General features: G+C 57.3%; 98 protein-coding genes, 1 tRNA gene and 1 pseudogene (1 of these 100 cut by a window edge). 52 read left to right on the forward strand and 48 right to left on the reverse strand.

Features of this window, described 5'->3' with window-relative positions:
* Window positions 1-379: 379 nt before the first annotated feature.
* The 7 genes from GNX18_RS04390 to GNX18_RS04425 form a co-directional block, all read right to left on the reverse strand.
* On the reverse strand, window positions 380-589 hold the full coding sequence (locus tag GNX18_RS04390; RefSeq protein ID WP_166215627.1) for a hypothetical protein: 210 nt from the start codon (window positions 587-589) through the stop codon (window positions 380-382).
* A 58-nt stretch (window positions 590-647) separates the two neighbouring features.
* Window positions 648-1,043, reverse strand: a complete 396-nt coding sequence (locus tag GNX18_RS04395) for a GNAT family N-acetyltransferase (protein WP_166215629.1) — start codon at window positions 1,041-1,043, stop codon at window positions 648-650.
* 196 nt (window positions 1,044-1,239) lie between these two features.
* Window positions 1,240-2,376: an MFS transporter gene (locus tag GNX18_RS04400; protein ID WP_205828060.1), complete on the reverse strand. Its 1,137-nt coding sequence runs from the start codon at window positions 2,374-2,376 to the stop codon at window positions 1,240-1,242.
* Window positions 2,377-2,523: 147 nt separating this feature from the next.
* The gene (locus GNX18_RS04405) at window positions 2,524-3,369 is read right to left on the reverse strand and encodes an isocitrate lyase/phosphoenolpyruvate mutase family protein (protein WP_240914228.1); all 846 of its coding nucleotides are present in this window, start codon (window positions 3,367-3,369) and stop codon (window positions 2,524-2,526) included.
* Window positions 3,370-3,906: 537 nt separating this feature from the next.
* Window positions 3,907-4,227, reverse strand: a complete 321-nt coding sequence (locus GNX18_RS04410) for a hypothetical protein (RefSeq protein ID WP_166215630.1) — start codon at window positions 4,225-4,227, stop codon at window positions 3,907-3,909.
* A gap of 343 nt (window positions 4,228-4,570) precedes the next feature.
* Entirely contained in the window at window positions 4,571-5,065 is a 495-nt protein-coding gene (locus GNX18_RS04420; RefSeq protein ID WP_166215632.1) for an ATP-binding protein, read from the reverse strand.
* 517 nt (window positions 5,066-5,582) lie between these two features.
* Window positions 5,583-5,822: a helix-turn-helix domain-containing protein gene (locus GNX18_RS04425; RefSeq protein WP_166215633.1), complete on the reverse strand. Its 240-nt coding sequence runs from the start codon at window positions 5,820-5,822 to the stop codon at window positions 5,583-5,585.
* Window positions 5,823-6,018: 196 nt separating this feature from the next.
* On the opposite strand from GNX18_RS04425, the gene GNX18_RS04430 reads away from it, so the two are divergent.
* Complete coding sequence (locus tag GNX18_RS04430) at window positions 6,019-6,384, forward strand: hypothetical protein (RefSeq protein WP_166215635.1); 366 nt, start codon at window positions 6,019-6,021, stop codon at window positions 6,382-6,384.
* A 369-nt stretch (window positions 6,385-6,753) separates the two neighbouring features.
* Entirely contained in the window at window positions 6,754-7,356 is a 603-nt protein-coding gene (locus GNX18_RS04435; RefSeq protein WP_166215636.1) for a response regulator, read from the forward strand.
* Window positions 7,357-7,619: 263 nt separating this feature from the next.
* On the opposite strand, the gene GNX18_RS04440 is transcribed toward GNX18_RS04435, so the two are convergent.
* Both GNX18_RS04440 and GNX18_RS04445 read right to left on the reverse strand, forming a co-directional pair.
* The gene (locus GNX18_RS04440) at window positions 7,620-8,126 is read right to left on the reverse strand and encodes a hypothetical protein (protein ID WP_166215638.1); all 507 of its coding nucleotides are present in this window, start codon (window positions 8,124-8,126) and stop codon (window positions 7,620-7,622) included.
* 47 nt (window positions 8,127-8,173) lie between these two features.
* The gene (locus GNX18_RS04445; protein WP_166215639.1) at window positions 8,174-8,560 is read right to left on the reverse strand and encodes a VOC family protein; all 387 of its coding nucleotides are present in this window, start codon (window positions 8,558-8,560) and stop codon (window positions 8,174-8,176) included.
* A 183-nt stretch (window positions 8,561-8,743) separates the two neighbouring features.
* Here GNX18_RS04445 and GNX18_RS04450 point away from each other — a divergent pair, with 183 nt between their 5' ends.
* Complete coding sequence (locus GNX18_RS04450) at window positions 8,744-9,643, forward strand: site-specific integrase (protein ID WP_166214670.1); 900 nt, start codon at window positions 8,744-8,746, stop codon at window positions 9,641-9,643.
* Window position 9,644: 1 nt separating this feature from the next.
* Window positions 9,645-10,691: a transposase gene (locus GNX18_RS04455; RefSeq protein WP_166215286.1), complete on the forward strand. Its 1,047-nt coding sequence runs from the start codon at window positions 9,645-9,647 to the stop codon at window positions 10,689-10,691.
* Between the two features lie 247 nt (window positions 10,692-10,938).
* Here the strand turns inward: GNX18_RS04455 and GNX18_RS04460 are convergent, their stop codons facing one another.
* The 7 genes from GNX18_RS04460 to murI all read right to left on the reverse strand — a co-directional run bounded on the left by GNX18_RS04460 (window position 10,939) and on the right by murI (window position 22,578).
* Entirely contained in the window at window positions 10,939-11,415 is a 477-nt protein-coding gene (locus GNX18_RS04460; protein WP_166215641.1) for a hypothetical protein, read from the reverse strand.
* A 627-nt stretch (window positions 11,416-12,042) separates the two neighbouring features.
* Window positions 12,043-12,507: a DUF4275 family protein gene (locus GNX18_RS04465; protein ID WP_240914230.1), complete on the reverse strand. Its 465-nt coding sequence runs from the start codon at window positions 12,505-12,507 to the stop codon at window positions 12,043-12,045.
* A 454-nt stretch (window positions 12,508-12,961) separates the two neighbouring features.
* Window positions 12,962-13,882, reverse strand: a complete 921-nt coding sequence (locus tag GNX18_RS04470) for a hypothetical protein (protein WP_166215643.1) — start codon at window positions 13,880-13,882, stop codon at window positions 12,962-12,964.
* 255 nt (window positions 13,883-14,137) lie between these two features.
* A complete protein-coding gene (locus GNX18_RS04475) occupies window positions 14,138-15,211 on the reverse strand; it encodes a 3-deoxy-7-phosphoheptulonate synthase (protein ID WP_166215645.1) in 1,074 nt (357 codons plus the stop codon).
* Window positions 15,212-15,477: 266 nt separating this feature from the next.
* On the reverse strand, window positions 15,478-18,942 hold the full coding sequence (locus tag GNX18_RS04480; protein ID WP_166215647.1) for an exodeoxyribonuclease V subunit beta: 3,465 nt from the start codon (window positions 18,940-18,942) through the stop codon (window positions 15,478-15,480).
* Window positions 18,943-18,946: 4 nt separating this feature from the next.
* Window positions 18,947-21,646, reverse strand: coding sequence for a PD-(D/E)XK nuclease family protein (locus GNX18_RS04485; RefSeq protein WP_166215649.1), 2,700 nt, complete (start codon window positions 21,644-21,646; stop codon window positions 18,947-18,949).
* Between the two features lie 95 nt (window positions 21,647-21,741).
* The gene (murI, locus tag GNX18_RS04490; RefSeq protein ID WP_166215651.1) at window positions 21,742-22,578 is read right to left on the reverse strand and encodes a glutamate racemase; all 837 of its coding nucleotides are present in this window, start codon (window positions 22,576-22,578) and stop codon (window positions 21,742-21,744) included.
* A gap of 125 nt (window positions 22,579-22,703) precedes the next feature.
* Between murI and rmuC the strand changes: the two genes are divergently transcribed.
* The 3 genes from rmuC to GNX18_RS04505 are packed head-to-tail and all read left to right on the forward strand — an operon-like array spanning window position 22,704 to window position 25,537.
* Complete coding sequence (gene rmuC / locus GNX18_RS04495; RefSeq protein ID WP_138236215.1) at window positions 22,704-24,128, forward strand: DNA recombination protein RmuC; 1,425 nt, start codon at window positions 22,704-22,706, stop codon at window positions 24,126-24,128.
* A 3-nt stretch (window positions 24,129-24,131) separates the two neighbouring features.
* Window positions 24,132-25,076, forward strand: coding sequence for an AEC family transporter (locus GNX18_RS04500; RefSeq protein ID WP_138236216.1), 945 nt, complete (start codon window positions 24,132-24,134; stop codon window positions 25,074-25,076).
* Window positions 25,073-25,537 carry a DUF2489 domain-containing protein gene (locus GNX18_RS04505; RefSeq protein WP_138236217.1) on the forward strand — a complete coding sequence of 155 codons (465 nt, stop codon included), beginning with the start codon at window positions 25,073-25,075 and terminating at the stop codon, window positions 25,535-25,537. The genes GNX18_RS04500 and GNX18_RS04505 overlap by 4 nt, the downstream gene beginning before the upstream one ends.
* A 74-nt stretch (window positions 25,538-25,611) precedes the next feature.
* Here the strand turns inward: GNX18_RS04505 and trmA are convergent, their stop codons facing one another.
* Window positions 25,612-26,703 carry a tRNA (uridine(54)-C5)-methyltransferase TrmA gene (trmA, locus tag GNX18_RS04510; protein ID WP_166215653.1) on the reverse strand — a complete coding sequence of 364 codons (1,092 nt, stop codon included), beginning with the start codon at window positions 26,701-26,703 and terminating at the stop codon, window positions 25,612-25,614.
* Window positions 26,704-26,794: 91 nt separating this feature from the next.
* Window positions 26,795-27,292, reverse strand: coding sequence for a redox-sensitive transcriptional activator SoxR (gene soxR, locus GNX18_RS04515; protein WP_166215655.1), 498 nt, complete (start codon window positions 27,290-27,292; stop codon window positions 26,795-26,797).
* Between the two features lie 130 nt (window positions 27,293-27,422).
* Between soxR and GNX18_RS04520 the strand changes: the two genes are divergently transcribed.
* The 4 genes from GNX18_RS04520 to GNX18_RS04535 all read left to right on the forward strand — a co-directional run bounded on the left by GNX18_RS04520 (window position 27,423) and on the right by GNX18_RS04535 (window position 32,122).
* A complete protein-coding gene (locus tag GNX18_RS04520) occupies window positions 27,423-28,106 on the forward strand; it encodes an MBL fold metallo-hydrolase (RefSeq protein ID WP_166215657.1) in 684 nt (227 codons plus the stop codon).
* Window positions 28,107-28,173: 67 nt separating this feature from the next.
* Window positions 28,174-28,587 carry a secondary thiamine-phosphate synthase enzyme YjbQ gene (locus tag GNX18_RS04525; protein ID WP_138236222.1) on the forward strand — a complete coding sequence of 138 codons (414 nt, stop codon included), beginning with the start codon at window positions 28,174-28,176 and terminating at the stop codon, window positions 28,585-28,587.
* Window positions 28,588-28,973: 386 nt separating this feature from the next.
* The gene (locus GNX18_RS04530; protein ID WP_166215659.1) at window positions 28,974-30,614 is read left to right on the forward strand and encodes an acetolactate synthase large subunit; all 1,641 of its coding nucleotides are present in this window, start codon (window positions 28,974-28,976) and stop codon (window positions 30,612-30,614) included.
* A 77-nt stretch (window positions 30,615-30,691) separates the two neighbouring features.
* Window positions 30,692-32,122, forward strand: coding sequence for an aldehyde dehydrogenase family protein (locus GNX18_RS04535; protein WP_166215661.1), 1,431 nt, complete (start codon window positions 30,692-30,694; stop codon window positions 32,120-32,122).
* A gap of 257 nt (window positions 32,123-32,379) precedes the next feature.
* Here GNX18_RS04535 and GNX18_RS04540 read toward each other — a convergent pair whose 3' ends face one another.
* Window positions 32,380-32,973: a TetR/AcrR family transcriptional regulator gene (locus GNX18_RS04540; RefSeq protein ID WP_205828061.1), complete on the reverse strand. Its 594-nt coding sequence runs from the start codon at window positions 32,971-32,973 to the stop codon at window positions 32,380-32,382.
* A gap of 197 nt (window positions 32,974-33,170) precedes the next feature.
* Here GNX18_RS04540 and GNX18_RS04545 point away from each other — a divergent pair, with 197 nt between their 5' ends.
* Both GNX18_RS04545 and GNX18_RS04550 read left to right on the forward strand, forming a co-directional pair.
* Entirely contained in the window at window positions 33,171-33,569 is a 399-nt protein-coding gene (locus GNX18_RS04545) for a RidA family protein (protein ID WP_138236225.1), read from the forward strand.
* A gap of 95 nt (window positions 33,570-33,664) precedes the next feature.
* Window positions 33,665-33,751, forward strand: coding sequence for a YjbQ family protein (locus GNX18_RS04550; RefSeq protein ID WP_166220368.1), 87 nt, complete (start codon window positions 33,665-33,667; stop codon window positions 33,749-33,751).
* 110 nt (window positions 33,752-33,861) lie between these two features.
* On the opposite strand, the gene GNX18_RS04555 is transcribed toward GNX18_RS04550, so the two are convergent.
* From GNX18_RS04555 to GNX18_RS04575, 5 genes are all read right to left on the reverse strand, one after another.
* A complete protein-coding gene (locus GNX18_RS04555) occupies window positions 33,862-34,197 on the reverse strand; it encodes a TusE/DsrC/DsvC family sulfur relay protein (RefSeq protein WP_166215663.1) in 336 nt (111 codons plus the stop codon).
* Between the two features lie 5 nt (window positions 34,198-34,202).
* The gene (gene tusB / locus GNX18_RS04560) at window positions 34,203-34,481 is read right to left on the reverse strand and encodes a sulfurtransferase complex subunit TusB (protein ID WP_166215665.1); all 279 of its coding nucleotides are present in this window, start codon (window positions 34,479-34,481) and stop codon (window positions 34,203-34,205) included.
* Window position 34,482: 1 nt separating this feature from the next.
* Window positions 34,483-34,845: a sulfurtransferase complex subunit TusC gene (gene tusC, locus GNX18_RS04565; protein WP_166215667.1), complete on the reverse strand. Its 363-nt coding sequence runs from the start codon at window positions 34,843-34,845 to the stop codon at window positions 34,483-34,485.
* Window positions 34,846-34,849: 4 nt separating this feature from the next.
* The gene (gene tusD, locus GNX18_RS04570) at window positions 34,850-35,242 is read right to left on the reverse strand and encodes a sulfurtransferase complex subunit TusD (protein ID WP_166215669.1); all 393 of its coding nucleotides are present in this window, start codon (window positions 35,240-35,242) and stop codon (window positions 34,850-34,852) included.
* Window positions 35,243-35,318: 76 nt separating this feature from the next.
* On the reverse strand, window positions 35,319-35,999 hold the full coding sequence (locus tag GNX18_RS04575; RefSeq protein WP_138236230.1) for a Bax inhibitor-1/YccA family protein: 681 nt from the start codon (window positions 35,997-35,999) through the stop codon (window positions 35,319-35,321).
* A gap of 132 nt (window positions 36,000-36,131) precedes the next feature.
* Here GNX18_RS04575 and GNX18_RS04580 point away from each other — a divergent pair, with 132 nt between their 5' ends.
* On the forward strand, window positions 36,132-36,716 hold the full coding sequence (locus tag GNX18_RS04580; RefSeq protein ID WP_166215671.1) for a beta-lactamase hydrolase domain-containing protein: 585 nt from the start codon (window positions 36,132-36,134) through the stop codon (window positions 36,714-36,716).
* Here the strand turns inward: GNX18_RS04580 and GNX18_RS04585 are convergent.
* The 11 genes and pseudogenes from GNX18_RS04585 to rne all read right to left on the reverse strand — a co-directional run bounded on the left by GNX18_RS04585 (window position 36,695) and on the right by rne (window position 54,401).
* Window positions 36,695-39,265, reverse strand: coding sequence for an endonuclease/exonuclease/phosphatase family protein (locus GNX18_RS04585; protein WP_166215673.1), 2,571 nt, complete (start codon window positions 39,263-39,265; stop codon window positions 36,695-36,697). The genes GNX18_RS04580 and GNX18_RS04585 overlap by 22 nt on opposite strands.
* 43 nt (window positions 39,266-39,308) lie before the next feature.
* Window positions 39,309-40,589 carry a glycosyltransferase gene (locus tag GNX18_RS04590; RefSeq protein WP_166215674.1) on the reverse strand — a complete coding sequence of 427 codons (1,281 nt, stop codon included), beginning with the start codon at window positions 40,587-40,589 and terminating at the stop codon, window positions 39,309-39,311.
* Window positions 40,586-42,829, reverse strand: a complete 2,244-nt coding sequence (locus tag GNX18_RS04595) for a hypothetical protein (RefSeq protein WP_166215676.1) — start codon at window positions 42,827-42,829, stop codon at window positions 40,586-40,588. The genes GNX18_RS04590 and GNX18_RS04595 overlap by 4 nt, the downstream gene beginning before the upstream one ends.
* Window positions 42,829-43,548 (reverse strand): TVP38/TMEM64 family protein, encoded by a 720-nt coding sequence (locus GNX18_RS04600; protein ID WP_240914232.1) that lies wholly within the window; start codon window positions 43,546-43,548, stop codon window positions 42,829-42,831. The genes GNX18_RS04595 and GNX18_RS04600 overlap by 1 nt, the downstream gene beginning before the upstream one ends.
* 157 nt (window positions 43,549-43,705) lie before the next feature.
* Entirely contained in the window at window positions 43,706-44,989 is a 1,284-nt protein-coding gene (locus GNX18_RS04605) for an MgtC/SapB family protein (protein WP_166215678.1), read from the reverse strand.
* A 119-nt stretch (window positions 44,990-45,108) separates the two neighbouring features.
* Window positions 45,109-46,509 carry an alginate export family protein gene (locus GNX18_RS04610; protein WP_205828062.1) on the reverse strand — a complete coding sequence of 467 codons (1,401 nt, stop codon included), beginning with the start codon at window positions 46,507-46,509 and terminating at the stop codon, window positions 45,109-45,111.
* Complete coding sequence (locus GNX18_RS04615) at window positions 46,509-48,155, reverse strand: MFS transporter (RefSeq protein WP_138236237.1); 1,647 nt, start codon at window positions 48,153-48,155, stop codon at window positions 46,509-46,511. Before GNX18_RS04615 ends, GNX18_RS04610 begins: the two co-directional genes overlap by 1 nt.
* Window positions 48,156-48,173: 18 nt before the next feature.
* A pseudogene (locus tag GNX18_RS04620) lies at window positions 48,174-50,188 on the reverse strand (amidohydrolase).
* A gap of 11 nt (window positions 50,189-50,199) precedes the next feature.
* Entirely contained in the window at window positions 50,200-50,865 is a 666-nt protein-coding gene (gene ycaC / locus GNX18_RS04625) for an isochorismate family cysteine hydrolase YcaC (protein WP_240914235.1), read from the reverse strand.
* 230 nt (window positions 50,866-51,095) lie between these two features.
* Window positions 51,096-51,183 (reverse strand) — tRNA-Ser (locus tag GNX18_RS04630).
* Window positions 51,184-51,314: 131 nt separating this feature from the next.
* On the reverse strand, window positions 51,315-54,401 hold the full coding sequence (gene rne, locus GNX18_RS04635) for a ribonuclease E (RefSeq protein ID WP_166215680.1): 3,087 nt from the start codon (window positions 54,399-54,401) through the stop codon (window positions 51,315-51,317).
* 842 nt (window positions 54,402-55,243) lie between these two features.
* On the opposite strand from rne, the gene rluC reads away from it, so the two are divergent.
* Complete coding sequence (gene rluC, locus GNX18_RS04640) at window positions 55,244-56,206, forward strand: 23S rRNA pseudouridine(955/2504/2580) synthase RluC (protein ID WP_166215682.1); 963 nt, start codon at window positions 55,244-55,246, stop codon at window positions 56,204-56,206.
* Between the two features lie 67 nt (window positions 56,207-56,273).
* Here rluC and GNX18_RS04645 read toward each other — a convergent pair whose 3' ends face one another.
* Window positions 56,274-56,972: a nucleoside triphosphate pyrophosphatase gene (locus GNX18_RS04645; RefSeq protein WP_371808085.1), complete on the reverse strand. Its 699-nt coding sequence runs from the start codon at window positions 56,970-56,972 to the stop codon at window positions 56,274-56,276.
* Window positions 56,973-57,003: 31 nt separating this feature from the next.
* On the opposite strand from GNX18_RS04645, the gene GNX18_RS04650 reads away from it, so the two are divergent.
* From GNX18_RS04650 to GNX18_RS04720, 15 genes are all read left to right on the forward strand, one after another.
* Window positions 57,004-57,543, forward strand: a complete 540-nt coding sequence (locus tag GNX18_RS04650; protein ID WP_166215684.1) for a YceD family protein — start codon at window positions 57,004-57,006, stop codon at window positions 57,541-57,543.
* 92 nt (window positions 57,544-57,635) lie between these two features.
* Window positions 57,636-57,827, forward strand: coding sequence for a 50S ribosomal protein L32 (rpmF, locus tag GNX18_RS04655; RefSeq protein WP_043316110.1), 192 nt, complete (start codon window positions 57,636-57,638; stop codon window positions 57,825-57,827).
* 3 nt (window positions 57,828-57,830) lie between these two features.
* The gene (gene plsX, locus GNX18_RS04660; protein ID WP_166215686.1) at window positions 57,831-58,865 is read left to right on the forward strand and encodes a phosphate acyltransferase PlsX; all 1,035 of its coding nucleotides are present in this window, start codon (window positions 57,831-57,833) and stop codon (window positions 58,863-58,865) included.
* A gap of 77 nt (window positions 58,866-58,942) precedes the next feature.
* On the forward strand, window positions 58,943-59,887 hold the full coding sequence (gene fabD, locus GNX18_RS04665) for an ACP S-malonyltransferase (RefSeq protein ID WP_138236243.1): 945 nt from the start codon (window positions 58,943-58,945) through the stop codon (window positions 59,885-59,887).
* 69 nt (window positions 59,888-59,956) lie between these two features.
* A complete protein-coding gene (gene fabG, locus GNX18_RS04670) occupies window positions 59,957-60,712 on the forward strand; it encodes a 3-oxoacyl-ACP reductase FabG (protein ID WP_166215688.1) in 756 nt (251 codons plus the stop codon).
* Window positions 60,713-60,936: 224 nt separating this feature from the next.
* The gene (gene acpP, locus GNX18_RS04675; protein ID WP_010130751.1) at window positions 60,937-61,173 is read left to right on the forward strand and encodes an acyl carrier protein; all 237 of its coding nucleotides are present in this window, start codon (window positions 60,937-60,939) and stop codon (window positions 61,171-61,173) included.
* Between the two features lie 170 nt (window positions 61,174-61,343).
* Window positions 61,344-62,585: a beta-ketoacyl-ACP synthase II gene (fabF, locus tag GNX18_RS04680; protein WP_166215690.1), complete on the forward strand. Its 1,242-nt coding sequence runs from the start codon at window positions 61,344-61,346 to the stop codon at window positions 62,583-62,585.
* Between the two features lie 85 nt (window positions 62,586-62,670).
* Window positions 62,671-63,522 (forward strand): aminotransferase class IV, encoded by an 852-nt coding sequence (locus GNX18_RS04685; protein WP_138236246.1) that lies wholly within the window; start codon window positions 62,671-62,673, stop codon window positions 63,520-63,522.
* 43 nt (window positions 63,523-63,565) lie between these two features.
* Window positions 63,566-64,639, forward strand: coding sequence for an endolytic transglycosylase MltG (mltG, locus tag GNX18_RS04690; RefSeq protein WP_240914237.1), 1,074 nt, complete (start codon window positions 63,566-63,568; stop codon window positions 64,637-64,639).
* 66 nt (window positions 64,640-64,705) lie between these two features.
* Window positions 64,706-65,344, forward strand: coding sequence for a dTMP kinase (gene tmk / locus GNX18_RS04695; RefSeq protein ID WP_138236248.1), 639 nt, complete (start codon window positions 64,706-64,708; stop codon window positions 65,342-65,344).
* A 3-nt stretch (window positions 65,345-65,347) separates the two neighbouring features.
* Window positions 65,348-66,397 carry a DNA polymerase III subunit delta' gene (locus GNX18_RS04700; RefSeq protein ID WP_166215694.1) on the forward strand — a complete coding sequence of 350 codons (1,050 nt, stop codon included), beginning with the start codon at window positions 65,348-65,350 and terminating at the stop codon, window positions 66,395-66,397.
* 173 nt (window positions 66,398-66,570) lie between these two features.
* Window positions 66,571-66,924, forward strand: a complete 354-nt coding sequence (locus GNX18_RS04705) for a PilZ domain-containing protein (protein ID WP_138236250.1) — start codon at window positions 66,571-66,573, stop codon at window positions 66,922-66,924.
* Between the two features lie 130 nt (window positions 66,925-67,054).
* Window positions 67,055-67,831, forward strand: a complete 777-nt coding sequence (locus tag GNX18_RS04710) for a TatD family hydrolase (RefSeq protein WP_166215696.1) — start codon at window positions 67,055-67,057, stop codon at window positions 67,829-67,831.
* A gap of 31 nt (window positions 67,832-67,862) precedes the next feature.
* Window positions 67,863-68,495, forward strand: a complete 633-nt coding sequence (locus tag GNX18_RS04715) for a dUTP diphosphatase (RefSeq protein WP_166215698.1) — start codon at window positions 67,863-67,865, stop codon at window positions 68,493-68,495.
* A gap of 88 nt (window positions 68,496-68,583) precedes the next feature.
* Window positions 68,584-69,564 (forward strand): malate dehydrogenase, encoded by a 981-nt coding sequence (locus GNX18_RS04720; protein ID WP_166215700.1) that lies wholly within the window; start codon window positions 68,584-68,586, stop codon window positions 69,562-69,564.
* 77 nt (window positions 69,565-69,641) lie between these two features.
* Here GNX18_RS04720 and asnS read toward each other — a convergent pair whose 3' ends face one another.
* On the reverse strand, window positions 69,642-71,042 hold the full coding sequence (asnS, locus tag GNX18_RS04725) for an asparagine--tRNA ligase (protein ID WP_166215703.1): 1,401 nt from the start codon (window positions 71,040-71,042) through the stop codon (window positions 69,642-69,644).
* Between the two features lie 315 nt (window positions 71,043-71,357).
* Here asnS and GNX18_RS04730 point away from each other — a divergent pair, with 315 nt between their 5' ends.
* The 6 genes from GNX18_RS04730 (at window position 71,358) to GNX18_RS04755 (ending at window position 77,103) form a co-directional block, all read left to right on the forward strand.
* Window positions 71,358-71,894, forward strand: a complete 537-nt coding sequence (locus GNX18_RS04730; protein WP_138236255.1) for a DUF2244 domain-containing protein — start codon at window positions 71,358-71,360, stop codon at window positions 71,892-71,894.
* Between the two features lie 109 nt (window positions 71,895-72,003).
* The gene (gene bcp / locus GNX18_RS04735; RefSeq protein ID WP_138236256.1) at window positions 72,004-72,480 is read left to right on the forward strand and encodes a thioredoxin-dependent thiol peroxidase; all 477 of its coding nucleotides are present in this window, start codon (window positions 72,004-72,006) and stop codon (window positions 72,478-72,480) included.
* Window positions 72,481-72,938: 458 nt separating this feature from the next.
* Entirely contained in the window at window positions 72,939-73,385 is a 447-nt protein-coding gene (locus GNX18_RS04740; RefSeq protein ID WP_043316188.1) for a helix-turn-helix domain-containing protein, read from the forward strand.
* Window positions 73,386-73,660: 275 nt separating this feature from the next.
* Window positions 73,661-73,993, forward strand: coding sequence for a preprotein translocase subunit YajC (gene yajC, locus GNX18_RS04745; protein ID WP_138236257.1), 333 nt, complete (start codon window positions 73,661-73,663; stop codon window positions 73,991-73,993).
* Window positions 73,994-74,128: 135 nt separating this feature from the next.
* The gene (locus tag GNX18_RS04750) at window positions 74,129-75,160 is read left to right on the forward strand and encodes a D-cysteine desulfhydrase family protein (RefSeq protein WP_166215706.1); all 1,032 of its coding nucleotides are present in this window, start codon (window positions 74,129-74,131) and stop codon (window positions 75,158-75,160) included.
* Window positions 75,161-75,444: 284 nt separating this feature from the next.
* Window positions 75,445-77,103: a sodium:alanine symporter family protein gene (locus GNX18_RS04755; protein ID WP_166215709.1), complete on the forward strand. Its 1,659-nt coding sequence runs from the start codon at window positions 75,445-75,447 to the stop codon at window positions 77,101-77,103.
* 63 nt (window positions 77,104-77,166) lie between these two features.
* On the opposite strand, the gene GNX18_RS04760 is transcribed toward GNX18_RS04755, so the two are convergent.
* Window positions 77,167-78,501, reverse strand: coding sequence for a glutamine synthetase family protein (locus GNX18_RS04760; RefSeq protein WP_138236260.1), 1,335 nt, complete (start codon window positions 78,499-78,501; stop codon window positions 77,167-77,169).
* A gap of 252 nt (window positions 78,502-78,753) precedes the next feature.
* Between GNX18_RS04760 and GNX18_RS04765 the strand changes: the two genes are divergently transcribed.
* The 5 genes from GNX18_RS04765 (at window position 78,754) to cysB (ending at window position 85,545) form a co-directional block, all read left to right on the forward strand.
* Window positions 78,754-80,061, forward strand: a complete 1,308-nt coding sequence (locus GNX18_RS04765) for an FAD-binding oxidoreductase (protein ID WP_166215711.1) — start codon at window positions 78,754-78,756, stop codon at window positions 80,059-80,061.
* 122 nt (window positions 80,062-80,183) lie between these two features.
* Window positions 80,184-82,556, forward strand: a complete 2,373-nt coding sequence (locus GNX18_RS04770; RefSeq protein ID WP_166215714.1) for a TonB-dependent receptor — start codon at window positions 80,184-80,186, stop codon at window positions 82,554-82,556.
* Window positions 82,557-82,684: 128 nt separating this feature from the next.
* Entirely contained in the window at window positions 82,685-83,365 is a 681-nt protein-coding gene (locus GNX18_RS04775) for a TetR/AcrR family transcriptional regulator (protein WP_138236263.1), read from the forward strand.
* A gap of 13 nt (window positions 83,366-83,378) precedes the next feature.
* Window positions 83,379-84,296, forward strand: a complete 918-nt coding sequence (locus GNX18_RS04780) for a 5'-nucleotidase (protein WP_166215717.1) — start codon at window positions 83,379-83,381, stop codon at window positions 84,294-84,296.
* A gap of 274 nt (window positions 84,297-84,570) precedes the next feature.
* Window positions 84,571-85,545 carry an HTH-type transcriptional regulator CysB gene (cysB, locus tag GNX18_RS04785; RefSeq protein ID WP_138236265.1) on the forward strand — a complete coding sequence of 325 codons (975 nt, stop codon included), beginning with the start codon at window positions 84,571-84,573 and terminating at the stop codon, window positions 85,543-85,545.
* Window positions 85,546-85,626: 81 nt separating this feature from the next.
* On the opposite strand, the gene GNX18_RS04790 is transcribed toward cysB, so the two are convergent.
* The 3 genes from GNX18_RS04790 to GNX18_RS04800 form a co-directional block, all read right to left on the reverse strand.
* Window positions 85,627-85,899, reverse strand: a complete 273-nt coding sequence (locus GNX18_RS04790) for a hypothetical protein (protein WP_138236266.1) — start codon at window positions 85,897-85,899, stop codon at window positions 85,627-85,629.
* A 136-nt stretch (window positions 85,900-86,035) separates the two neighbouring features.
* Window positions 86,036-87,367 (reverse strand): aminodeoxychorismate synthase component I, encoded by a 1,332-nt coding sequence (gene pabB / locus GNX18_RS04795; RefSeq protein ID WP_240914239.1) that lies wholly within the window; start codon window positions 87,365-87,367, stop codon window positions 86,036-86,038.
* A 143-nt stretch (window positions 87,368-87,510) separates the two neighbouring features.
* Entirely contained in the window at window positions 87,511-88,389 is an 879-nt protein-coding gene (locus GNX18_RS04800; RefSeq protein ID WP_240914240.1) for a pyruvate, water dikinase regulatory protein, read from the reverse strand.
* A gap of 227 nt (window positions 88,390-88,616) precedes the next feature.
* Between GNX18_RS04800 and ppsA the strand changes: the two genes are divergently transcribed.
* Both ppsA and GNX18_RS04810 read left to right on the forward strand, forming a co-directional pair.
* Window positions 88,617-90,983 (forward strand): phosphoenolpyruvate synthase, encoded by a 2,367-nt coding sequence (ppsA, locus tag GNX18_RS04805; RefSeq protein ID WP_166215720.1) that lies wholly within the window; start codon window positions 88,617-88,619, stop codon window positions 90,981-90,983.
* Between the two features lie 550 nt (window positions 90,984-91,533).
* Window positions 91,534-92,079: a L,D-transpeptidase family protein gene (locus tag GNX18_RS04810; protein WP_240914242.1), complete on the forward strand. Its 546-nt coding sequence runs from the start codon at window positions 91,534-91,536 to the stop codon at window positions 92,077-92,079.
* A 7-nt stretch (window positions 92,080-92,086) separates the two neighbouring features.
* Here GNX18_RS04810 and GNX18_RS04815 read toward each other — a convergent pair whose 3' ends face one another.
* Window positions 92,087-92,287, reverse strand: coding sequence for a hypothetical protein (locus GNX18_RS04815; protein WP_166215722.1), 201 nt, complete (start codon window positions 92,285-92,287; stop codon window positions 92,087-92,089).
* A gap of 25 nt (window positions 92,288-92,312) precedes the next feature.
* On the opposite strand from GNX18_RS04815, the gene rraA reads away from it, so the two are divergent.
* The 4 genes from rraA (at window position 92,313) to GNX18_RS04835 (ending at window position 98,236) form a co-directional block, all read left to right on the forward strand.
* Window positions 92,313-92,816, forward strand: a complete 504-nt coding sequence (rraA, locus tag GNX18_RS04820; RefSeq protein ID WP_166215725.1) for a ribonuclease E activity regulator RraA — start codon at window positions 92,313-92,315, stop codon at window positions 92,814-92,816.
* On the forward strand, window positions 92,803-93,645 hold the full coding sequence (locus tag GNX18_RS04825) for a DMT family transporter (protein WP_342776616.1): 843 nt from the start codon (window positions 92,803-92,805) through the stop codon (window positions 93,643-93,645). Before rraA ends, GNX18_RS04825 begins: the two co-directional genes overlap by 14 nt.
* A 115-nt stretch (window positions 93,646-93,760) precedes the next feature.
* Window positions 93,761-95,986 carry an acyl-CoA dehydrogenase gene (locus GNX18_RS04830; RefSeq protein WP_205828067.1) on the forward strand — a complete coding sequence of 742 codons (2,226 nt, stop codon included), beginning with the start codon at window positions 93,761-93,763 and terminating at the stop codon, window positions 95,984-95,986.
* A 15-nt stretch (window positions 95,987-96,001) separates the two neighbouring features.
* Window positions 96,002-98,236 carry an acetyl-CoA hydrolase/transferase C-terminal domain-containing protein gene (locus tag GNX18_RS04835; protein ID WP_166215731.1) on the forward strand — a complete coding sequence of 745 codons (2,235 nt, stop codon included), beginning with the start codon at window positions 96,002-96,004 and terminating at the stop codon, window positions 98,234-98,236.
* 53 nt (window positions 98,237-98,289) lie between these two features.
* On the opposite strand, the gene pta is transcribed toward GNX18_RS04835, so the two are convergent.
* From pta to GNX18_RS04855, 4 genes are all read right to left on the reverse strand, one after another.
* Window positions 98,290-100,428, reverse strand: a complete 2,139-nt coding sequence (gene pta / locus GNX18_RS04840; protein ID WP_166215734.1) for a phosphate acetyltransferase — start codon at window positions 100,426-100,428, stop codon at window positions 98,290-98,292.
* A 3-nt stretch (window positions 100,429-100,431) separates the two neighbouring features.
* Entirely contained in the window at window positions 100,432-101,667 is a 1,236-nt protein-coding gene (locus GNX18_RS04845) for an acetate kinase (RefSeq protein ID WP_138236277.1), read from the reverse strand.
* A 126-nt stretch (window positions 101,668-101,793) separates the two neighbouring features.
* On the reverse strand, window positions 101,794-104,172 hold the full coding sequence (locus tag GNX18_RS04850) for a glycoside hydrolase family 9 protein (RefSeq protein WP_166215737.1): 2,379 nt from the start codon (window positions 104,170-104,172) through the stop codon (window positions 101,794-101,796).
* A gap of 302 nt (window positions 104,173-104,474) precedes the next feature.
* Window positions 104,475-106,073, reverse strand: a complete 1,599-nt coding sequence (locus GNX18_RS04855) for an isocitrate lyase (protein WP_138236278.1) — start codon at window positions 106,071-106,073, stop codon at window positions 104,475-104,477.
* Window positions 106,074-106,281: 208 nt separating this feature from the next.
* Here GNX18_RS04855 and GNX18_RS04860 point away from each other — a divergent pair, with 208 nt between their 5' ends.
* From GNX18_RS04860 to GNX18_RS04875, 4 genes are all read left to right on the forward strand, one after another.
* Window positions 106,282-107,217, forward strand: a complete 936-nt coding sequence (locus GNX18_RS04860) for a LysR family transcriptional regulator (RefSeq protein WP_138236279.1) — start codon at window positions 106,282-106,284, stop codon at window positions 107,215-107,217.
* Between the two features lie 129 nt (window positions 107,218-107,346).
* Complete coding sequence (locus GNX18_RS04865) at window positions 107,347-109,521, forward strand: malate synthase G (protein ID WP_166215740.1); 2,175 nt, start codon at window positions 107,347-107,349, stop codon at window positions 109,519-109,521.
* A gap of 151 nt (window positions 109,522-109,672) precedes the next feature.
* Window positions 109,673-110,509 carry a formate dehydrogenase accessory sulfurtransferase FdhD gene (fdhD, locus tag GNX18_RS04870; protein WP_166215792.1) on the forward strand — a complete coding sequence of 279 codons (837 nt, stop codon included), beginning with the start codon at window positions 109,673-109,675 and terminating at the stop codon, window positions 110,507-110,509.
* Window positions 110,510-110,520: 11 nt separating this feature from the next.
* Window positions 110,521-112,854: an FdhF/YdeP family oxidoreductase gene (locus GNX18_RS04875; RefSeq protein WP_166215795.1), complete on the forward strand. Its 2,334-nt coding sequence runs from the start codon at window positions 110,521-110,523 to the stop codon at window positions 112,852-112,854.
* On the opposite strand, the gene GNX18_RS04880 is transcribed toward GNX18_RS04875, so the two are convergent.
* Together GNX18_RS04880 and GNX18_RS04885 are read right to left on the reverse strand one after the other, a co-directional pair.
* The gene (locus GNX18_RS04880; RefSeq protein WP_166215798.1) at window positions 112,851-114,248 is read right to left on the reverse strand and encodes a sensor histidine kinase; all 1,398 of its coding nucleotides are present in this window, start codon (window positions 114,246-114,248) and stop codon (window positions 112,851-112,853) included. The genes GNX18_RS04875 and GNX18_RS04880 overlap by 4 nt on opposite strands.
* On the reverse strand, window positions 114,245-114,913 hold the full coding sequence (locus GNX18_RS04885) for a response regulator transcription factor (RefSeq protein ID WP_138236284.1): 669 nt from the start codon (window positions 114,911-114,913) through the stop codon (window positions 114,245-114,247). The genes GNX18_RS04880 and GNX18_RS04885 overlap by 4 nt, the downstream gene beginning before the upstream one ends.
* 225 nt (window positions 114,914-115,138) lie before the next feature.
* On the opposite strand from GNX18_RS04885, the gene GNX18_RS04890 reads away from it, so the two are divergent.
* A protein-coding gene (locus GNX18_RS04890) for a SulP family inorganic anion transporter (protein WP_166215801.1) crosses the window boundary here: on the forward strand, window positions 115,139-115,343 show its 5' end (the start). The gene runs 1,334 nt beyond the window's last position; 205 of the gene's 1,539 nt are visible here — the first part of the coding sequence; its start codon is at window positions 115,139-115,141; its stop codon lies off the right edge, out of view.

Here is a 115,343-nt window from a genome sequence, read left to right on the forward strand (position 1 = left end):
GGATTGTTGAGCTGTCGGTGAGGACCGCAGAGCAAGAGTAAACTATCTCGCTTGTGTATTCCCAGTATGAGCATGAAATAATGTGTTGAAAGCCCACTGTCTTCATCATCATGGGAAAACTCGAAAATTCTACGCCAGATTGCTCTTGTCAGTCCCAGTGGTTTGTTCTGGGGGATGAACTAATCGTGCCGGACCATGTTCGGGATATTGAAGTATGTGCTACGAGTGGTGGCGATGAAATCGCCTGCAGGGATGTACTTCACTATATTCCCGGTGGTGCGGAGATATTAAAATATCTACCTGCTGGGGAGTACGATCAATAGTCCTTTTGAGGACGCTTTATGGGCTTGCGAGTAGCGACATATGCCTGGGGTCTCAATCAGTAAGGTGCCAGAATGTTGATCTGACCCCTGCTATTAAACTCTTCTGTTGAGTGCGCTGTAATTGATCCGGCAGATTGGGACTCCCGTACTGTGCCAATTCGAACCTCAAACTCTTGATTATCAAAAGAATCAATAAAAACAGATTTCTCCGTTTTCTCGTCAATGAATGAGGCGAAATTATCCTCAATTGACAGGTCAAATTTCACGCTGATCTCCTTTTAAGGTGATTGAAAGTGTCATCGCCTACCTTGTCTGGTTAGCAGACTACTTTATCAGGTACATGCCCTCGCTGTCGGGGCGACTTAACTGAAAACCAAACTTCTTGTATAGCTCAGGAACATCAGCCATTAGCGTAATATACGCACCTGATGGTGCCTCACGCTCTAGGTAAGCCATAATATAATTCATAACCAAACGACCAAGCCCATTTCCTTGATGACTTGGGTCAACTGCCACATCTACCACTTCAAAGTTCAATGCCCCGTCGCCGACAACACGTCCCATTGCAATAGTTTTTGAATCTTTTATTACATGTACACCATATAGACTGCGGGGCAATCCTCTTTCAGCCGCAGCTCTAGGTCTGGGCGATAAACCCGTAATCATTCTCAGACGAAGAAAATCTTCGACAGAAGCAACTTTCTCAATTACTTGGTACATACCATCTACATGCCTGCTAACGTTGATCTCAGGGGGGGCCAGCGCTAGGCGCATTTTATGCGAGAATTGCGAGCGCAGCGAGCCGCATAAAATGTGTATAGCGCTGGCCGTCCCTCTGCAGCGACGCTCCGAATCTGGACACCTGCTCACTAAACGAAAGGCGTTTCACTCCACCTCTGTCGAGCAGGGATGGGCCTTACGGCCTGGCCGGGCCAGGCCACGAGATCTTCCGAGCGCAGTGGGACCAGGCGACCAGCACCATCAGGGCAGCGGCCGTGCCAGCGAGCGTCATGGCCATGGACGGAGATGAGTGATCAACCACTGCACCTCCGACCAATGCCCCCATGGATATGGTGGCCTGGAACGAGGCTGTGAAGAGCACGGAACAGGCTTCGGGTGAATCGGGTGAGGCCTTGGCGAACCAGATCTGCGAGCAGACAGGCACGGCTCCGTAGGCAACGCCCCACAAAATCAGCAGGGCCACGGCACCAAAATCATCTTTGCCGAACACCGGCAGCAGTACAGTCGCACCGGCGATCATTAGGGCGGCGGCTGCGAAGGTGCCCCTTGGATACCGCGCCACAGCCGACCCGCCCAGGAAGTTCCCGGCAATTCCTGCAGCTCCGTAGATGAGCAGATAAACCGTAATGAGCCCGGCGCTCACATGAGTCACCTGCTCCAGGAACGGAGTGACGTAGGTGTAGGCACCGAAGTGAGCGAGTACCACGAGGAACGTCATCACCAAGGCATATCGAGTATTGACACTCCTGAGCATGCCCGTGAGCACACTCAGACGAGTCGGCTTTTCAGCCGGCAGCGGCGGAACCACGAGGAGCAGCAAGACGAAAACACAGAGAGTCAGGATCCCCATCACAAGAAACGCGGTACGCCACCCCGCGACGTCTCCGATGAACGTACCCAGCGGGACTCCGAGCACGGACCCCAGAGGCACCGCAGAAAAAATAACGGCGGTTGCCCGGCCCACCGATTCGGCAGGAACCAGCCGACCGGCGAGCCCCGCGCCGATGGACCAGAAACCACCGATGGTGACGCCGACCAGCACACGTGAGACCAGAACCAGCCAGTAGCTCGACGCAACCGCGGCCAGGAAATTCGCCAATGCCAGTAATAGAATAAACACACCCAGCATGAGCCGACGGTCGGTGCGTCCCGCGGCGACCATTACCACTGGTGCCGAGATCGCGGCCAAAAAACCAGGCATGGTCATCATCAGACCAGCTATTCCATCAGAGATGGTGAAGCTTGAGCCAATCGAGGTCAGCAAGCCGATCGGCAGGATTTCAGTGGTGACGATCGAGAAAATCCCCAACATCACCGAAATCACCGCTAGCCACGAGACCAGTGGTGATCGAGTCGGCCATCACATGAAGTGTGAGCACTTTTATTCTGACCGCCGCTACTGCCAGCCTGCCGGTTTATTTCCCCGGCCGCTGGTAGCGAAATTCAGCCGGTGGTTGACTCATACAGGCAGTGCATCGGATTCACTAACAGCAACTTCCGCAAACTCGGCATTCAACCTTTCGTAATCGAGGTCCTGCCCGAACAGTCCTTCCACCTCGCCACCCTCGCTGATCCGCCGCGCCAACTCAAAGGCTCGCCCATAAGCGGCCTGAAAAATTGCCGGCCCCACACTGAACCGTCTGACGCCCGCAGCAAACAGCGCCGCAACTCCAACCATTCCCGGCAGCGCCATCAGATTCAGCGGCATCGGCATCCCGGCGGCAATTTGAGCCGCCTCATCTATAGAGGTCAGACCCGGAACAAATGCGCCGTCCGCACCCGCTCTGTGATACGCCCTCAATCGGTCAAGGGTGAGAGCAACCGCCTCTTCACCCGACGCAAGCCCGCGCAGGTAGACATCGGTTCTCGCGTTGATAAACAGCGGCCTATCCCCTAAAGCCTTGCGCACAGCAATGAGCTTGTCGCAGAGGAGTCCGGCAGTTCCCGCCCCATCTTCGATATTGATCCCCACCACGCCCGCTTCCGCAATTGCGGCAACCAGCTTAGAGACCTCAGCGGGGTCATCACTGTAGCCGTCCTCGATATCGACGCTCAGCGGCACACGCGCGACCCTGGCAATGCGCCGGATTGCACCCAGCAATCCCGCGCGCGGCAGGGCGCCACCATCGGCATAGCCCAAAGACCAGGCTAGGGCCGCACTGGAAGTGGCCAGCGCCCTGGCTCCGGCCGCCTGAAATAACACCGCGCTCCCGGTATCCCAGATATTGGGCAGTTTCAGCGGCACGGAATCTCTGTGCAGTTTTGCGAACTCTGTATACATCGACTGGCTCATCAAAATCTCCATTTGGCTTTTTCGCTTGCGGCTTGGTTAAGGCGATAAGTTAGCCTTACTACCGCGCGAAGACCGGCCATTTTCGGAACTGAACAACGACTTGACAGGATTCGAATCGGAAAGACCGCCCGATTTGGAGCCGCTATAGCTATATCAGAGGATCAAAAGCTAGAGGGGAAGAGGGGAAATAGTTCGGGCGGCCATCAGCCGTCCGCTCACGCCGCGGCGCGCTGCCGCACCGCCTCAAACTGAACCGAGCAGCACAAAGGTGCATAGCGCTGGCCGGAGGATCACTTGAAAGTATTTCGGAGGAGGTAAAGCTTTCTATTTCAGGGGGGGGATCTCTACTGGATCAGAACTGTCTCCGCCGTTACCACCGCCGCATGCGGACAGAAGGCCCACAAAAGAAGCGAGATCAACTGTAGTTTTTTAAGCAGATATAACATCTAAGTTTTGGTTAGTATATTTTGGGTAACACTGAGTGCTAACGTTGCCAGCGTGGGCCGTCCCGCTGAGGCGCGCAACGCCGGAGAGTGCAGCCTGGTCTTGTTAACTATTTATGGCCAATTCTGGACCATAAATGACGCCTCCGATAACAAGAATAATGATTAAAATAAATGCAAAAACCGATCTTAAGCGAGAGACACTATTAGCTAAATTATTCCTCCAGGGGAGAACTTTTTCCGTAAAATCGTACTTTACTGATATCAATGTTTTTTCGAAGTAATTTTTGCCTTCCAGCCTAGGATCTAGTATTTTTCGGCGTCTGTATAGTGCGACAGGAAGCGCAAATAGCATAACCGCGAAAGCGATCAAGCTAGCAACAATCACAAACAGAATTCCAATTTTTATGATTACTTCCATAGTCACAGTTAACGTCCCGCGGAGGCCCGGAGGCCCTCCGAATGGCCTATTGGGGATAGTGGCGCAAGCCGCGTACCAAGGTCAGGAATCTGCTGAGGCTGGGCGTTCAGATCGAAACAGCGGTGGCCTGCGGTATCACCAGTAGCGGTATCACCAGTAAAGGCCCGTGGCGCAGCGCCAAAACCCCGGGGATCAATCAGGCATTATCCAATGCCTACCTTAAAAAACAGGGGTTATACACGTTGCGCGATGGATGGATCAAGCTTCACCATTCTCGGTGAAACGCCCTGTGCGGACCCGCATGCAGGGTGTTGTGGGGGCTGAGGGCTAAATACCCTCGGCTACCCGATTATGCATGTGCCGTAATTACGGTTGTGTTGAACCCTTCATCAGGTGTGGGGGCAACAAAGTACTTTGTAACAAGCTCAAACATCTCTTCGGTATCAGTTGCCGCTCTCTCTGGCTGCTCTATCCGCCTTTTTGCGATTTGCCCCAAGCAAATCTCATTTGGCTGGTCGATGTAAATCATCTCGTGAGGAGCCTGGATCTCAGAGAAAATGCTTTTAAACCACTCTCGTTGCAAAATTGTATTTGCCGGAAAGTCCATTACCACGTTAGTTCCTGTCGCCAAGATAGACTGAGTTAGTTTCTTCATTTGCGGCTTGAGCAAACCAGCATATTTTACGTAATCTTCCAGTGTCTTGATGCTATGCGGATAAACTGACGCAAGCCACTCGTCTTCAGAAAGCAGCACGGCGTTTCGCTTATGGGAAACTTCAAGAGACTTTGTAGTCTTGCCTGCCCCCATTTTTCCGCAGAAAAATGTCAATACTCCTTTGTTCATTTCTTGCCTCGTATTGCATAACGCCTGGCTCAGCCGCCGCAAAAACTGGCGGTTGTTTTGCCGGGATTTTGGAAAAACAAGTGCCAGTTTTTGCGGTCGGTTACAGCCACTTGTGTACGCCCAGCATGGGCATGAACTAATGAGGCGAAAGCCCTCTGTAGGAGAGCCAGATCACCGATTTACCAGCGATCATAACTACTTCCCGACGGCAAGGGCAACCTCGCGAGAAGTTGTCTGAAGGAAGCCTGAGCGCAAACCTGTGAGCCGACGAACAGAAATCACATATATGGCCCAGTCCCGGGGACGAGTTAGCACAAGATAAAGAAGTCCAATCTGCCACGAGTCGGCGGCCTTCGATATCGCCGCCACGAACAACGGCTGTCCATACATCAGCGTTCACGATCTAGCGTCGTGCTATATCGGCTGATTGATCAGAACTCTGGCTCATCCAAAAACCTCTCGGGATTAGGAAGGCGTCTACTGTTCGGAGAAATCGGGTCACCTCAGTCGGAACAGACTACTCCGGTTCATTAACGAGCAATTGCTTGTAACAAACTCCCAGTGCATCGGCGATTCTGCAAAGATAGGCAACCGACACGTTGTACTTGCCCAGCTCTATATCCGACAAATGTTTGGAGCTGATCCCCGCCAACTCCGCCAATTTCTCTTGCGTCCAGCCTGGGCCTTTCTGCTTGCGGAGGGCTTTGATGTTTGAGCCGATCTGCTTCAGAAGCGCTTCTACGTTGTTCTTTTCCATTTGTTACCACCCAACGACGAAGCCTTAAGGTTAGAGCTATCAGGCGCCCATTAAACCGGATATATCATGATTTCTTGATTCTTTTCCGGGTATACCATAAGGTTTGGTCTAATATTCCTGATATATCATTATTCTGGGGGTGGGGACAGTCTCCGTCTGAGACAATTAAGCGCCACATACGCAGCGAGGCCGAATAATGGAAGATACTGACGAGCTGTTAAAAACAATGGGTTCTCTTATCCGAAGGGCAAGTGCCTTGTCTACGGACTTGGCTAACTTTATCTGTGCGGAATCAATTCCACTGGGCGAAGTGATAGATGACTGGCTGCACTGCCGCAGCTCCGACAATGTGAATATTACCCACCAGGAGACGGAACAGCTGATTAGACAGAGACAGGCCGCCACGAGGGTAAAGGCAGAGCGAAGGTTTGCATGTCAGGAGTTGGGTGTACTAACTGACTGGCAAACACTGGAGGCCAAGGCATTAACGCTGTCAATCAACATCATTATGGAAAAAGCGCCGCGGCTAAAGAAACGAAAAATGGAATTTGCTCCAGAGTAAACCGCATCATTTAACGTGCATCTCTGGTATACATCGCGAGTCTGGGAGGGGGCAGGGTGCAGCACCTGAAGGATTCGATCCTACTGGATAGGCGGACTGCTTCGCGTCGCTCTTATCTGGTCAAAGAATATATGCGACTATTACCATATCTGGACAAGGAAAGTCAGCAATGAAATGCGATCACGGAATCCGCTTGATGTCCCCGTATTCAAAACGAACTTTGACCTGTTCCACTCTCTCTACTGTGATGAACACTTCAAAAACCTGGTTAAAGAATACGGGTTAAAAGGTGTTGAACTCGGTGAGGACCTGAAAGCGAAACCGTTGCAGTAAAGTTCTTATCTCGTTAAGTCAGGGAAGGCAAGATCAATGAATATACTGATAGCTGAAGATGACCCAACTATACAGGTGTTCAACCGCGCATTGATGAGTAAATGGAAGTTCAATTTCGACTTGGCATCAGATGGAGAGGAGGCTGTCAACTACGCATTGAACAATAAGGGAAGGTACGATTTCTGTTTGATGGATGTGGATATGCCGGAAGTGAATGGCATTGAGGCGACAAGGGCTATTCGAAGAGAGCTCCCATATTTTCCAATAGTTGCCGTCTCAGCCAACCCCGGCTATAGAGATCAGTGCCTGGCCGCAGGAGTAGATGAGTTTATTCAGAAACCTTGTACCCCAGTACAATTATTAGCGGCAATAGAGGATTTATCTATAAAGCCATTGCTGGTAAAGTCCGGGGAAGATGAAATCTTAGTCATAGAAGGTAGACCGATGAACCCCAAGGAATTGCAGGAGCTGAGAGAGCTCAAGAACCAAAACCTTACCAAGCTAAAGTTAGTAGGGTTGGATCATTCCTTTATCGTGCATAAAAACATACAGAATAAAATCTCTCACGATCTTGTTGGTGAAGGCAAGGAAATTTCAGAGTTTATAGACCGATCTCCTTCGGAACCTGGCCGCTGCTAGCTTTATAAGGCTAACCTTTATGTGACAAAGGATCTGCTTCTTCCGGAAGAGTTGGAGGAAGAGGTTAGAAGAGAGAATGAGAATGCAGAAAAGTATAGCAGTCCATCCGAAAGATACGCTTCAGATAAATGATTAGACTTAGTAGCTCAGACTTGATCTGACGGGCGCCTTCTGAAAAATCGGTAACTGTCAGATCAAGTCTTAGCTAATCCATTTTATATGGTTAACCAACAACGTCGCACTTAGAGCTTGATACTAGGAAATTATGCGCTAAGGTAGGCCCAGCCAAATCTCATTTTTCCTGACTCATAGATCAATTTTTTTGTTATAAGAAAATCTTCACGCGATGATTTTTTCTCAAACATTAACACCAAATTAACTTGATCTAGATTCCGACAGCTATACGGTAAATTCATGCCTAGCTTTAGATGTTCATGATTAAGTGAATTATGCTCAAAAATTATTTCTCCAGACTTGCCAATGAGTTTGAAACCTTTTAAGTAACTTTCGTCAGATGGGCGGTCAATATTAAGTTTCGTGGATTTTGAATCCATCCAGAATGTTGGGATTACCGGCGGAAGTGGAATTATGGGTGAAAGCATGCCTGAAACTAGCTGACTTTCGCAATCGAACCATACGCCTTCATACCATGTTACATTTCGAGCAGCATCATCTGATTTATAAAAATGTAATTTTTGATCTCGTTCAAGATCTGTAATTGCACACCCAGAACTCAGAAGATAAGCGAAGATAATAAAAATTTTTCTCATGCTTTGTTTTCCTAACGCCCAGCGTTGGCGTCGGCCTGCAGCGCTTCTTATGCACCGGGCTTGGCAGGGACGTGGAATATGGCAAATTTGTTCCCATCGAGATCACGAAAATATGCACCATAGTACATGCCATTGTATCTCACGCCAGGATCACCTTCATTTTCGGCTCCCAAAGAAAGCGCATATTCATGTAACTCTTGAACTCGCGCCTCACTCTCTACCGAGAAAGAGACCATTGTCCCATTTCCAGTTGTTGCTGGCTCACCGTTAAATGGCTGAGAAATGGCTAATTTTGATTCATGACCTTGAAATGAGTAGAAAATAGCACGATCTGTTTTGAGAAACTTTTCACCATTAATTTTCTTCAAAAACTCATCATAGAAAAATTCAGCCTTTTCTAAGTCATTAGTGCCAAGTGTCGTATGCGAAATCATGTGGTATTTCCTTATAGTGCATAACGCCCGCATTTGCGGCTGGTTTGAAGCGCAGCGGAAAACCAGTCCGACAACATGCGCTTGTTGAACGAAGCCGCTACGCGGCAAAGCTCAACCCCCAGTAAATAAAGATAATTCCCCTACGTGCTCACCCCCGAGCACGACAACTAGGGGAATATCTTTATGAACAAAGCACAGCAAAAACGATTCGATTCACTGTACCGAAAACATCTTAGCGCACTCAAACGACAGGGCAAAGCCGACTCAACCATTGATCTTTACAGCCGTGCCATACGGCGCGTCTGCGAGTATTTTGACAGCCCACCCGACACCCTCACGCAAGAGCAGCTTGAGGGCTATTTCGAGTCCCTCATCAGCACCCACTCCTGGTCAACGGTGAAGGTGGATCGCAATGGCCTGCAGTTCTTTTACAAGCATGTACTTAAGCGCGACTGGCAGTGGGTCGATATTGTCAAACCACCTCAAGAGAAGCACCTCCCCGACGTGCTTACACTCAAAGAGCTGGAGCGATTGATCAATGGTACCCGCGAGCGGCGATACCAGACCTTCATTCTCACCTGCTTTAGCATGGGCCTGCGCTTGGGCGAAGCTCTTGGCATTCGCGTGGCCGACATCGACAGCGAGCGCGGCCTTCTGCACGTACGTCAAGCAAAGGGGAAGAAGGACCGCTTCGTCTTCTTGCCCAAGATGACGCTGGAAGCACTGCGCGCGTACTGGGTCACACATCGCAATCCCACGCTGCTCTTTCCTCGCGGACGCACACCCGAGGAGCAGCACCAGGCTCGTGAGCCTATGGACCGTGGCGGCACACAGAAGTCCTTCAAAGCCATCGTCAGCGACGTCGGTATTCGCAAAGAGATTACCATCCACACCTTGCGCCATTGCTATGGCACGCTCCTGACCGACGCGGGCGTGGGTTTGCGGGCGATCCAAGAGCAGATGGGGCACGAGTGCCCCAAGACCACCGCACTGTACACCCAGCTATCCACTTATACGCAAAACGATACCGATCGGCGCATCAACGGCCTGCTGGCCAAGCTGCGCGTGGTATGGGGGGCGTAGCATGACATTGCAAACGATTGTTCAACGCTACCGCCACCGTTTTATCGAGCAGTTCGGTCACGCGCTCAGTCGCGACCAGTGGTCCGCCCTCAACGCTATCGAGGGCTGCCGCCAAGGTCCCTACGGTGAGATGGCATGGACCTGCCAACGTTGCTCTCATAACACCCACACGCCACGCTCCTGCGGACATCGCGCCTGTAACCTCTGCCAGGACCAGAGTACGCAAGCCTGGCTGCAACGCCAGGAGCAAAAACGCTTGCCGGTGAACTATTACATGGTCACCTTTACGCTTCCCAAGGAGCTGCGGGGTGTCGTTCGACAGTACCGCAGCACTTGCTATGACTTGCTGATGCGCTGTGCCGCGCAGACACTCAAAACCTTTGCCAAAAACGATAGTACCTTGGGCGGAGAGCTGGGCTTCTGCGCTGTCCTACATACCCACACTCGCCGTCTGGACTACCATCCGCACGTTCATATTGTGGTACCCGGTGGAGCGGTTAATAAAGCGCGCCGACAGTGGTGCAAAGTCCGTGGCCAATACCTGTTTAATGGACGCGCCTTGGCAAAAGCCTTTCGAGGTGCGTTTCTTAAGGCGCTCTTTCAGGCCGGGATAACCCCCGGCAGAACGCCAAAGAAATGGGTGGCGCAATGTAAACGTGTCGGCAAAGGCACGGAAGCGCTGCGCTATCTTGCGCGCTATCTGTATCGCGGTGTCATTAGCAATACCAACATCTTGTCCGATGACGGTTGCAACGTGACCTTTCGCTACCGTGACGCCAATACCCACCAATGGAAAACCCGTACCGTTACCGGTGAGCAGTTCATCGCACTAATCCTGCAACACTGCCTGCCAAAGGGCTTTCGCCGTGCCCGAGATTATGGGTACTTACACGGCAACGCGAAGGCGGTTATGCACATTCTACAGTGGGTACTGAAGGTGCAGAGGCCTGCACCACCGACGAAGAAAACCGCGAGTTTGCCTTGCCCTCACTGCCGAAGCCCTATGCGGGTGACCGGTATCTATCCTCGCAAAGCCCAGCCCGGATAAAAACGGATAGAGCACGGATGCTACCAACACGAGGATTAACGGGCCTAACTTAAAGGAGCGAATACACGATGTAACAACGAATTTTTTATCGCCTTCCGGGCGAGGGTCTTGCTCGCCCGTAGAAAAGGCTAGCGGTTAACGTTGGCCTTCCCCGCCCATCCTCCTTCGACTTATTTACATGAATAGAGCTGGCCGGGCTCGTTCAACAACCAGATATGTTGCGGCAAGCGCAACATATCCTTATTTGTTATGTTTCACCGCGCAGAACCTTGCGGGCCTCCTCAATCAAGTGTGGTGAGTTAGAGCATGTCCAACTTTCATCACACCAATCACAATTATTCCAAAGATCACCAAGCCAATCAGGATATTCAAGCGACCCATCATCTAAAGTGCGCATGCCTAGAAAGCTAGCATCAAACAGCTGAACAAGTCGACAGAACTCATAAGGGGCTATTTCTTCATGTAGCAGTTTTTCACAAAATTGCTTTAATAGCTCCTTTGCCCACTTCTCCCCCTGCTCTGAAATAGGCTTAAATTTGCATATATCTTCAGCCAGCCTGAGAGATTGTTTTCTTGCTTCATCTTCAGACAGATTAAACATTACACAAGCATCAGGGTGAGGCTCGTCTTTCCTGAGTTCTCCCTCAGCCCAGGATTCAATATCAGTCTTTGAAGCAACTCCTGCCCAGTATTCAAATGCAACTCTATCTATTGATTTGCTCATTTATTTAAGAAACATAACGCCGCCGGCAGGGGCAGCTTACCTTGTGCGCGTTTTGCGCGAAAATGGGAGCGCAGCGACCCGCGCAAAACGTGCACAAGGTAAGCTGTCCCGCGGAGGGCCGAAGGCCCGGAGCCTGGCTGCCCGGCATTGTTAGTGTTGATGAACTTTGACACCAACAAACATGCCCACCGGCAATTTGAAACGCACTGGCTATACGCCCAACTGACCTTGAGTGACACTCATGCCTTTGCCGAACCACGCTTTCCCCTGAGTGGCAAAATAGCCAAAAGGGAACGCTCCACTTTACTATCCTCGCCGCCTTCCACGAATTTTTAGAATGGAAGCCACTGAAGGTGATTAATAACGTCTCGTAAAATCCCTGCTTGCGAACTCCGCTTTACGGAGCACGGAGCCGCCGAATGCCTTCCGAATACTTCTAACTTTCCAGGCGGCGACACTTCGAACCTGAACACTAACGCCGCCGGCAGGGGCAGCTTACCTTGTGTGCGTTTTGCGCGAAAATGGGAGCGCAGCGACCTGCGCAAAACGCGCACAAGGTAAGCTGTCCCGCGGAGGGCCGAAGGCCTGGAGCAAATTGCCCGGCTTTGTTAGGCGCGATTCTCGCACTTACATCCAACCTTTCTTCTTGGCAATTTCTACTTGCTCTAATTTCTGCCGATGTGCCTCATTCTCTTTTTCTAAAGTGGAATAACTCGGATGCTTTGCAAAGTATGGGCCCAGCCAACCTTCTTCATGAGTGAATGCCATGGTCCATGCCATGTTTTCTGGAAATACGTAGGCATCATAATAATTGAGGTTCGTTGGTCTCAATTCTGTCAAGATAGCAGGGCCACCATCATTTGACATGACTATGTACCTTGCAGACACATGACGTTCATATTCCTTCTGAGCATCCTCACCCTCAACTGAAGGATAGGCGCCGCCGCTGAATATGTGCCATTTATAATGCTTGGTATTGAATCCTTGCTTATTCTTGCAGAAAGTACCCATCCATTTTCGCTCAATGTCTTTTGACTCTGCATTATCGAATATTTTAAGAACTCTCCCGGGTTCTATTTCATCGTCTCTCACGAAAATTCCTTAGTTGTGCCGCCTAACAGTTATATAGTGGTCATTCTCAACGTATTTCTCACGATCACTATCGCTTGGTTGAAAATTGATCTGAAGTCTCTCAGCCACATGCGAGACGGGCTTTGTGCGATATTTCGGTGCCTGCATTTGAATCTGCAAAATGGTCCCCATGCCTTATATACGCCAAACATTGGCCGGACGTAACTCGTTGTTTTTCTGTAGGATTATCCACCCCATCGAGATTTGCCCGAGATAGTGGGCGCGGTGACCGTTTTTCTGCTGTCTTTATAACCTTCTTTGTATTCGGTGTCAGCCCGTATGTTGATTTACGTCTTTAGTTGGTGAATAAAAAAGGGTCGGCAGTGCCGACCCTTTTAGCTTGAGCGAAATTTAATACGCTCGATTAAAATTTAATTAGCCCTTTTGGGTTATAGGTGAGTTGATGCCGTGGTTATTACAGTCCCAAATTTGGCAATACAAATGACTTGGTATTGGGGTGCAGCCTGATCCACAACCCCGGATTCGCATTCAACTGCTGCAGGGCTTCCTCACTATCTGCACTCAAACGCGTATTCAGCACATTCGCATACGTCTGCACCTTGGCCGGCGCGGAGTCCGCATCGACTACGGATTGCACCACTTTCTTCGCCTGTAATATCGCCGCCGGACCCAGGGTGAGAATGTACTGGGCTGCGCGGCATTCGGCTTCATTCTGTTCACTCACTGCGCTGCCGCCGGCTTTGAATTTGCTGATGTGGTGTTCGAGGATGCTGCTGGAAATCGGGATTACGCCGGCCACATGATGGCTCTTGGCGCCGGAGTAGGGCTTGATGTAGGCGAGGTGCGAGGCCTCGTTTTCTTCCGGGCCGTGGCCGATGAAGAAGATATCCAGGCCGCCGAGGGATTCCAGTTTGTTCAGGTAGGCGATCAGTCCGGCTTCCAGGTCGGCGGTGTCGGTCTGCATGGGTGTAAAACTTTTGATCTTTTTGAAGAAGTCGGGGCCGAGGATGCGCTCGAAGTCGCGCACGAAGCTGAAGCCGTTGTCCATGCTCATGGGGGCGAGGGCGTCCTGGGTGAATACGTTCAGGCGGTCGAGCAGTTCGTCGTATTGTGAGGTTTTGGCCAGTTCGCCCAGCAGGCGGTGCAGGGCCTGGGCGCCGCGGCCGCCGAGGAGGGCAATATTGATATCGCCGGTTTTTGCTCTGGCGGTTTCGAACAGTTCATTCAGCATGGCTTGGCCGACTTCTGCTTCTGAGTCGAGTACGGTGGGGGTAATACCGTAATCGGTCAGGCCGGTGTTGCGCGCGTTTTCCTGGGAGAGCCATACGTTGCCGCTTTCTTCGGCTCTGGTGAAGGATGTGTTGTTGTTTTCCATGGAGTTTACCTCTTTATTCTCGTCTGCAGCTGGCGCTGTTAGGTCGTCAATTTTATAGGGGTGGGGAGGAAAGTTCATTCCTTGTCGTCCTTTATTGGTAAGGCCGGTGCTTCGGGGGGGCTGGATTCCCGCTTTCGCGGGAATGACGGGGTTGGAACTGGAATGTCGCTTTCGCGGGAATGACGGGGGTTGGAAGTGTTTATGCGTAAAAAAAGCCGGCGATGCCGGCTTTTTTGGGTTTTGGCGGGGCTGATTTTAGCCTTTGCGCGCTTTTAGTGGGCCGCGCAGTTGTTCGGCCATGTTCAGCAGCAGGGATTCGGTGGTTTCCCAGTCGATGCATTTGTCGGTTACGGATACGCCGTATTCCATCTGGCTGCGGTCTTTGTTGATCTTCTGGTTGCCGGCTTTGATGTTGCTTTCCACCATGATGCCGATGATGGATTTATTGCCGTCGAGGATCTGGTGGATGACGTTGTCCACTACCAGCGGCTGCAGCTCGTGGTTTTTGTTGGAGTTGGCGTGGCTGCAGTCGACCATGATGTTGGGGATCAGGCCGGCTTTCTCCAGTTCTTTTTCGCACACGGCGACGCTGACGGAGTCGTAGTTGGGCTTGTCGTTGCCGCCGCGCAGTACCACGTGGCCGTATTTGTTGCCGGCGGTGTGGATGATGGCGACCTGGCCTTCTTTATTGATGCCGAGGAAGCGGTGGGGGTTGGCGGTGGACTGCAGGGCGTTAATGGCCACTTCCAGGCTGCCGTCGGTGCCGTTCTTGAAGCCCACGGCGGAGGAGAGGCCGCTGGCCATTTCCCGGTGGGTCTGCGATTCGGTGGTACGCGCGCCGATGGCGGACCAGGAGATCAGGTCCTGCAGGTACTGGGGAGAAATCGGGTCCAGCGCCTCGGTGGAGGTGGGCAGGCCCAGCTCGGCAATATCCAGCAGCAGTTTGCGGCCGATGTGCAGACCCTCTTCGATCTTGAACGAGTCGTCCAGGTGCGGGTCGTTGATCAGGCCTTTCCAGCCCACGGTGGTACGGGGCTTTTCAAAATACACGCGCATGACGATCAGCAGGGTGTCGGAGACCTGGTCTGCTACCGCCTTGAGACGGTGGGCATAATCCATGGCCGCATCGACATCGTGAACGGAGCAGGGGCCGATAACCACCATCAAACGGTGGTCTTTGCGGTCGAGAATATTGCGAACTGCGGCGCGGCCGGCGGCCACGGTGGTTTCAGCGGTGTCGCTGACGGGCAGTTCCGCTTTGAGTGCCTGCGGGGTGATGAGGATGTCCTGGGAGAGGACATTTAAATCGTCGAACTGCTGCGTGGTCATGGTATTTCTGTCACTACTTGCTGAATGGGATCGTCTTCCTTGCCCGCGGCATGCGCACCGCGGGGCAGTTATGCTAACCAGTGACTAGGGGTAGGGCTAGGGTTTCATTTGAAACAGTTTTAAGTGTCACCTTTGGTGGCTTCTATCGTAACTGATGTCCGGTTTTCTTGCTGATTGATGGGATAGTTTTGCTTAACGATTGATGTGTATGGCGGATTGTAGGATGGGCGCACTCGGCGCTCCATCCCGCACGTTGGGGTCTTTTGCTACTCCGCCGGTAGTTCGGCGAGCTGTTGGAGCAGGGGGAAGTACAGCGCGCAGCGGATATTGCGTTCGCCGCGCTGGTAGAACAGGCGGCGGTAGCCGTCGAGCTGTCGACGGTATTTCTCGAGCTGGGCCTCGATAAACGCTTCCACGGTTTCACCATTGGCGGGTTCGGCGGTTTTGTAGTCGATAATCCAGCGGGTGCCTCCGCCGTCGCCATTCCCTTCGACGCCATTTCTTTCAATAAAGGTGCGGTCGACGATGTTGCGTCGTAGTTCGCGACCGCCACTGTGGAGTTCCAGCTCTGCGGCGGACGCCCGGTGGCTCGCGTCCAGCAGCCAGCGGCCGGTTTCGCAGTGCAGGGTGCGCAGTACCGCCTGTTCGACTTTTTCCTGGGCTTTTTCCAGGCTGCCGCCGTTAAGGCCAAGCTGGCTGAGGCGCAGTTGCCACAGTGGACGCAGTTCTTGTATGAGTTGTTCTGGTGCGGCTGCAAGGCGTTGGGGGGATTCTGTGAGCGTCGCGAACGTCTCGTGCGCGACGGTACCGGCGTGGCGGAACCAGCGCTGGTGCACAAGGCCTAGGTCCGGCAGGTTGATTTCCTCCTCTTCTCCGCGCTGGTTGTTCCCCATGCGGTAGCGGGCGAGGTACTCCCCGCGGGGCAGCGGTGGTGCCTGCCAGTTTTGCGCCACGCGCAACAGGTAACTCTGCCCCGTGTGTTCGGTGTTCGTCACCAATTCATCGGCGCTGAGCCAGTGGCACCAGTCCGTGTCGGTTGAAAGCGCGGGCCAGATGCTTGCCAGCAGTGAGGCGGCGCTGGGGGCCTTGAAGTCCTCGTTCTTTTTGTCTGACGACTTCACGCAGGCCAGCAGGTGCAGGCTGTGAATGGCGCGGGTGCAGCCCACATACAGCAGGCGCGTGCCTTCGAGCCGCTCGCGCTCGCTGTTGTCGTGTTTCACGTAGGCGTAAAGCGGGTCTTTGCCGCTGCGCGGACTTTTTGGTGCGAGCAGGAAGCGGTTTTCCACATCGCTGTTGAGCCAGGTGCACCAGCGCAGCAGCTGGTCGCTGCCGCCGGCGCCGCCGGTTTTATCCAATCCGGGAATCAGCACATGCTCAAACTCCAGGCCCTTGGATTTGTGGATGGTCATCACCTGTACGCGGGCTTCCTGCGCGGGGCGGGCGAACAGCTGCTGCAGCGCCAGTTCGAACGCAGACCAGTCGGTAATGCTGCCGCCGCCGTCGTATTTTTCCAGCAGCTGAAAAAAGTCTGCGGCGTTGCTGAGCTCCCGTTTGTCCGCCACGGTGGCGGGGCCGCCGAGGGCGAGCCACAGGCCTTCCACCCACACGCGCAGCGGTTTGCGGCCGCGTTGCTGCCAGCTGTGCAGAATCAGTGCGGCGGTTTTTTGCAGGCGGTTGCGACCTTCGTCGCTGATGCCCCGGATTTCTTCGAGCGTGGCGAGGGTGTTCAGGATTGGTGGCACGCGCGGATCGCGCGGGCCGTGTTCACCTGGATTGTGATTGGCTACGGCGTAGAGGTCCGGCAGCGCCAGACCGCACCAGGGGGCGCGCAGTATGGCGAGCCAGCTGATGCGGTCGCTGGGGTCCTGTAATGCGCGGGTCAGGCTGAGCAGATCCAGTACTACCATTTTACTCGCGAGCGGTGCCAGGTCCTGGGCCTGGTAGGCGATGCCGGCGCGGGTTAGGGCGGGCAGTATCTGTTGCAGGTGTTTCTTGTTGCGCACCAGGATGGCGATGTTGTCTTCCGGCGCCTTCGCTTGCAGCTGCTGGATAATCTCCACGCACTGCTCGGCTTCTTTCAGGCGCTCCTCGTCGTCCACGCAACCGTAGAAAGACACCGGCGCGCCTTCCCATTGTTGCGGTTTGAAGGCGACGGAATCCAGATAGCGCACGGCGCCGCGGCTGATGTTGTCGCGGGGCGGGAAGGCTTTGAGGAAGGTGCGGTTGACCCAGTCCACCACTGCATTGCTGGAGCGGAAGTTTACCTGCAGGTTGAGCGGGGTGAGCGGCAGTTCACCGATGCCCTCGTTGCGAGCGTCGAGGAAGATACCCACGTTGGCATTGCGGAAGCCGTAACAGGACTGCATGCCGTCGCCGACGATAAACAGGCTGCGTCCGTCGTCCGGCTCCCAGCCGGCGGTGAGTTTCTGCAGCAGTTCCAACTGCAGCTGCGAGGTGTCCTGGAATTCGTCGACAAGAATGTGGCGGATCTGCACGTCGAGTTTCAGCGCTACATCCGTGGGGGCTTCGCTGTCTCCCAGTGCCACCAGTGCGGCCTGGGCTACTTCGGTAAAGTCGGTGCTGCCGAGCTGTTGGAACACGAGCTTCAGTTCCGCTACCAGCAGCGGCAACACCCGCGCCATGGCGCGCAGTATCTGCCACTGGCTCTCGTCCATGCCCGCGGGCAGGGTACGTACTTCGGCAATGATGTTCAGCAGTTCATCGTTGTCTGCCAGCGCTTCCAGCAGTGTGGTGATACGCTCTTTTTGTGCCTTGGCGCGCTCCGGGTCCGGGGATTTTTTATCCGCAGCGGGGAATCCCGTGGTTTTGGTGACGGACTTGCGCCAGGTACCGGTGCCGGTCACCAGCAGATCCGCCAGCGCCAGCCACTGGGGCAGCCCCTGGTCGTTGCACGGCGGCAGTTCGGTGATGCCGGCGAGGCTGCTGATGATGTGGTCTGGTTTTTCTTTCTGCAGATTGCTGCCAGCGTAGTCGGCGAGATCCAGCAGTTCGCCGGCGAAGGTGCCAAGTGCCGTTTGGAATTGCCCCAGCTGATCCTCGATCAATTCACGGATGACGAAGGGGAAATAGTCTTCGGCTTCTTCGCGGTGTACCGACAGCAGGGGTTCCAGCCACTGCTCGCGTTTTTCCAGCAGGGTCTGCAGCAGGTCGGTGACTTCTGGCAGGTTGTTGTCCAGATGCAGCAGCAGGCGGCTGAGGTCTTGGTCCGGTTGCTCCTTTTCCAGTTTTTTCAGCAGATTGGCGATGGCCTTTTGATAGGCGATGGCCGGCTGTTCCAGCGGTTCGCCGGGGGCGCCGAGGCCGCTGTCGATGGGCAGCTGGCTGGCGATATTGCGGCACAGGCCGTCGATGGTCTGGATGCGCAGGCGCTGTGGGCTCTGCAGCAGGTGCCACTGGTGCTTTTCGTCGTGGGCGAGCAGGTTGCTGGCCAGCTGCCAGGTGATTTTTGCGTGCGGGTTTTCCGGTTCGGGATTGTCGCGGGCGTCGAGCAGCGCGTGCAGCAAACGCTCGCGCATTTCACCGGCGGCCTTGCGGGTAAAGGTAATCGCGAGCACTTCTTCCGGTTGCTGGCAGGCCGCCAGCAGTTTAAGCAGGCGCTGGGTGAGCAGGCCGGTTTTGCCGGAACCGGCGGGGGCGGAAACGGCAAAGCTCTGTGTGATATCCAGCGCCTGTTCGCGTTCGCTGGCGTCTACGGGTATGTGGGTGGTCATGGTGTTACTGCCTCTCCGGCCAGCGGTTCAGGGGCCAGAGCGCTTTCTGGTTTTCATTGTCTGCCGCGCGGTCGAAGATGAGGGCGGCATGGCCGGTTTTGTATTCTTCGGCGAGGCCTTCCAGGGCCTGTTGCCAGTGTTGTTTTAGCTGGTCCCACTGGATGATTTCGGGATCTTTGTCTTTTTGGCTATCGGCGACGGTTCTTATCCCGCTGATCTGATCCGCTAATTCACCGCAGCCTTGGTATTTGCAATCGCCATTTCTGACAACGCCGAACGCGATGGCTTTGGCCTGGGGCTGGAACAGGGCGTAGAGCGGGAGCTGCGGTTCGCGCACGCGCGGTTGCAGCCAGTCGGCCACGGAGGTCTGGCCGGTTTTGTAGTCGATCACCAGTTCCTCGCCTTCTATCAGCGTATCCATGCGGTCGAGGCGCAGGGTGAAGGTGAGGCCCTGCAGGGTGACGGTGAGTTCGGATTCCACCTGGGAGACGGTGAATTCGGGGCGCGTCTGTTCCAGTGGCAGCCACTGCTCGAAGATGTCGCGCAGGCGGATCTGTTCCAGCTGCCAAAAGGCTTCCGGCAGTTCCGGGTGCTTGCGCTTGAGTTTGGCGATGGCAGTGTCGATGGCGGACGTAATCTGCAGGTCGCGCTGTACGGTGGCCATGGCGGCGAGCTGTTGCGAGCTTTTGCACTGCAGCCAGAAGGCGGCGAGCATTTCGTGGATCAGGTTGCCGCGCTCGGCGGCGCTGAGACCAAGGGCGGGTTCTGAAAAGGCTTCCGCTCCCAGGCGGTAGCGCAGTTGGGCATTCTGCGGGCACAGGGCCTGGGCTTTGAGCACGCCGGCGCCGCCTCGCACCTGGGCGCAGTCCTCGGGGCTGAGCGGTGGCAGGGTGGTGTCGGTGATGTGCTCGAGTTCGGGGGCGTCGGTGAGTGTTTGGTACAGGTGCGAAAGTGCATCGCTGTTCTGTACCTGCGCTTCGCCGTTGCTGTCGAACAGCGCGCTCAACATCTGGCCCACGCCGTCTTCCTCACTGGCATAGCTGACGACGATATCGTCGCTGGCGTTCAGCAGGTCGCGGGTGAGCTGGCGGGCCAGTTCCAGTTCGCGCTCGGCGCTGGCGCGGGGCATTTTCCACTCTTTTTGCCACAGCACTGGCAGCATGGGATTCGGTGACGGTGGCGTGGGCCACTGCTGCTGGCCGAAGCCAACTAGGCGGATATGGTTGAAAGCGAGACCGCCGGCTTCCAGTACGCCGAGTATCTGCAGGGGGCCATCGCGGGTTTCTGCCTGGAACGGCGTGCGGCTGGCGATCTGGCGCAGCAGCTGCAGTGCTTTGGCCAGCGGCAGGGCGCCGGTGAATTCACTAAGGCCGGCGAAGTTCTCCAGGGCCTGTTCCCACAGTACCAGCTGCTGGTATTCCTGGCTGTCCGGGTTGCGCTGTCCGGGCCAGCCGAGTCTGGTCAGCAGTTCGGAAAATCGCTGTGCCCAGATTTCTGCCGGTGCGCGCTGCCAGCGGCGGGCCCAGTCGCCCAGCTGGTTCAGTTGCGCGGGCAGCGGGCTTTCCGGCGCGAGCTCCTGGGCGAGTTTCTCGGCCCAGTTGCGCAGGATGTTGCCGGGAACTTCCTGCAGTTCGAGTTTTTGCAGGCGGCGAAACAGGGCGCTGCGCAGGTGTTGTTCCGGCGCGCTGTTGTCGCCCCAGAATGGCGAGAACAAGAGGTTGCGCAGCTGGCTGTAATCGAACTTGTCCCGCAGTGTTTCCAGCAGCTGCAGGGTAGCCGCGCCCACGGGTGTTTTCGCCAGTGGAGTACCGGCAGAGAAGTTGAACGGCAATGTGTAAGCGGGCTGTGTGGGATCGAGCCACTGGGGCTCCAGTACACGGGCAAAAATCTGTTCTACCTGAGGACGGCACTGGCCGAGGTTGTTCACGACGATGCCGATGCTGGTATCCGGGTTCTGTTGCAGCTTTTCCGCGGCCCAGCGCGCAGCCTGGGTGAGTTCGTCTTCCAGGTTGTGGCAGCGGGCTACCTGTAGCGCGCTTTGCGTTTTTTCCGGGATAGTAAAGGATTCAATCCGTTGTGCGGCGCAGGAAAAAATATGCTCGGTCAGCGGGGAATTCTGTACGAAGCCGGCGAGTGCGAGCTGTGGCAGCTCTTCCAGTACGCCTTCGCCAAACGCGCGCGCGATCAGCAGGTCTCGCTGGTCCTGGGTGATGGCGTTGTGCGCGCGCAGTTGCTGGTGGAATTTCGGTAGTACGGCGAACAGTGGATAGTCCGCCGGCTGCAGGCCGGTTTTTTCCCAGTGGCGGGCGAGGGCGGAGTCGGCCTGGTCCAGGTTGTCCAGCAATCGCCATTGGATCAGCTGCGCCAGCGCGGTGTCGCAGTTGGCAGCGAGCTGCTGTGTGTTGATCAGTCCCTTGTCCAGGCTGTCTTCCACGCAGCCTTGCCACAGAAGCTGCCGCTGTTCCCGGTTCAGAACCCGGCACATGGCGGGCTGCCACTGGCGCTGCTGCAACTGGAACCACAGCTTGTCGAGCCAGCCCTGCAACGATTCCACCGCGGGCGGTGCCCAGTTCTTGTTGGCCTGTTGCCAGGTGCCGTACACCTGCTGGCAGCGGTTGCGCAAGCGGTTGGTTGGTGTGAGCAGCAGGCCGCCCTCGGGCAACTGGTCGAGGATCTGCTTGAACGGAAATGCGGGTTGCAGCATGGGGTCTGTGGCGCTGTGGTTTTAATTATCGACAAGATACAGGCGCTGCCCGGCTGTGTGGGCGGCGCCGCAAGGCGGGTTACAGTCTAACCGGCTCAGGCTTTGATTGGGATGCCGGCGCCGAGGTAACTGGGGGAAAACTCGGCAAAGGCGCGCTCAATCTGCTCGCGGTTGTCATCGCTGCTGGTGAGCAGTTGGCTGACGCCCGGCGTTTGCGGGAGTTCCAGTTTCAGTTCATCAAGCAGCCAGCGCACGCGGCGGGCGATGGCGTCACCGGAATCGAGCCAGTTCACCGGTCGCGGGGCGGCCTTGGCGAGCTCTTCTTTCAGCAGGGGGAAGTGGGTACAGGCGAGCACTGCAGTATCCACCAGATTGCCATTGGGGACAGAGAATATCCGCTCAATCACCGGGATCAGGTCTGTGCTGGTGACTGCTTCCCCGCGCAACTTGGCCTCTGCGAGACCAACCAGTTCCGGCGCCGGGACATTGATGACGTGTGCACCGTTGGCGAACTGCTCGATCAGCTCGCGGGTGTAGCGGCGGTTTACGGTGCCCTCGGTGGCAATCAGCGCGATGGTGCCGGTGGCGCTGGCGGCGGCGGCGGGTTTGATGGCTGGCACCACGCCCACCACCGGCTGGCTGAGGGCTTCCCGCAGTGGCGGCAGGGCGAGGGTACTGGCGGTGTTGCAGCCCACCACAAGAATGTCGGCGCCGCACGCGGCCATCATGCCGGAGGCTGTGTCGACGATGCGCGGGCGCAGCTCCTCTTCGGTCTTGGTGCCATAGGGATAGAAACCGTTGTCGATGCCGAAATGCAGGGTGAGACCGGGAATCTGGCGGCGCACCTCGCGGGCGATGCTAATGGCGCCCACCCCGGAATCGAATATCAATGCACTGGGGGCCTTGTTAGAATGGCCGCTTCCTGTTGGCATGTAAAAACCTGTCTCCCGTAACGGTTTGTTGCGGGGCCAAGGATAACTCAGCCCGCGATTTGTAATAAGAGATCACTAAAAGTCGTAAGATTTTTGGTGGTCTCTGTAAGTTTAAGTGAATTTTTATGACCTGGTTTCCCTTGGAATTATCCCTTGAACAGGCCGTGTTGGCCGCTGTCGCCGTACTGATCCTGGTGGTACTGGCAGGGTGGGCGGGCCGGGCGCGTCTGGTTGCCAGGGTCCGGTCACTGGAGGCGGAGCGCCAGGTCAGCGCGTCGCAGCTGGCGAGTGCGCTGGAGCGCGAGGCCCGGCAGGATACTGAAATCCAGCAGCTGCGGGAGGAACTCTCTTCCAAATCCCAGCAGCTGGCGCGATACCAGGTTCTGGTGGAGAAGGGCGAGGCGGCGCTGGCAGAGCAGAAGCAGCAGCTGGAACAGACCCGCGCAGCCATGACTCAGCAGTTCGAAAACCTCGCCAACCGTATTTTTGAAGAAAAGCAACAGGCGTTTGTGCGCCGCAGCGAAGACAGCCTGCGCAAGAGCCTCGACCCGCTGGAGCGCCAGCTGGGCGACTTCCGCAAGCGTGTGGAGCACGTCTACGACCGCGAGAATGCCGAGCGCAACAGCCTGCTCGGTCAAATCAAGGCGCTGCGCGAGCAGACTCAGCGCATCAGCGACGAGGCCCTGAACCTTACCTCCGCGCTCAAGGGCGACCGCAAGATCCAGGGCAACTGGGGCGAGGTCGTGCTGGAGCGGCTGCTGGAGGAATCCGGACTGCAGAAAGGCCGCGAGTACGAGACCCAGGTGACCTTTACCAGCGACGGCCGCCGTCGCCAGCCCGACGTGATCGTGCGCCTGCCGGAGCACAAGGATCTGATCATCGACTCCAAAGTCTCCCTGGTGGACTACGAGCGCTACGCCTCCGCCGAGACCGACGAGGAGCGCAGCCAGGCGCTGAAACAGCATGTAAATTCCCTGCGCGCGCACATCACCGGTCTGAACAAGAAAGCCTATGAGCAGCTGGAAGGTGTGCGCACCCTGGATTTCGTATTCATTTTCGTGCCCATCGAGGCCGCTTACATGCTGGCGATGCAGGCGGACCCGGAGTTGTTCCGCTTTGCCTATGAGCGCCAGATCGTGCTGGTGAGCCCCACGAGCCTGATGGCGACATTGCGTACGGTGGAAAATATCTGGCGCTACGAAAAACAGAACAAAAATGCGGAAAAAATCGCCGCGGAGGCGGGCAAGCTGCACGACCAGTTCGCGCTGGTACTGGAATCCCTGGATGCACTGGGCAGCCGTATCCGCCAGGCGGATGAGGCCTATCAGGAGACGTACAAGCGCTTGGCCACCGGCCGCGGCAATGCGGTGAAACGGATCGACAGCCTGCGCAAGCTGGGGGCGAAAACCCGCAAGCAAATCGCCGCGGACCTGCGGGAAAAAGCGGAGGATGAGCACCGGTTGCCGGCTTTGGCGTACGACGCCGACGATGAGCTGCTGGATGAAGAGTTGTCGGAAGAAGAACGTACCGAAGAGAGCGAAGCGGAATAAATCTTGAACGCCGTACTGGACACCTTTACGTTTGCGCTCTCGGTTACTGCGCCGATTTTCCTGACCCTGCTGGTGGGGTATGGGCTCGCGCGGGTGGGCCTGCTGAGCGAGAGTTTCGTCGACGACGCCTCGAAACTGGTGTTTCTGGTCACGCTGCCGGCGCTGCTGTTTTTCAATATATTTGGCTCCGACGCCCACCTCGGCGACGAATGGCCGCTGTTGGCCGCGGGCCTTATCGGTACCGTACTCACCGTACCACTGGCGTGGCTGGCGGCGCGCCCGTTCGCGTTTGGCGATCGCAGTGCGTTTATCCAGGGGGCGTTTCGCGGCAATCTCGGCATTATTGGTCTCGCCTGGGCGGCGAATGCCTATGGACCGCACGGCCTGGCGCAAGCGGCGCTGCTGATGGCGGTGATCACCATTTTCTACAACATCGCCGCGGTGGCGCTGTTTGCGGTTTACAGTCAGAAGGCGAAATTCAGCTGGGTCAAACTCGGCAAGGATATCAGCCGTAACCCGCTGATTCTCGCCATTGTGGCAGCGCTCATTGCCAAGGCGGTGGGGCTGAAGTTGCCGGCAATGATCGTGCAGACCGGAGATTATCTGGCGTCGGTGACGCTGCCGCTGGCCCTGCTTTGCATCGGCGCGAGCCTCGATCTGAGTATGCTGAAGCGCAGCTCCTTCGGTGCGTTTGCGGCGAGCGGTTTTAAATTGTTGATCGTGCCGCTGGTACTGCTCGCATTTGGCTGGTTGTTTGGACTGGATGAGCAGCCGATGGCGATTCTGTTTCTGCTGGCCGCAGCACCGACGGCCTCGGCGTCGTTCATCATGGCGCGCGCGTTGGGCGGTAACAGCCAGCTCGCGGCCAATATCATTGCGATCAGCACCCTGTTTTCCATTGTTACTGCCAGCCTGGGGCTGGCGCTGTTGAAGGTGTCTCTCTCATGACCGAAGTACCGGTTTGGATTCTGGTAATTGCCGGACTGATTATTTTTACCCTGTCTGCCATCGCGACCTACTACTGTTTGGAACTGCGCAAGGCGCGCAAGCGGCAGGCGCAGCAGTTGGCGGAACTTGAAGCGGCGGCGGATGCGCAGCGGGATCGGGTAAATACGAGTATTCAGATTATTGCCAAGACACTGCTGGACGAGGGCGTGGGCCTTACCGAGGCTTCGCTGCGGATTCGCGTGTTGCTGGATTCACTGCAGGTGGACGAGCCAGTGAAAAAGGAGTTTGTGGCGTTTTACAAAGTTGCGGATCAGACCAGCCATATTCCGATTCTGCAGGACTGGAAAAAGCTTTCGCGCAAGGAGCAGTTTGCATTCGAGAAGGAAATGGCGCGCGTGGAAGACGAGTACCGCGATTTCGCGCTGGACGCAGCCAAGCGGATCCTTGGCCGCAAATTCTAGCCCCCGTCATCCCGGACTTGATCCGGGATCCAGGTTCTGCGGGGTCTGGTTCAAACCAAAACTCCAGCCGCCAATTACCTCTTCACCATCAACACGCCGGACTCGGTATGGTCTGTGTACGGAAACTGATCAAAGATTGCGAAGCGTTCGATGCTGTGAGTCTTGGTTAACTCAGCCAGGTTCTCCAGCTGGGTCTCCGGATTGCAGGAGATGTACAGGATACGCGGGAAGCGCGCGATCATCGCGCAGGTGTCGACGTCGAGGCCGGCGCGGGGTGGGTCTACCAGGACGGTTGAGAAGTCATAGCTGTCGAGATCAAAATCTTTCAGGCGGCGGAAGGGGCGGACCTTGTCGATGGCCTGGGTGAATTCCTCGGCGGAGAGGCGCAGGATATGCAGGTTCTCAACCCCATTCGCGGCAATGTTTTCCTGTGCAGCATTCACCGACACTTTGGAGATTTCCGTCGCCAGCACTTTGCGGAATTTCTCGGCGAGCGGGAGAGTGAAGTTGCCATTGCCGCAGTAGAGTTCGAGCATGTCGCTTTCTGCGCTGCCCTCACAACAGCTTCTGGCCCACTGGATCATGGCGCGGCAGATCTCGCCGTTGGGTTGAGTGAAACTGCCTTCCACCTGTTTGTACTGGTAGGTGCGGCCGTCGATATCGAGTTTTTCGATCACGTAATCGCGGTCGAGTACAATCTTCTGCTTGCGCGAGCGGCCGAGTATCGGCACGCCAAGTTGTGCCTGCAGTTCGCGGGCTTCTGCCTCCCAGGTCTCATCCAGTTTTTTGTGGTAGATCAGGGTGATCAGTGCATCGCCAGAGAGGGTGGTGAGGAATTCGGTGCAGAACAGCCGTTTGCGCAGTATCTCGCTCTGATTGATGGCGTCGAGAACCTGCGGCATCAGTTCGTTTATTCGCTCGGAGCCGACAGTAAATTCTTCGATCACAAACGGTTTTTTGTACTCGCCCTGTTTGTACATGGCGTAGTCCACGCGGCCACCTTCCTGCCACATTTTGAACTCCGCGCGCAGGCGATAGTGGCTGGGCGGGGAGGTGAAGACTTCGGGGGCGAGATTGGTATAAGAGGCATAGGCCTCCCGCAGGCGGGTCACCTTCTGGTCCAGTTGCTGCTGGTAGTCGTCGGTGTTTACGCGGTGCAGTGCCATTCAATTAACCGTAAAAAGAACCAAATTTGTCGGGGCGCGGATTATAGCGGATGCGGCCCTTGAAAGTGAGACTGGTGTGGCCAGCCTGATCTCAGGCCTGCGACGGGTAAGCGGGTTGATCAAATAGTCTTGCTCCCGGGCCATACTCGGCGGCGGAGTCACCCGGATTCCGTAATGGACAGCTCGTCAGTGACAGACATCCGCAACCAATACAGTCACCCAGCTGATCTCGCAGCAGCACAAGCTTCTCAATTCGGCGATTCAGGTCGCTGTGCCACTGTTGAGACAGCATTGCCCAGTGTTTCGCGCCAGGTGTCTGTTGCTTTGGTAGCGCCGATAGCGCTTTGCGGATCTCGGCCAGGGGAATTCCCAGTTGCTGCGCCGCTTTTATGATGGCGACACGACGGAGCACGTCCCGCGAGTATCTGCGGTGGCCGCCGGCGTTGCGGGTGCCGCTGATCAAACCTTCGCTCTCATAGAAGCGCAGAGCAGAGGCGGCCACACCAGTGCGCTTGGCGACCTGGCCGATGGTCAGCGCATTCCCCTCTACGCTGTAGATGTCCTGTTCGTCCGATTGTCGTGTGCTCATCCGCTCGGTCTCCCTGTTGAACAGGCGCAAGTTTAGGGAATTTGCGTCTTGACTTAAGGTTAACTTTAAGTATTAGCCTGCACTCGCCAACTTGAAATGGCATGAAACGGCGAAACATGGAGAGACGAGTATGAAGCAGGTTCAATCTGATATCTGGGAAACCGAAATGCAGAGTCCTTTTCCCGGGCTGAAGACACATGCCTATTTGTGGGTGCGCGAGGAAGGAAATGTGCTGTTCTACAACACGGGGCATTCTCATGAGATTGCCCGTTTGGAGGAGTTCGGTGGGGTGGAGCGCCAGTATCTCAGCCACCAGGATGAGCTGGGCGAAACACTCAATGAGATTGCCGACCGGTATGGATCGGTACTCTATGGTCACCGTGCAGAGTTGGAGGTGTACGCGAAAGTGCGCACGCCAGATCGTCTGTTGGATCGTCGGGAAATCCATACTGGCGGTATCGAGGTGATTCCAACGCCGGGGCACAGCCCGGGAAGTACCTGCTTTCAGGTGGATTCGCCCACGGGCAAAAAATACTTGTTCACCGGAGATACCCTGTTCCTGGATCGGAAATATCGCTGGACTGCGGGCTTTATTCCCGGCGTGCATGACGAATCGGTTCGCCCGATACTGGCGAGCAGTCTGCGAATCTTGCGTGCATTGAATCCAGATGTGGTGTTTGGCAGTGCATTTTCGGGCGATTTCGGGTTTGAGGAAATCCCCTCGGGATCCTGGTCTGAAAAAGTGGACGCGGCGCTTGACCGGCTGTTGGCCGGATCCACAGCGGGAAGGCGGGTTGACCGATCGCAATTCTGAAACGGTACAATCCCCCATATGAACAGGGCACCGAGATGCGTGCGGCTGCTGATAAAGGAGTGGTGTTATGGCGATTGGTCAGCTGGAAATTGCAGTGCGGGGACAGGGGCTGCACGAATTTACCGATGCGGTGGGGCACTGGCTGCGGGGGCAGATATTTTCTGGCGACGGCCTTTGTACCCTGTTTATCCAGCACACCTCGGCGAGCCTGCTGATTCAGGAGAACGCGGACCCCAGTGCGCGGGTGGATCTGGAAAACTGGTTGAATCGCCTGGTGCCGGAAAATGACCCTTTGTACACGCACACCATGGAGGGCGCCGATGATATGCCTGCGCACATCAAGGCCGCACTTACCGCGAGCAGTCTCTCCATACCGATACATAGTGGTCAGCTGATGCTGGGAACCTGGCAAGGGATTTACCTGTGGGAGCACCGTCACCATCGCGGTAAACGAAGAGTGATAGTGCATGTGAGTAGCTGATCGAACAGGTCGACCTGCAGATCGTTGAGGTTCTCGCTTCCAGTGATAATGGGGTGGATATCGATACGCGAGTAGAGCTGCTGCGTTGTTGGAAGGTAGCGGCGTGTATGATCCCCCGGCATTCGCACGCCCAGCGGTACCCTGATAACGGACACGGCAATTTCGACGTGAGAATTGCAGTTTCAACGTTAGTAATCGGGCCTCTCAGCACCTAAGCTTCGAGAGTCCAAAGCAACTTTCCAGCGTTGCAGGATTGCTCACGTATTTATTCGTTCGCTAGCGCGCTTGGCAAAGTGAAATCGGGGCACGCCACCATAATAAAATTGGCGCCACTCAACCGCTGGTTTTTTGCGTACACGAGTCCGCTGATTACAAGAGAACGGTAAATGAAGGCATCTGATTTGTTTGTTCGAGCCCTGGAGGCGGAAGGCGTCGAATACGTGTTTGCCATCCCGGGGGAAGAGAACCTCGACCTGTTGGAGTCCATGCGCGGTTCGAAGATCAAGCTCGTCATTACGCGCCACGAGCAGGGGGCCGGCTTTATGGCTGCTACCTATGGTCGACTTACCGGCAACTCTGGCGTTTGCATGTCGACATTGGGGCCGGGGGCGACCAACCTGGTGACTGCGGCGGCTTACGCGCAGCTCGGCGCGATGCCCATGGTGATGGTTACCGGGCAGAAGCCGATCAAGAGTTCCAAACAGGGGCAGTTTCAGATCATCGATATCGTCGACATGATGCAACCTCTGACCAAATTCACGAAAACCATCGTGAGTGGCGACAACATTCCCGCCCATGTCCGTGAGGCCTTTCGCCAGGCAGAGGAGGAGCGTCCCGGCGCGACGCATCTGGAACTGCCGGAAGATATTGCGCACGAGCATTCAACCATGCCGGTGCTCGAACCGAGCTATACGCGCAGGCCCATCGCCGAGGAAAAAGCCATCCGGCAGGCGGTAGAAGCAATTTCCGGCGCGCGCAAGCCTCTGCTACTGGTCGGTGCTGGCGCCAACCGGAAACTGACCGCAAAAATGCTGCGCGAGTTTGTCGCCAAGCTCGCTATTCCGACGGTTACCACCCAGATGGGCAAAGGCGTAATCGACGAATCCGGCCCGCATTTCATCGGCAACACAGCCCTGTCCGACGGCGATTTCGTGCACCGTGCCATCGACCAGGCGGACTTGATCATCAATGTCGGCCACGACGTGGTGGAGAAACCGCCTTTCTTTATGCGTCCCGGCGGCCCGGAAGTCGTGCATGTCAATTTCAATTCGGCCCGGGTGGACCCGGTCTACTTTCCGCAGATCGAAGTGATTGGCGACATCGCCAACAGCCTGTGGCAGATGAAGGAACAACTCGAGCCCCAGGATCACTGGAGCTTTGCCGATGCGCACCGCATACGCGATGCGCTGCAGAAGCACATTCACGAAGGTTGTGGTGACGACAGCTTTCCGATACGCCCCCAGCGACTGGTGAAGGAAGTGCGCGATGTCATGCCGGAGGACGGCATCATTGCGCTCGACAACGGTATGTACAAAATCTGGTTTGCGCGTAACTATCCGGCGTACGCGCCCAATACCGTCCTGCTGGACAATGCGCTGGCGACGATGGGAGCAGGCCTGCCATCGGCCATGGCGGCCAAGCTGGTGTACCCGGAGCGCAGGGTGCTGGCAATCTGTGGCGACGGCGGTTTTATGATGAACTCCCAGGAGCTGGAGACGGCTGTGCGCCTGAAACAGGACCTCATCATTCTGGTTTTGCGCGACGATGGTTACGGCATGATCAAGTGGAAGCAGGCGCATATGGAATTCCACGATTTCGGCCTCGACTTTGGCAACCCGGATTTTGTCGCCTATGCCGAATCCTACGGCGCCCACGGGCACCGGGTCAGTGCCGCCGCCGAGTTGCAACCGCTGATCAAGAAGTGCTGTACAGAGGGTGGCGTACACCTGATCGATGTGCCGGTCGACTACAGTGACAACGACCGTATTCTCAATAACGAAATACGCGAACTTTCCCGTAAGTTATAGCCAGTTTCCAGGTGGAAACGACTGAGAGTACCAGCCCGCCAAAGCGACAATGACGGTCCGCCAGGGAGTAGAAAATCGTGCTTCGCGAAACTTATCCTTACTATCTCGCCAATGAGGCGGTATTCGCCAACACCGACCTGGAAGTCACGGACAAATATTCCGGCAGCGTCGCCACACGGGTGGCCATGGCAGATACTGCAACCATCGACCAGGCTATCGACTGGGCGGTGAAAGCCGAAAAGCCCATGGCCGCAGTGCCACCCTATGAACGACAGGCGGTTCTTAATCATTGTGTCTGGCGCTTTCAGGAACGTTTCGAGGAACTCGCCGAGGCGCTGTGCATTGAGGCGGGCAAACCGATAAAGGATTCCCGTGGCGAGGTCACGCGCCTGATCGATACGTTTAAGGTCGCCGCAGAGGAATCGGTGCGGATCAATGGCGAAGTCATCAATCTGGAGATATCCGCGCGCGCCAAGGGCTATCGCGGGTTCGTCAAGCGCGTGCCTATAGGGGCCTGTTCATTTATTTCGCCGTTCAACTTTCCCCTCAACCTGGCGGCCCACAAAGTGGCGCCTGCGATTGCCGCCGGCTGTCCATTTGTACTCAAGCCGGCAAGCCGTACTCCGATAGGCGCGCTGATAATCGCCGAGGTGCTCGCTGAAACCGACCTCCCCAAGGGCGCTTTTTCTGTACTGCCCTGTCACCGTGAGGGTGCGGACCTCTTTACCGTCGACGACCGCTTCAAGCTACTCAGCTTTACTGGCTCACCGGCGGTGGGTTGGGATTTAAAAGCGCGTGCCGGGCGCAAAAAAGTCGTGTTGGAACTCGGCGGAAATGCTGCCTGTGTGGTGGATGAGGGCACCGATCTGGATGACGCGGTGGAGCGCATCATCTTTGGGGCTTTTTACCAGTCCGGACAGAGCTGTATCGGTGTGCAGCGCATTTACGGCCATGTGTCAATCTATGCTGAACTCAAACAAAGACTCGTCGAGCGTACCCGCGGGTTGAAAAAGGGAGATCCAAAAGACGAGGGCACCTTTATCGGCCCAATGATCTCCGAGGGCGAAGCCACCCGTCTGCATAACTGGATTCAGGAAGGCGTAGCGAAGGGCGCTACGCTGCTGTGCGGAGGCGATCGGGATGGTTCCATGCTCGAGCCGACGCTACTTGAAAACGTAGCGAAAGGTTGTGCTGTGGTTGAACAGGAGGCCTTCGGGCCGGTGGCGATACTGGAACCTTTTGATGATTTCGATGCTGTGCTGTCGCAGGTCAATGACAGTGTCTTCGGCCTGCAGGCCGGCATATTCACCCGTGATTTATACAGGGCGCAGAAGGCCTGGGATGTATTGGAAGTAGGGGGCGTGGTAATCGGTGATGTACCGAGCTGGCGCGTGGACAATATGCCTTACGGCGGTGTGAAGGACTCGGGCCTCGGTCGCGAGGGTATCCGCTGGGCGATTGCCGACATGTCGGAAGAGCGGCTGCTGGTTATCCGCACCCCGCAATAATTGATTTTGATTAACGGCGATAAATAAATATTTCAATTTATCGACATGGCAATGCACTAGGCTGTATGGACATACTACAAGCACTCAAAGCGTTAGGTAGTCAGACAAGATTATCGATACTGCATAACCTTCGAGAGCCGGGAAAGCACTTTCTGAACCGCCCCGGGCGGCGGAAATGCTTTTGCATGTCAGGCGTTAACGCTGGGCGCCGAAACCCGGCAATGCCTCGTACGCTCCTGGGACGCAACAGGGAATTCTTATCCGGCAGGCTGATTTAGCAGCCCCGAAGCCAGTGCCTGGAAGGCCTCTACGGCAAGTGGCAGAACTTCCTCTGGGGTGGGGCTGGCAGCGACCCAAAGCGCAGCATTAAGCGCAGCGCCGTTGAGCAATCGAGCAGCTGCTTCTGCGTCAACTGTTTTCATGATGCCCTGGGAGATCAACTTCTCTACGATCTGTATTGTTGCCTGAAGGCAACTGTTTTGACTGGGCCATTGGGACGGGTCACCGAGCACTGCTGGTCCATCAAGCAAAACGATGCGTTGAATTTCTGGGTCAAGAGCCATTTCAATATAGGCAGTGCCTTCGGCAAGCAGCCCTTGCCAATCGTCCCCGATTTCTGCGCCGGCCTTTTGCGCATACAGGGCCATTTCTGAATCAATTTGATCGACCACCGCCGCCAGTAAACCGCGCTTATCGCCGAAGTTATGGTAAAGCGCGCCCCGGGTTAACCCCACGGTCGAGGTCAAATCATCCATAGAGGCCGCTGCATACCCTTTTTCGGCAAATGCTTTCCTGGCTGCGGAAATGAGCTTGGCCCGATTTTCTGCCATTTTTTCTGCACGTTTATTCATTCTCACTCCCAATCTTGAACTACATACGGCCCGTATCTGAGTATTGACATACGAGGCGTATGCGAAATAATCTACATACGCGACGTATGTGAGGTGGCCTCACTGCACCGTATAACAAAACTTGGGCTTGCTTGTGAAGCAAAAAGGCGCTTCTTGGCTGCTACCCCACTTATTGACTGTTGATTCAGAGGTTTAACATGACCCAACGCAAAGCAATTTTCCCTGCAGATAGGCACGCACTGTACGAGGAGCATGGTTACTCAGCAGCGATTCAATCCGGTGACCTTCTGTTTGTATCAGGGCAGGTAGGCAGCCGCTCGGACGGCAGTCCCGAGCCGGAGTTTAAGCGTCAGGTTGAGCTGGCCTTTGAAAACCTTAAGGCCGTATTGGCGGCTGCCGGCTGTACATTAAATGACATCATCGATGTAACAACCTTTCACACAGATCCTGAAAATCAATTTGAGGCAATCATGGAAGTGAAGGGAAGGGTATTCAGTACTCGCCCCTACCCAAACTGGACGGCTGTCGGTGTGAGCTGGCTGGCGGGTTTTGACTTTGAGATTAAGGTTATTGCCAGAATTCCGCCAAAGGATTAAGGGCTAGAAAGTAAACCTCCGCAATCACAAGGCTATTGTTAAGTTCAATGAGATAGTTGAGTGATTCCTGATTTTGGCGGTGGTGTACACAGTTGATGCTCGGTACATGGCAGGGGATTTATCTGTGGGAGTACCGGCACCACCGGGGCGAGCGGCGGGTAATTGTGCATGTGGGTAGCTGAGTTGTCGGAAAAATTCCGTTGTAGGAGCCTGCCTTGCAGGCGAACAGTTCGGAACAGGGAAGGTTCGCCTGCAGGGCAGGCTCCTACAGAATGGTTGTGATTCGGGATTTTCAGAGGCAGTTTGTGGGCTTGGGCAAGCCCGCGATCTTGCTGCCGATTTTCGCCGGGCTTGGCGGGAACAGTTGCATCAGGAAAATACTGCGACCTTTCTCCGGCCCCAGGTACTGCGCGACATATTTCACTAACGGTCGCATCGCCGGTGACAACTCGAACTCCCGATAAAAATCCTGCAACAGGCGGATCACATCCCAGTGGTCTTCAGTAAGAACAATGTTTTCCTGCGCAGCCAGCGCTTCCGCCACCTGCGGGTTCCAGTCATTCAGGTTGCGCAGAAAGCCCTCTTTATCCAGTGGGATTTCGCAGCCTTCGATCACCAGGTTTTCCATAGCTTTTACCGGAACCAGCTGACGATGGGATTGTGCTCGGTGCAGAGCGCGACCCAGCGGGCTTCATCAATGGTTTCGATGCTCTCAGGAACGGTTACGCCACGCGCGATTGCGTCGGCGCCGAGGCAGAAACTGTTGTCGGCCGATGCCGACAGCCGCGGGTCATTGACCGCATAAACGCCGTCTTCGATCAGCACCACAGCGTCGCCGGGGTGGAGCGCATTCAGGCAGTCACTCAGGGCACTGCCGGCATAGGGGGACTGATTAACGATATGCAAGGTCATTTCAAAAACTCAGTACCTGGTCGAACCCGCCGATAAACGCGCCGGGATTCTGCAGCAGTTTCAGTTCTGTGCCGGGGAGGCTCAACTGCGCCGGGTCGATGCCGCGTTCCCGCAGGCTGCGCTCACACAGATGCAGGGTCTCCACGCCGAACATGGGCAGCGCGGTTAGATTCCGGCGCAGGTTTTTCTCGCCGATCTGCTGGGCATCCTGCTCCAGCAGCAGGAACACGCCGTCGTTGATCAGCAGTACCGCGGGAACTTGATCCATGGCAGCACACGCGAGGATCGCTTCCAGCCCTTCGCGGGCGAGGGGATTGCCGTAGGGCGCGTGGCGGCAGATGGCGAGTATGGATTTGCGGGGCATCGCATCAGCCTCCAAAGGTCACAACGCGGTCGCTAAGCGCCGCGGCTTCTGCCAGTTGCCCGAGCCCCGCCAGGGTAAATCCGGCGGCGATATTTGCGGCGGGCTTTTCCAGGCGTTTGGCTTCGCTCTCACTCAGCACACCGCGGCGTTGTGCGGCGGCGATGCACAGGGTGAGGTCCAGATTGTGCGCTTGTTGCAGTTGCTGCCACTGGGCGAGCAGATCCTGTTCATCCTGCGGTGGCGCGGCCAGGGCGCTGCCGTTGTGGATGCCGTCGCCGTAGAAAAACACCCGGTAGATTTCATGGTCGGACGCGAGCACGGCACGGGCAAAGCGCAGTGCGGTGGCGGCGCCTTCGGAGGCGTGGGGTGCGCCGTAAACGACGAGGGTGAATTGCATTGGCAGACCGATTGTTTTGCCGATAAAAAAATGCCCCGCAGAGCGGGGCACTGTTTGATCCTGTAGCGCGTGCCGATTAATCGTCGGAAGCGAATCCGAAGATGTGCAGCAGGCTGGTGAACAGGTTCAGGATGTTCAGGTACAAGGAGGTGGTGGCCATGATGTAGTTGGTTTCACCACCGTTCACGATACGGCTGGTGTCGTACAGGATGAAACCGGAGAACAGCAGGGCAATCACACCGCTCAGGGCTACGCTCGCCAGCGGCATGTACACACCGAAGAAGCTGGCAATCATCATACCGAGGGCACACACCAGCACCGCGATCAGGCCGACAAACAGGAAGCCGCCCATAAAGCTGAAATCCTTGCGGGTGGTCAGCACATAGGCGGACAGCGCGAAGAAGATCAGCGCGGTGGTGCCCAGCGCCTGCATAACGACCTGGCCACCGCCGGGCAGGCCGACATAGTGGTTCAGCATCGGGCCGAGAGAGGCACCCAGCAGACCGGTGAACGCGAACACCACACCCACGCCGGCGGCGGAGTTGGCGGTGCGCGGCAGTACGAACCAAACCAGCGCGATGGCGGCGATGGAGCAGATCAGGCTCATGCCACGGCCCATGCCGATGGCCATGGACACACCAGCGGTGACTGCGCTGAAAAGAACAGTCATCGCCAGCAATGCGTAGGTGTTACGCAATACCTTGGCGGCTTCCGAGCGTTCCAGCGCTCCGGACTGTGAATAAACTTGCGGCTGCATTAGCGTCTCCTGCTAGTGAACATAAAATCTTCCGGGATCATATAACCAGTGCATTGGACCTTCAAGTAGGCACCGGGTTCGACCTTCTTTAAAAACTTGGGGCAAAATAGCGCGTAAAACCGAGGATTGGAAATGAATTTGTCAAAATATCTGTGGGCACTGTTTTTCTGTGCTTTCACTCTGCTTACAACCCCCGCTGTGGCCGCTGAGTCAGAGGCACAGGAGGCGCAAACATCAATAAAACAGGTGCCTTCTGCGGACGAGATGGGGGCGATTGTGGCGAATTACAATCGCCTGCGCCCACAACTGGCCACTGGAGGCAGTATAGATCTTGCGGAGGTGAATTCCCTGAAACAGAAGGGCTTCCGCACCATCATTGATTTGCGGACACCGGAGGAGGGGACCGCAGAGGAAAAGGCGGCGGTTGAGGCGGCCGGAATGCGTTATGTAAACCTTCCCGTTGCCGCTGGTGTGCCCTCTGACGCGTTGATTGCGGAACTCGGAAAAGTTCTTGAGGATGCTTCTGCTGCACCGGTACTCCTGCACTGTGCGTCCGGCAACCGGGTGGGGGCGGTATGGGCGATCTATCGCACAAGAAAGGGGGTGCCGTTGGAGATTGCGCTTGAGGAGGGGCGCTCCGCCGGCATGCGCGATGCCAGGGAAGCCCAGGTGCGCGAGTTGCTGGAGGCAGGGGATCAGTCGCCCTGTTGCTCTTGACCGACATGGCCGGCCATCGGGATCGTCACCCTGAGATCGACGATCAGGGGCAGGTGGTCTGACGCCTGTCGGGTGAGTTCGCTGCGGGGTACGTGGATGTCATTGACCTCGAGCTCCGGATCTACAAACACATAATCGATGCGCGCCTTGGGCAGCCGGCTGAAGAAGGTGCCCTTGGGCTTGTGGCCTTTCAGTTTCAGTTGCGTATCGTTGAGCAATTCGGAAACCCGTCTGATCTCCTGGGAGCCGGGCAGGGCGTTGAAGTCCCCCAGGAGTATGCGCGGCCGCTGGCATTGGCTGCTGCCCATCCATTCCTTTCCTGTCAGGGCGTCAATCTGCCGCAGACGCTCCGCCTTGCTGAGCCCGAGGTGAGTATTGAATACCTGTATCTTTACGCCATGAAAATCCATTTCAATCCACAGCGCGCCCCGCGGTTCGGCGAAACCGGGTAGGCGTGACTTTGTCGGCGGGCCCGGGAGTATGCCTTTCTTGATCAAGCGCACCGGAAAGCGTGACATGATGGCGTCGCCGTAGCGCTCATCCTCCAGGTGCATGGCGGGCTGAAAGTGGAAATCCATGGCCAGCAGCTGCGAGATCTGGTGCGCCTGGTCGATACCGCCGGTGCGCTGGCGTCGAACATCCACCTCCTGCAGCGCGACGACATCCGGCGAATAGCGTGCGATGACCCGCGCGATGCGCTCCGGGGAGAGCTTGCCATCGGTGCCCTCGCAGATGTGCACGTTATACGTCATTACCCGCAGGATTTTTGTCGTCGTGGGGTGTTTTGTTGTTTCGCCCTCACGGGAGGCAGGCGCCGATACCGTAGACGAGAGTGTTTCGGCATTGCCCGATGAGACCACCGTAACCGCCGGTGGCGATTTCAGTTTCCGCGCGGGCTGCGCGCGCAAGAACCTGAGCGCCGCATCGCGGATATCCTTCGGTCGCCAGTGTTCTTTGCCGTCACTGGGGAAGTGGATGTCGCCGGGCATCAATGCGAAGGCGTGGGTCTCATTGGGGCCAGCGCCGCCGTGGCTGCCACTTTCGATTGCAAAACTGATGCTCTCGTGGCCGGCGCACCAGCCACTGATGACAAAATCGCCGGCGTCTGGATGACGGCAAAGGTTCGCCAGATCCTCTACGGCCTCATCGACAAACGGGTGTTCGTCACCGAACACGAGATGTCCGTCTTCTGGCAGAGAGAAGGCACCTTGGCGCCACCAGCCGCGCACTTTGGTTATCGCGTTGCCGTCGGGGCCTATTTCCGTGGCGTTGGGGTCTTCATAGAGCACCATGGGGGCTTTGGTTTTTTCCACGATCAGCCTGGCGATCTCGGCGTGAGGGGTATCTTTGCAATGGATGTTGTACAACAGCGCCAGCGGCCCCATGGCGGAGAGCGCCATCGGGGTCTCTCCTCCACGTTGATCTTGTTGTTTTCCGACGGGAAAGAGCTTCTGTACCCACTGGCCGCCAAACAGGCGTATCCGCTGCAGCTGTATGCCGTGATCGCCGTTGGCGAGATAGCCCTTGGGGCTTTGCGGCAGACTGGAGAGGGCTTCGCTCACTGCATCGGCCAGGCTGCGCCCATGCAGGGTCTCGTAGGGGATACTGTCTTCCTGGCCGTGATCTGAGTAGATCCACACATCGTAGTGACGGCGCGAGGAGCGGTGCGCGGCGCGCCAGATGCGCGCAATGGCGTCATCGATACCCTTCAGGGTCCAATGGGCGAATTTGGAACTGGGGCCGCGGCGGTGGGCCTGTTCGTCGTACCCCAGGAAGTTGATATAGATCACCGGCAGGCCGCGGGCGATGTCGATCTTCACACCCACAGTGGAGAGCTCGCGCAGCAGTATGGTGATGCCGATGCGGGCGGGGATGAACATCAGCTCACGAATAAAATCCTGGCCGTCGATGAGGCCGCGGAAAAAGTCCACCACGGATAACATCAATTCCAAGAGCAATAGCGCACCGGTGCGGATCAGGCTCCAGATATTCGCCAGCAAAAGTACCAGCAGCGCCAACGGGCCGGCCTGTTTGAGACTGTTTCCCCAGCCATAGGTGGCCGCGCAGTAGTGTGCATCATTGAATTCGGCACCGGCACTGAATAGGCTGACGTAACAGCTGCCGTGTTTCAGCAGAGGCTCGTGACCTGTGTCTTTAAGTTTCTGTTCCACCTGCGTGGCTGCGTTGGATTCGTACATCCGCAGCATTTCCTGCGAATCGGTGGACATAAAGCCGAAGGCCGGCACAGCCGCTTTCACGCCGTAGAAAATCTCCGCCTGTACGGCAGGCGTGGTTGCCGGAACGCCGGAATACATGTGGTCCAGATGGTAGTGTTCGCGCTCAATCAGCCGTTTCAGGAAGGGCATTTTGCCGTCGGCGAGCGCGCGGTCGAGCTGTGGGCGGCCGAGGCCGTCGATCTGGATCAAAACCAGTGCGGGCGCGTCGGGATCGCGTTCGTTGATCTGTAATTTGAGCATCCGTGCCAGCCACTCACTGCGGCTGATCTTGCGACGCCAGCGGCGCAGAGTGCTCTCAAGGCGGGTAATCATGGGGCTGCGTCCACCTGTCCTTCAGCTGTCATTCTTCCGCGACTCATTTTTTCAATACATGATCCGGGTCGAGCGCGGCGGTGGCGGCACCGGTGACGCCTTCGAGAATTTCCCACTGTGCGCCGATGGTGTTGCGCAGGCGCATCCACTGGGCGTAAAGGGAGTCGTCCAGTGGCCAGTGTTGGTGAACAAGAGACTGGTAGTGCCGAAGTGCGGAGGCTGCGCAGTTTTCCATGGAGAAGCGCTCCGCGGTCTGCAATGCGGCTTGGCACAGGTGCTGGTATTCCTCCGGTGCGAGATCGTGTACCCACTGCAGGGCCGCGATCATTTCGCGGGTGCTGTGCTTCAGTACCAGGCGGCCATTGATCCGGTCCTCCACCACTTCCCGGCAGCCGCTTGCGTCCAGTGCCACCACGGGTACGCCCGCGGCCATGGCTTCAGTCAGCACCATTCCCTGGGTTTCACTGGTGGAGGAGAATCCGAAAACATTCATCGCGCTGTAGGCATCGCGCTGGGCGTCGCCCTGGAGTGTACCGGTGAGGTGCAGGCGTGAAGAGAGGCTCTGGGTATCGAAGAGGCTACGTATCCGTTGCTGCATCGGGCCTGCACCGACCACCAGGAAATGTATGTCGTCGTTGCGGTGCATCAGTTCGATCACGACGTCGGTTAAAAAATCCAGGTTTTTCTCTTCCGCAAGCCGCCCGAGATGGCCAATAACAAAAGCAGACTGTGGGATGTTGTAGTGCTGGCGGGCGCTGGCGCCGTCGCCATTGCGATAGTTTTCTAACTGTACGCCGGTAGGCACTACGGCGATAGGGCGCTTTACACCGCGTTCGCGCAGCAGGTCGGCGACGCTCTCGCTCGGGGCAAATACCATACTCGCCAGGTTGCCATAGCGGGTCGCGAGTTCGATCACAAAGCGCTTGAGTGTCTCTGAATCCGCCGGTACGTAATGGGTATAGCGTTCGTACAGGGTGTGGTGAGTGAAAATCAGCGGCAATTCCCGGCTGCGGGCAATGCGCAGGGCGGTCATGCCGAGCAGGAACGGGTGGTGTGAATGGACCAGGTCCGGCTCAAAAAAGTCGAGCCTCTCCGTCAGCTCGCCGGATAAGGGCAGGGCCACGGAAAAGTCACTGCCGTTGAAATTCTGGATGGCGGGAATACGCACAACATCTTTTTCGTTGTCGATTTTCTCCGCAAACTCCGGAGCCACCACGAGAACCTGATGTCCCTGTCGGCGGTATTCCCGGCTAAAGGCATCCACCGATCGCGCCACGCCACCCACATGGGGCAGGTAGGTGTTGGTGAGCATGACGATGTTCACTTGGGCTGCAACTCCATCATTTCCACACCGGCTTCGGCAATTTCCGCGTTATAACCGAAGGCGCGGACCTCAATGGTGGGCGCGTCCCTGTGCCATTTTCCCGACCAGGAAATTCTGGGTCTTACTCCTGGAGTGATTTCCAGGGAGATAGTTCCGAAATGGGTGGGCGCGGGGCCAAAGCGGATCGGCTTTTGCGCGCTCGCATCGCGCAGCCATTCCGGTGGCAGGCCGGAGGCGAGGATCAGGCTTTCGCCCTCTTCGCGCACAAAACAGTTGCGTTGCATGGTGACCCATTCGGCCGCAGCCCAGGCATGCTGGCCGTCGCCCATGCAACCGCCGAAAGAGTGCGGATGAATGGCCTCCGGCCATTGACCGGTGGGTGAGGCGAGATTGGCGACATTGCGCATCAGCTCAATGCAACGCGGGTCACCCGCGCGCAACAGCACTTGCGCTACGTGAATGGTGAGGTAGGCATTGATTCCCGAGTGGATCATGTCCTGGAAAAAACCACCGGACACAAAACATTTTTCCATCAGGAATTCCACCAGGTCCAACAGGCGCGCGTCGTCTTCGGGGTACAGTTTCAACGGGTAGCCGGCGGCAATGGAACCTATAGCGCCGGCATCCAACCGGCGTTTGGGCGAGGCCGGCATGGCGGGGCGCTTGAGGCGCTCTGCACATTTTTGCAGTGCGTCGTCAATGGTGAGCATGAAGTCATCGGCCTGTCTCTGGAACGTATCCGCATCCTGCTGGTGTCCCTCGCGCTGGCAAATGGCTACTGCGGCGAGCTGCCCGCCAATACCCCAGAAATCGTCCCAGAAATAGCAGTCGTTGGGGCCGAGGTGTTCAGCGCTGAATCCCGCGGGCAGCAGACCGCCGGTGAGGCTACCGTCTTTTGGCATGCGCTTGTTGTCAATCCACTGTGCGCCGCGCAGCACCGGGTCCAGCCACTCAGACTTGAGCTTGCTGTCGGTAATGCGACAGTACTGGTCGATGATCCACAGCGCTTCGCCGTTGGAGTCCCATTCGCCATCCTGGGAATGGAAATAGCCGTCGCGCTTCTGGCGCGAGGGAAAACGCTCCAGGGCGCGTTCGGCGCGCTCCAGCAGACCGGCGTGCAGCAGCGATTGAATCATGAAGGCGGCGTCGCGGAACCAGAATCGCTTGTAGGTGTAGGGCCCTGGGTAGACATCGTAGGGCGAATGGAGCACCAGCGTGCGCACCGCGGCGTCGTAGAGAAACTGCATTTGCGGGTCGGGAATGGACATGGCGCAGTGATGCGCAAGATTCTGCTTCCAGCCAGCGGGTGCATTGCCGCTGTTGAGTTTGCAGTGCTGTGGGATTTTTACCACGGTGTCGAACAATTCTCCCGGCTCAAGCCGGAACAGTGCGGCCGCGGTGGCCATGCCCACGTCGCACTCTGCGTGTGTCTCGTTGCCTTCCTCGCGCAGGTATAGCGCGATGTCGCCTTTGCGATAGTCAGAGGCGTGGTGGCGATCCACCGGGCGGTCGAAGAAAATCCGGTCTTTACTGTCGATCAACCAGTGGCTGCGATTTTGATCGAGTGCCACTTTATTGATGAAGGCCACGCCCTCTGGATTACACGGCCGCAGTGCGACGACCAGCCAGCCGCCGGCTCTGTGCTGCGCCTGCAACTGCAGCAGGCAATTGTTGTTGCGCTCATCCACCTCCGCCCACACACGGCTGACAAGTGTGGCGTGATCCGATTGCGTTTCTGTGACTACCGCCACACCGTCTTGCAGGTCCAGGTGCTGTGTGACCTGATTGTGCTGGGAGGGGAAGAGATCCTGACCGTCGTCGCCGATGACCCAGCTGTCAATGGACCAGCCGTCGTAGTGGGGGGTGAGCAGCCCACGGGGATCGACGATAGGCATTTCCTCACTGCCGGGCACGCCCACTGCGGTCCAGTTGCGATGGCTCAGATTGCAGTGGGTAATGGAAAAGGCGCGCGGGATGAACGAGACATCCGCCGGATCGAACTGGCGCTCGATCCAGTAGGGCCACACCCAATCCAGGTTGTGCTGAATGACTTTGCTGTTCATCAGCGCGCGGGCGTGGAAGATCACACCCGCGCGCAACAGCTCAATTGGTTCACTGACTTCCGAGGGCTCGGCAAAACGCTGCAGTCGGGCCATGACCGCGAGGGGGTCCAGGAAGCCATGGGCAGTGGCGAACTTGCGCACAAAGAATCGCCAGGGAAGCCATTTCATCCAGGGCATCAAAGGTCTCCTTCGCCGATTTTTTGCTTCAGCGCGCGGCGGGCCATCCGCGTCAGGCCGATGATGGCGATAATCGCCAGCAGGAATCCGAGACCGTAGAGGGTCCATTCAGTTGGGGTGCGCGCCGCACGTCCGGTGCCAATACTGGCAAGGTCTGAGGCAATTGAGCCAATGTATACGTTGTTTACAGTGATGGGGATGACCCCGAACAAGTTGCCGATGAGAAAGTCCCGAAACCTCAAAGGTGTAAGACCGAAGAAGTAGTTCGACAGCTTGAAGGGAAAGAATGGCACCATGCGCGTGTACATCACCATACGCCAGCCCTCGTCCCGCAGGATTTCGCCGAGATTCGGTGGGTGTATCTTCGACAGAAGCCACTGGGAGGCCCGTTCGCCGAAGACATAGCGGGCGATGAGAAACGCAATCGCGGCTCCCAGAACTGTGCCCAGTACAACATAAATTGTGCCCTTCAGCACACCGAATACAAAACCTGCGCCCATGGTGAAAATAACGCCCGGTAGCAGGAAAACAATGGCGATGGCCACGATCAGCATAAACCAGACACCCGCCTGCCACCCGAGCGTGTCGAGCCACTGCAGCAGTTTGAGAATTTCGTCATCCAGATTGAAATAGTGGAGTATTCCCAACGCCGCACCAACGGCGGCTGTACAGATGACAATCAACCAGATCGGTGAAAACTTCACGCCAAATTGTTCCACTGGCCCCGGAGTTTGTGGTGGCCGTATTTAAGGAATCGAACTGGGTTCGAATATTGTGTACTCCTTAAGACTAGCCAAACCCGTGACGGGCGTGTCCACCTGTTTCGAAGAATATAACTGTTTGGTATTTTCAAGAGGCTGACTATCAGGAGTACACCTAAGGCCACAGCCAGAGCGCAGCCAGTCCCGCGGCAAAGGGGATGGCAAACAGTGCAAATACACGGCGCAATAGCATCCAGCCGCCGAGAAACCCGGCCGCGCCGAGCTTGAAGACGAGATTGGCAAGGCTGGCGATCACCATCGCGCGCCAGGCGATATCGGCGTCCATCGCACCGGAAGCGGCGAGGTTGGCGGTGGACAGCGTGATGGCGTCTACGTCGGTAAAGCCGGACAGTAGGGCGACAACATAAATACCGCGACTGCCGAAGTACTCTTTACCGGCGGCAATTGCCAGCAATACCACCGCGTAAAGCGCACCGAAGATCAGCGCCGGTTTCAATTCCGCCGGATTCCCCGGCTCCGGCATGGCGTTCTCGCGGTGCTGGATACGCAGGTAGGCGACGCCACAAACTGTCAGGCTTACCACAAACAGCATGCCCAGTGGCGGGATCAGAGCGCTAAGCATGCGTGGCGCCACCGCAACTATTTCCACAAACATACGAATAAACATACTGGTGGAGGCGAGCAGTATGACCAGTGCCGCCAAACCCACAGCTTTCTTCTGGCTGCGCGCCATACGGGCATAGGTGACCGTGGTCGCGGTAGACGATATGAGGCCGCCAATCAGCCCGCCGAGCACAGTGCCGACCTTGGGGCCGGCCATCTTGTATACCGCGTAACCGCCGAGACCGATACCGACGATCAGTACGACCAAAAGCCAGATCTGAAACGGATTGAGTACGTCGTAGGGACCGAAGGTGCGGTTGGGGAGCACTGGCAGAATGATCAGTGAAAGTACGGCAAACTGCATGATGGACCGCAAGTCTTTGTCCGACAGCTTTTCCGCAAAGGCGTGCATTCCGGGTTTGAAATGCAACAGCACGGCGATCGTTGCGCCTAAGACTACAGCGACGGTTTTGTCGCCAAGCACCAGGAATGCTCCGAGCAAATACACTAGCAGTGCACTGACTTCCGTAGTGATACCGGTGTACTCGTCCCTACCGCGCAATCGCTCCAGATTTCCCAGCAGTATGAGCACGGTCATGATGAGCAACCCGGTGAGCATCATCCAGCCCATACCCGGATTGCGGCCCAAATGGGCGGATAGAGCGCCAAACAGGGCAATCAGCGGGAAAGTGCGGATACCCCCTAGGCGGTCCGTCGTGCGCTCGCGTTGCAAGCCAATAATCAGGCCCAGGCCCAATGCGATGGCGAACGAGAGAATACTTTCGGTGTCCACCAGGATTGGCGGCGGCGCTGTGGTTTCGGGGGCTCTATTCATCGTGTTGATGAGTATTGGCGAAGCGTTCCCGGTTTACCGGAAGAATGTGTGCCGGTGGCGGCATTAAGCATTAATTGATGGCGTTTTAAGAGGGGCGCGAGAGATTTTTCCGAGGTTGGTCAAAATCTATACTGCAAGGTCAGTTCGGTAAAACTCAGATCGTCTGCAGGGCCAGTGTCCCGGAAAAACGCTTCCGGATTGCCAAACGTATAAATCGCGGTGAACACCAGTCCGCGGAAGAAGGTATATTCGGCGGTCAATGAGAGGGCGGTGGTAGCGAAGTGACTGTCGCTGCCCATTGGCGCGCGGATAATCTGTCCACTCGGACTGTATAGACCATCCTCCGTCTGCAGGCGCCAGAAAAAATTCAGGTCGGCAGTCAGTGACCAGTCAGCAGTGGGCAATATGTTGACGAAGGTATGGAAATTGTAAAAATTGCGCGGGCCTAGAACGGCGGCTTCAGAGAAGTAGTTGCCGCGGGGAAACAGTGGATTGAAAGTACCCAGGGTCCCATCGTCCGGATTTTTGTCGCCACTGGCGATATTTACGCTGAAGCGCAGCTGTGGTTTCCATGGGTGCTGCTGCCAGCGGTAGGCGGTCTCCGTCGCCAGCGTCCACGCGTGGATGTCATCGCGGGCGAAATGGCCAAACTGATACAGTGTTTCCCAATTCCAGCTCCAATCGTTCTGTTCGCCCCAGTATCGAAGTCCGATCGAATGTCTGTGCTCCCGGCCGGAGCCTTGGACATAGAGCGCATTTTTGTCTTCATAGCCCAGGTAGTACAGGTCGAGATTTCCCGCGGTGTCGAGCGGCCGCGCTTTGGTTGCGTAGGCGCCCCACAGCGCGTATCGGTCGCTGGTCTCGTCATCAAATACGCCGGGTTCATCGGTGCGGGGGCGGGTAGCGAGCAGATCCAAGCGAAACTGATCGCAGAGATAAAACCCGCGGACGCCGTCGAATGTACGTCTGACGTTGGGGCCCTCCCGCACATCCACCAGTCGGCCGGAGCCGAGCACAATTTCCTGGCGGCCAGGGCGGAGGGTCAGTACGCGCGCGTCAGCGCTGGCAAAGCCAATGTCCAGAAAGAGGTTTTGCCAGGCAAGTTCGTTTTCGTCGACGGGACTTGGGCCTTCGGCTCGACCCGTTTCAAGCGCACTGTTTAATTGTGCAAACAGGCGAAACCGCGGACTCCAATGCACGTCGGCCAGAATCGAATAGCGTTGAAACCAGACGCCATGGGCATCCTGCGGGCTTTGACCAAACGTCGGATTGTTCGTGTACTCATACCGCTGCCGGATTTCTCCGCCGAGGGTTACGTAGCTCGGGCCGGACTTTCCGAAGGGAATGTACTTTACGCGCTCGGGCCAACCCGTTGCGGCCGGCTGGTTGCGCATGTCTGAATAATCTTCGTCAAACCGCAGCTTTGCTAATGGCGGCAGTGTGCCGTCGGCATCAGCCAGTACGCCTTGGGTCAGCAGAGCGCCGGTAATAGCTACCACATACAAGGTTTGTGATGTCATCAACGCAGGGAATGGTCGTCGACCACTGCCTGGTCTGAGGCCGGACGCAGGGGATCGGGCGCGAGATAGTGGGTAACACGCGGGGCGCTGCCGTTTGCCTGGAAGCGCAGGACGCGCTGTTGGATCTCGCTGTCCAGGACCGATGTGCGGCGGTGGTGGCGTAAATGCGCCACCCAGGAATCCTCGATAAAGTATTCGAGCATTCGGCCCGGATCGGCCACGTCCTCAAAAAGCCCCCAGGCGTAGGCTCCGTGTCGTTGGCGCGAGGCCTTCAGCTCACAGATCGCGGCCACGAATTCCTGGATGTTATCGGGATCAATACGATATTCGACGGTTACCATCACCGGCCCGCGATCCAGCGACACGTCACTGGCGACCACCGGTTGTGGCCAGTAGCTGCTCGGCGAGTGATTCAGCTCGTCTCCCTGCAACAGTCTGAAGCGCCAGCTGAGAAGTGCGGCAATTAGCGCCCCTGCTGCCGCCACCAGCTGGGTAAAGGGAATGCCAATGCTCGTTGCCACCTGCCCCCAGAGGATGCTGCCGAGTGTCATTGAACCGAAAAATATCGTGATGAAGATCGACAGCCCCCTGGCGCGCACCCAGTCGGGCAGCGCCAGCTGTGCGGAGATATTCAGGCGCGAGAGCACCGTAATCCAGCAGGCGCCGGCGAGCAGACTGGCGAAGATCGCGGCATCGGCTCGCTTGACCAGCGCGAGAACGATCAGAACCAGTGCCGTGCCCAGTGTGCCCAGTGCGACCAGTTGATCCGGGCCGAATTTTCTCGCCAGCCTGGGAAGAAAGAGCGCGCCCACCACGGCACCCACGCCCACAGCCGCGAGAATAATGCCATACAGTTGCGGGCCACCATTCAACTCCTGGCGTGCGACCAGTGGCAACAGCGCCCAGAAAGCGCTGACAAACAGAAAAAATGCCACAGCGCGTATCAGTGTCGCGCGCATTGCGAGACTCGCCCGCACATAGCGCAATCCGGCGCGCATGGCGCTGAAGAACCGCTCGGCGGGCAGGTCGCTTGGGGGAGAGGGTGGCGGGTGCCACCATACCAGCGCGGCGATCACCACCAAAAAACTCACCGCGTTTATCAGATAGGGCCAGGCAATGCCGATCGCGGCAATGATGGCTCCGGCCAGCGCGGGTCCAATGGCCCGGCTGATATTTATGCCGACGCCGTTCAAGGCGATGGCGGACTGCAGATCGGCCCGTGGCACCAGCTGCGGGACAATCGCCTGCCAGGCCGGTGCGACAAACGCTGCGCCGGTACCGGATAGAAATGTGAACAGGAGCAAGGTCCAGGGCGTGACCCTGTCTGTGAACACCAGGCCAGCCAGTGCCAGGGTATTAAAAAACAACAGCACCATGACGGTGATCAATAGCTTGCGGCGCCCGGCAAGATCGGCAAGGGCGCCGGCGGCGAGGGCGAACAGGAATACCGGCGCGCTGGTGGCGGCCTGGACCAGCGCCACCATCAGTGGAGATGGTGATAGCGACGTCATCAGCCAGCCGGAAGCAACATCGTGCATCCAGGTACCGATATTGGAGATGACGGTCGCCATCCACAGCACCGCAAATGCACTGTGGCGAAACGGCGCCCACGCCGAGGTGTTTTCTACGTGCTGGTCGACCGACACCCTTTATCCTTCCGCGTCTCAGATGGCGAAACAGGAACAGCCCAGGACGCCCCAGAAATCCCTTGGATCACGTGCGGGAATAGGGGAATTCCAGGCGATCTGGTGACGGTGGCCGTGAAGCGCACAGGCGTTCGCGCATCCTTCGTGGCAGGCGCGCGCAACGGGCCCGGGTTGCTGTCCGTGCGCCACAGCACTGGCTTGGCGCATGGCCGGCGATGGCTCGCGGTTGACCGGGCTCCAGTCCGGGCTGGCCGGGGGCAGGGGAGGGTCCAGTTTGCCGAACGGGCCTGCGGCATAAACGATTTTTCCGTCCACGACCGTCAGTTGCGAAACAAGCTGCCGGATCGCCGTATCCGACACATGGAAGTAGTCCTGAGACAGCACCGCGAGATCGGCATACTGGCCGGGTGCCAGGCTGCCTTTGACATCGTCTTCGCCGGAAAACCACGCCGAGCCCTGGGTCCACAGGCGCAGGGCAGTGGCCCTGTCGAGAATGTTCTCGCGGTCATACAGCGATAGTCCGCCCACCGTTTTCCCGGTGGTGAGCCAGTACAGCGCGGTCCAGGGATCGTATGAGGCGACGCGGGTAGCATCTGTGCCGGCGCCGACCGGTAGATCCATAGCGAGCATCTTGGCGATGGGCGGCGTCGTCTTGGCGGCATCGGCGCCGTAGCGATCGACAAAGTACTCGCCCTGGAACGCCATTCGATGCTGGGTGGCTATGCCGCCCCCAAGTGCTTTGATGCGTTCAATATTACGCTCGCTGATGGTCTCGGCATGGTCAATGATGAATCGGGTTTTGAACGGCGTTTTTCCGTTGACCCGTTCAAACACGGTAAGAAACCGGTCGATAGATTCATCGTAGGTGGCATGTATCCGGAAGGGCCATGCTTTCTCCGCCAGGAGTTCGACAATCGGTTCCAGTTCCTTCTCCATGGTCGGAGCGAGGTCGGGGCGGGGTTCAAGGAAGTTTTCAAAGTCGGCGGCCGACCAGGTCAGATTTTCGCCACCGCCATTCATCCGCAGCATGTCGTCGCCGGCACCGGGCTCCGTCATTGCAACCCAGCGCTCGTAGTCACTGAGTTCCGAACCGGCTTTCTGGGCAAACAGGTTGTAGGCTATCCGTACGGTGAGCTGCTCGTCGTCGTGTAATTTCTGCACCACCGCATAATCGTCTGGGTAGTTCTGGCCGCCGCCACCGGCGTCGATGACGGATGTGATACCCAGACGGTTCATCTCGCGCATAAAGTGTCGTGTGGAATTGATCTGCTCCTGTAGCGGCAGTTTTGGACCCTTCGCCAGTGTGGAGTAGAGAATCATCGCCGAGGGTTTGGCAATCAGCATGCCAGTGGGTTCACCTTTGGCATTTTTCTCTATCACCCCGCCCGGCGGGTTGGGGTATTGCGGTCAATTCCCGCTGCTTTTAGGGCGGCGCGGTTCAACAGCGCGTGTGAATACAGATGGAGAACAAAAACAGGGGTATCTGGGGCGGCCTTGTTAATTTCTTCGAGCGTCGGCATTCGGCGTTCAGAGAACTGAAACTCGGACCAGCCTCCGACAACGCGTACCCACTGGGGCGCAGGCGTGCGGTCTGCCTGCTCCTTCAACATCCGCAGAGCGTCGGCCAGGGATGGAACATTCTCCCAGCGCAGCTCCATGTTGTAATTGAGTCCACCCCGAATCAGGTGGGTATGGCTGTCGTTCAAGCCCGGAATAACGCGCTTGCCATCGAGATCCACTAGCTGTGTTTTGCTGTCCGCCAGGCGCATGATTTCTTTGTCAGTGCCCGTATCCAGTACCAGCCCGTTGCGGATGGCAATTGCGGTAACTTCCGGCTTTTTCGGGTCCAGCGTGGTGATTTTACCGTTATACAGAACCAGGTCTGCCATGGCGGTTTCTCCTCCGGGGGCCCCGCCCGCCGCCAGGGGACCGAACAGTGCGAGCATGCCAAGCGCCGCCGCATTCTTTACCGCTTTTCTGCGGGTGATCGCATTCTCAGGGGGCGCAGCAATCTGGGGGGAAGGTTTATTCATGGGTGACTTCGCTATTTTCCGGACGTTTGTTGCGCGTAGCTGGTCATGAGGTTGCGATAGTCGGGGATGTGATTACTGAACAGTGTGCCGAGTCCCTCTATGTCGTTGCGCCAATCGCGGTGTAATTCGCACGCGACGCCGAACCAGGTCATCATTTGCGCACCCGCTGCGGCCATCCGCTGCCATGCAGAATGTCGGGTGAACTCGTTAAATGTGCCTGAGGCGTCCGTTACCACGAATACATCGAAACCTTCTTCGATGGCCGACAATGCCGGAAAGGCCACACAGACTTCGGTAACGATGCCGGCAATCAACAGCTGTTTTTTGCCGGTGTCTTTCACCGCTTTGACAAAATCCTCATTGTCCCAGGCGTTGATTTGGCCCGGGCGGGCAATATAAGGCGCATTCGGGAACTTCTCTTTTAATTCGGGTACCAGCGGTCCGTTGGGGCCGTCTTCGAAACTCGTGGTCAGAATGGTGGGCAGCTTGAAATATTCGGCCAAGTCCGCCATGGCCAATACGTTGTTTTTGAATCTGTCCGGGTCGATATCCCGCACCAGAGACATCAGTCCAGCCTGGTGATCCACCATCAAGACGGCGGCGTTCTGTTTATCGAGTTTCGTATAAGGGGTGGTCATTTCTGAGTCCTCAGATTGTCGAAATTGCACGATGAACATCGCCTGGAGATTCAGGCGAGTTTGCAGCGAAAAGGGGAGGGCAGGTATCGAATCCGAGTATTCAGCGTAGCAGGTAATGTTGTGTTGAACGGGCAACGTGGCGCGCAGAGAACGTTTGAAAGGCGCGCTGGATAGGAACGCTGGAAAGACACGCTAGAAAGACGCGCTAGAAAGACGCGCTAGAAAGTGCAGGTATAAAAAAACCCGGCATAAAGCCGGGTTCTTCTATATGGCGGAGGGGGTGGGATTTGAACCCACGGAGCTGTTACACTCGCCGGTTTTCAAGACCGGTGCTTTAGGCCACTCAGCCACCCCTCCAAATTGTTGGCGCATTATACCGGGCTGTTTTTCCGGTACAAGTGCACGGACAATTTTTTTTAGGAAGTTCAATGGGTTAGCTGCATTTTTAATCAGCTAACCCAATTGGGCTCCCGTATAACAACAGGTTCTCAGCCAGCTTCGGCGGAGCCGGAACCATTTTCCTCTGCTACATCGCGTTTGACACGGGGGTCATTGGCGGGGCGCTGCAGGGGGCGTGGCTTATGGGCAATCTCTGCCGGTTGAGCGGTGTCCAGCGGGCGCAGTTCGCCGATTGCCGGGCGCGCGGTAACGACGGTGAAATCAATCAGCGGTTTGGGGTTGATACGCGGATCGTTCCCCGCACGGCCGGGCTGGCGCGCGGTAGCGACAGGGGTGACCTCAGCGGTTGCTGGCTCTTCCGCAGTCGCTTTTGTCTCAGCTGCCGCTGTGCTCACCGCGGGTTCAGTCTGTTTGGTTTCTACCGTTTCCGCCTCGACTTCCCCAGCTTCTTCCGTTTCAACCACTTCTGCGGTTTCGGCTTCGGCAGGGGCTGCCGCAGCCTGTTCGGCTTTGGGCGCAGTTTCCTCGGCTGGCTGTACTTCCGCGCTGACCGCTTCCGGCGCCGCTTCCTCGGACACTATGGGCTGTTGTGCAGTGTGCGTGTCGCGGGTTTCGACTGTGGCCTCCGCTTTTACCGGGCGTTCGGCCGGCTCGGCAGCAGGTTTAACTTCGGATTTCTCCTCAGGAGCTTTGACCTCAGGAGCCTTCACCTCTGGCGCTTCCACTGCTGAATCAGCGGATATCTGCGGTTTGCTGTCGGACCAGGGATCGCGCTTGCGCGGGCTTTCGCTGTCGGCGGCAGATTTTTCCGCGCGCGCAGGCCTGACGGCCGTTTCGCGCTCCGCTGTATCAATGGCTTCATTGACTTCGCGATTCAGCTCCTGCTGCTCGCTGTCAGCGCTTTCCTGGCTTTCGGCTCTTTCCGCATTGTCGCTGGTATCGGCGGTTTCTCCGCGACGACCGCGACGGCGGGGTTGCGGTCGTCCGCGCACATTGCTTGGGCGACGCGCTGGGCGCTGCTGGTCCTGGTCTGAATCCGATGCTTGCGCTTCGTTTTCAAGGCTGGTGTTTTCAGCTTCCGCCACGTTCGGTTGCTGTTCGCGGCGATCACCGCGGTCGCCTCCGCGGCGTCTGCGGCTGCGGCGCTGGCCATCACGTTGGCCGTCGCGGCTGTCCTGGGCGCTGTCACGAGATGTGTCGCGAGAAGTGTCACGTGAGGTTTCGGCGCTGTCCTGGCGGCGCTCGGCGGCCGCACTGTCGTCGCGGTTTCTGTCGCCGCGACGCGAGCGGTTGTCAGATTTCCGCTCTTCGCGCTCATCGCCAGTCTGGTCATCGCGACGGCCGCCACGACTTCCGCGGCCGCGTCCGCGACCACCGCGCTGGTTGTTGCGGTTGCGCTGCTGCTGGTAATTTTTGCCGCGACCTTTGGCTTTTTTGTGTTTGCTGTCGGACTCTTTCTCTTCAGAGCTGCTAAACAGTGCGGCGATGGCGCTGATCAGGCGGCTGAACAGTCCAGGCTCGGCTGGCGTCTCGCTTTTCGGCTTGGGCTTGGCCACAGGAGTTGGTGCCGGCGCCGTGTGTGCGATCTGCTGTACAGCAGGCTGGGCAACCGGCGCGCGCAGGGGCTCTTCTTCCCGGTTCTTGTTGACGGTTTCCTCGATGGTGCCTGAGATCTTGTAGGAGGTCTCAACGGTTGTGGAATCGTCATCGCGCAGGCGCAGCACTTCGAAGTGTGGGGTCTCCAGATCGGCGTTTGGCACCACCACCACGCGAGTGTGGTTGCGGGCTTCGATGTTGGAGATGGCCTTGCGTTTTTCATTGAGCAGGTAAGTTGCGACGTTCACCGGAGTGATCGCGCGAATCTCTGCGCTGCGCTCTTTCTTGGCTTCCTCTTCCACCAGCCGCAGGATGGACAGGGCGAGGGATTTGGTGCCGCGAATGGTGCCTTGGCCGCTACAGCGGGGGCAGACGCGGAAGGTGGTTTCACCCAGGGACGGGCGCAGGCGCTGGCGGGACATTTCCAACAGGCCGAAACGGGAGATACGGCCTACCTGTACCCGGGCGCGGTCCATGCCGAGGGCCTTTTCCATGCGCTTTTCGACTTCGCGCTGGTTGGACTTGTTCTGCATGTCGATGAAGTCGATGACCACCAGGCCGCCCATGTCGCGCAAGCGCAGCTGGCGGGCGATCTCGTCCGCGGCTTCCAGGTTGATGGCGCGCGCGGTTTCCTCAATGTCACCGCCTTTGGTGGCGCGGGAGGAGTTGATGTCGATAGAGACCAGCGCTTCGGTGACGTCGATAACGATGGAGCCACCAGAGGGCAGCTTCACTTCGCGCTCGAACGCGGTCTCGATCTGGCTTTCAATCTGGTAGCGATTGAACAGCGGGATGTTGTCTTCGTAGTACTTCACCTTGTTGGCGTAGTTCGGCATCACCTGACGGGCGAACTCGGCGGCCAGCTGGTAGGCGCCTTCCTCATCGACGATCACTTCGCCGATGTCATCGCGCATGTAGTCGCGGATGGCGCGGATGATGACGTTGCTTTCCTGGAACAGGAAGTGCGGTGCCTTGGCTTCGTCGGCTTCTTTTTTGATGGCGGTCCACAGTTGCAGCAGGTAGTTGAGGTCCCACTGCAGTTCTTCGCCGCTGCGGCCAACGCCGGCTGTGCGCACGATGATGCCCATGCCGGAGGGGACTTCCACATCGGACAGGGCGTCGCGCAGATCGCTGCGCTCTTCACCTTCGATGCGGCGGGAGATACCGCCTGCGCGCGGGTTGTTGGGCATCAGTACCAGGTAGCGGCCGGCGAGGCTGATAAAAGTGGTCAGGGCTGCGCCCTTGTTGCCGCGCTCTTCCTTGTCCACCTGGACTATGACTTCCATACCCTCTTTGACCACATCCTTGATCTTGATGCGGCCTTCGATGTCTTTGGGCTGTTTGTTGAAGTATTCGCGGGAAATTTCTTTAAGCGGAAGGAAGCCGTGGCGCTCAGCACCGTAGTCGACGAAGGCGGCTTCAAGAGAGGGTTCTACACGGGTGATCTTACCCTTGTAGATGTTGGCTTTTTTCTGTTCGCGGGTGCGGTTTTCAATATCCAGGTCGTACAGCCATTGGCCGTCGACCAGTGCAACGCGCAGCTCTTCGGGCTGGGTTGCGTTGATCAGCATTCTCTTCATGCGTTTGTCTTTTCCTTGCGTTGCGCAAAGGTAAAACACCGCTGAAGCTCGCAGGCTATGGTGGTACGGCGGTGAGACGGGAGAATCCCGTGTTCACGGCAGTATGTACGCGCACCGCACGGAGCCGCCCCTATAGGCGCCTGCGGGCGTCATACCTTGTTAACTCCGGATACCCGTTCTCGGTTTGGTATCCGTTTCCTGCCAGGCCGGCCTCGTGTAGTTCCCGGGCGGGTCCTGGCTGCCTGCCGGCTAGGGCAGACATGGGTTACATCGCTTCTGGCTCCGGGGCCGGCTCGTGGCTGGGCCCTGATGGTCATATCTAGTTGTTACCGGCGGTGCAAGGATGGCATTGGGCATCGTTGCAGAGGCCGGGGGCCAGTTCGGTCGCTGGCGGATCGTTCTCGGAGCGAGATGTAACGAATCGAGTTTGTTCCAAGCGCTGCGGGCGTCAGCCCGTCTTACCTTCGCAAAAATCCCGTGTCGACGGGGTCAGGTCGGCGAGAGCTTCAGGAGTGGCTTCTTTAGCCTGGTCCCTTTGACGCTATCTTTCGATAAGCCTTTCGACGCGCTCTCGAAGTGTCTTGCCGACAGAGTTTTGTTGATAACGCGGTTTTCCGCGCACCGGCCCGATTGGCGGTATTTTCTCAAGAGCGGCACCTGAGTTTTGTATAGCAGAAAAACCGTGCACCGCCGAAAACCAGCCCCAATACAGGCCGGCCGAATATACCACGGGGTATTTCCTGCTTCAATTGCGGCGCTTTAAAAGGGCAGGGCATGGAGCTATCATGCGCCCGGTAAGCAGTAACCCTCCCGTTTTTACTTCCCAGGTCGCCCGTTCCCTCATGAGTACTGATCAGTCGCCATCGCCCCAGGGCTCCGGTGTGCAATTTTTTACTGTCCCCGAAGAGTTGGCGGGGCAGCGCATAGACAATTTTCTGCAGGCACGCCTCAAGGGTGTGCCGCGCTCGCGCATCTACCGGATTCTGCGCAAGGGCGAGGTGCGGGTAAATAAAGGAAGGGTGAAGGCGGAGTATCGGCTGCAGGGTGGTGATCTGGTGCGGGTGCCGCCGATTCGTATGGCCGAGGAGTCTGTGCCGGCGGTGGCTGGAGAAGCGCTGCGCAGGGTGCTGGAGAGTGCGATTCTGTTTGATGAAGGCGGCCTGCTGGTGGTTAACAAGCCCGCCGGGCTTGCGGTGCATGGTGGCAGCGGCGTGCGCCTGGGGTTGATTGAGGCGCTACGGCAGATGTATCCAGAGAGTCCATTTATGGAGCTTGTGCACCGTCTTGATCGCGACACCAGCGGTGCCATTCTGGTGGCGCGCAAACGGGCGGTCCTGCTGCATATCCAATCTGAGCTTCGCGCTGGCAAGTTGGGTAAATCCTACCTGGCGCTGGCGGCGGGCAAGTGGCCCCGTGGGCGCAAGCTGGTTGAGGCGCCGCTGAAGAAAAATACGCTGAAAAGTGGTGAGCGTATGGTGGTAGTAGATGGCGAGGGCAAGCCGTCGACAACCCGATTCCAGGTTGAGGAGCGCTTTAATGGGGCAACCCTGATGTCCACCGAGCCAGTGACCGGGCGCACCCACCAGATCCGCGTGCATGCACAGTTTGTGGGTTGCCCTCTGGCTGGCGATGCCAAGTACACGCCGGATGAGGTGAACAGCGCCTTTCGCGATCTGGGGTTGAGGCGCCTGTTTCTGCATTCCGCAGGCGTGAAATGTACTTTGCCAGACGGTAAAAGAGTGGATGTCACGGCGCCGCTGCCTGCGGAGCTTGAGGCAGTGCTGGGCAATCTGCGGCGGGCGTGACAATCCGTGTTGCGCTGTGCGAGGGTGTGGCGAGGACGCCTCGCACCGTGTCGCAGCGCTGGCGGTGTCAACTTGATGTGCGGCTGAGTGGGTCGAGTTGGTGCTGCCTGAGTAGGTCAATCAGTCGTATTAATGGGAGTCCGATCAGAGTATTGGGATCATTCCCTTCCATTTTTTCGAATAAAGCGATGCCTAAGCCTTCGGCTTTAAAGGATCCTGCGCAATCGAGTGGTTGATCGAGCTCGACGTAGCGTCGAATCTCTTCCGGGCTCAGGTTGCGGAAGTGCACGCTGAAGGTTTCACACAGTGTGCTGTGTTTGCCGCTCAGGGCGTCTGCGAGGCAGAGGCCTGTGTGGAAGTTGACCTTTCGCCCGGCGCAGAGCCGGAGTTGCGCGATGGCATTTTCCGTATTGCCGGGCTTTCCGAGCAGTTGTCCGTCGCATTCCGCTACCTGATCCGAGCCGATGATCAGGGCGCCGGGGAATTGCGCGGTCAGTGCAAGTGCTTTTTCCGTTGCCAGGCGGCTGGCGAGTGTTGCGGCCGACTCACCGGGTAATGCTTCTTCCTTTATATAAGGCGCTGCGCAATCGAATGGGATGCCCAGCTTTGCGAGTAGGGCGCGGCGATAGGGAGAGCTTGAGGCTAGAATCAGTTGGCGCATGAGTTGAGTTTCTGGCTTGGTGTTCGGATCGGGTATCCGGCGGGAGACCGGCGTGGCATAGGGGGATTGGGCGCTGATCATGCGTTGGCTGAATTGTTTTGACAAGGCTCAGGTGAGTCCATAGAATTGCGCGCTTATGTCGATACCCCCCCAGAAATCTGCGCTTCCGCGCCGCATAGACGCCCGAAAACTGGTGCAGCGCGAGCAGCAACTGGAAGGTACGGTGCCGCGGGATGCATTGCCGCGACTGGTATCTTCCGCGGAGTCGGTGGTTGGCGACGTTGCAGTCACCTTGGCCTTTGCCCGGGATCTGCAGCGCAACCAGATAGCCACCGGCCATGTTGAGCTGCAAGTGGAGCTGACCTGTCAGCGCTGTCTGCAACCAGTTCGCGAGCAGATTGAAGCGGATATTGCATGGGGCTTTGTGTGGTCTGAAGAGCAGGGGAAAAATCTACCCCGGTCTTTGGATCCGGTGATACAGGAAGGCGATGAGCTGGATTTGTATCAGGTGTTGGAAGATGAAATTTTGCTCAACTTGCCAATGGTTGCCTATCACGAAGAGGAATGCGTCTCGCGGGACGAGTTTCATAGTGGCAAGGCGTCGGAAGCGGTGGAGCAACAGGAAAACCCCTTTAAAGTACTGGAACAGTTGAAGGGTTCGTCAAACAAGTCTTGAGCGTTGGTCTCGAGGGATGTTTGAAGGGTTTGGGCTCGCCGGTAGGCGCCCCGGTTCCGGTGTTAACTGTTAGTTATGTTTAGGAGCACCAAATGGCTGTTCAGCAGAACAAAAAAACCCGTTCCCGTCGCGGCATGCGTCGTTCTCACGATGCGCTGAGCGGACCGACTCTGTCCGTAGATCCGACTACCGGTGAGAAGCACCACCGTCACCACGTGACCAAAGACGGTTTCTACCGTGGTCGCAAAGTGATTGATGTCGGCGGCTCTTCCGAAGAAGAGTAAGTTTTGTCCAGCCAATTACGATTGGCCGTGGATGCGATGGGCGGGGACTTAGGTCCCCGCTCTGTCGTTCCGGCCTGCGCAAGATTCCTCATCCGCTTTCCCCAGGCAGAACTGAAACTGTTTGGCCCCCGCTCCCAGCTGCAAACCCTTCTGCTCAAAGAGCCGCCCTCGGTGCGTGAACGTCTCGAGGTGGTTGACTGTTCCCAGGTGATTACTCAAGGCTGCAACCCGGTGCAGGCGCTGCGGCACAAGCGAGAGTCTTCTATGGCGAAGGCGCTGGAAGCTGTTGCCAGTGGCGACTGCGGCGCCATGGTCACATCCGGTAATACTGGGGCGCTGCTGGCGCTGGGTCGCAGTATTCTCGGCACTGTTGAGGGGGTGCGCCGCCCGGCGCTGGGGAAATCGCTGCCAACAGAAAATGGCACCTGCTTCCTGCTTGATCTCGGTGCCAATATCGACTGCAGTGCTGAAGATCTGCTGCAGTTTGCACGTATGGGCTTGGAGGCCCAGAGGGTTTTTTCCGGTAAGGCCGACCTCACCGTCGCGCTGCTGAATATCGGCGCCGAGGAGCACAAGGGGACCGAAGAGATTCGCCGCGCCGGACAGTTGCTACAGGCGGCCCCGGGCATCAACTACGTGGGGTTTGTGGAAGGGCACGATATTTTCACTGGCATTGTCGACGTGGTGGTGTGCAATGGCCTGATGGGCAATGTGGCGATGAAGTCCGCTGAGGGTGTCATACGACTAATTGGTCAAAAGACATTTACAATCGACAAAAAGGCGCCGATCAAGCGTTTTTTTGGCCAATTAGCCATAAATCTGTTGCGAAAATGGCGCGCACAGCTAGAACCCGGTCGTTATAATGGCGCCAGCTTTTTGGGGCTGGAAGGCAATGTCATCAAGAGTCATGGCGGAGCCAGTAGCGAGGCGTTTTACCGCGCCATGCTCACAGCGAAAGAGTGCGCAGAGTCAGATCTGGCGCAACAGATTGGCGGAGCTATGGCGCTGCAGGCACAGCGCCAGGCAGGGTGCGACTGAGTTTGCGCGCTGGGCTGTGTCGTCCGCTTCCAGACCCACCCAGTTAAGGCTCCACTTATTTGGTTGAAGGATGTTCCATGACCAATCCAGTTTTAGCGTTTGTATTTCCCGGCCAGGGTTCCCAGCAGATCGGTATGCTGGCGGAAGCGGCTGAATCTTTCCCGGAAATCAACGCAACCTTTTCCGAGGCTTCCGCCGTGCTTGGCTACGATCTGTGGGATCTTGTCCAGAACGGTACTCAGGAAGACATCAATCTTACTGAACGCACCCAGCCTCTACTGTTGACGGCGAGCGTCGCGTTATATCGCGTGTGGCTTGCGCAGGGCGGTGTGAAGCCGGCAATGATGGCGGGCCATAGTCTCGGCGAATGGTCTGCGCTGGTCTGTGCCGGTGTGCTGGCGTTTGAGGACGCGGTACGCCTGGTGCGTGAACGCGGCCGTCTGATGCAGGAAGCTGTTCCTGCCGGAGAGGGCGCTATGGCGGCCGTTATCGGTCTTGACGATCCTGCAGTGGAAAGTGCCTGTGCGGAGGCCGCTCAAGGGGCGGTCGTGGCGGCGGTGAACTACAACTCTCCTGGCCAGGTGGTGATTGCTGGCAGTGCGGCTGCTGTTGAGCGCGCCATTGAAGCCTGTAAGGCCGCGGGAGCAAAACGCGCCTTGCCTTTGCCTGTCAGCGCGCCTTTTCATACCGAGCTGATGCGCCCAGCGGCGGAGAAGCTGGCGCCACAGATTGAGGCGACTACTTTCCTCGCGCCGCAAGTACCTGTCATCCACAATGTGCACGCAACATCCGAAGCCGATCCGGCGGCGATCAAGTCGCTGATGGTGGAGCAGATCTATAGCCCTGTGCGCTGGACTGAGTGTGTTCAGGCCATGACGGCGGCTGGTATCGAGCAATTGGTCGAATGCGGTCCCGGCAAGGTACTTGCCGGTTTGGCGAAGCGAATCGATCGCAATCTTGTCGCGCACAATATCGAAACACCGGCACAGTTGACTGAAGCCGTAAAATCCACCGCACAATAAAACCAAGCTTGTTCGTCGCGATACTGTCGGGTGGCAGTTGGTGTGACGCACTGGCGAACGGGAGAAATTATGACTTTTTCAACTTCGCTCGAAGGCAAGGTGGCTCTGGTTACCGGTGCCAGCCGCGGTATTGGAGCCGCCATTGCGGACCTGTTGGGTGCGCAGGGCGCTACCGTGATTGGCACTGCAACCAGTGCCGCAGGCGCTGAAAAAATTTCTGCGCGCTTCGCGGAGAAGGGCGTTAAGGGTGCTGGCAAGGAGCTGGACGTCACCAGTCCGGACAGCGTGGCCAATGTTCTGGATTCTATAAAAGCGGAGTTCGGCGCGCCCACTATTCTTGTCAACAATGCCGGGATCACTCAGGACAATCTGTTGATGCGCATGAAAGACGACGAGTGGGATTCGGTGCTTAACACCAACCTTACCGCCGTCTACCGTGTAACCAAGAACTGTCTGCGGGATATGACCAAGGCGCGCTGGGGTCGCATCATCAATATCAGCTCAGTGGTGGGCAGTATGGGCAATCCCGGTCAGAGCAACTACGCTGCTACAAAGGCCGGTGTAGCGGGCTTTGCGCGCGCGCTCGCGGCGGAAGTGGGTTCCCGGGGAATTACCGTCAATACCGTTGCACCGGGTTTTATCGATACCGACATGACTAAAGTGCTGCCGGAAGCCCAGCGCGAAGCGCTTATGGGCAAGATTCCACTGGGCCGCTTGGGTGCGCCGGAAGAGATTGCTTCCGTTGTCGCATTTTTGGCCAGTGACGCCGGCGGCTATGTGACTGGAGAGACCATTCACGTGAATGGCGGCATGTATATGGGGTGATTTTTTTTCGAAAAAATCACCATAACTGATTGATTGGTAAAGAAAAATTTATCATTCAAGGGTTGCTGGGAGGCGGTGCATTACATCCCGAAAAAATCAGGGTACAATGCCGCCTCGCATTAACCATAAGCTGTGTTAGCCGGTTGCTGAATTACCACATGAAGTGGGCAACTTTTAAACAGCGGCCAAATCAGATTTTTATCCACTAGGAGTTAAATTGAATCATGAGCAGCATTGAAGAGCGCGTAAAAAAGATCGTTGCTGAACAACTGGGCGTGAAGGAAGAAGATGTAAAACCTGAAGCATCCTTTGTTGAAGATCTGGGCGCTGACTCCCTCGACACAGTTGAGCTGGTAATGGCTTTGGAAGAGGAATTCGAAACTGAGATTCCTGACGAAGAAGCAGAAAAAATCACCACTGTTCAGCTGGCCATCGATTACATCAACCAGAACCTCGGTTGATCCCAGCTGGATAGCTCAGGTAAGGGGTAGTATTACCCGTTACTGAAGTACTGTGAGAGCCGTTCTATGTTACATAGCGCGGCTCTCCGTCTATTGGAACCTTGTAAAATAGCGACCGGCATAAACAGTTTAGTTTCCGGCGTGTTTGATTGATTTCGGGGGAGACGCAAGTGTCGCGTAGAAGAGTTGTTATTACCGGGATGGGCGCAGTCAGCCCACTGGGAAATACCCTTGAAGATACCTGGACCGCCTTGTTGGCCGGTACCAGCGGCGTAGTGCCGATTGATACTTTTGATGTGTCGGCGTTCAGTACCCGGTTTGCCGCAACGGTTAAAAACTTCGACCCCGAACCTCATGTCGCGCAGAAAGAAGCGCGCAAAATGGACATGTTTTTGCAGTATGGCCTCAGTGCCGCGGTTCAGGCGGTTGAAAACTCGGGTTTGCAAGTGACCGACGCCAACGCTGAGCGTATTGGCGCCTGTATCGGCTCCGGGATGGGAGGTATTGCGGCGATCGAAGACAATGCCCTTCTGATCGCGGAAAAAGGCCCGCGTCGGGTTTCTCCATTCTTTGTTCCCGGTGCCATCATCAACATGGTGTCCGGTAATCTGTCGATCAAATACGGTATGAAAGGCCCCAACCTTTCCACTACCACTGCATGTACCACCGGCACCCATGCGATTGGTCTTGGCCTGCGCACTATTCAGTACGGTGATGCAGACGTCATGGTGTGTGGCGGCGCCGAGATGGTGACCACACCTGTTGGCCTTGGTGGTTTCTGTGCGGCGCGCGCTCTCTCAACCCGCAATGACAATCCGCAAGCGGCCAGTCGCCCCTGGGATAAAGATCGCGACGGTTTCGTGCTGGGTGAGGGCGCCGGTGTACTGGTACTTGAAGAGTACGAGCATGCGAAAGCCCGCGGAGCGAAAATCTACGCGGAGCTGAGCGGCTTCGGCATGAGCGGCGATGCACATCATATGACATCCCCTCCCGAAGACGGCGCCGGTGCTGCGCTGTCCATGGCCAATGCACTGAAAGATGCAGGTCTTGAGGCATCTGCGATCCACTACATCAATGCACACGGCACTTCCACTCCGCTGGGCGACAAAGCGGAAATTGCTGCAGTGCGCTCGGTGTTTGAAGGGTGTCTGGATCAGCTCGCAGTGAGCTCCACAAAATCCATGACCGGTCACCTGCTGGGCGCCGCCGGTGCCATCGAGGCGATTTTCTCGGTGATGGCACTGAAGGATCAGATCGCACCGCCCACCATCAACCTAGACAACGTCGATGAGAATTGTACTGGGGTGAACCTGGTGCCTCATACCGCGCAGGAAATGAAGATCGATGCAGTGCTGTCCAACTCCTTCGGATTTGGTGGCACCAATGGCTCGCTGATCTTTCAGCGGGTCTGATGCCTTCCCTGACATTATCGGAAGCCGCGGGTGCGACTGTTGCCGGTCGCACCCGCGCCGCTTATCCGACGTTGTGATTCACCCAGTGCCTCTGTCGCTTTCTTCCCTGGGCCGTCAGAGTTCCCTGCCGGACGACGACGAGTTCTCCAGTGGCTTGCTGGAAACCATGCGTGCCGACAAAGGCACGATTCCACTATTGCCGCTGCACCTGAGCCGCTTTGGCCGCTGCGCTTCTGTGGATCCTTCTTTGCTTTCTTTGGTCAAAACCGCTGCGGAGAATGTTGCCGGGAGCACCGAGGAATGGCCTTTCGGTGCACGCATGCGTTTTCGCTATGGTGTTTGGCGGGGGGCTATCTACTGGGATGTGTCTGCGGTACCACTTGAACGGGTTTCTCCATGGGATCGCGGGGTTAACCTGATCCGGTGTGAGACACTCCATCAACCGGAAGTCTCCCATTCTCCATTTACCTCCGCGGGTGTCGTGGAAACGAGAAGTAGTGATACGCCCGCCGCTGTCACTGGCTGTAAATTACTGCAACGCAGTCTGTACGATCGCGCGGCAAAGGAATTACCGGGCTCCTTGCCTGGGAGGGCGTTAGCGGAAGGATTGCTTTTTGACTGCCACGGCCATGTGGTCGAAACGCTGCGCTGCAATCTGTTGCTGTATCGAAGGGGCCGCTGGGTAACTCCGGACCTCTCTGACTGCGGGGTGAGGGGGGTAATGCTCGAGTGGCTGGCTGGTCATGCGGAAATCGGCGAAGATCGCCTGCGGATGGAAGATTTGCAGCAAGCAGACGAGCTGGCAGTGTGTAACAGCGTGCGCGGTGTGGTACCGGTTGTGGGGCTTTTGAACTCACCGTCCCAACGATTACAGCCGTTCGCCTTCGGCCCTGCGACAAGGGCTTTGCAGCAATCGATTGCCGAAAAATTATGGTAGAGGCACCGTGATAGAAAAGAAGAAGAAAACAACGAACGCAAAAGTGAAGCGCAGCAATGCGGGTGGGCGAGGTTTGAATTCCTGGCTGCGTGGATTTCTGTTTATTTTTTTTCTCGCTTTTGTAGGTGCAGCCGCTGCCTTATGGTCCGCGCAGAGTGCGCTGGTAAAACCCTTGCCGCTGCCGCCGGACGGAATGCGAATGGATGTGGAAAACGGCAGTAATCTCTCCCGTGTTCTCTCGCGGCTGCACGACGAGGGTGTGGTGCATTCACCGATCTGGGTGCGGATATATGCCCGGCTGAAGGAGCAGAGCAGTATTCATCCGGGGGAATATATGGTCCCCGCAGGCAGCAACGCCATGGATCTGGTGGCACGTTTACATCGAGGCGATGTCACCCGTTATCGGGTAACGCTGGTGGAAGGTTGGACGTTCCAGCAGGCCCTGGCACAGATCCGCAACGCCACACGGATAAAAGCGACAGCCGCTGGCGAAAGCGTGGCCGCCGCCGCTGCCGCACTCGGCATTGAAGGCAACCCGGAAGGCCGAATTTTCCCCGACACTTATGTGTACCGTTCCGGTTCCTCCGATCTTGACCTTCTGCGTCAAGCGTATCAGCGCATGGAGATTGTTCTGGAGGAAGAGTGGCAACGGCGCGCAGAAAATCTTCCCTACAAAGATCCCTATGACGCACTCATTATGGCCTCTATCGTGGAGAAGGAAACCGGTGTGCCTTGGGAGCGGGACGAAATTGCCGGGGTGTTTGTACGCCGGCTGAACAAGAATATGCGCTTGCAGACGGACCCTACTGTGATTTATGGAATGGGGGAAGGTTACGATGGCAATCTGCGGCGGGCGGATTTGCGTGCAATTACGCCCTACAACACGTATGTGATCAGCGGTATGCCTCCGACGCCGATAGCACTCCCGGGACGGGAGGCAATACATGCGGCACTGAATCCGAAAGCCGGTGACTCTCTGTACTTCGTCGCCAAGGGCGACGGTTCGCACCATTTTTCTTCGACGCTTTCAGACCACAACCGCGCTGTTCAGGAGTACCAGCTGAAGCGCCGCTCGGATTATCGGTCGGCACCCGCGGAAACCCAGAATCGCGAATGAAGAACCGACGCGGTAAAACAACAGAACAATTCGGTGCGCACGCACAACAGGCTCAATGAAAAAACCATGACAGATTTACCCAGAGGCAAATTCATCACCCTGGAAGGGGGAGAGGGTGTGGGCAAATCCACCAATCTGCGTTTTATTACCCAGTGGCTGGAGGCGCGTGGTATTGATTTCATCCAGACCCGTGAGCCTGGCGGCACACCTCTGGCGGAGCAGCTGCGCACACTGCTGCTGGAAAAGCGCGAAGAAGTGGTCGACCCCGCGGCGGAATTGCTGATGGTGTTTGCCGCCCGCGCACAGCATCTGAGCCGCGTTATACTGCCGGCACTGGCGGCCGGCAAGTGGGTAGTGTGTGATCGTTTTACCGATGCGACATACGCCTATCAGGGCGGTGGTCGCGGGCTGGACCGCGCACTGATCGCGGAGCTTGAGCAGACAGTGCAGGGCGACCTGCGCCCGGACTGCGTTCTGCTGCTGGACCTTGATCCGGCAATCGGTCTGCAGCGAGCGGCCGCCACTGGCGAAGCCGATCGCTTTGAAAGCGAGCAACTGGCATTTTTTGAAAAAGTGCGTGCCGCTTATCGCGAGCGTGCCGAAGCGGCACCGTCGCGCTATGCCATCATCGACGCTGCCATGTCTCTGCCAGAAGTGCAGCAGCAATTGGCTGAAGTGCTCGAAACCATTGCTGCGGCGCCGTAAATCATGCCTGTGAAATCTGATCCCGCGCGCGAAGAAACCATCGTAGAACGGCAGCCGGCAATCCCGTCGCCTCTGCCTTGGCAGGCGGCGCAGTGGCAGAGACTCGGCGCCCAGTGGACCGCCGGCCGGTGCCCCCATGCGCTGCTGGTGAGCGGCCAACCTGGCCTCGGTAAACGGCGTTTTGCGGACGCCTTTGCTGCGCTACTGCTGTGCGATCAACCGCGGCACGGGCTCGCTTGTGGTGAATGCCGCGGCTGCCAGCTGCGCATCGCCGGCTCTCATCCGGACTTCATCCGCGTGGTACCTGAAAAAGCCCTGGGGCCGCTGAAGGTCGAGCAAATACGGCAGTTGGGTGAGTTTGTCGGCCGCACAAGTGGTCGCGAGGGTGTCCGGGTTGTGTGGCTTGCGCCGGCGGAGGCCATGAATGTCAACGCTGCCAACGCTCTGCTCAAGAATCTTGAAGAACCCTCCGGTTCGGTAGTCTTCCTGCTGATTACCGACAACCCTTCCGGTCTGTTGCCCACCATCCGCAGCCGTTGCCAGACCATTGCCTTCCCGGTACCACCGCAGCAGTCGTCGCTGCGTTGGTTGAGCGACAGCGGCGTAGAGGGGGAGGCGGCCACCGGTGCGTTGACTCTGGCGGGAGGCGCGCCACTGCTGGCTGTCAGTCTGATGGAGCCCGAGTCCCGCGAGCTGCGGGAGCAGTTTCTCGTGGACCTTACCGCGCTCACTCGGGGGGATGAAAGCCCTGTAACTGTGGCGGGGCGCTGGGAAACACCGGGGGAGGGCACAGATCTCAATTCGCTGCTGCAATGCTGGCAAAGCTGGGTGGCGCAGATGCTGCGTGCGCGTAGCACCGACAGCGCGGCGGAGCGCGAAATCATGGCGTTGTTGCAGCGTTTGCCCGGCGCCGGGCCTGGAGGCATGCAGCGTCTGTTTGGCTTCTACGACCAGCTGCTTAAGGCCAGGGCCCTGCTTTCCGGGAACAGCAATCCCAACAAGCGACTACTGCTGGAAGAGCTGATGATCCGCTGGTCGGCTCTGTTCCGCTGATCAGAAGGTGGATTCCTGTGGATGGAGTCGGATTCTTCTGTCCAGTAGACAGACAGCGTCTGTGCGGGGTAAGTTACGGCGACAACCCGCAGCGGAAGCCGCGGGTATAAAAAGACGTTTGCAGAATCATTTTAGGGCGCAGCGGATTTGCGACCAGTGAAGCGGGGTTGAATATGAAAGGTATGGGGGGCGGTGCCCGTAACGGCATCCTGTCACTGAAAATCCAGGACAAATCCGTGCTGTATGCGGCCTATATGCCATTCGTTAAAAATGGTGGCCTGTTCATCAATACCGACAAGAGCTACAACCTCGGCGATGAAGTTTTCCTGCTTCTCAGCCTGATGGATGAGCCGGAAAAGCTGCCGGTTGCCGGGAAAGTGGTATGGATTACTCCATCCGGCGCCCAGGGCAACCGCACGCCGGGAATTGGCATCCAGTTCAGTGATAAGGAGCACACCGCGCAGAGCAAGATAGAAACTCTGCTGGCGGGCTCCCTCGAGTCCAGCCGACCCACCCACACCCTCTGAGGCAGCTGTCTTAGCAGCAACACCCAGGCGCGATTGCGAGCGCGCCGGGGCGCCAATCTGTATAATTCCCGGCTTTCTTTCTCCGACCGCCTGTTGTGTGGGGCGGTCCGCAACCCACGGGACTGGTTCCATGCTGGTAGATTCGCACTGTCACCTCGACAGGCTCAAACTGGACAAATTCGATGGCGACCTCGATGACGTGTTGGCGCTCGCGCGAAGCCGCGGTGTGGGCAAATTCCTGTGTGTCGGTATCAGCCTCGACAATGTGGATGATGTGGTGCGCATTGCCAGCCGCTATGAAGACGTAGTCTGCTCCGTGGGTGTTCACCCGTTGGACGTGGATTCCGGGCTCGCGGATGTTGAAAAGCTGAAAGCGCTGGCGGGGCGCCCCAGGGTTGTGGCGCTGGGTGAAACCGGTCTTGACTACTACTACAGCACTGAAACCCGGGAAATTCAGCAAAAAAGTTTTATTGCCCACCTACAGGCGGCGGGTGAGGTGGGGCTGCCGGTCATTGTTCACACCCGCGATGCCCGCGAAGATACCATCGACCTGATCCGCGCTCATGGCAGCCGTGAACACGCCGGTGTACTGCACTGCTTCACCGAAAGTTGGGAGATGGCAAAGGCGGCGTTGGATCTGAACTACTACATATCCCTGTCCGGTATTGTGACCTTCAAGAATGCGGAAGAGCTGCGCGACGTCGCCAAACAGGTGCCGCTGGATCGGCTGTTGGTGGAAACCGACTCACCCTATCTGGCGCCAGTGCCGTATCGCGGCAAACCGAACATTCCCGCCTACGTGCGCGAGGTTGCGGAGTTCATTGCCGAGCAGCGTGGTATTCCTTATGAAGCGCTGGCCGAAGCCACCACGGAAAATTTCCATCGACTTTTCCCCCGCGCCGCTTGAGCGCGGACGACTGATTTAGCGAGAACTGTTTATGTTGTATACCCAATTGCAGACCATGCTGGCGCTGCAGGACGAGATCAACACGCTGGTGAATGAAAACTGGCGCGCCCAGAATTTCCCCTGGTACCGGGCTATCTGGGTGGAAAGCGCAGAGCTGCTGGATCACTACGGGTGGAAGTGGTGGAAAAAACAACAACCGGAAATGGAGCAGGTCAAACTTGAGCTCGTGGATATCTGGCATTTCGGTTTGAGTCTGGAGTTGCAGCAGGGCACACCGCAACAGGTTGCAGAAAAGATGCTGCAGCAGCTTTCTGTCGAGCGCGCTATTGCGGGTGATTTCCGCGAAAACCTGGAAGCCTTTACCCTGAAAACTCTGGCGAGCAGGCAGTTTGACCTGGTGGGGTTCGCGCAGATGATGGCGGACGTGGAATTGCCGTTCGATGAACTTTATCGCCGCTATGTGGGTAAAAACGTTCTGAACAGATTCCGCCAGGACCACGGCTACAAAGACGGCAGCTACCAGAAACTGTGGAGTGGCCGGGAAGACAACGAGCATCTTGCCGAAGTTGTTCAATCTTTGGACGCTTCAGCAGAAAATTTCAGCAATCAGCTGTATCAAACCTTAAAAGACCGCTATCCGGGCCCGGTAAAGAATTTGGCCTGACAGATTTGGTCCGTTAACGCGCGAAGGTTAATGAAATTTATTTGCAAGGCCCTATAATGCGGGCGCCTGAAAACAACGGAGATTAATCGTGAAAGCACCTGTTCGTGTCGCAGTTACCGGCGCCGCCGGTCAGATCAGCTACTCGCTGCTGTTTCGCATCGCTTCCGGTGAGATGCTCGGTAAGGATCAACCGGTCATTCTTCAGCTGCTGGAAATCACTCCTGCACTGGAAGCCCTGAAAGGCGTGGCTATGGAGCTGGAAGACTGCGCGTTCCCGCTGCTGGCTGGTATCGTACAGTCCGATGACGCTACCGTTGCCTTCAAAGACGTTGAATACGCACTGCTGGTAGGCGCACGTCCGCGCGGTCCGGGTATGGAGCGCAAAGACCTGCTGGAAGCCAACGCGGCTATCTTCTCCGCTCAGGGCAAAGCTCTGAACGAAGTTGCTGCACGCAACGTAAAAGTGCTGGTTGTGGGCAACCCCGCCAACACCAACGCGCTGATCGCCCAGCGCAATGCGCCGGATCTGGATCCGCGCAACTTCACCGCCATGACCCGTCTGGACCACAACCGTGCCCTGACCCAGCTGGCGAACAAGACCGATTCCACGGTGAACGACATCACTCACATGACCATCTGGGGCAACCACTCTGCGACCCAGTACCCTGACCTGCACCAGGCCAAGGTGAATGGCGAAGACGCCATGGGCAAAGTGGAGCAAGAGTGGTACGAAACCGACTTCATCCCGACCGTGCAGCAGCGCGGTGCCGCCATCATCAAGGCGCGCGGTGCTTCCTCTGCGGCTTCCGCAGCCAATGCGGCCATCGACCACATGCGCGATTGGGCGCTGGGCACCAAAGAAGGCGACTGGACCAGCATGGCTGTGTACAGCGACGGCTCCTACGGTATCCAGGAAGGCCTGATCTACTCCTTCCCGGTAACCTGCAAAAACGGTGACTGGGAGATCGTTCAAGGCGTGGACATCAATGATTTCTCTCGCGAGAAAATGACTGCGACCGAGAAAGAGCTGGCGGAAGAGCGCGACGCGGTTGCGCACCTGCTGCCCTGATTTCACGAATCCCGATTTGTGAAAACGAAAAACCCGCACAATGTGCGGGTTTTTTTATCGCTGTGCGAAGGTGAAAATCAGAACTTCACATTGCGCGGGGTGCGCGGGAAGGGGATCACATCGCGGATGTTGCCCATGCCGGTCACGTAGGAAACGATGCGATCGAAGCCCAGGCCGAAACCGCCGTGAGGCACGGTGCCGTAGCGGCGCAGGTCGCGGTACCAGTCCAGGTGCTCCTTGGGAATGTCCATCTCGTCCATGCGCGCGTCCAGCTTGTCCAGGCGCTCTTCCCGCTGGGATCCGCCGATGATCTCACCGATACCCGGGGCCAGAATATCCATTGCCGCCACGGTTTTGCCGTCGTCGTTCATACGCATATAGAAGGCTTTGATGTCCTTCGGATAGTTCAGCACGATCACCGGCTTCTTGAAGTGCTTCTCGGCCAGGTAGCGTTCATGCTCGGACGCGAGGTCGATGCCCCAGGAAACCGGGAACTCGAACTTCTCGCCACACCTCTCGAGAATCTCGATGGCCTCGCAGTAATTGATCCGGGCGAAATCGTTGCCGATGATGTTTTCCAGACGGCTGATAGCCTCTTTGTCGATACGCTCGGCGAAGAACGTCATATCATCCGGGCGCTCTTCCAGCACCGCCTTGAATACGTATTTCAGCATCTCTTCGGCGAGATTGGCGCAGTCCGCCAGGTCGGCGAACGCAATTTCCGGCTCCACCATCCAGAACTCCGCCAGGTGGCGGGTGGTGTTGGAATTTTCTGCGCGAAAGGTGGGGCCGAAGGTGTACACCTTGGACAGTGCCAAGCAGTAGCTCTCCACGTTCAGCTGGCCGGATACGGTGAGGAAGGTTTCTTCACCAAAGAAGTCCTGGGAGTAGTCCACATCGCCCTTGTCCGTCAGCGGCAGATTGGACTGGTCCAGGGTGCTCACACGGAACATTTCACCGGCACCTTCACAGTCGGATGCGGTAATGATGGGTGTGTGCACGTAGTTGAAGCCGCGCTCGTGGAAAAAGCGATGGATGGCCTGGGCGATGCAGTTGCGCACCCGCGCCACAGCGCCGCTCACGTTGGTGCGAGGACGCAGGTGGGCGTGCTCGCGCAGGTGCTCCATAGTGTGGCGCTTGGGGGACATGGGATAGGTGTCCGGGTTCTCGACCCAACCGACCACGGTGACGTGGGTCGCCAGCAGCTCGATGGCCTGGCCCTGGCCTTCGGAAGGCTTGATCGTGCCTTCGATATCCACGGCGCAACCGGTGGTCAGGCGCAGAACCTCGGACTGGTAATTGTTGAGGTTGGACTCCACGACCACTTGAATCGGGTCGAAGCAGCTGCCGTCGTGAACGGCGAGAAAGGACAGGCCGGCCTTGGAATCGCGGCGGGTGCGAATCCAGCCCTGAATGCGCACGGACTCGCCTTCGCGCTGGCTGGATTTTAGAAGCTTATCAATGGATTCAACTTGCATGATGGTGCTCTTGTTGTTCGCGTTTGCTGATGGGCATGCCCCTGAGGGCATCACGCGGCTTTCACGCGGCTTTTTATAGGCGCGGCTTGTGGCCGCGCAGGCGAAAGACGCCGGCATCTTGCCCCCTGATCGCGCGAAAATCCAGCCCCGCAGCGGAGCGGCGCTGCTGTCGCCAAACATCTGACTTGCTGGTTTCAAACCCTGGGAGAGTGTAGTTCAGCGGAGGCGGCGGGCGCGGTAATCTGCCTGCTCCCAATGGACAATCGTGACTCTTGGTTCGAAAAAGGGCTGTCCTACACTGAAAAGGTCACAGTGATGGAAGCCGTACCCATGGTCAAAGAAGTCGGCGGCGTGCGCGGGCGCCGGACCTGTATTCTCCTCGCGCCCAATCAATCCCTGTCGCTGGAAGGTAACCTCTGGGTGTTCATCTCTCTGGTAGCGGTGTCACTGGGGATCAGTATCGCCTTTGCGCTGGCAGGCGCCTGGATGGTAATCCCCTTTGCAGGTCTCGAAATACTCCTGCTGGCCGTGTTGTTCGGCTACGTATATATGGAGGGCACCCGGCGCGAGGTGATCCGAATCAGCGATGACCGCGTAATCCTCGACACCAGTCGCGGCAGTCTCAAGCGCCCCGTCTACCACACCGAGTTTGACCGCAATAGTCTGGCCGTATTAGTGCGTATGGGGACCACACCGGCAGAGCCTGCGGTGGTAACGTTTACCGGTCCGGAAGGTTGTCTTGAAGTGGGTGAGTTTTTAACCGACGCGGAAAAAGCCGCGCTGGTGGACAAGCTTGGCAGCTGTGGTTTGCGTGCGCGCCGCGAGCAAAGCTTCCGTCTGCAGGAGTTCTGAACGGGACCTTGCCCGGCAGTGGGTCTGTCGATTGGATATAATGCGCGCGTTTCACAGCGCGAGACTCGCGCCATTCACTTTTCGACACAAACACCGAGGGGGAGGGGACATGGCATTTCCCAAGATCGGCAATCTGGCACCAGCCTTTTCATTGAACAATCAAAACGGCGAAAAAGTATCCCTGAAAGATTTTCGGGATGAAAAGAACGTGGTGCTGTATTTCTATCCGAAAGCACTGACACCCGGTTGTACAACCCAAGCCTGTGGTATTCGCGACAGCGCTGCCGAGTTCGCCAACCGGGATACCATTGTTTTCGGTGTCAGCCCCGATCCGGAAACCAAGCTCCAGAAATTTATCGAGAAGTATGACCTCAACTTCGATCTGTTAGCGGATGATGACCATAAGGTTGCTGACAAATACGGTTGCTGGGGGCTTAAAAAATTTATGGGGCGCGAGTACATGGGGTTGTTGCGCACAACCTTCATCATTGATAAGAGTGGTCGCCTGCGCCACGTTATCGACAAGGTGAAGACCAAGACGCACCACGACGATGTGCTGCACTGGATCGACGAAAACCTAATGTGAGAGACGGGTTTGCGAAGGGCGCTCAGCGAAGGCTGGGAAAGCCCGGTTTGAGCCGGTGAAGTGGCTGAAAAGGTCGGGAAGTTCACACTTTTTTGGTCTTGGTGATGGCGCGTGTACCGTTTTGTGCGGCAATTAAAAAAAATTCACTGTCGTCCCTTGCATTCTCCCCATATGGTCTATACTGGCTTGTGTAAAGGAGCGCCGCTCAACCGTCTGGCCCAGAGCGATTGGGTGTGGTGCGAGGAAGTAGTACAAAAAACATTCACTCTGGGTAGGCTTCGATGCTTGTTTTCAGGTGCGCCCCCGCACCCAGGTAGTAGTCAGCTGTTGCTCAAGGCAGAACCGTCGAAAGACAGATCGGCCGCGGGTACAATCGCTGGCAGTGGTAAATAGGGACTCGCAGGAAGCGGGCGTAGAACAATAACCGCGGCTCAAGGAACCCATCAAGGAGCAGCTCAATGAACCATATTCAGCCAGACCAAGCTTCGCTCTCAGAAGACAAACCTTTGCAGCAGGCAAGACTGTCCGGAGATCCGAACATTCTTGACCAGTTGCTGGCGCCGCCGGAAGCCACCAGCTTCGGTATCGCCGCCCGAGTAATCGACGTGCTGGAACAACGGATTGGAAAGGCATCTCTGGCAATTCGCCCGGTGGCATCTGACCTCAGTATGTCTACCCGGACCCTGCAGCGTCGCCTGCAGGAGCACAACCTGAGTTTCGCCTCTCTACGTGATCACGTGCGTTTCCGCCATGCAGTGCATTTCCTGAAGGATACTGCTCTGAGTGTGGATGGCATCTCCCGTATCCTCGATTTTTCCGACAGAACCAGCTTTACCAGTGCCTTTAAGCGCTGGACCGGTATGTCACCCACGGGGTATCGCCGCCAGGTTCGACAAAGATTCTGAGGGCTTGCTGAAAAACCAGTGCGCGTGCGGCTGGTGTTGTCCGGCGGCATCCAGAGGGGGATGTGTTTCTTACATTCTGCTTTCTGTATTCCGGCGGAGACCTTCAGCGGCGCGTTGGCTGTGTTTTTTAGCAGCCCTTCGAATAAAAATTGCCAAACCCTCGCATCACGTAATCCAGTGCCCGACTTATCCCCGGCGCTCTGGATTGCCTCATTTTGACAAAGCCGTTAGAGTTGGCCCCAGATTTTACGACTGACTCTATCGAGGTTTGGAACATGGATTTCTTTATTCCCGCTGCTATGGCACAAGAGGCCGCACCGGCTCCACAGGGTAACCCGCTGATAACCCTGCTGATGTTCGCTGGTCTGTTTGTGTTCATGTGGCTGTTTATTATTCGCCCGCAGCGCAAGCGCCAGAAAGAGCACCAGGAACTGGTCGGCGCTCTTAAAAAGGGTGATGAAGTCGTTATGACCAGCGGCATGCTCGGTCGCGTTGAAAAGGTCGACGATGACTATCTGATCCTGGAAGTGGCGGACAACATGAAGCTGAAGTTCCAGAAGGTGGCCGTGCACGCAGTGCTTCCCAAAGGCACCATAAAAAATATCTGATCGTGCAATCCCGGTGCTGCTATCGAGCTGCAACCGCCAAAGCGAGACATGCGCGAACGCTAAAAACCCGGTTTTCCGCCGGGTTTTTTTGTGTTCAGAATATATATTTCGACTGACTGGCAGAGGAAGTAGAACTTGAGTATCCATTATCCGGCCCGTGAACGCCTGGCGAACCTGCCCACGCCATTGCAGCCTTTGCACAAGATTACGGAGCGATTCTCGAGCCCCTACGGTGGACCAAACATCTGGGTCAAAAGGGATGATCTGACCGAGAGCGCTATGTCCGGCAACAAGCTGCGGAAACTGGAATTCATCATTGCAGAGGCAAAAGCGCAGGGATGCAATACGCTGATTACCTGCGGCGGCGAGCAATCCAACCACTGCCGGGCGACGGCCCTGGCGGCAGCCCGTACCGGGCTCAAGTCCCATCTGATCCTTCGGCAAAATGCCGGTGGTGCAACGAGCGATACTCCCGATGGCAACCTGTTGGTGGATTACCTCGCCGGTGCCAAAGTGTCGCTTTACCCGTTAAAGGAATACGTAAATCAGTTGCCGCAACTCTTCGGTGAATGGGCAAGTTATTACCTTAAGAGGGGAGACCGCGCCCTTTGTATTCCCACCGGCGGCAGCGACGGCCTTGGAATCTGGGGCTATATCCTGGGCGCGGAAGAGCTGCTGGCGGATTGCCGGGATAATGGTTTCGAGCCTGATCGCCTGATTTGCGCCAGCGGCAGCGGTGGTACCCAGGCGGGATTGACACTCGGCTGCCAGATGCTGGGCGCACAAGCCCGTGTTACCGGTTATGCGGTGTGCGACAGCGAAGACTATTTTGTAAGCAAAATACGGGACGACATCAGACTATGGGCCGAAGCTTACTCTCAGGTATTTCCTTTTGATGCCGAGCAAATTCATGTGAGCGATAAGTACATTGGCCCGGGCTATGGTGTCGCCGGGGAGGAGATTTTTCAGACCATCTCACTTGTTGCGCAACTGGAAGGAATTTTGCTGGACCCGGTGTACACCGGTAAAGCGTTTTACGGCTTGCTGAAAGATATTGAACAGGGGCTGTATGCGGATTGCCGGCACGTTGTATTCGTCCATACCGGAGGGCACTTTGGCGTCTTCCCCCAACGCACTGGATTCAGCGCCGCTTGGGGGCAACAGTGAGTGTTGATAAATACTGACCAGATGTTTTGGGGTTATCGTCAACGCATAACAAGTTTTGCGACATAATTGTCGGTTTTAGCGAGAAATTTAGTGATTTGTTGAAATTTTGGCAGAAATAAGGACTATGCTGCTGTTGGTTGGCGGTTTACTGTTCTCGCGCGAGTGAAGCTGATAATCTGCCCGGCAATTGCTGGCGGCCGGCGTTTCATTAGGCGCGGTTTTGCCTATATTTTTGCCGTTTTGTTGATAAATCAATCAAGAATAATTAGGTAGTGGGGGTTGGTTTGGAATCATTCAATCAGTTGTTGTTAACCCTGGATGGCTTGTTGGGCTCTGCGGCCTGGTTTCCCTGGGTTCTTCTCGGAGTGGGTTTTTTCTTCACTCTCTACCTTGGCTTCCCTCAGATCCGCTACTTTGGCCACGCCATTAAGATTGTGCGCGGCAAGTATGACAAACCCAGCGACCCGGGCGATACCTCCCACTTCCAGGCGCTCGCCACTGCGCTTTCCGGTACTGTCGGTACGGGTAATATTGGCGGTGTTGGCCTCGCTATTTTTCTCGGTGGCCCGGCTGCTCTGTTCTGGATGTGGGTGACAGCATTTTTGGGGATGACGACCAAATTTGTCGAGGTAACACTTTCACATAAATACCGCATCAAAGCGGCAGATGGCTATTACGCCGGTGGTCCGATGTTTTACATGGAGCGCCGTTTGAATATGAAGTGGCTTGCGGTGATCTTTGCCATCGCTACGGTTATAAGCTCTTTTGGTACCGGCAGTCTCCCCCAGGTAAACAACATTGCTCAGGCCATGCATGACACCTTCGGCCTCAGCAAAATGTTGACCGGCGGCGTGTTGGCCATTCTGCTAGGCCTGGTAATTATTGGCGGTATTACCCGTATCGCCAAAGTCACATCCACGATTGTTCCAGTCATGGCGGTGCTGTATATCGTTGGCGCACTGGCGGTTATTCTCTACAACTATCAGAACATCATTCCTTCCTTCGCTGCGGTATTCTCCGGTGCATTCAATGGCAGCGCGGCGATGGGTGGATTCCTCGGTGCGAGTTTTGCCTACGCGTTCAACCGCGGCGTAAACCGCGGCCTTTTCTCTAATGAAGCTGGGCAGGGCTCCGCACCAATTGCGCACGCCGCGGCACGGGCGGACGAGCCTGTCTCTGAAGGCATGGTTTCCCTGTTGGAACCGTTCATCGACACTTTGATTATCTGTACGCTGACCGGTTTGGTCATCCTTTCTTCCGGTGTATGGACCGAGAAGTTCATGAACCGCTTCGAGCGCGCGGACATGATGGTTGTTGCCGGTACCTTCTCTGACAAGGAAGAGGAGGATGTCCAGCATCTGTTCGGGTTCCTGAGTGGGGAGAGCAGCGATGTCCGTCCGTATACCGGCACTATCGTGGTGGCGGATGGGCGGCCGTTGAACAGCAGCGAATTTACCGTTATTAACTCTCGCTCCGTGGCTGAAGATGTCGAATTCCGGGTGGGTGAAGACAATTTCTCCGGCGTACTGAATGTCACCAGTGGCAGCCTGGTAAATCCGAACGTGGAAGTTTGGGGGAACTCTCTGCTGCACTCTGTGGCGCTTACCAATCGGGCGTTTCAGCGGGGATTCTTTGGGGAGTACGGCAGTTATATCGTTACTCTGGGAATTCTGCTGTTTGCTTTCTCTACCGCCATTGCCTGGTCCTACTATGGCGACCGCTCAATGATTTACCTTTTCGGTCCAAAGGCGGTCATGCCTTACCGGCTGGTGTATGTCGTTGCTTTCTTCTGGGCAGCTATCGAAGACACCACAATTATCTGGAATCTGTCGGCGGTGGCGATTGTACTGATGACGCTTCCCAACCTGTTCGGGATTTCGGTACTGGCGCGAGAAATGAAAGAGACGGTGAAGGATTACTGGAAAGATCCCAGCCATAAGTAACGATGCAAGACTGAATTCAGTAAAAAACCCGGCATTGCCGGGTTTTTTACTTTAAGCCGGTATTTATACGTTGAGTAGCAGGTATTCACGCTCCCAAGAGCTGATCACACGGTTGAATTCCTCGTATTCATCGCGCTTGATCGCGGCCCAGGCGCGAACAAATTTTTCCCCGAACATTTCTTTGGCTTCCGGGCACTCTGCCAGCAGGTTCAGCGCGTGTTCCTGGGTGCGGGGCAGGGTGATCGGTTCGGAGGCGCAGCTACCCTGATAAGGTTCGCTCGGTTTGACCTTTTTCATCATGCCGAGATAGCCGCAGGCAAGGGATGCCGCAATCGCCAGATACGGGTTGCAGTCGGCGCCGGGGAAGCGGTTTTCCAGTCGTTTTGCCTGGGGTGCGCTGTCCGGTACGCGCAGGCCGGTGGTGCGGTTTTCATAACCCCAGTGCAGGCTGGTAGGTGCCGCCATTTCCGGAGTAAAGCGGCGGTACGAGTTCACATTGGGGGCAAAGAAGGTGATAAAGCCTGGTGTAAATTCCTGTGTGCCGCCGATAAAGTGCATGAACAGATCGGTTTCGTTGCCGTCATCGTCGACAAAGATGTTCTTGCCGGTTTTGATATCCAGAACACTCTGGTGAAGGTGCAGGGCGCTGCCGGGTTCGTCCTCCATTGGCTTGGCCATGAAGGTGGCGTAGATGCCGTGGCGCAGGGCGGTTTCACGCACGGTACGCTTGAAGGTAAACACTTGGTCTGCAAGGTTCAGGGGGTCTCCGTGCAGGAAGTTGATCTCCATTTGCGCGGTGCCGGATTCATGGATCAGGGTGTCCACATCCAGGCCCTGCGCCTCACAGAAATCGTACATGTCTTCGATAATCGCCTCATACTCATTGGCGGCGTCAATACTGTAGGACTGCCGGGTTTTTTCCGTGCGCCCGGAGCGGCCGACCGGGGCGGACAGCTTTTCATCCGGGTCCAGATTGCGTTTGACCAGGTAGAACTCAACTTCCGGTGCAACCACTGGCTGCCAACCCTGCTCGGCGTATTTGTCGAGCACGAATCTGAGAATATTACGGGTAGCGATAGGATGGCGTTTGCCATCGCGGGTGTAGCAGTCGTGAATGATCTGTGCAGTGGGCTCGTTGGCCCATGGGTTCAAGCGGATGGTACCGGGGTCAGGTTCCAGCAGCATGTCGGTATCTGCCGGATCTACCAGTTCATTGTGTTCGTCGACGTAATCGCCGGTCACGGTTTGTACCAGGATACTTTCCGGCAGGCGGCTGTCCTGGGTGAGAAATTTATCGGTGGGGGTAAATTTACCCCGCGCATTTCCGGACATGTCCGGCACCAGGCACTCGACCTCGGAAATTGAGTGTTCTGCGAGCCACTGGGTAATCTTGTCCATGTTGCACCTTGTAGATGAAAGGTCTTTCCCCTGAATGGGGTTCATTAGTATATAACCCGCCTCTGTGCCCCCGGCAGGTGCGGGGGAACCTCGGCACATGAAAACTGTGTGTTTTCGGGCAGGGCTTTGATTATGGCAAGAAACCGAATTATCATTCAATAAATTTCGAATAATGATTCGGTTTTGTTGCGGGGCTTTTTGTAAAGTGCCGCTGTCACCGGATTGGACCAGTCAGTTTTCGGAGAATTATTCATGCCAGCCAGTGGAACTGTAACCAAACTGCTCGGCCACACAGACTCTTATTACGCCGCCAGCGCAAATGCAGCGCCTGAATTTGGTGCCCTGGAAGAGGTAACGGAAGCAGACGTGTGCATTATTGGTGCGGGGTACACCGGGCTCTCTTCCGCACTGCACCTGGCTGAACGAGGTTTCAAGGTGGTAGTGCTTGAAGCGGAGCGCATAGCCTGGGGGGCCTCCGGTCGCAACGGCGGGCACGTAGGGGTAGGGCAGCGCAAAGGCCAGGAAGAGCTGGAAAAAATGCTCGGCCTGGACACGGCGAAAATCCTGTGGGAAATGGGGCTGGAGGCCGTGCAATTGGTCGAGGACCTGATTCAGCGGCACCACATTCAATGCGACCTCAAGCGCGGCATCATGCATCTGGCGGCCAAGCCCAGTCACGATGCCTGGCTGAAGGAGGAGGTGGAACTACTGAATGAGCGCTATGGCTATGACAAGGTCCGCTATGCCGACCGCAGTGAAGTGCGCTCCCTAGTGGGCTCCGAACGTTTTTACAGTGGGCAGGTGGACAGCGGTTCCCTGCATCTGCATCCGCTCAATTATGCGCTGGGTCTGGCAGCAGCGGCAAAGAAGGCGGGAGTGCGTTTTTTTGAACACAGCCGCGTGACCAGCTATCGGGGAGGGAATCCCTGTGTGGTGAACACCGCGCGCGGCAGCGTACGTGCGCGCAATGTGATTCTGGCTTGCAATGGTTATCTTGGAGAGCTCGAGCCGAGAATGGCTGGTCGTATCATGCCCATCAATAACTTTGTGCTTGCCACTGAACCGCTTCCGCAAGAGTTGGCGCGGGAATTGATAGCCAATGACTACGCGCTTCAGGACACCTTGTTTGTCATTAACTACTGGAAACTCTCCGGCGACAACCGGCTGATTTTTGGCGGGGGAGAGAATTATACCTCCCGGTTCCCGCAAGACATTCGCGCCTTCGTGCGCCGATATATGCTGGAGACTTACCCGCAGTTGGCGGATACCCGCGTCGATTTCGGCTGGGGCGGCACCCTCGCCATCACCCTGAACCGAATGCCCAGCATCGGCCGTCTGGAACCGAACGTTTACTACAGCCAGGGGTATTCCGGACACGGTGTTCCGACCGCGACGTTCGCAGGAAAGGTACTCGCAGAAGTGCTTGCCGGCACCGAGGAAAGATTTGATATATTGGCGCGAATTCCAACGCCTAGTTTTCCCGGTGGAACACTGTTGCGTTGGCCTGGGCTGGTAGCGGGGATGCTTTATTACAGCTTGAAGGACAAGCTGGGCCGATGAAATGAAAATTGAATGTTTGTTCGGTTTGTGGGATAACAGGCTGTCAGCTCAATTACCGGGGCCGTCCTGAGTGGTAATGAATGGGCAGAAACCCGAACAAAAATAACCCACGGGGAGTAACGATGACGCAATCAGACCAGCCGCTTGCCACCAAAAAGCACCTCTTGGCTTTCACCATTGGTGCCGTCGTATTTACCATTTCCAGCGGCGCCAGCGCCGCGCCGGAAATCGAGGAAGTGACCGTTACCGCGCAGATGCGCGCGGAGTCGCTCAAAGATGTGCCCATGTCGGTCAGTGCCTTTTCCGGTGAGACCATCAAGAATGCCAACCTCAGCGATTTTAAAGACCTGTTTGCCATCACTCCCGGTATTTCTGGCGATACCACAGATTCTTTCTTCGACACCGTCTCTGTGCGCGGGGTAAACAACAACAGTTTTGGTACCGGCAGCGATCCGGCCTTGGGTGTATTCCTCAACGGTGTGTATCAGAGCCGCACCGGCGCCACCCCGACCATGTTCGACCTGGACCGTGTAGAGATTGTAAAGGGACCGCAGGGCACCCTGTTTGGGCGCAATACCGCGTCTGGCGCCATCGCCATGACCTCCCGTAAACCCGGCGAGGTGTTCGGTGGTGAGGTCTCGGTAAACGCGGGTCAGTACGGTCGCCGGAACTTTGAAGGCGCGGTGGATATGCCGGTGAGCGAAGACTTTGCCGTGCGTATTTCCGGCATCCACCAGGAGGAAGAGGGGCATGTAAAAAACCTCGCCGGTGGCCGCAACCTGGGTGCAAGCGAGGCTGATGCCATGCGTTTTACCGGTGTCTATGATGGCATCAAGGACACCACTATTACCCTGTTGACCCAGTACGAAGACCGTATCAGCGACGGCACCATCTACCGGGCACTGGGCACCGAAGGGGATTACGACGAGGTCTATAACGACCAGCGGGGCACGGATCAGGCCGAAATCGGCGATGCGATTCTCACCATCGAGCACCAGATGGGCGATGTTACGTTTAGCTCCATCACCGGATACAAGACCCACAACTACACCTATGTGGAAGATTTCGATGGTACGGCGCAGTCCATCGACACCTTTGTGCGCGATCAATCCGGCGAGTTCTTCAGCCAGGAGTTCCGCCTGACCTCCAACAACTCCGGTCCCTTCAACTGGGTGCTGGGGGCAAGCTACTACCAGGAAGATCTGGATGCGTACTTTGCTGGCGTCGACTCGGAAGACTTCATCTGTGCCGGTGCCATGGAAGTGGACTACGAGCTCGACGTAAACGCCTCCATGACCTGTGAAGAGCTGGCGCTGGCATTTCCTGATGAGATGGATGATGCCTTCTGGACCGGCGGCGATGCCTGGGAATACGCGCCCACTGCCGGCATGGCAATCCCGGGCGGGGTCATGGTAACGGACGGTATGTCCGTGGAAGAAGCCTACACCCGCGGCGAATTCAGTGGCTGGGGGGTGTTCGCCAATACCACCTTTGACTTGACCGAGGCCACCAGCCTTGGCCTCGGTGTGCGCTATACCGAAGATCAGAAAAAATACACGGTGGATTCCCCGTGGCCGGATACCTGGACTGCGGGCTGGAACTACCAGGCCATGTTTACCGATGGCCCGATCACCGGTGACAAGACCTGGAGCAACGTTTCCGGTCGCGCCACGCTGAATCACGATTTATCCGACGCGGTTACCGGCTACGCCAGTGTGGCCACCGGCTATAAGTCCGGGGGATTCGATTACCTGACCTACCACATTACCGATCCGGCCTTTGCCGACGACCAGGATGCCTGGCTGGAAGAGTATGAGTGGACCGTCGACAGCGCTACTGGCGAGCCCAACAGCTTTGATGAAGAACAGGTGCTGTCTTACGAGCTGGGCGTTAAGGCGCGCCTGCTCGATAATCGCCTGCACGTCAATGCCGCTGCCTTCCAGTACACCTATGACGACCTGCAGCAGGCCTTCTTTATTGGGGCCGCTGCGGTGACCCGCAACGTGGGTGAGAGTGAAGGGCAGGGACTTGAGATAGATGCCCGCTGGCTGATTTCCGACAACCTCGACCTCTACATGGACCTGGCCTGGCTCGATACCGAGTTCACCGGTGCTCCGGAAGAGTTGTGCGAGGACTGTGACGGCAATCAGATGGCGTTCTCCCCCGAATTTTCCTCCGCAACTGTACTGACTTACACCACGGATGTCGGCTTCGGCACCCTGGCCCTGTCCGGTGAGTACACCTACACCAGTGAGCAGTATGCCGATCTTGAAAACAACGAGGAAGTGAAGCTGGCGAGCCGCGGCCTTGTGAACCTGCGGGCATCGCTCACCGCCCCCAGTGAAAATTGGACAGCTGGTGTCTACGTGGAAAACCTGACTGCTGAGGAGTATTACCACTGGGGCTACGCCGCTGCAGATTACAACCTGCCGGCCACCCAGACGGATCCGTCTCGCGGTCGCGTCGCGGGAGTCAGCCTGGACTACCGGTTCTGATCGCGGCGCATCTTTCTCCTTTTCATCTCACAGGATGAGCATAAAAGCCGGCACCCATTGCCGGCTTTTCTGTTAATTACGCCCGTCATTTGTGTTAAAAATGCCACTTCGGTAGAAAGGATCACGAAGTGTCGACCGCAGAACAGAATCGCCGCAGAAATCAGTTGTCGCCGCGACGGGAGCCAGTACAGGCCCGCGCCCGCGAGCGCGCCCGTCAGATACTGGATACCACCGGTCGCCTGCTGGAGCAGGTCGGCCTGAACGACCTCACCACCATTTTGATCGCCAAGGAGCTGGGCGTCTCAGTTGGTTCCGTGTATCACTACTTCCCCAACAAGCACGCCATTCTCTATGCCATGGGCGAGCAGTGGTTGGCGAGTCTTACCGAGCGCCTGGACGACCTGGCGGCGAAGGAGTTGGAAACACTGGAGCTGCGGCCCTTTCTTGACGACTTGTTGAATCGCTGGTTGTCGGTCTACCGCGAGCAGCGGGGGCTACTGCCTTTGGTACAGGCCATGTGGGGAATCCCAGAACTGCACGAACTCGACGAGCGGCATGATGAGCTGGTCATCAACCATCTGGTGGGCATGTTCCGACGCCTCGGTTTCCGCTGTCCGCCCAACGAGACTAATCGTCTCGCCCGCGCCACACTGGAAACCTGTCACGCCATGATGCTGGTGATCGTCAACCAGCAGGGCACCCGTGCCAAGCGCACCCACGAAGACCTGCTGAATATGCTGATGGTGCTGCTGGAGCCGCACCGCGACGAAGAGAAGCCCGCCGGGCTCGACGATGTGGAGGCGCCCTGAGCGCGGATCGACGATGAGCAGCACACAGCAGACCCCCAGAGGCAACAAACTCACCATCGCGATTTCCTCCCGCGCCTTGTTCGATCTGAGGGAAAGCCACCAGATTTACGAAGAGCAGGGCGTGGAGGCGTTCTCCTCATACCAAATCGAGCGGGAAAACGACGTGCTGCCAAAGGGTGAGGCGTTCTCGTTGGTCGAGAAATTCCTGCAGATCAACGAACGGCTCGAGGGTGAGCCGCGGGTGGAAGTCATTCTGCTGTCGCGCAACAGCGCCGATACCGGTCTGCGGGTGTTCAACTCTATCGAGCATTATGGACTGCAGATTAGCCGCGCCGCCTTCTGCAATGGCGGTAGTCCCTACCGCTATATTGCGCCCTTTGGCTGTCACCTGTTTCTGTCCACCGACGGCGGCGATGTGCGCCGGGCGTTGGAACAGGGCGTGGCTGCAGCTACGCTGATCCCCGGTGGTGCTCGTCAGCGGGGAGACGATACCCTGCGATTTGCGTTTGATGGCGACGCGGTGATTTTCTCGGACGAGGCGGAGCAAATCTTCAAGCGCGAAGGTCTTGCCGCCTTTACTTCCGCCGAGCGCGCATCCGCGCGACAGCCCCTGCAGGGAGGGCCATTCAAAGGATTCCTTGAAGCATTGCAGCATTTGCAGGCGGAGTTCCATGCGGAAAGCTGCCCGATCCGCACGGCGCTGGTCACCGCACGTTCGGCGCCGGCGCACGAGCGGGTGATCCGCACCCTGCGGGCATGGAATATCCGTATTGACGAATCCATTTTCCTGGGCGGACTGCCAAAGGGCGAGTTCCTGCGGGCGTTCGGCGCCGATGTATTTTTCGACGATCAGCCCAATCACTGCGCCTCCGCTGCAGCCCACGTTGCTACCGGCCATGTGCCCCACGGCATTGCTAACCTGGAGCTTTAGAGGCCCGTGTGCGCGGCGGTTTTTGCCAGGCTTTTTCGGAAAATTTTTCCGCCATATCATCTGATTCCGCGTGTAGATCCGCCAATTTGGTCACTTTTGGTAACCTTTTTCTCGTTTTTTCTGCCTCTGGAAACCGTGCTATTGGCTCGTCAGCAGATTCACTGCTATTCTTTTCCCGCATAAACTCACTTAGTTTTTATAACCAATAACTGGCGTAAAATTGAGCACTGCCGATTGTTGGCAGGTTTGCGCCCGTAGTAGACAGGGAGAGACTATGAAGCTGCAGCAGTTGCGTTATATCTGGGAAGTGGCACACCACGATCTCAATGTTTCTGCCACGGCACAGAGTCTGTTTACCTCGCAGCCAGGTATCAGTAAGCAGATCCGCCTACTGGAAGATGAATTAGGGGTAGAGATTTTTGCCCGCAGCGGCAAACACCTGACGCGGGTAACTCCGGCGGGAGAGGCCATTCTCAAGACCGCCGGCGAGATCATGCGCAAGGTGGAAAACATCAAGCAGGTGGCGCAGGAGTTCAGCAATGACAAACGCGGCAGCCTCGCTATTGCCACCACCCACACCCAGGCCCGCTACGCATTGCCACCAGTCATCAAAGCGTTTATTGCGCGGTATCCGGAGGTGTCCCTGCATATGCATCAGGGGACACCGATGCAGATCTCCGAGATGGCCGCAGACGGCACCGCCGACTTTGCCATTGCTACCGAAGCGCTGGAGCTGTTCAGCGACCTGGTGATGATGCCGGTCTATCGGTGGAACCGCTGCATCCTGGTGCCCAAGGGCCATGAGCTGTGTCAGCTTTCCAAGCTGACCCTTGAAGATGTGGCTAAATTTCCCATTGTCACTTACGTATTTGGTTTTACCGGGCGCTCCAAACTCGACGAAGCCTTTCTGGAAAAAGGGCTTTCACCCAAGGTGGTTTTTACCGCGGCGGATGCGGATGTCATCAAGACCTATGTGCGCCTGGGGCTCGGCATTGGAATCGTCGCGGATATGGCGGCGGTGGAAGACGAGGACAGCGACCTGGTGGCTCTGGATGCGAGTGAGTTGTTCGAGTCCAGTATCACCAAGATTGGGTTTCGCAAGGGTATTTTCCTGCGTGGCTTCATGTATGAATTCATTCAGCAGTTCGCACCGCACCTCACTCGTGAACTGGTGGATGAGGCCGCACAGGCATCTTCTCGCGCAGAGGTGGACGAGCTGTTTTCCCATCTCGAATTGCCGGTATATTGAGCTGACGCTTCGCGCGCCCAAACAAAAAGCCCGGTTGTTGAAACCGGGCTTTTTGTTTTGGGCAGGCAGATATTGCCGCTGTCAGCGATTCAGCACTTCTTTAACGAACTTGAAGTACACGGTGTACACCTCCGGTTCCTTGCCTTCCTCTTCGACCACAAAGAACGGGGCGCGCTGCACATTCAGGCGCTGAGCCAACTGCATACCCGGGCTCTGTGGGTCGCGCTCGTCGGCAATCAGGACCTCGTCCAGAAATTTTTCCTGATCGTTTTCCTTGAGCCGCTGTTCCACATCGTTGCACTTGGCGCAAAGGGAGCCATCGGCGAGAATTTTTTTGACCAGTGTAATGTGCATGTGAAACGGCCTTATGGTTCACGGCCCGACGCCGATCGTGCGGCCCATCGGGCTGGAATGTGGTTAGGATTGGCGCGGAATCTAGCAGAGTCGAAATCCCCATGGAAATACCGAAGGGCGATAGATTTATAACCGATCAGAGGTAGTGGCTTTCCAGTGTTTCCAGTAGCAGGCGCACCTTGTCGAGACACTCGCGGTGCTCTGCTGCCGGATTGGAATCGGCAATAATACCGCCGCCTGCCGCACAACTGATCTGGCCGTTGCTGGCGGTGAGGGTGCGAATAGCGATACTGGTATCCGCACGGCCACTGCTGCTGATGTAGCCGATGCTGCCGCAGTAAACACCGCGGGGACTCCGTTCCAGCTCATGGATGACTTCCATTGCGCGTCGCTTGGGCGCGCCGGTGATCGAACCACCGGGAAAGCCGGCGGCCAGCACTTGGGTAAATTCGGTATCTTCCGGTAGTTGCCCGGTAATTGTGCTCACCAAATGATGCACATTGGCGAAGCTCTGTAATTCGAACAGTGTCGGTACCCGCACACTGCCTCGCGTACAAACCTTGCCAAAATCATTGCGCAGCAGATCGACAATCATCAGATTCTCCGCGCGGTCTTTGCGGCTTGCCGCCAGTGCGCTGGCAAGCTCGCGGTCGCGAGAAGGATCGGCGCTGCGCGGTGCGGTGCCCTTGATTGGCTCCGTCTGCAGGTAGCGACCGTCGGCGAGGATGAAGCGCTCCGGTGACAGGCTGAGAATCTCCCCCTGTGGCAGTGACAGGAACGCGGAAAACGGGCCGGCAGCCAGCTTGCGCAGGGTCAGGTAGGCCGTAAGCGCGCTGCCTTCGAAGGCGGCATTGAAGCGCTGGGTGAAATTGGCCTGGTAGATATCACCGGCGCTGATGTAATCCAGAATACGCGCGATCCGCGCGCGGTATTCTTCCGGGGTGAACTCGTGCGTGAACCCCGTAATTAACCTGAATGCTTCCGTGCGCGGTGCTGTGTTCCAGTTGATGGCGTTGAAGCGCGCGCGCAGATCCCGTATCTGGATCGCCGTGCAGGCCGGATGGAAAACCAGGTGGCTGACCTGCAGCTGATGATCGACGATCAGCGCCCAGGTGTAGAGGCCGAAGAACCCCGCAGGTAGTGGCGTCGACCGGGTATCGGCAGTGAGAAAGTTGCCGGTGGTCCCGAGCTCATATCCGGCATAGCCGATGGCGCCGCCGCAGAAGGGCAGTTGCTGATCTACTTCCTGGGGGGCAAGTTCGCACAGCAGATCGTCAAGCGCTTGGAAGGGGGCGGAGTCCGTAGCGGAGAGTTCCAGTCCACACACCGGGTCGGCGCTGAGGATGTCAAAACGGCCACTGCGGGAAGTGGGGTGGCCTGAGTCCAACCACACCGGGCAGGGCAAATCTGCGAGCGCCGCAAATGCGGCCTCGGTATTGAGCGAGTAGGGCAGGGAAACAATTTGCAAAACGTCAACCAAGGGTTCGGGCGGGTTATCCGCTCAGACTGATACTCAAACGGGCTCTGACGGCGCTGGCGAGCCGGCCTTGTGGGCGGCGCTACTTTACTCTAAAACGATGCCAGTCCGGTAATCGCACGAATATAGAGAATCTAGCCGATTCTGCGCTCAATCCCTGCCTGGGACATCAGTCGGGTGGCCAGCTCTTCTACAGACAGCTCGGTGGCATCGAGATATGGTACCTGCGCCCGGCGCAACATTTGCTCTACCTGGCGGACTTCAAACTCACATTGTTCCGGGGAGGCGTAACGGCTGTTGGCGCGGCGCTCCTGGCGGATACTGACCAGACGACGCGGGTCTATGGTGAGGCCGAACAGCTTGCGCTGAAATGGGCGCAGGATTTTCGGCAGAGAGGTGGAATCCATGTCCTCCTCGGTGATCGGATAATTCGCGGCGCGCAGGCCAAATTGCAGAGCGAGATAAAGACAGGTTGGCGTTTTTCCCGAGCGGGAGACACCGACGAGAATGATATCGGCACTTTCAAACTCGCGGGTGCGACGGCCGTCGTCGTTATCCATGGCAAAGTGCACGGCGTCTATTCGCGCGGTGTAGCGGCGATTGTCGGCGATGCCGTGGGAAATGCCGACGGTGCGGGCGGGATCGGTGCCGAACAGGGTCGCCAGCGGCGCCAGGTAGCTCTCAAACACATCCAGCATCAGTGCGGAGCTCTGGTGCAACTGTTTGCGTATCTGGTCGGATACGATACTGGTGATAATGATGGGCTGCAGGCCCGACTCGCGCGCCGCGTTCTCAATACGCTGTAATACCTGATTGACCCTGGCCTCCGAATCCACATAAGGGACTGTGACCTGTTCTACCTGTTGGTCGCGGAACTGTGCCAGCAGGCTGTGACCGATGCCCTCTACTGTAAGGCCAGTACCATCGGAAATGAAAAACGCGGTACGTTTTCTGGCGCTCGATACGGAGTCCCCCAGCTTTGATGGATGCACGCTGTGCTGCTTGCCGCTCATTGTTGATGGTCTCCACTGACTTTTCAGCCATGGTATACCAGCGGCGCGATAAATTCGTGTGCAGATTTTTACGCCCTTCTCATTGATCCAGGAACGCCGGCCAGAAAAATTCTTGTAGAAAAATTACAACAGGAAACAGCCATTTTTCGCGTTAATCACGGGGTATTATTTACAAAACCCTTCCTTATAATCGGCGGCCTGAACACGCAGTTGCAGAGGGCAATCCATTGAGCAGTTACACTCTCGAATTCGCGAAGCTGGGCATGGCGGATGTCGACAAGGTCGGCGGCAAAAACGCATCACTGGGTGAAATGATTTCTTCGCTCTCCGGCGCGGGCGTCAGCGTTCCGGGTGGTTTTGCCACTACCGCTGACGCTTTTCGTGAGTTTCTCGCCGGTGCCAAGCTGGATACCCGGATTGCCGAGCGACTTAAAGGTCTGGATGTAGGTGATGTCACGGCGCTGGCGGCAGCGGGAGAGGAGATCCGCAACTGGTTGCTGGATGCGCCGTTCCCCGCGCAACTCGAAGCGGAGATCCGCGCAGGTTATGACACCCTCGGTGGCGGCGAAACGGCGGTGGCCGTGCGCTCCTCGGCGACTGCGGAAGACCTGCCGGATGCATCTTTCGCCGGTCAGCAGGAGACCTTCCTGAACATCCGCGGTATCGACGCGGTGCTGCAGGCAGTAAAAGAAGTGTTTGCCTCCCTGTATAACGATCGCGCTATCGCTTACCGGGTGCACACCGGCTACGCAGATGTTGGTGTTGCGCTGTCTGCGGGCATTCAGCACATGGTACGCAGTGAAACCGGTGCTTCCGGAGTCATGTTCACCCTGGATACCGAGAGCGGATTCCGCGATGTGATCTTCATTACCGCCGCCTACGGCCTCGGTGAAACCGTGGTACAGGGTGCGGTAAACCCGGACGAGTTCTACCTTTACAAGCCTGCCCTGGAAGCCGGCCGACCGGCTATTCTGCGCCGCAACCGCGGCAGCAAGGCGATCAAGATGGTCTACGATGCGAGCGGCGAATGTGGACGCTCGGTCAAAACCGTGCCGGTCTCCGAGCAGGACCGCCTGCGCTTCGCGCTGAGCGATGCAGAACTTACCGATCTCGCCAACCAGGCGCGCAAAATCGAGGCCCACTATCAGCGTCCGATGGACATTGAATGGGCCAAGGACGGTGACAGCGGCAAGCTCTTTATCGTCCAGGCGCGCCCGGAGACTGTGCGCTCCCGGGATACCGGTACCAGCATTGAGCGCTACAAACTGCAGGAGCGCGGCGACATCCTGTGTGAAGGGCGCGCTATTGGCCAGCGTATTGGCGCCGGCCCCGTGCGGGTGCTGGAATCTGTAGAAGACATGGCAAAAATGCAGGATGGCGACGTTCTGGTTACCGACATGACCGATCCCGACTGGGAGCCGGTATTGAAGAAAGCCAGTGCCATCGTCACCAACCGCGGCGGTCGCACCTGTCACGCCGCGATCATTGCCCGTGAACTGGGGATTCCGGCGGTCGTAGGCTGTGGTGATGCTACGGACAAGCTGACGACTGGTACCCCGGTCACCGTCACCTGCGCGGAGGGTGACACCGGATTTGTGATGTCCGGTCAGTTGGACTTCGAGCGTTCTCTCACCGAAGTGAGTGACATGCCGGAGCTGCCGTTCAAGATCATGCTCAATGTCGGCAATCCGGACCGCGCATTTGCGTTCAGCAATCTGCCGAATCAGGGCGTGGGGCTTGCGCGGCTTGAGTTCATCCTCAACCGCATGATCGGTATTCACCCCAAGGCCTTGCTTGAGCTGGACCGTCTGCCGGCAGATCTGCAACAGAATATCCGCAACCGCATCGGCGGATACGCCTCGCCGGAAGATTTTATTGTCGAGAAACTGGTGGAGGGCATTTCCACACTGGCTGCGGCCTTTGCACCAAACCGCACCATTGTGCGCCTGTCGGACTTCAAGTCCAATGAGTATGCGCACCTTGTGGGTGGTCAGATGTACGAGCCCAGTGAGGAAAACCCGATGCTGGGTTTTCGCGGCGCATCGCGCTACCGCTCAAAGGATTTCCGCGAATGCTTTGCGCTTGAGTGCCGCGCGCTGAAAAAAGTGCGCGACGAAATGGGGCTTACCAATGTGGAAATCATGGTGCCCTTCGTGCGCACTCCTGATGAGGCCCGTCAGGTTGTCGAGTTGTTGGAGGAGAACGGCCTGAAGCGGGGCGAGAATGGCCTCAAGCTCATCATGATGTGTGAGTTGCCATCCAATGCACTGCTGGCAGATGAGTTCCTGCAGTACTTCGACGGTTTCTCCATCGGTTCCAATGACCTGACCCAGTTGACCCTGGGGCTGGACCGGGATTCAGGGCTGGTAGCGGAGCTGTTCGATGAGCGCGATCCTGCAGTAAAAATGCTGCTGTCCCGCGCTATTCAGGCGTGTAAGAAAGCGGGCAAGTACGTGGGTATCTGCGGCCAGGGTCCGTCCGACCACAAGGATTTTGCCCAGTGGTTGATGGAAGAGGGCATCGACAGTGTTTCCCTGAATCCGGATACCGCGGTAGACACCTGGTTGTACCTGGCAAACAGCCAGAAGACCTGATACAGAAGCCCCGAACTCACCGATCGTCACTGACTCAGCCCCTGATTCAGCTTGACTCTGAAAAAAGCGACTTTTCCGGTCGCTTTTTTTTCATCCCCGCCTGAAACAATTTCCCACCGTTGCCCGCTTTTCAATAAAAGCATCTTTGCCGGCTGTTGGTTCATAACCTTGTGAACATTTTTCCTCCACACTAAGTCAATTGCCAATCCCCATAACAGGGGGTTCTGGGCATGTAAATCAGTCTAAGAGCATCGTACCCAGTCAATAGAATCGGAAAGGTTCCCGAAAAAAGTCCGGAATTCCCCGGATGATTTTCGGGAAACCTGACTTGCACTGCTGCACTGTGCACGCAGTTGAAACCTTCGATTGAAGTTCTGACGAGTTGAATCCTGATTGAGGTGCCACCATGCAAAGTAGTTCGAAATGCACATTGCAAAAGCTCCAGACTGAATGTCCCCCGGTCTCGTCACCTCCAGGCGCAGTGTTCGCTGCCCGCGGTGGTGGGCATACGATTGCGACATCTGTGGACTCCACGCAGGCTTGGTGGCGCATGCTGCTTATGTTCATGCTGTTGTTGGGAGCGCTTGTGGGCGGCTTGTGGGCGAACCCGGTCAATGCTCATGGCGGTGTCAATTGGTTCGACGATGCAGCGGCGATGAACTCTTCCGGTTCGCCCTCCATCAGAATCAATCTCTCGGAGCAGAAAGCCTACTTTTACAAAGGTTCGCGCCTGGTCGGCGTGTCGCTGATCTCTTCCGGCAAGCGCGGGTTCAGCACAAGCCCTGGTAATTTCCGCGTGCTGGCAAAGCGCCCCAACCACCGCTCCAGCATCTACGGCAGCTACGTCGATAGTTCCACCGGACGCGTGGTGAAAGCCGACGTAGATACGCGCAAGCATCGCCGCCCGCCCGGTACCCACTATCGCGGGGCGAAAATGAATCACTACATCCGGTTCAATGGTGGTATCGGTTTGCACGCCTCCGGCCATGTGCCGCGCTATCCGGCGTCCCACGGCTGCGTGCGTATGCCCCCGCACATGGCGAGCAAGTTTTACCAGTACGCCCGGGTGGGTATGCCGGTAAGAGTGAGCTATTGAGGTGATGTTACAGGGAGAAAATTCGCCGGTGCCCTGGCAAGAATGTCTGAATTGGTAAGCCAGCTTGCCGGCTCTTAAACCGCTTGCCCAGATAGAAGAGGGTGAGTTCTTCGCCGGGATTATCCATCAGGATAATTCCCGGCATTTTTATTTGTGCACTGCGCGGAACCGGGCTCGCCGCTAAGATGGGTTGGTCAATATTTTGCAACCCGTTATCCGGCAGGAGCCATTTTATGCAAGCCACAACAATTTCCACCCCTGATCTTTGCGACACATTTCCGGACATGGTCCGTGTGGTGGAACCGATGTTCATCAACTACGGCGGCAGAGAGCGGTTTGGCGGCCAGGTAGTGACTATCAAGTGCTTCGAAGATAACTCGTTGGTACGGGACCTGGTGGCGGAAGCGGGCACCGGCAAGGTACTGGTAGTGGACGCTGGTGGCTCCATGCGCCGCGCCTGTCTCGGCGATCTTCTGGCGGAGAAGGCTACCTTGAATGGATGGGAAGGTATCCTTATGTACGGCTGCATCCGCGATGTGGATGCCATTTCTGGACTAGAGTTAGGAGTACAGGCGCTCGGAAGCCACCCCATGAAGACCGACAAAAAAGGGGTCGGTGAACGCGATATCGCAGTGACTTTTGGCGGCGTCACCTTTAAACCTGGAGAGTATTTGTACGCTGATAATAACGGCGTGATAGTTTCTCCCCAACCTCTTATTCAAATTGGAAATATCTGAGACCGTTTTATTTGCGCTGGTCCTGCTGTCTGCCCTTGCCCACGCCGTGTGGAATGCCGTGGTAAAGCACAGCGGCGAAGGTTTCCTGCAGCTGGCGATGATTCGCAGTGTCGGCTTGCTGGTTGGCGCGGCCCTGGCGACGCAACTCCCATTGCCTGGAAAAAATGCGCTGGGCTTTCTGATCGGTGGGGCCTTCTTCCAGTATCTGTACTTCTTCCTGCTTTCCCGTTCGTATCAGGCACTGGATTACGGCACCGCCTATCCCATGGCGCGGGGCGTCACACCACTGATGGTAGCGATTGCCGCATTACTGTTCCTGGATGAATCGCTCGCACCGCTGCAGCTTACCGGCATATTGCTTGTGACCTGCGGCATCTTCGCGCTGATCATGAAGGAACTGAAAGTCAGCGGGCGCGGAATCTTTTACTCCCTTGGCACCGGTATCGCCATTACCGGGTACACGACACTCGGCGCCGCGGGGGTGCGCAGTGTCGCCAACCCACTCAGCTATGTGGCCTGGCTGGAAATTCTCTCCGGTGGCGGTGTCATCCTTGCCGTGTTGTTTACCCGTCCGATGAAAGGGCTGGCATTCGCCCGCGCGAATCTGCTGCGCAGCTCTCTGTCCGGCGTGCTCGCCACTGGCGGCTTCGGTATTGCGCTCTGGGCCACATCGATGATGCCCGTCGCCGCGGTGGCCGCTACCCGCGAAGTCAGCATCCTGTTTGCCTCCATCATTTCCGTGGTTTTGCTCAACGAGCGTTTCTCCACCCAGCGTCTGCTCGCCGCATTGATAATTTTCTGCGGTGTTGGCACTCTGGCATTCGCCTGATCGCAACCAGTGGCTGTTCATTGCCTATAGTTGCAGGCAAGTCTCTGTATCAATTTTTTGTGGCATCGCTGTATAGGCAGTGAATGTCGCTGTTTTCAGCTGACAAGGATAAGTGATGAGCAACCTGCGCCAGAAGTGGATCACCGCGCCGCTGTTAAAGTGGATCAAAAAAGTACTGCCGCCGATTTCCGATACCGAACGCGAGGCCATGGAGGCGGGGGAAGTGTGGTGGGATGCGCAACTGTTATCCGGAAAACCGGATTGGGATCAATTGCTGAATATGGGCCCCCCAGAGCTGACGGACGCGGAACAGGCGTTTCTGGACGGCCCGGTGGAAGAACTGTGCAAGATGGTCGACGACTGGAAAATTTCCTACGAAGATCACGACATTTCGCCAGAGATCTGGGAATTCCTCAAAAAGAACCGCTTCTTTGGCATCATCATTCCCGAAGAATTCGGTGGCCTCGGTTTTTCGCCCACCGCACACGCGCAGATCGTCACCAAAATTTCCACCCGTAGCACCAGCGTCGGCGTCACCGTGATGGTGCCGAACTCCCTCGGCCCTGGTGAACTGCTGATGGCACATGGTACCGAGGCACAGAAGAACCATTACCTGCCGCGACTCGCCGATGGCCGTGAGATTCCCTGTTTTGGTCTCACCAGTCCGGAAGCGGGGTCCGACGCCGCCTCCATGGTGGACAACGGTGTGGTCTGCTATCAGGAATACAAGGGCGAGAAAACCCTCGGTATGCGTGTGAACTGGCACAAGCGCTACATTACTCTTGGTCCGGTGGCGACGATTCTAGGGCTTGCTTTTAAACTCTATGACCCGGATCACATCCTCGGCGAGGAGGAGGATCTCGGTATTACTGTGGCTCTGGTACCCACCGACACACCCGGGGTGAAGATTGGCCAGCGTCACCTGCCGGCGCTGCAGGCGTTCATGAACGGACCCAATTGGGGTGAGGATGTATTCATCCCCATGGATTGGATCATAGGCGGGCAGGAGAATATCGGGCGAGGCTGGCACATGTTGATGAGTGCGCTTGCGGCTGGCCGCGGTATTTCACTGCCATCGCTCTCCACGGGTGGTGCGAAACTCGCAGCGCGTACAACCGGGGCCTATGCGCACATCCGCGAGCAATTTGGCATTCCCATCGGAAAGTTCGAGGGTGTCCAGCGCCGACTCGCAGAGATAGCCGCAATTGCCTATGTGCTGGACTCCGCGCACATGACAACAACCCGCGCGCTGGATCAGGGGCGCAAGCCGGCGGTAGTCTCGGCAATCATGAAGGCCCATGCCACCAATGGGCTGCGCCAGGCCATCAATGACGCCATGGATATCCACGCTGGGAAGGCCATTATGGACGGGCCGATGAACTATCTCGGTAATGTGTACCGCGCGGTACCAGTGGCGATTACGGTAGAAGGTGCCAATATTCTCACTCGCAGCCTGATGATCTTCGGGCAGGGCGCTATCCGCTGCCACCCATACCTGTTACAGGAAATGGAGGCGGCCACCAATGAAGACGAAGCTGAAGGCTTGAAGCAGCTGGATGCGCTGTTGCCGAAGCACGTGCTGTTCCAGTTCAAAACCTTCTGCCGGGCCGTTTTCCACGGCTGGACCGGCGGCCTGTTTGCCAGCAGCCCGCAAGGCGTTGGCAGCGCGGCTAAGTACTACCGCCAGATGAACCGTTATTCCGCAGTGCTGACGCTGGTGACTGAAATTTCCCTGATGGTGCTCGGTGGAGAATTGAAGCGCAAAGAGCTGATCTCCGCGCGGCTCGGGGACGTGCTCAGTGAACTTTACCTGATGAGTGCCACCCTCAAGCGTTTCAATGACGACGGCAGCCCCGCATCCGATCGCCCGCTGCTGGAATTCGCCATGCGCGCCGGTTTCCACAATATCGAGGTAAGTCTGATCGAGGTGTTCCACAACTTCCCGGTGCGTTTTGTAGGCCAGATAATGCAGTTCCTCACCATGCCCTGGGGCCACAGTATTCGCGCCGCTTCCGACCGCCAGGCGCGCGCCTGTGCCGATCTGATCATGAAGCCCGGTGATACCCGCGACCGTTTGACCCGCGGTGTATTTCTCGGCAATCCCGGCGACGGCATCGACATCGTCGAACAGGCCTTCATCAGCAGCCACCAGACTGAAAGTATTCGCAACAGGATGAGAAAAGGTGGACTGCGCGCACTGAATGACGATGCCATCGACGCTGCGCTGGAGGAAAAACTGATCAGTGAAGACGAGGCGAAGAAAATCCGCGCGACGGCTGCCGCCGTCAACAAAGCCATACAGGTGGATCACTACGAGTCGCTTTCCCCGGCTGGCAGATAAAGGTTGGAAGCATCCATGGCAAAACCGGAAACGTTCAATGCAGCCGAGATCTGTGTGGATGCGGTGCTGGAGAAGGTTGGAAAACGCATTGTATTGGGGCTGCCCCTCGGGCTTGGCAAGGCCAACCAGTTTGCCAATACCTTGTACGCGCGAGCGGAACAAGACCCGGAAATTGAACTTACTATCTATACCGCACTGACCCTTGAGCGCCCATCCGCGGACAATGAATTACATCGGCGTTTTGTGCAGCCATTGCTGGACCGGCTCTACGCGGACTATCAGGACCTGGCCTACAACCAGGCCCGTCGCAACGGACTGCTGCCGGCCAATGTGGAGGTGTGCGAATTTTTTCTGCAGCCCGGCAGCTTCCTGCATGTGAACTCCGTGCAGCAGAGTTACGTCAGCGCCAATTACACCCACGTGCCGCGGGACCTGCTTGATCGCGGCGTCAACGTGATCGCACAGATGATTTCGCCAGCTGCGGACGGCAGCGGCGATTACAGCCTAAGCAGCAATCCCGACCTGACGCTACCGGTACTTGAGCTGGCGCGGGAGCGCGGACACGGGCCGATTACGCTGGTGGGAGAAGTGAATCCGCGGCTGCCTTTTGTCGGTGGCGATGCGCGGGTTGCCGCCGACAGGTTCGACTTCCTGCTCGAGGGGGAAGCATTCACGAAGGAGCTTTTCGCTGCTCCCAACGCCCCGGTACGCCTGACCGATTATGCGCTTGCGTTTCATATTGCCGGCCTGGTACGCGACGGCGGTACCCTGCAGGTGGGAATCGGTACACTGGGCGATGCCATTTGTCACGTGCTGCGCCTGCGCCACTGCAACAATGCGGATTACCGGGATATTTTGCAGTCCCTGGATGTGGATACCGAGCGTGTCCTGTTCAAGCAGCCGCTGGAACTGAGCGATTTCCAGAAGGGCCTGTACGGTGCCAGTGAGATGGTGCCCGAAGGTTTCCTGCACCTGCGTCGCGCCGGAGTGCTGAAGCGAAAGGTGTTTTCCGATGCGACACTGCAGAAGCTGCTGAATGACGGTGTCATCAGCGATACCATTGACGAAAACACCCTGATTGCCCTGCGCGATGCCGGGCGTATCCAATGCCCGCTGACGGAGGCGGACACACGGTTCCTGCAGGCGGTAGGTATTGTCGATCCTCGTTATAGCTGGCGCGGTCACCGCTTTCTCGATGAGCATGGCGAGATCGAAGAGTGCGATCTGCACAGCAGCGCCGGGCGCAATAAACTCCTGGGCAGTTGCGCCGGTAAGCCACTGCCTGGCGGCACTTGGTTGCACGGTGGCTTTTATCTTGGCTCCACCGCTATGTACCGCGCATTGCGGGAAATGCCGGCACAGGAAATGGCCGGCATCAATATGACCGCCATTGATTACATCAATGAGCTGCAAAAAGACCGCGACCTCAAGATCGCCCAGCGTCAGCACGCGCGTTTCGTCAACTCCGCGATGATGGTCACCCTGAACGGCGCGGTGATTTCCGACGGGCTGGAAAATGGGCAGGTGGTCAGCGGTGTGGGCGGCCAGTATAACTTTGTTGCCCAGGCCCACGAATTACCCGGGGGCCGCTCGGTGATAGCTCTCGCCAGCACACGTCTGGCCGGTGGCCGCATACGCAGCAACATCATCTGGGAATATCCCCATTGCACCATTCCCCGACACCTGCGGGATATCGTTGTCACTGAGTACGGTGTTGCCAACCTGCGCGGAAAATCCGACCGCGACGTTATTGCTGCCATGCTGTGCATTGCCGATTCACGCTTCCAGCAGGAGCTGCTGGACAAAGCCAAAGCTGCCGGCAAAATAGAGGCGGACTACACCATTCCGGAAGTATTCCGTAACAACACACCAGAGCGCATACATGCGGTCTTCGCCCAAGGGCACCGCCTGCAGTTGCTGCCGTACTACCCCCTCGGTACCGACCTCACTTTGGAAGAAGCCCGGCTCGCGGTGGCGTTGAAGGCACTGAAAGAAGAGGGGCGCAAGCTCTGGGATCTGTGGCCAATAGTGCGCAAAGGGCGAAGCGTTTGCAAAAGCACTGCGCCGGAATACAAATTCGTACACGAATGTCTTGAGCGCATGGAATTTGAATACAGCGATACGTTTGAGCATCGTCTGGAGGCTTATCTGGTCGCAGGTTCGCTGGTGTTATTTCTTGAAAAAGACCGTCCTCTGGGGGAAGTCTGCCGTGCGCCAAATGCACGATCAGAGATATCAAAAGATTCCTGATACAAGGCTGCACCCGGCAACGACGCAGCCACAGCTATTCCTGCAACCTGCATTTATTCGAGCTGGCTGGCCTGAATCGCCGTTAACGCAATGGTGTAGATGATGTCATCCACCAGCGCCCCCCGCGATAGATCGTTCACTGGTTTGCGCATTCCCTGCAACATGGGGCCGATACTGATCAGGTCGGCGCTGCGCTGCACCGCCTTATAGGTGGTATTGCCGGTGTTGAGGTCGGGGAAGATGAACACGGTTGCGCGCCCGGCGACCGGGCTTCCCGGCGCTTTTTTCCTGGCCACATTTTCCATGATCGCGGCGTCGTACTGCAGTGGCCCGTCAATCACCAGGTCCGGGCGCTTTTTCTGGGCGAGCTTGGTGGCCTCGCGCACTTTATCCACGTCGCTGCCGCTACCCGAGGTGCCGGTGGAGTAGCTGATCATGGCCACTCTGGGTTCGATACCGAAAGCGCTGGCGGAGTCCGCGGACTGGATCGCGATGTCTGCAAGCTCTTCAGCGTTTGGGTCCGGGTTGATGGCGCAGTCGCCATAAACCAGTACCTGGTCCGGTAGCAACATAAAAAACACCGAAGACACCAGGCTTGCGCCAGGTGCGGTCTTGATCAATTGCAGCGCGGGACGGATGGTATTGGCGGTGGTGTGTACGGCGCCGGAGACCAGACCATCCACTTCACCCTCCGCCAGCATCATGGTGCCGAGCACCACATTGTCCTGCAGCTGCTCTTTAGCAACGATGTCTGTCAGCCCTTTGCTTTTGCGTAGTTTCACCATTGGCTCGACGTATTTGTTGCGCGCAGTTTTCGGGTCGATGATTTCTACTTTGTCGCTGAGGGTGAGGCCCTGCTGCTCGGCGACACGGTGGATTTCTTTTGGATCTCCCAGCAATACCGGCCGCGCGATGCCGCGTTCGGCACAGGCAAGTGCGGCCTTGACGGTGCGCGGCTCATCGCCCTCTGGCAGCACGATGCGCTTGTTGGCTCGGCGCGCGAGTTCGGTGAGATAAAAGCGGAAGGCCGGTGGCGAAAGCCGTTTGGGTCGATTGGAGTCCCGCCCAAGGGATTCCACCCAGTGGTTGTCCAGGTGTCCGGCAATGAAGTCTTGTACTTTTTCGATGCGCTCAAGGTCGTCGGTGGGGGTTTCCATGTTGAATGACTGCAATTGCAGTGCCGTCTGCCAGGTATTGGTATCGACCAGAATTACCGGCAGCCCGGTTTCCATGGCTGGTGCACAGAGTTTGCGCACCATCGGTTCAATGTTGTAGCCACCGGTCAGTAGCAGGCAGCCTATTTTAATGCCGTTCATGGCGGCTAGGCAGGCGGCGACGATGACATCCGGGCGATCGCCGGAGGAAACCAGCATTGATCCGGGCTCAAAGCGGTAAATCATATTGCCGAGCGAGCGGGAACAGAAGGTAACGCTGCGCAGGCGGCGTGTATCCAGTTCACCATAATTGACGATTTCCGCCTGAAAGTGATCCGCCAGATCCTTGGCCCGCGGCGCCACCAGATCCGCATTCCACGGAATACAGCCAATAATGGGCAGCGGACTTTTGCCAAACAACGAGAGAATTTCCAGGCTACCCTGGTGGACCTTTGGGCCTTCGAAAACCCCGGTGATATCCGCGCCCGGGGTATCCGGTACCTGCGAAGGCGCCCCTACCTTGTTGACGATACATCCTACCACTCGGCCCGACCGGCTTCCGCCAAACCTCCCCATGGCCATCTCAAGGCGATTCTTGAGCTGCTGTGGTGAGTCCAGATTGGGGCACACCACCAACACAATCTCCGCATCCAGCGTTTTCGCAATCTGAAGGTTCAGCTGATTGGCGAATTGGTTTTCGGAGTTGGGGACTAGTCCCTCGATGATCGCGACATCCGCTTGATTCGCGCTGTCGTTGAAGCGCGCAAGGACTTCTTCCAACAAATCCGAAAGGTCGCCGCGGCCGATAAGGGATTCCGCATGTTGCATCGAGAAAGAGTCGGGTACTTTCAGATTGGCGGCGGTGCGCAGTATCTCGTTACTGCGATCGCGGTTTTTCTCGTTTTTTACCGCTTCCGCGATGGGTTTGTAAAAACTGACGCTGACACCGTTACGTTCCAGCGCGCGCAGGATACCGAGACTGACGGAGGTAATACCGACACCGGCACTAATGGGAACCAGCATGATGGTGCGCGACATGGATCACTCCCTCGAACTGGGGTCGCCATTTGGCCTGTTGGGGGGAGCCAGGCTGGCGGTGTCGCGGGCGATCACCCATTCTTCGTTCGTGGGAATCACCAGTGTTACCGCAGAGCGCTCCGTGGAGATCGGGCCTTCCTCACCGAAGCGCGCGCGCAGGTTTCGCGCCATGTCCAGCTCGTAACCGAGGCCATCAAGATGTGCGAGTACTTTTTCTCGCACCAGACTCGAATTTTCACCAATGCCGCCAGTGAACACGAGAGCATCTACTTGCGATAGCACACCGTGGTAGGAGGCGATGTACTTTGCGAGACGGTAACAGAAAATATCCAGAGCCAGCTGCGCGCCATCGTGGCCCTCCGCTGCAGCCTGCTCCAGTGCACGGCAGTCACTGCTCAGTTCGGAAATTCCCAGCAGCCCGCTTTTCCTGTTCAGCAGCTCGTTGATTTCTTTCACTCGGTAATCCAGCCGGCTGGCCAGATGCATTATCAGCCCCGGGTCCACATCGCCGCTGCGGGTGCCCATAACAAGGCCTTCCAGTGGTGTCAGCCCCATGCTGGTATCCACACTGTGGCCGTCGCGTATCGCAGTGATGGACGCGCCGTTGCCCAGGTGGGCAGAGATGATATTGACCTCGTTAACCGGCAGGTTCAGCAGCTCCGCGGCGCGCTCAGTAACAAAGCGGTGACTGGTGCCGTGCATACCGTAGCGGCGGAGACCATGGTCGCGGTAGAGCTCGTAGGGCAGGGCATAGATATACGCATGGCGCGGCATGGACTGGTGAAAGGCCGTGTCGAACACCGCGACCTGCGGCAGGTCTGGAAACGCGTTAAACGCGGCCTCAATTCCCTGCACGGCGGCGGGGTTGTGCAGGGGTGCCAGTGCTATGCAGTCGCGAATGGTATTGAGTACTGCGTCGTCGATCAGTACCGAGTGGGAGAACTTTTCTCCGCCGTGCACCACTCTGTGGCCAACGGCGATCAGGTGCTCCTGCAGATCCGCGCATTTGCTCAGGATTTCGTCCACCAGAAAACGGATCACGTCGCTGTGCTGCGCCTCCGCGGGCAACCCGCTGGACTGGGTTCTACCATCGCACTTCCAGCTGACCGTTGGTTCATCCTGCCCCAACGCATCGCCGATGCCGCTCAGGTCAAGCGTGCCACTGTACGGGTCGATCACGGCGAACTTCAGCGATGAGCTGCCGCTGTTCAGGACAAGGACGCGACTGGGATTCGACATAGGCGACGCAGTTTGGTTACAGGCATCGTCTAAAGACTAGTGCAAGCGGCCGGCAATTCCCTGCTGGATGAGTGCGTTGGGAAATCGGGAAGATTGGGGGGCGATACCGCCCCCCGATAGAAAGGATCAGTTGCCGTCAGAAACAAACTTGGACAGCAGGCGGATATACGCCACCTGATACATGTTGTGGTTTTCGGTGACCGCCCAGGAGTTCAGCGGCCAGCTGGTATTGAAGTCGAGGAATGACTTCTGTGCGGGCTGGCCGTAGGGCGGTGCCGGAGGGGCGATACCGCAGCGGGCGTTGTTTTCCGGGCTGCCGCAGCTGTTGGGACAGCAGGCGTCCCAATCGTAGCTGGGGTTAGGGCCGCCCACCAGGAAGCCCGGGGCCGGACCGTAGGAAGAACCGGAAACGGAATCCCACTGCGGGCTGCCGTCGGCAAACCAGCTGTGGTAGAAGCTGTCCACCGAATTCTCCGCACCGAACTCACCCATATTGGACAGGTACACCTTGCCCTGGGGATTGACGCCGTGCAGGTAGTTCAGGTTACGCAGGGCGGCGTTGCGCGCGGCGGTTTCTCCTGCCGTGCCCGCGTTGTACTGGAGCTGGTCCAGAAACAGGTTGCCCTGGTGCGCCTGACTGCGGTTGCTGCCCCAGGTGTACTGCGGGATGTAAGCGCGATAGGCATCGCTGTTGCCGGTAACCGCCGGCCAGTTGTCATCGCCATTCATGCCCGTGGCATAGGTACTGCGGATACTGCTGGCGACGCTGCCGTCCACACCGGGTAGAGACGCGAAGTAGAGCAATGCATGCTGCAACTCCGTTTCCCAGATGGATACCCAGCTCCACTCCATGAGATGCGCTGTCTGATAGTTACTCTCCACATAGCTGCGATACGCGGCTTTGCCGGTGGCGCGGTAGAGGTTGATCGCCGCTATCAGGCTCTTGGCGAAGCGGCCGTAGTCATCCACTTCCTGTTCGCCGGCGGCAACACCGTTATCGGCGTTGTGGAAAGTGACGGCGGGATTGGCTTGTGCCCACTGCCACGCAGACTCCGCGCGCGCGCTCAGGTCTGCGGCGTAGCTCTGCATGCCCGGCATCTGCCCGAGTACGTGGCTGCCGAGGGCGAAGGCGGCGGCGCTGCTGTAGGTGGCAGCGGTGGTGGCAGGGCCATAGGTACTGGCGCCACTGGCAGCAGACGGCGGGCTGGCGTGAGACAGGCCCATCACCGAGAGTACGGAACCGTTACTCTCCTGCATGCGCACCAGCCAGTCCATGCCCCATTTCACCTCATCCAGCAGGTCGGGAATGCCGTTGCCGGATTCTGGAATATTGAAATCGTCGGTCCACACTGCGGGGTTTTCGCGGTAGCTATGGAGCAGCGAGATCAGGTAGTCCGCATGCCAGTTGGTGTACTTGTTGTAATCGCCCGCGTCGTACCAGCCTCCGCGCAGATCCCTTTCACTGGACGCGTCGCCAGTAGCATTGTACCGGCGCGCCTGCGGATCCTGCCCGGCGTCCAGATGGCTCGCCCCGTCGGCCCAGCGGGCATCGGCATAGGGCGCCTGCTTGGGGAAACCGACGCGCTGGTAGAAGAAGGTGCGCACCGCTTGCTCGAGCACCGGCCGGTACACATCCGCGGCGATGCGGAACTCCGCCGAGCGCAATTCGCCGGACGCATCAGCGAGGATGTAATCGCCACTGGCGGTCACCGCAGAAAAGTCCACATGCCAGACGCGGTCGCCAGAAAACTCTGCCGTGGCCCCACCATTCCAGGCTTGCGGTTGTGCCGTATGCACGATCTGGCCGTTGTCGGTATTCACCACGTGTATCTCAGCGGGTGGCGAGTAGCTGTCGGCGGCGTCATAGCCCTGCTGCGGGTCGCGCAACACCGCCACTTTCTCGCTGTTCGGCAGATAGCCGAACTGATCCACCGTAATAAAGCCGCTCTGCTCATAGCTCAGATAACCACTGCCGGAACCGCCGGACGACGAAGACGTCGACGAGCCGGAGGAGGAGCTGGAAGACGACGATGAGCTGCCGCCGGAAGAGCTGGACGAACTACTTGAGGAGCTGCTGCTGGAACTGCTTGAGGAACTCGAAGACGAGCTGCTGCTGGATGAAGAGCTGCTCGAACCGCCGGATGAGCTGCCGCCCTCCGTATGGACGGTCACGGCTACGGTGCCAAGGCCTCCCGGGCTGGCAATAAAGCCGATACTGACCTGGCCGTTGACGCCGATAGTACTGTTATAGGCCGCGGGCCCCACCACATAGTGGTCGCCGCTTTGGGACAGTACCACCCCGTTCCACATCTGGGTGATCTCCGCGTCCAGGTCGAACTCCACCGTCCAGTTGGAAATTGGTGCGGTTTCGTCATTCAGCACGACGATTTCCGCCTGAGCGCCTTGTCCCCAATCGTTGGTGACGTTCATTGTCGCCTGGGCGGCGAATACCGCCGGCGCGGCAAAGCACACCGTGGCGGACAGTAATAAATGCGACAAACGCATTGCGTGGACCTCCATTTTCTCTCGGTTTTTTTATGGATGTGAATCTCTGCGAGATTCGTATGAAATGTATGACTTTTTATAAGGCCGTTATAAAGACGTACGAGAGAGGGTTGGTGAGAGGGCACAGTTCACGCACACCGGGTAAAAATCCGGAAGTGGAAACGGCGTCACGTAGGCAGGTGAATTCAGGCGCTAGAAAAGTGATGACGCGCCCATAAAAAAGGGCTGCCAAGGGCAGCCCGAAGTGAGTGAAGCGATTTCTCAGGGATACTCGCTTTTGGAACCTGGTTAACTCTTATCCATTAACCGAACTGGTTCATGGTGTTGTCTTTACCCGCGGCCTTCAGCGCGGCTTCACCGGCGAAGTACTCCTTATGGTCGTCGCCCATGTCGGAGCCGGCCATGTTCTGGTGTTTCACGCAGGCGATACCCTGGCGGATTTCCTTGCGCTGCACACCTTCCACGTAGCCGAGCATGCCTTTTTCGCCGAAGTATTCCTTGGCCAGGTTGTCGGTAGACAGAGCCGCGGTGTGGTAGGTCGGCAGGGTGATGAGGTGGTGGAAAATACCCGCTTCGCGTGCCGCATCCGCCTGGAAGGTGCGGATTTTCTCGTCCGCGGCCTTGGACAGCTCGGTGTCGTCGTACTCGGCGCTCATCAGGTTGTCCCGCTTGTAGGCGGACACGTCTTTGCCTTCCTCCTGCCAGGCGTCGAATACCTGCTGACGGAAGTTCAGGGTCCAGTTGAAGGACGGGCTGTTGTTGTACACCAGCTTGGCGTCCGGCACCTGCTTGCGGATTTCATCCATCATGGCGCCGATCTGACGCACGTGGGGCTTCTCGGTTTCGATCCAGATCAGGTCCGCGCCGTTCTGCAGTGAGGTCACGCTGTCGAGTACACAGCGGGCTTCGCCGGTGCCTTTCCTGAACTGGAACAGGTTGGAGGGCAGGCGCTTCGGACGCAGCAGTTTGCCATCGCGGTTGATGATCACGTCGCCGTTGGCCAGGTCGCCCGGGGCCACTTCTTCGCAATCCAGGAAGGAATTGTACTGGTCGCCCAGGTCGCCCGGCTCGCGGGTCACGGCGATCTGCTTGGTAAGACCGGCGCCCAGGGAGTCGGTACGGGCAACGATCACGCCATTGTCCACGCCCAGCTCAAGGAAGGCATAGCGCACAGCGCGAATCTTGGCGAGGAAGTCTTCGTGAGGCACGGTGACCTTGCCGTCCTGGTGACCGCACTGTTTCTCGTCGGAAACCTGGTTTTCGATCTGGATGCAGCAGGCGCCAGCCTCGATCATTTTCTTCGCCAGCAGGTAGGTGGCCTCGGCATTACCGAAACCGGCGTCGATGTCCGCGATGATCGGCACAACGTGAGTGACGTGGTTGTCGATCTGGTTCAGGATAGATTTTTCCTTCACCTGGTCGCCGGCTTCACGAGCGGCGTCCAGCTCGCGGAACAGTCCGCCCAGCTCACGGGCGTCCGCCTGGCGCAGGAAGGTATAGAGCTCTTCGATCAGGGCCGCCACGGACGTTTTCTCGTGCATGGACTGGTCCGGCAGCGGGCCGAATTCACTGCGCAGGGCGGCAACCATCCAGCCGGACAGGTACAGGTAGCGGCGGTCGGTCTTGCCTTCAAAGTGCTTCTTGATGGAAATCATTTTCTGCTGGCCGATAAAGCCGTGCCAGCAGCCCAGAGACTGGGTGTACTTGGAGCTGTCTTTGTCATACGCGGCCATGTCCTTGCGCATGATGTCAGCGGTGTAACGAGCGATCTCCAGACCATTCTGGAACCTGTTCTGCAGGCGCATACGGGCCACGGATTCCGGGTTGATGGCATCCCAGGAGGCGCCATTGGCTTTGCAGAGCTTTGCGGCTTTTTCGATTTCTTGAGCGTAGGTGGACATGGGCATCTTTCCTCAACGTTCCTTAAAAAGGTGACTGCGATCAGGTTGTGCGTATCCTAGGAGTGCTGACATAATTTGGCTAATTTATTGTCGCAATTCCCGCTATCCAAGCGGTGAATATGTGGCTGAGCCACTTGTGAAACCTGGGCCGGCGACAGAACAAGAGCCGGTTTGAAACGGCCACAAAAGCCCATCGGGAGCCCCGCCAATGAATCTGGAACGCGCTGACCTGAACCTGCTGGTCTACCTGGATGTACTGTTGCGTGAGCGCAATGTGACCCGCGCCGCCAACCAGCTGGGCCTGTCCCAGCCCGCCATGAGCAACGGCCTCAAGCGCCTGCGTGAGCTGTTTGACGACCCGCTGCTGGTGCGCACTCGCGAGGGTATGATGCCCACCGAGCGCGCCATGGAGCTGCAGCCGATGGTGCGCGAAGCGCTCGCCGCCATCGATCAGGTCATCCAGCCCAACCGGGATTTCTCTCCCGCCGAGGCGCGCCGTACCTTCCGCATCATGGCCAGTGACTATGCGGAATCCACCTTGATTCCGCCGCTGTTGAAGCAGCTGCGGGTGAGCGCCCCCGGTATCAGTCTAGACATCATGACGCCGAGTGACGTGAGCTTCGTGGATGTTGAGCAGGGCAAGGTGGATATGGTGATCAACCGCTTCGACTCCATGCCCCAGAGCTTTCACCAGGCAACCATTTGGAGCGACAGCTTCTCTTGCGTGATGCGCGCGGATAATCCCATCCTGCAAGACTACAATCTGGAGAGTTATCTGCGCGCACAGCACATCTGGGTGAGCAAGACCGGCATGGGTGTGGGCGTAGGAGTCAACCCCGAAGATGTGCAGCGCCTGGGGTGGGTGGACGAGGCCATTGGGCGGCACGGCCGCAAGCGGGATATTTCGGTATTTACGCGCCACTACCAGGTGGCAATGCTGTTGGCGGAACAGAGTGACCTGATCGTCACCGTACCCACGCGGCTGGCGCAACTGGCGTGTAACAATCCGCGCGTGGTGTTGCGCGATCCGCCGCTCAAGATCCCGCCGTTGGAGCTCAAGATGGCCTGGAGTCCGCTGTTGCAACAGAGTGCGCCACACCGCTGGATGCGGCGTCTGATTCTGGATGTTGGCCGTCAGCTCTGACTTTGGTCGACATCTAAATTCATTTCACGAATATTGAGTATCGCACCTATAAATTAGTGGTATGGACGGTCGCCTGTTTAGAATGCGGCGAAACCCATCAGTACCCATTACCAGTACAAGAGGTCATTCATGACGGAAAGAATCCGTATTGGCGGTCTGCAGATTGCCACAGAGCTGCACGCATTGATTGCGGAAGACGTTATCCCGGGCACCGGAGTCAGTGCCGACGTGTTCTGGGCGGAATTCGAGAACATCGTGAATGACCTGGCGCCGGTCAACCGCGCGCTACTGCAAAAGCGCGACGACATCCAGGCCCGCATGGACCACTGGTACAGCGAAAATCCCCGGGGCTACCGGGATCTCGACAGTTACAAGGCATTCCTGAAAGAAATCGGCTATCTGGTGGACGAGCCTGCGGACTTCAGCGCGAAAACCGAAAACGTGGACGCAGAAATTGCCACTATGGCCGGCCCTCAGCTGGTAGTGCCGGTGATGAACGCCCGCTACGCCCTGAATGCGGCCAACGCCCGCTGGGGAAGCCTTTACGATGCACTGTACGGCACCGACGTAATCAGCGAAGACAATGGCGCGGAAAAGGCCGGTGCGTACAACCCGGTGCGTGGCGAAAAGGTCATCGCCTATGCGCGGGACTTTCTCGACCAGGCTGCACCCCTCAGCGGTGTCAGTCACTGCGATGTGACTGCCTATCGCATCAACGGTTCGCTATTGGAGGCGGAGCTCGCCAACGGCAAGGTAGCCGCGTTGAAAAACAGCCGCCAGTTTGAAGGTTATCTCGGCAGTCCCGAGGCGCCGGAAGCCATCCTGCTCAGCCACAATGGCCTGCACTTTGAAATCCAGATCGACCGCGCTAGCCCCATCGGCAAGACCGACAAGGCCGGGATAAAGGACATCCTGGTGGAATCCGCCCTCACTACCATCATGGACTGCGAAGACTCCGTCGCTGCGGTAGACGCGGAAGACAAGGTGGTGGTGTACCGCAACTGGCTCGGCCTGATGAAAGGCGATCTGCAGGAAAAGCTCAACAAGAACGGCCGGGAAATCCTGCGCACGCTCAACCCGGATCGCGAATATACCGGTGCCGAGGGCGGCACAATGACACTGCCAGGGCGCAGCCTCATGTTTATTCGCAACGTCGGCCACCTGATGACCAACGATGCGGTACTGGACAAAGACGGCAACGAAGTGCCCGAAGGCATTCTCGACGGCATGGTAACCACCTTGATCGCCATGCACGATCTTCGCGGCAACGGGCCGCACAAGAACTCCCGCGCCGGCAGCGTATATATCGTGAAACCGAAAATGCACGGGCCGGAAGAGGTGGCGTTTGCCAATACCCTGTTCAACCGCATTGAAGATGCACTGGGTCTCGCCCGCAACACGGTGAAAATGGGCATCATGGACGAGGAGCGCCGCACAACCGTCAACCTCAAGGCGTGTATTGCCGCAGCGAAGGAGCGGGTGGTATTCATCAACACCGGCTTCCTGGACCGCACCGGCGACGAGATTCATACCTCCATGCTGGCCGGCCCGATGATCCGCAAAGGTGAGATGAAACAGTCGAAATGGATTGCCGCTTACGAAGACTGGAACGTCGACACTGGTCTCGCCACCGGCCTCAAGGGACGCGCGCAGATCGGTAAGGGTATGTGGGCCATGCCGGACATGATGGCGGCAATGATGGAGGCCAAAATCGGCCACCCGCAAGCCGGTGCCAACACCGCCTGGGTGCCGTCACCCACCGCCGCCACCCTGCACGCGCTGCACTACCACAAGGTGGATGTGGCCAAGGTTCAGGAGGAGTTGGCAAAACGCAAGCGCGCGAACCTTGATGACATTTTGACGGTACCGGTAGCGGATGACCCCGCGTGGAGCGCGGAGGAAATCCAGCGGGAGCTGGACAACAATGCCCAGGGTATCCTCGGCTATGTGGTGCGCTGGATTGATCAAGGCGTGGGCTGCTCTAAGGTGCCGGATATTCACGACGTTGGGTTAATGGAGGACCGCGCCACCCTGCGGATTTCCTCCCAGCACATTGCCAACTGGCTGAAACAGGGCATCTGCACCCGCGCCCAGGTAGAGGAGACCATGCGCCGTATGGCGGCCGTTGTGGACCGCCAGAACGCCAATGATCCGGCCTACCGGGACATGTCGCCAAACTTTGACGGGAACATCGCCTTCCAGGCTGCCTGTGAGCTGGTGTTTGAGGGCTGCGCGCAACCCAACGGCTATACCGAGCCGGTGTTGCACCGCCGTCGCCGTGAGTTCAAGGCGAGCCAGCGCTGATAGGAACCCCTGAACGTCAATTGCCCCGCCACGTGCGGGGCTTTTTATTTGTGCACGCTGCGCGGATTATTTGTGTAAGCTCAACAGGATCCCGGTTCGTTCCAGAGGGGTAAACGATGTGTGACCCTCTCTGCATTTATTGAGTTTTCACATGGCCATGAGGTACAGCGAGCTGAAATTTCAGCGTTATTGTCTTGCCAGCGACGATACAGAATGCACCGAAGTATCCCAGCTTCTGGCGCCGGAAATCGCGGTGGGTATCAGTTACAACGGCCTCAATCACGCGGTGATGATGGCGACCCCGGAGGACCTTGAAGACTTTGCCCTCGGCTTCAGTTTCACCAGCGGGATTGTGGATCAGCGCGAGCAGATACTCGATGTGGAAATGGCATCGGTGGAGGAGGGGGTGCTGCTGGAAATCACTCTCAGCCAGCGCGCACTCAGCCGTCTGAAGCAGCAGCGCCGCAATCTGGCTGGCAGTAGTGGCTGTGGTCTCTGCGGAGTGGAGGCGCTGTCTCAGGTGTTGTCCATCGACGGGGTGGCGGAGGAAAAACTCAGCTGTGACTTTTTCTCGCCGCTTCCGCCAATTCCCCATCTCTCGGAACTGCGTGGGCGTTTTCTCGCCGCGCAGAAGAATCGTCAATTGCGCGGCGCGATGCACTGCGCGCTTTACGTCGATCAATCCGGCGAAACCGTGCTGTGCCGGGAAGATATCGGCCGGCACAATGCGCTCGACAAATTGCTCGGTGCCTGTCTGGTGGAAGGGGTGGACATTCGGCGCGGGTTTGTCGCCATTACCAGTCGTTGCAGTCTGGAACTGATACAAAAATCAGTGCGCGCCGGCGTCGGCACACTTGTCAGTTTGTCATCACCATCAGACATCAGTGTGCGCTGGGCGCGGCGCTATCGGCTGAACCTGCTGCACCAGCCCGCAAGCGATGCTCCGCGAATTTACAGCGGCTCTGATATTCAGGAAAAAAACCTGTAAAGGAATTGCCAATGAGAACGCCGGTCGACCGTTTTCGCTTTCGTCCCTACAAGCGGCCCGCTGCCGGCTGGGGTGCACTGCGCAGTGTGGCCCACGCGTGGCTCGACAGCCGCCAGCCATTCAAAAATCTGCGGGCCATGCTGCAGATAAACCAGAACGGCGGCTTTGACTGCCCCGGCTGTGCCTGGGGCGAAGCCCCGAAGGAAGGGCGCATCCGCTTCTGTGAAAACGGTGCCAAAGCCGTCAACTGGGAGGCCTCCGGTGTCGGCGTGGACCGGGCATTTTTTGCCAACAACAGCGTGCGGGAATTGTCGGCGCAGGATGACTACTGGCTCGAATATCAGGGGCGTCTTACGGAGCCGATGTATTACGATGGTGAAGACGAGCATTACAAACCCATCACTTGGGACGACGCCTTTGCTCTGATTGCCGCAGAACTTAACAAGCTCGGTTCTCCGGACGAGGCCGCGTTTTATACCTCTGGTCGCGCCAGTAACGAGGCCGCGTTTCTTTATCAGCTCTTTGCCCGCAGTTTTGGTACCAACAACCTGCCGGACTGCTCCAACATGTGTCATGAGGCCAGTGGGGTTGCACTGAAAGCGAGTATCGGTACCGGCAAGGGCACCGTCACCTATGAAGATTTCGACAGGGCGGAAGCCATTTTCGTAATTGGCCAGAACCCCGGCAGTAATCACCCGCGTATGCTGGAACCTCTGAGTGAAGCGGTGGCGCGCGGCGCTCAGGTTCTGGTGTTCAATCCGCTGCGCGAGCGCGGGCTTGAGCGCTTTCAGGCGCCGCAGAATGCGCTGCAGATGCTCACCGACGGCGAGCGACCTTTGAATACAGACTACTTCCGCCCCGCACTGGGCGGCGACATGGCGGTGATCCGCGGTATCGCCAAGTTCCTGTTGCAGTGGCAGGGGGAAGCGGAGCAGATTGGGGAAAAAGGTCCTTTAGACCTGGAATTTATCCGTGAACATTGCGCGGGCTTTGAGCAGTATCGCGCGCTGGTGGAGGCCACCAATTGGGACGAGATTGTCTCCTACAGCGGGCTCACTCTGGATGAGCTGGAGCGGGCCGCGGAGGTCTACCGCCGCAGCAACGCCACGATCATCTGCTGGGCCATGGGTATTACCCAGCATCGTCACTCAGTGGCGACCATTCAGGAAATCACCAATTTGCAGTTGCTGCGCGGCCAGATAGGCCGCCCCGGCGCCGGTCTGTGTCCAGTGCGCGGGCACAGTAATGTGCAGGGTGATCGCACCATGGGGATTGATGACAATCCCTCTGCAGACTTGCTCGATGCGCTGGAGCGAAGATTTGCCATCTCCATGCCGCGGGAAGCGGGTGTGAATGTGGTAAAGGCCATCGAGGCGATGCTTGCGGGCAACATAAAAGTATTTATTGGCCTCGGTGGAAATTTTGCCCAGGCCACACCGGACACGGCGCGCACCCACAGTGCGTTGCGCAATTGCAATCTCACTGTACACATCAGCACCAAACTGAACCGCAGTCACCTGGTGACCGGCAAGCGCGCACTGATATTACCCTGCCTTGGGCGCACGGATATCGACATGCAGGCGGGCGGTGCTCAGGCGGTGACGGTGGAAGATTCCTTCAGTATGGTGCACGCCTCGTTCGGACAGCTGAAACCGTTGTCTCCGGAGATGCGCTCGGAGCCGGCAATTATCGCCGGTATCGCACAGGCTACGCTTGGTGAGAGTCCGGTGCCATGGCTGAATCTGGTGCAAGATTACCGGCAGATTCGCGAGTTAATTGCGGATGTCATTCCAGGGTTTGAAAATTTCAATCGTAAACTGGAGGCCCCGGGTGGATTCTATTTGCAGAATTCCGCTGGCCAACGCCAGTGGAGAACTGCCAGCGGCAGGGCCAATTTTGCGCATCACACGCTGCCCGCGCCGCTGCCACCGGAAGTGTTGGAAATCATTGGCAAGTCGGGCGCGCGCCATGCGGATCTGGTATTGCAGACACTGCGCTCGCACGATCAGTACAACACCACCGTGTATGGCCTGAACGACCGCTATCGCGGAGTGAGTGGCAATCGTCGTGTGTTATTTGCGCACCGGGACGATATCCGACGGCTGGGCTTTAGTGACCGCCAGCCGGTGGATATCGTATCGCTGTGGAGCGACGATGTGGAGCGCCGCGTGCAGGGATTTACCCTTATTGAATTTGATATCCCCAAGGGGCAGGCCGCAGCTTACTACCCCGAAGCCAATCCGCTGGTGCCATTGGAGAGTTACGGCATAGGCAGCTACACACCCACCTCGAAATACATTGCCATCCGCCTGGAACCGAACACCGCGCCGGAAAGGATTGTTTAGGCGGGTTTGTTGATCAATGGAAATGTACACACAAAACAGGCACCGGTGGTGTCGGGAGCCTGGTGTAGTTCCACTGTGGCGCCATGGGCGAACGCGATTTCTTTTACAATCGCGAGGCCGAGCCCGCAGCCTTCACCGGTAATTTTTGAGCGGAAAAAACGCTCGAAAATCTGAGGCCAGTGTTCGCGGGGGATTCCCTGCCCATCATCCTTCACCGCGAGCCGGACCTTGCCTTCGTCTCGGGTGAGCTCTACCCACACATTGCCGCCCTCCGGTACGTAGAGGATGGCGTTTTCCATCAGGTTCCACACAAGTTCACGCAGCAGGAAGTATTCTCCGGATACCTTGAACGTATCCAGAGACTCGCCGCTGACACTCTGGTGCACCTGTACCCGGCGATCGCGGGCCAGTTCACGCAGGCTTTCTGCCGCTTCGCGCACTACGTTATCCAGTGCCACCGGCTCATTGCGCAATCCGCGGCCCGAGGCGGCTTCAGCCCGCGCCAGTTTCAGCAGCTGGATATTCAGGTGTGTCATGGCATCGGTGGTCTGGCAGATGCGCTCCAAGGCTTGATGCGCTGCTGCGATGTTGTCTTCCCGCAGCGCCAGTTGCGCCTGGAGCTTGATGCCGGCGAGTGGGGTTTTCAGCTGGTGTGAAATATTGCCGATAAACTGCTCGCGCGCATTGAAGGCGTTATCAAGCCGCTCCAGCAGGCGATTGGTATTCTCGATCACCGTGCGCACTTCCTTGGGGGCGGATGGCGCACTGACGGGAGTGAGGTCACGCGGCGAACGACTGGCCAGCTCCTGACTGAGGCGAAGCAAGGGGCGGATTCCCCGGCTCAGCGCAAAAGCGACCACCAGCAGAGCCACGACGATCATTGCGGCTTTTGACAGCACCACTTCAAACATCAGCGTGCGCGACAGAGGAATGCGTTTGTGAAGCGTTTCTGCCACGCTTACCAGTGCACTATCGCGGGGCGAATCCGGATTGGCAAGCACGGTCACGCTGCGTACCCATTCGCCTCCCATTTTCACATTGGTGAATACCGGTCCCTGTTTCAGTTCTGAGAAATCCGGATTGACCCAGGCTTCGCTTTTGCCGGCAAGTACTTGTCCATTCAGGGTGGAGACGCGGTAATAGACTTCGTCCAGTTCGTCCCATTCGAAGACTTCAATAGCGGCTTCATCGGCGTAAAACACCAGCCTGCCGTCTTCCCGTCTAACCTCCTGAGCCAGTGAATAGGCGGAGTCCAGCAACCAGCGATCGAAGACCTGATTGGTAACATGCAGGCCAATGCCAAACGTGACCAGCATTTCGATCACCAGCAGGACGAAAAGCGGCCCGCCGACCAGTAACAACAATAGTGAACGCAGCCCGAGCTGTGACTTCAACCGTCTTCCTCCAGCACGTAGCCGGCACCGCGCTGAGTGCGGATAGCGAGCCCGGACTCCTGTAGTCGGCGGCGCAGCCGGTGCACGTAAACCTCCACGGCGTTGTCGCCCACCTCATCGCCCTCGCGGCTGAGACGCTGTGCGAGACGTGCCTTGGTGACTACCCGGTGCGCATTGAGAGCAAGAATCTCGAGAATTTCATACTCGCGTGCCGGCAGTTCCAGGCGTTCGCCGTGGAGCGTGGCCGTGCGCTGAAATGGGCTGAGCTGCAGCACGCCGAGGCTGACCTCATCGGTTGAGAGGTTGTGACTGCGGCGCAACAACGCCCGCAGCCGCGCTTCCAGCTCGCGCAAGTCAAAGGGCTTTTCCATGTAGTCGTCGGCGCCCTGATCGAGGGCGGCAACCTGCTGCTCTACGCCGTCGCGGGCGGTCAATACCAGCACCGGTACACGACTCTGGCGCGCACGCAGGCGGCGGAGCAGTTCGAGTCCGTCCATATCCGGCAGCCCCAGATCGAGAATGATCAGGTCAACGTCGTTAGCGAGGAGCAGGCCCTCGGCGCGCTCGCCATAGGGCGCGTGCACCACTGTGTAGGCGCTCTGTTTTAGTGCTTGCAATAACCCCTGTGCGATCAGAGGGTCGTCTTCTACCAGCAATACATTCATGGCTTCAGCTTAACCGTTGGCGTTTTTGGTGCGGCAAAGATTACACGATTCCGCGCGTTTGTACCTGACTGTTGAGACATACAGAAATCTGTCGCATTGAAAGGTTACTGAAAGCGGCTGTCGGTAATCTCGCCAACGTCATAGTCACTGGAGCCTGTCTGGCGGTGACCGCGTTCCACTTCCGTCGATCGCATTGACTGATGAGTTGTACAGGAGTTGTTGGTGATGGATTTGCAGAATCTCAGGAAAGATATTCCCGCAAGCGTGGTGGTATTTTTCGTCGCGCTGCCGCTTTGTCTTGGCGTTGCACTCGCTTCCGGTGCACCGCTGTTTTCCGGACTGATCGCCGGTATTGTGGGCGGCATTGTAGTGGGTGCACTGAGCGGGTCGCGCCTTGGTGTATCCGGGCCCGCCGCCGGCCTTACCGTGA

The sequence above is a fragment of the Microbulbifer sp. SH-1 genome, from assembly GCF_011326135.1.
Classification (GTDB): Bacteria; Pseudomonadota; Gammaproteobacteria; order Pseudomonadales; family Cellvibrionaceae; genus Microbulbifer; species Microbulbifer harenosus.

Excerpts from the sequence above, each read along its gene's own strand:
- GNX18_RS04860 (WP_138236279.1), top strand. The coding sequence starts at position 106,282 with ATGAATCTGGAACGCGCTGACCTGAACCTGCTGGTCTACCTGGATGTA.
- fabD (WP_138236243.1), top strand. The coding sequence starts at position 58,943 with ATGACCAATCCAGTTTTAGCGTTTGTATTTCCCGGCCAGGGTTCCCAG.
- tusB (WP_166215665.1), bottom strand. The coding sequence starts at position 34,481 with ATGACCTTGCATATCGTTAATCAGTCCCCCTATGCCGGCAGTGCCCTG.
- GNX18_RS04470 (WP_166215643.1), bottom strand. The coding sequence starts at position 13,882 with ATGGAAAACAACAACACATCCTTCACCAGAGCCGAAGAAAGCGGCAAC.
- GNX18_RS04715 (WP_166215698.1), top strand. The coding sequence starts at position 67,863 with ATGTTGTATACCCAATTGCAGACCATGCTGGCGCTGCAGGACGAGATC.
- rraA (WP_166215725.1), top strand. The coding sequence starts at position 92,313 with ATGCAAGCCACAACAATTTCCACCCCTGATCTTTGCGACACATTTCCG.
- GNX18_RS04835 (WP_166215731.1), top strand. The coding sequence starts at position 96,002 with ATGGCAAAACCGGAAACGTTCAATGCAGCCGAGATCTGTGTGGATGCG.
- GNX18_RS04485 (WP_166215649.1), bottom strand. The coding sequence starts at position 21,646 with ATGCTGCAACCCGCATTTCCGTTCAAGCAGATCCTCGACCAGTTGCCC.
- soxR (WP_166215655.1), bottom strand. The coding sequence starts at position 27,292 with ATGAGCACACGACAATCGGACGAACAGGACATCTACAGCGTAGAGGGG.
- murI (WP_166215651.1), bottom strand. The coding sequence starts at position 22,578 with ATGCCAACAGGAAGCGGCCATTCTAACAAGGCCCCCAGTGCATTGATA.
- GNX18_RS04885 (WP_138236284.1), bottom strand. The coding sequence starts at position 114,913 with ATGAATGTATTGCTGGTAGAAGACGACCCTCTGATCGCACAGGGGTTA.
- GNX18_RS04580 (WP_166215671.1), top strand. The coding sequence starts at position 36,132 with ATGAATTTGTCAAAATATCTGTGGGCACTGTTTTTCTGTGCTTTCACT.
- pta (WP_166215734.1), bottom strand. The coding sequence starts at position 100,428 with ATGTCGCGCACCATCATGCTGGTTCCCATTAGTGCCGGTGTCGGTATT.
- GNX18_RS04800 (WP_240914240.1), bottom strand. The coding sequence starts at position 88,389 with ATGAGCGGCAAGCAGCACAGCGTGCATCCATCAAAGCTGGGGGACTCC.
- rluC (WP_166215682.1), top strand. The coding sequence starts at position 55,244 with ATGAGTACTGATCAGTCGCCATCGCCCCAGGGCTCCGGTGTGCAATTT.
- tusD (WP_166215669.1), bottom strand. The coding sequence starts at position 35,242 with ATGCAATTCACCCTCGTCGTTTACGGCGCACCCCACGCCTCCGAAGGC.
- GNX18_RS04585 (WP_166215673.1), bottom strand. The coding sequence starts at position 39,265 with ATGATTACCCGCCTTGAGAGCACTCTGCGCCGCTGGCGTCGCAAGATC.
- GNX18_RS04730 (WP_138236255.1), top strand. The coding sequence starts at position 71,358 with ATGGAAGCCGTACCCATGGTCAAAGAAGTCGGCGGCGTGCGCGGGCGC.
- GNX18_RS04790 (WP_138236266.1), bottom strand. The coding sequence starts at position 85,899 with ATGCACATTACACTGGTCAAAAAAATTCTCGCCGATGGCTCCCTTTGC.
- GNX18_RS04705 (WP_138236250.1), top strand. The coding sequence starts at position 66,571 with ATGAAAGGTATGGGGGGCGGTGCCCGTAACGGCATCCTGTCACTGAAA.
- bcp (WP_138236256.1), top strand. The coding sequence starts at position 72,004 with ATGGCATTTCCCAAGATCGGCAATCTGGCACCAGCCTTTTCATTGAAC.
- GNX18_RS04450 (WP_166214670.1), top strand. The coding sequence starts at position 8,744 with ATGAACAAAGCACAGCAAAAACGATTCGATTCACTGTACCGAAAACAT.
- GNX18_RS04505 (WP_138236217.1), top strand. The coding sequence starts at position 25,073 with ATGACCGAAGTACCGGTTTGGATTCTGGTAATTGCCGGACTGATTATT.
- GNX18_RS04740 (WP_043316188.1), top strand. The coding sequence starts at position 72,939 with ATGAACCATATTCAGCCAGACCAAGCTTCGCTCTCAGAAGACAAACCT.
- GNX18_RS04435 (WP_166215636.1), top strand. The coding sequence starts at position 6,754 with ATGAATATACTGATAGCTGAAGATGACCCAACTATACAGGTGTTCAAC.
- GNX18_RS04770 (WP_166215714.1), top strand. The coding sequence starts at position 80,184 with ATGACGCAATCAGACCAGCCGCTTGCCACCAAAAAGCACCTCTTGGCT.
- GNX18_RS04765 (WP_166215711.1), top strand. The coding sequence starts at position 78,754 with ATGCCAGCCAGTGGAACTGTAACCAAACTGCTCGGCCACACAGACTCT.
- trmA (WP_166215653.1), bottom strand. The coding sequence starts at position 26,703 with ATGGCACTGCACCGCGTAAACACCGACGACTACCAGCAGCAACTGGAC.
- GNX18_RS04850 (WP_166215737.1), bottom strand. The coding sequence starts at position 104,172 with ATGCGTTTGTCGCATTTATTACTGTCCGCCACGGTGTGCTTTGCCGCG.
- GNX18_RS04395 (WP_166215629.1), bottom strand. The coding sequence starts at position 1,043 with ATGTACCAAGTAATTGAGAAAGTTGCTTCTGTCGAAGATTTTCTTCGT.
- GNX18_RS04605 (WP_166215678.1), bottom strand. The coding sequence starts at position 44,989 with ATGAATAGAGCCCCCGAAACCACAGCGCCGCCGCCAATCCTGGTGGAC.
- GNX18_RS04845 (WP_138236277.1), bottom strand. The coding sequence starts at position 101,667 with ATGTCGAATCCCAGTCGCGTCCTTGTCCTGAACAGCGGCAGCTCATCG.
- GNX18_RS04780 (WP_166215717.1), top strand. The coding sequence starts at position 83,379 with ATGAGCAGCACACAGCAGACCCCCAGAGGCAACAAACTCACCATCGCG.
- fabG (WP_166215688.1), top strand. The coding sequence starts at position 59,957 with ATGACTTTTTCAACTTCGCTCGAAGGCAAGGTGGCTCTGGTTACCGGT.
- GNX18_RS04455 (WP_166215286.1), top strand. The coding sequence starts at position 9,645 with ATGACATTGCAAACGATTGTTCAACGCTACCGCCACCGTTTTATCGAG.
- GNX18_RS04420 (WP_166215632.1), bottom strand. The coding sequence starts at position 5,065 with ATGAACAAAGGAGTATTGACATTTTTCTGCGGAAAAATGGGGGCAGGC.
- cysB (WP_138236265.1), top strand. The coding sequence starts at position 84,571 with ATGAAGCTGCAGCAGTTGCGTTATATCTGGGAAGTGGCACACCACGAT.
- GNX18_RS04865 (WP_166215740.1), top strand. The coding sequence starts at position 107,347 with ATGACGGAAAGAATCCGTATTGGCGGTCTGCAGATTGCCACAGAGCTG.
- rne (WP_166215680.1), bottom strand. The coding sequence starts at position 54,401 with ATGAAGAGAATGCTGATCAACGCAACCCAGCCCGAAGAGCTGCGCGTT.
- tmk (WP_138236248.1), top strand. The coding sequence starts at position 64,706 with ATGACAGATTTACCCAGAGGCAAATTCATCACCCTGGAAGGGGGAGAG.
- GNX18_RS04440 (WP_166215638.1), bottom strand. The coding sequence starts at position 8,126 with ATGAGAAAAATTTTTATTATCTTCGCTTATCTTCTGAGTTCTGGGTGT.
- GNX18_RS04555 (WP_166215663.1), bottom strand. The coding sequence starts at position 34,197 with ATGGAAAACCTGGTGATCGAAGGCTGCGAAATCCCACTGGATAAAGAG.
- GNX18_RS04810 (WP_240914242.1), top strand. The coding sequence starts at position 91,534 with ATGCTGCTTATGTTCATGCTGTTGTTGGGAGCGCTTGTGGGCGGCTTG.
- GNX18_RS04595 (WP_166215676.1), bottom strand. The coding sequence starts at position 42,829 with ATGCCCTGGATGAAATGGCTTCCCTGGCGATTCTTTGTGCGCAAGTTC.
- GNX18_RS04425 (WP_166215633.1), bottom strand. The coding sequence starts at position 5,822 with ATGGAAAAGAACAACGTAGAAGCGCTTCTGAAGCAGATCGGCTCAAAC.
- GNX18_RS04405 (WP_240914228.1), bottom strand. The coding sequence starts at position 3,369 with ATGGAGATTTTGATGAGCCAGTCGATGTATACAGAGTTCGCAAAACTG.
- GNX18_RS04545 (WP_138236225.1), top strand. The coding sequence starts at position 33,171 with ATGACCCAACGCAAAGCAATTTTCCCTGCAGATAGGCACGCACTGTAC.
- GNX18_RS04575 (WP_138236230.1), bottom strand. The coding sequence starts at position 35,999 with ATGCAGCCGCAAGTTTATTCACAGTCCGGAGCGCTGGAACGCTCGGAA.
- yajC (WP_138236257.1), top strand. The coding sequence starts at position 73,661 with ATGGATTTCTTTATTCCCGCTGCTATGGCACAAGAGGCCGCACCGGCT.
- asnS (WP_166215703.1), bottom strand. The coding sequence starts at position 71,042 with ATGCAAGTTGAATCCATTGATAAGCTTCTAAAATCCAGCCAGCGCGAA.
- GNX18_RS04525 (WP_138236222.1), top strand. The coding sequence starts at position 28,174 with ATGGCGATTGGTCAGCTGGAAATTGCAGTGCGGGGACAGGGGCTGCAC.
- GNX18_RS04520 (WP_166215657.1), top strand. The coding sequence starts at position 27,423 with ATGAAGCAGGTTCAATCTGATATCTGGGAAACCGAAATGCAGAGTCCT.
- GNX18_RS04530 (WP_166215659.1), top strand. The coding sequence starts at position 28,974 with ATGAAGGCATCTGATTTGTTTGTTCGAGCCCTGGAGGCGGAAGGCGTC.
- acpP (WP_010130751.1), top strand. The coding sequence starts at position 60,937 with ATGAGCAGCATTGAAGAGCGCGTAAAAAAGATCGTTGCTGAACAACTG.
- GNX18_RS04540 (WP_205828061.1), bottom strand. The coding sequence starts at position 32,973 with ATGAATAAACGTGCAGAAAAAATGGCAGAAAATCGGGCCAAGCTCATT.
- GNX18_RS04610 (WP_205828062.1), bottom strand. The coding sequence starts at position 46,509 with ATGACATCACAAACCTTGTATGTGGTAGCTATTACCGGCGCTCTGCTG.
- GNX18_RS04445 (WP_166215639.1), bottom strand. The coding sequence starts at position 8,560 with ATGATTTCGCATACGACACTTGGCACTAATGACTTAGAAAAGGCTGAA.
- tusC (WP_166215667.1), bottom strand. The coding sequence starts at position 34,845 with ATGCCCCGCAAATCCATACTCGCCATCTGCCGCCACGCGCCCTACGGC.
- GNX18_RS04710 (WP_166215696.1), top strand. The coding sequence starts at position 67,055 with ATGCTGGTAGATTCGCACTGTCACCTCGACAGGCTCAAACTGGACAAA.
- GNX18_RS04760 (WP_138236260.1), bottom strand. The coding sequence starts at position 78,501 with ATGGACAAGATTACCCAGTGGCTCGCAGAACACTCAATTTCCGAGGTC.
- GNX18_RS04855 (WP_138236278.1), bottom strand. The coding sequence starts at position 106,073 with ATGTCCACCTACGCTCAAGAAATCGAAAAAGCCGCAAAGCTCTGCAAA.
- GNX18_RS04830 (WP_205828067.1), top strand. The coding sequence starts at position 93,761 with ATGAGCAACCTGCGCCAGAAGTGGATCACCGCGCCGCTGTTAAAGTGG.
- GNX18_RS04700 (WP_166215694.1), top strand. The coding sequence starts at position 65,348 with ATGCCTGTGAAATCTGATCCCGCGCGCGAAGAAACCATCGTAGAACGG.
- GNX18_RS04400 (WP_205828060.1), bottom strand. The coding sequence starts at position 2,376 with ATGTTGGGGATTTTCTCGATCGTCACCACTGAAATCCTGCCGATCGGC.
- GNX18_RS04475 (WP_166215645.1), bottom strand. The coding sequence starts at position 15,211 with ATGACCACGCAGCAGTTCGACGATTTAAATGTCCTCTCCCAGGACATC.
- ycaC (WP_240914235.1), bottom strand. The coding sequence starts at position 50,865 with ATGTTCATCGTGCAATTTCGACAATCTGAGGACTCAGAAATGACCACC.
- GNX18_RS04550 (WP_166220368.1), top strand. The coding sequence starts at position 33,665 with ATGCTCGGTACATGGCAGGGGATTTATCTGTGGGAGTACCGGCACCAC.
- GNX18_RS04875 (WP_166215795.1), top strand. The coding sequence starts at position 110,521 with ATGAGAACGCCGGTCGACCGTTTTCGCTTTCGTCCCTACAAGCGGCCC.
- fdhD (WP_166215792.1), top strand. The coding sequence starts at position 109,673 with ATGGCCATGAGGTACAGCGAGCTGAAATTTCAGCGTTATTGTCTTGCC.
- rpmF (WP_043316110.1), top strand. The coding sequence starts at position 57,636 with ATGGCTGTTCAGCAGAACAAAAAAACCCGTTCCCGTCGCGGCATGCGT.
- GNX18_RS04430 (WP_166215635.1), top strand. The coding sequence starts at position 6,019 with ATGGAAGATACTGACGAGCTGTTAAAAACAATGGGTTCTCTTATCCGA.
- GNX18_RS04480 (WP_166215647.1), bottom strand. The coding sequence starts at position 18,942 with ATGACCACCCACATACCCGTAGACGCCAGCGAACGCGAACAGGCGCTG.
- GNX18_RS04650 (WP_166215684.1), top strand. The coding sequence starts at position 57,004 with ATGTCGATACCCCCCCAGAAATCTGCGCTTCCGCGCCGCATAGACGCC.
- rmuC (WP_138236215.1), top strand. The coding sequence starts at position 22,704 with ATGACCTGGTTTCCCTTGGAATTATCCCTTGAACAGGCCGTGTTGGCC.
- GNX18_RS04460 (WP_166215641.1), bottom strand. The coding sequence starts at position 11,415 with ATGAGCAAATCAATAGATAGAGTTGCATTTGAATACTGGGCAGGAGTT.